This is a genomic window from Brevundimonas sp. M20, assembly GCF_006547065.1.
GTDB lineage: Bacteria > Pseudomonadota > Alphaproteobacteria > Caulobacterales > Caulobacteraceae > Brevundimonas.
Map to the genome: position 1 here is coordinate 3,010,510 of NZ_CP041243.1, position 109,871 is coordinate 3,120,380.

Sequence of the window (109,871 nt, forward strand, 5' to 3'; positions counted from 1 at the left end):
CACGAAGGTGTTGAACTCCATGTTCGACATCAGATAGCGGTAGGTCAGGTCCAGATGGGCCCGATCACCGATCGCCCAGGCCAGGCCGGCGATGGCTTGCGCCGCCAGCTTGGTCGAGGTGTCGTCCGCGCCGACGCCGGTGGTGCGGCGACCGCCCAGGGTGCCGATGAACTTGGTGTCGACGATGTTCACACCGGCGCCCAGGCCGATGAACGGACGCAGCGCCCACGACTCGTCGCCGAAGTCGTAGATCACATTGGCCATGAACGTCGTGGCGGAGATTTCGCCCGACGGGTTTTCGCAGGCGCCGGCGGCCGGAACCACGTTGCAGACGCCGGTCGGAACGTTGCCGTTCGGGTTGGTGACCGCGCCGAGCTCGCCGGAGTCACGGTAGCCGCCTTCGAGTTCCACGCGCCAGTTCTGGTCGAACCGGTAGCCCAGACGGGCGAAGGCCGCCCACGAATCGTCGACTTCGAAGTCCCATTGCGGACCCGTCGTCGTCGACGTCAGTTCCAGATCGTCAACGGTGTGGTAACCGGCGTCAATCGCACCGTACCAGCCGTTCGGCTCGGCCGCGGCGACACCGGCCGACAGGGCGAGGGCCCCGGCGGCGCTCGACGCCAGAATGAAAGTCTTAACGCGCATTGGTGGATGCCCTCCGCAGCCAAAATGAATTCGGACGGCGTTTGAGCCGCCGCTAAGCTTTCATAACAGCCCATTTCCCCGAGGTCGAGCCGGACTATGGCGGAACAATGTTCAGCGTGACCGCAAGGTTACAGCCGCCACGGGTAGAACGAAGCACGCCCGACGGTACGGGTCCGTCGGGCGTGAATCCGGATCGGCGACCGGAGTGGACAAGGCGGGAGCGATGCTCCCGCATTACCCGCTTCAGGCCCAGGGGTCGTGGGCGCTGAAACCGTCCGGAAGATGCTCTGCCTGCAGGAGCTGCGGCCCGTGCGGTCCCTGGATCACCAGCGGATCGTCGGACCACAGGGAGACCGTCGGCAGCTTGACGAAGTCGCTTCCGAACACGTCTTCGTCCGGCTGGCCCGGCAGGACCAGCGGCTCGTCGCCGCCGGAAACGAGGAAGTCATCATGCGAGACGGGCTGCACCTGCGGCCCCGCCTCGACGACCTTCTCGCCCGCCATTCCCGGCAGGACCTGGGGCCCGACCTCGAGGATCTTGTCAGCAGCGAGGGCCGGCAGGGTTTGCGGGCCCGCCTCGGCCTCCTTGTCGCCCGCCAGGGTCGGCAGGACGAACAGGTCATCCTCCAGAGCCGGCAGGACGAAGTGATCGCCATGGATGTCCTTGCCCGTGACGGTCGCCGCTTCCGGCGCGCCCGGGATGGGGGACGTCAGGGTCTGGGTCGAGCCGTCGCCGAAGCGCAGGGTCTCGATGCTGCTCAGCAGCAGCGAACCGTCGCGACCCGGAGTATTGTCCACGACGCGGTAGCCCGCCCCCTCGACGGTGATGGTGTACTGACCCGCCGTGCCGGCAAGCACGACGGTGTCGTTGCCCAGCCCGCCCTGGAGGGTGTCATTGCCGCCACCGCCGCGCAGGACGTCATCCCCCGCGCCGCCGACGATGAGGTTGTTCAGGCTGTTGCCCGTGCCGGTGAAATTGCCCGTGCCGCCGAAGATCAGGTTCTCGACATTGGCGCCCAGGGTGTAGGTCAGGATACGGGCGTCGACGGTGTCGTTGCCCGCCCCGGCGGCCTCGATGACCGTGTCGGCGACCTGCAGGATGTAATAGTCGTCGCCGTCGCCGCCGTAGAGCTCGTTGGCCGCGCCGGAACCGCCGATCAGGATGTCGTTGCCGCCCAGCCCCAACAGAACGTCGCGTTGGGCGCCGCCGCGGATGGTGTTGCCGCCGGCGTTGCCGACGCCGGTGAAGGTTCCCGTCCCGGTGTAGGTGAGGTTTTCGACATTGGCCGACAGGTTCACCTGGAACAGGGCGGTCAGGACCGTATCGACGCCCTCACCGGCCAGCTCCACGATCGAATCCGAGCGGTGCTCGACGATGTAGGTGTCGTTGCCCGTGCCGCCGTAGAGCTCGTTCGGCACATCACCGCCGCCGGAGATGGTGTCGTCGCCGGCGCCACCGATGATGACGTCACGGCCCGCGCCGCCCGACAGGACGTTGGCGCCCCCATTGCCGATCAGCAGATCGTTGAAGGCCGAACCGGTCAGGTTCTCGATCGACTGGAAGGTGTCCACGCCGCCGTCGCCGTCGTTGGAGGCGGTGTTGGTGTCCAGACGGGCCGTCACCGCGCCCGCCGCGAGGCTGTAGTCGGCGGTGTCATTGCCGGAGCCGCCGATCAGGGTGTCGGCGCCGCCGCGGCCGCGCAGGATGTCATCGCCGACGCCGCCGGTCAGGACGTTGTCCAGAGCATTGCCGCCAGCGGTGAAGTTGCCCGTCCCGGTGTAGGTCAGGTTCTCGATATTGGCGCCCAGGTTGTAGCCGGTCAGGGTCGCGGTGATGACGGTATCGATTCCCTGGCCCGCGTTCTCGATGACCGTATCGGCCACATCGAGCATGTAGGTGTCGTCACCCACGCCGCCATAAAGCTCGTTGGCCGCGCCTGCGCCGCCGTACAGGACGTCATCGCCCGCCCCGCCGATCAGGGTGTCGCGCAGGGCGCCGCCGCGGATCACGTTGTTCTGGGCGTTGCCGACGCCGGTGAAGGTTCCGGTTCCGGTATAGACCAGTTCCTCGATGTTGGCGGCCATGTTGATCTGGAACAGGGACGACCGGATGGTGTCGTAGCCCTCGCCCGCGCTTTCGACGATCGAGTCCGAGCGGTGTTCGACGATGTAGGTGTCGTTGCCCAAACCGCCGTACAGCTCGTTCGGCACATCGCCGCCGCCGGAAATGGTGTCGTCGCCGGCGCCGCCGATGATGACGTCACGGCCCAGACCGCCCGACAGGATGTTGTTCCCGGCGTCGCCGACCAACAGATCGTTGAAGGCCGAGCCGGTGATGTTCTCGATCGAGGTGAAGGTGTCGGCGCCGCCGTCACCGTCGTTCGAGGCCGACTGGGTGTCGATCCGCGCCGTGACGCCCGCCGTCGCGCCGGAATAGTCCGCGGTGTCGCTGCCCGCGCCGCCGTTCAGGACGTCCGCGCCCGCACCGCCGGCCAGAACATCGTCGCCGTCCGCGCCGTTCAGGGTGTCATTGCCGCCGAAACCGTACAGGCGGTCATTGGTGGCCGCACCGCTAAGGGTCTCGCCGGCATTGGCGCCGATGAGGGTGATCCCGCCCAGGGCGCTGACCGCCAGTTCGACGCCGGCGAAGCGCAGGCGCTCGATGTTGGTCAGGGTATCGACGCCATCCGAGCTGGTCACGGTGACCGTGCCGCCGCTGGACGTCACGCTGTAGGACACGCCGCCGACCGCGAAGGCCGCGGTGTCGGCGCCCGCGCCGCCGTTGATGGTGTCCGAACCGGCGCCGCCGGTGATCACATCGTCGCCGTCGCCGCCGTTGATGGCGTCATTGCCCGCAGCGCCGTCGATGACGTCAGCGCCGGCGCCGCCTTCGATCTGGTCGTTGAAGGCCGTGCCGTTGATGGTGTCGGCGTTCGCGGTGCCGGCGAAATACTGGCCGCCGCCCGCGCCCACGATCAGGGTGCCGTCAGCGAAGCGCAGGTACTCGACCTGGCTCAGGATGTCCGTGCCGTCCGGACCGACCACCTGCCAGGCGCCCGACGGGATCTGGTTGATGGTGGACTGGGCGATCGTGCCGCTGAAGACCGCCGTGTCCGTGCCCGCGCCGCCGTTGATCGTGTCATTGCCCGCGCCGCCGGTGATGACGTCGTCGCCGTCGCCGCCGTTGATGGCGTCGTTGCCCGCCGCGCCGTTGACCGTGTCGTCGCCGGCGCCGGCGTTGATCTCATCATTGAAGGCGGTGCCGGTGAGGCTGTCCGCATTCGCCGTACCGGTGAACAACTGCCCGCCGCCGGCGCCGACGATGAGGGTGCCGTCGGTGAACCGCAGATACTCGACGTTCGTAAGGGTGTCCGTGCCGTCCGGACCGGTGACCGTGGTGGTCGGCCCGTTGGTCGAGACGCCGGACTGGGCGATCGTGCCGCTGAAGACGGCGGTGTCGATGCCGTCGCCGCCGTTGATGGTGTCGTTGCCCAGACCACCGTTGATGACATCGTCGCCGGCCAGGCCGTTGATCACGTCATCGTTCGATGTGCCGTTCAGCGTGTCGGCGTTCGCAGTCCCTTCGATCGGTTCCGACGCCTGGACCGGATTGCCGGCGATATCGAACAGGCCGTTGGAGAACTGCAGGCGCTCCACATTGGTCAGGGTGTCCGTGCCCTCAGGGCCGGTGATGGTGGTGACGCCGTTCGAGGTGCTGATGGTGTAGGACGACCGAAGACCCGCATAGACGACCGTATCGAGGCCGTCGCCGCCGTTCATGACGTCATCACCCAGGCCGCCATTCAGGGTGTCATTGTCGGCGCCGCCGTTCAGGGTGTCACGTCCGACGCCGCCGGTGAGCACGTCATTGCCCGCGTCGCCGTTCAGGGTCCCGCCGGCCTCGATCAGCGGCTGCACCGGCTGCCCCGGCACGGAGACGTGCAGGGTGTATGTGCCGCCGGCCGCCGGCGCCGTGGTCCCGAAGCCGCCCACGCCGCCGCCCGAGGCGTACTCTCCGACCTGGATGTAGTAGGTGCCGGGCGTGGTCACGGTGTAGGTCAGCCGTGAATCGGTCGCCGCCCCGCCGTCGGAGGCGTCGTCGTCGTTCGAGGCCACCTCAGCCCCCTCGGCGTTGAAGAGGCGCAAGGTCGAATCGAAGTTGGCGTTGTCGATGTCGATGACGATCGCCGCGCCCCCTTCATTGACGGTGAAGGCGTAATATTCGAGGCCGCCATGGGTCGTCGCCACCACGGTGGAGTGCGGCACCGTGCCGGCGTTGGCCACACCGGCGCGAGCGCCCAGGTCAAACGTGCCGGTCAGCGAAACAGCCGTCTGCTGGGTCGCGTTGGCGGTGAAGCGATCCTTCACGACGTCCGGCGCGCCGCCGGAAATGCCGGGCGCGCCGGCGAACAGCTGATCGTCGCCGCCGCCGCCGTTCAGCGTATCGACCCCGCCGCCGCCACGGATGATGTTGGCGTTCGCATCCCCGGTGATGGTGTCGGAATAGGCGGTGCCGGTGACGTTCTCGACGCTCACCAGCGTGTCCGACCCGGCGCCCCCGCCGGCCAGCCCCTGGGCGAGGTCGACCGTGATGCTGGCCCCCGCACCCGAATAGTCAGCCGTATCGTTGCCGGCGCCGCCGTTCAGGGCGTCGTCGCCCAGACCGCCGATGAGGATGTCATTGCCTTCGCCGCCGTTCAGATTGTCATTGCCGCTGCCGCCGTCGAGATAATCATCGCCGACCAGACCGTTGATGGTGTCATTGCCGCCGAGGCCGCCGAGCGTATCGCCCAGCGCGGAGCCGTTGATCGTCTCATTGGTGAGATCGCCGCCGACCACCAGACCACCCGTCGGGGCGGCCGCGATCGTCTGGTCCGAGAACTGGAGGAACTCGACGTTGGTGATGGTCACCGGCGGCAGACCGTTCGCGGTCACGGTGCCGACCTGGCCGTTCCAGGTAATGGTGTAGTCAGCGCGCGCCCCGGTGAAGACCACGGTGTCTGATCCCAGACCGCCGTCGATCACATCCGCGCCGCCGCCGCCCCGGATGATATTGTCGGCCGAGTTGCCGCGAATGGTGTCCGCGCCCGAGCCGCCGATCACGTTCTCGATGGTCACACCGACCGCGATCGAGACGTTGCCGACCATGCCGCCGACATTGGAGAACGCGCCCTGACGCAGGTCGATAACCTGATTCTGGAAGTAGCCGGAGAAGTCGAAGGTATCGATACCCCCGGCATCCCAGACAGCGAAGATCAGCGGACTGCCCGCCGTGGTGACCGAGAACCACGGCTGACCGGCGTTCGAGTTGAAACCGTAAACGGTGTCACCGGTCCGGGTGGTCGTATTGACCCCGTACAGACGCTGGACCGCCGCGATGTCGTCGAGCAACGGCGCCGAGGCATAGTAGGTCTGACCCGTGCCGTTGAGGCGGAAGTCAGCGCCGGTTTCCCGCTCGCTGAAGTAGCTCATCACCGTGTACTGGCGAGAGTCCTCGAAATAGATGGCGTTCGCCGAGTAGGTGATCGAGACGCCGGCCGAGGCGTTGTAGGTGGCCGGGTGGCTGAGGCCGATGGCGTGGCCGATCTCGTGCAGCAGGGTCTGGGTGCCGTAGCCATAGAGGATCGGGCTGGCGTTGTAGCTGAGCGAGCTGTTGATCCAGACGTCGCCCTGAACGGCATTGGCGCCGGTCGGACCGGGCATGGCGCCCGGCAGATAGGCGAAGGCCGCCGCACCGTCCTGGCCGGAGGCGTAGTTGCCGAACAGAATGGTGGCGTTATTCGAGTACTGGCTACCGGCGTCGGTCACGCGGGTGAACGTGATGTTCGCCACATCCGACCAGGCCTGCAGCGACTGGATCGCCACGGAGATCTGCTGGGCCGAAAACTGGCTGAAGCCCGTGGTGTCGGTCGGCATGGTGGTGACCGAGGCGCGGAAGGCGAAGGTCACCGTCGCGGCCTGACCGAGGCCGGCGGCCCAGCTGGTGTTGGAGCGGGTGATCTGCTCGCCGGCGCCCCCGGGCGTGAGCGAAGGCTTGTCGTTGGGGCCTGAACCGCCGCGATCATCACTGTTCAGGATCGCGCCGAGGCCGCCTTCACCGTTGGAGACCACGCCATGGAAGCGCGCGCAGCAACCGCACACCTGGTAGCTGGCGATGGCGCCGAACGAGTCGTTCGACGACGTAGCGCTCGTATCGTCAGCGGAGCCCAGCCCGCCCCCGAAATTCAGGTCTTCGGCGAACCGTCCCGATTGATCGCCGCCAAAGCGGTTGCTGAAACTGTCGAACATCCTGGGACCCCAGACCGGAATAGGAAAGCGGTCAACCTAACGCCGCGCGCTGAAACGACAAGCGCCAGCGTGCGACGTTCTTTCAACTGACAGTGAGCAACGCCCCGACGCCAATCTCTGGTTGTGAGAACTCAGCCGCCGCCCGTTCGGCCGGTCGCCTTTCCCGTCCCTTCGCAGACAGGACAGACCTCGCCGTCGGCCAGCGCGCCCGTCCCCGCGCACTCCGGACACAGCGTCGCATCCGGGTGCTGGAGCGACGCCGGATCCACCGGATCGGTCGGCGTCAGGTCTCTATCGTCAATGTCGTGCGGGTTCATGGAAGAGCAAACGACGGCCCCGCCGTCCGGTTTCATGATGACAGGGCGCGGCCTTGGCATTAGGGAGCCGCTCGTGATGGACGAGATCGAACGGCAATCCGAGGAACGCGGCTGGGCCACGGCGAAGACGCTGGCCGAGGCCCTTCCGTATATTCAGGTCTATGACCGCGAGACCGTCGTCATCAAGTACGGCGGCCATGCCATGGGCGAGGTCGCCGTGGCCAAGCAGTTCGCCGCCGATGTCGTGCTGCTGAAGCTGATGGGCGTGAACCCGGTCGTGGTGCACGGCGGCGGGCCGCAGATCAGCGCCATGCTGGACAAGGCCGGGGTGAAGTCGAACTTCGTCGACGGCCTGCGCGTGACAGACGCCGACACCATGGCGGTGGCCGAAATGGTCCTGTCCGGGGCGGTCAACAAGGAGATCGCCCACTGGATCACCGTGGCGGGCAAGGAAGCGGACGTTCGGGGCGTGGGCCTGTCGGGCAAGGACGCGGGCCTGCTGACGGTCGAGAAGACCCGTCGCACCAAGCGCGATCCCGACAGCATGATCGAGCACGAGGTCGATCTGGGCTTCGTCGGCGACCCGACAAAGGTGGACGCCAAGCTGATCAAGGGGCTGATCGCCTCGGAGACCGACGACTGGGTGCCGGTCGTGGCTCCGATCGGCGTGGCCGCGGACGGGGCGACCTATAACGTCAACGCCGACACGGTCGCGGGCGCCCTGGCCGGTGAACTGAAGGCCAAGCGGATGCTGCTGCTGACCGACGTGCCGGGCGTGAAGGGCGCGGACGGCGAGATTATCCGGCAGATGTCGGTGGGCGAGGCCTCGCGGCTGATCGAGGACGGCGTCGCCACCGGCGGCATGATCCCCAAGCTGCAGACCGCCATGGCCGCGGTCCGGGCGGGCGTCGAGGCCGTGGTCATCCTGGACGGCCGCCGCCCCCATGCCATGCTGGTGGAGCTGTTCACCGAGTACGGGGCGGGCACCCTGGTGAAGGCGTCTTGATCGACCTGTCGCACGTCAACACCTGGGTGTTCGACATGGATGACACCCTGTACCCGCGGGAGCAGGGGCTGATGCGGCTGGTCCAGGCCCGGATCAACGCCTACGTCGTCGAGGCCGTCGGCCTGAACCCCGAGGAGGCGGGCGTGCTGCAACGCCAGTTCCTTGACGAGCACGGCACGACCCTGGCCGGGCTGATGGCCAACTACACCATCGACGCCGAACACTTCCTGCACGACGTCCACGACGTGCCCATGGACAGCCTTGAGCCCAATCCGGCGCTGGCCGCGCAGCTGCGCCGCCTGCCGGGCCGCAAGATCGTCTTCACCAACGGCGCGCGCGAGTACGCGGGCCGGGTGCTGGATCGGCTGGGCGTGGCCGACCGCTTCGACGGCCTGTTCGCCATCGAGGACGCCGACCTGACGCCCAAGCCGGCCCCCGCCACCTTCCGCAAGGTGATCGCACGCTTCGGCTTCGAGCCCCGGCTGGCGGCCTTCTTCGAGGATACGCCGAAGAACCTTGAGCCCGCCAAGGTGCTGGGCATGACCACCGTCCTGATCGGGGACGGCCATGGAAAGCCGCTCGGCGACCATATCGACCACATCGCCCCCGATCTGACAGACTTCCTGACCGACCTGACCTTCAAGGACGCCGCCGCATGACCGACCTGACCCATCTGGAAGCCGTCATCGAAGCTGCGTGGGACGACCGCGCCAACGTCTCGGCCTCGACCCACGGTGAAGTGCGCAACGCCGTCGAGCAGGCCCTGACCCTGCTGGACTCGGGACAGGCCCGCGTCGCCTCGCGCGGCGAGGACGGCGTCTGGACGACCCACCAGTGGCTGAAGAAGGCGGTGCTGCTGTCGTTCCGCCTGAACGACAACCAGATCATGCGCGCCGGCGACCGTGGCCCGACCAGCCATGCGCCGGGCGTCGGCCCCTTCTGGGACAAGGTGCCCAACAAGTTCGGCGACTGGACCGCCAGCGACTATCAGGACGCCGGCTTCCGCTCGGTGCCCGGCGCCATCGCCCGCCGGGGCGCCTACATCGCGAAGAACGTGATCCTGATGCCGTCATTCGTGAACATCGGCGCCTATGTCGATGAAGGCTCGATGGTCGACGCCTGGGCCACGGTCGGATCGTGCGCCCAGATCGGCAAGAACGTGCACCTGTCGGGCGGCGCGGGCATCGGCGGGGTGCTGGAGCCCCTGCAGGCCAATCCGACCATCATCGAGGACGGCTGCTTCATCGGCGCCCGCGCCGAGGTGGCCGAGGGCGTCATCGTCCGCGAGGGCGCGGTTCTGGCCATGGGCGTCTACCTGTCGGGTTCGACCAAGATCGTGGACCGCGAGACCGGCGAGATCTTCCGCGGCGAGGTCCCGGCGTACAGCGTCGTGGTGCCGGGCAGCCTGCCGGACCCGAAGGGCGGGCCGAGCCTGTACTGCGCCGTCATCGTCAAGCGCGTGGACGCCCAGACCCGCGCCAAGACCGGCGTGAACGAGCTGCTGCGCGACTGAACGCCACTCAATATTTTTTTGAGTGCACTTTAGTGCACATTTTCTGGCGCAGGTTTCGGGGCGGCTTCGGCTGTCAAAGACCAGAGCCGCACAGCCTAGCAGGCCGATGCGTCAAAAATGGACGCACCGGCCGGAGGCGTTTGCGTTTTATTGCGCCGACAGGCGGACCAGCTTGCCGTTCGCCTCGTCGGTGATGGCCCAGACGGCGCCGTCGGGGCCGACGGCCACGTCACGGACACGCTCGCCCAGATCGGTCAGCAAATATTCCTCGCCGACCACGCGGTTGTTCTGAAGCACGAGGCGCGAGATGCGCTTCTCCTTCAGCCCCGCCACCAGCAGGTTGCCGCGCCAGCCCGGGAACATGGCGCCGTCATAGTAGGCCATGCCGCCCGGCGCGATGACCGGGTCCCAGTAATAGACCGGCTGCTCCAGACCCTCACGGGCGGTGACGCCCTCATTGATGGCGCCGCCCGCATACTCGACGCCATAGGCGATGATCGGCCAGCCGTAGTTCACCCCCGCGCGGTCGAGGTTCAGCTCATCGCCGCCGCGCGTGCCGTGCTCGATGGTCCAGACGTCGCCGGTCGGGGTGATGGCGATGCCCTGGACGTTGCGGTGACCCAGCGACCAGATTTCGGGCAGGGCGCCCTGACGACCGACATAGGGGTTGTCGGACGGGACCGAGCCGTCGGCGTTGATGCGGATGGTCTTGCCCATGTGCGAGGCCAGATCCTGGGCCTGCGGACGCATGGGGCGGTCGGAGCGCTCGCCCAGGGTGATGAACAGCTTGCCGTCCGGGGCGAAAGCCAGCGACGAGCCGAAATGCTTGTCGCCGTCATAGACCGGCAGGGCGCGGAAGATGACCTGCACGTTCTCCAGACGTGTCCCGTCGTCCGACAGGCGGGCGCGGGCGACGGAGGTGGCGTTGCCGCCTTCGCGGGGCTCGGCGTAGCTCCAGTAGATCAGGCGATCCTGGGCGAAGGTCGGGCCGACGATGACGTCCAGCAGACCGCCCTGCCCGCGCGCCGAGACAGCCGGAAGACCCGCCACGGGTTCGCTGACCCGGCCGTCAGCGGTGACGATGCGCAGACGGCCCGGCTTTTCCGTCACCAGCCAGCGGCCGTCCGGCAGCAGGGCGAGGCCCCACGGGTTCTGCAGGCCCGAGGCCACGACCGTGTGCGTCAGGGCCGCCTCGGTGCGGACGGCGGGGGCGCGGGTCTGGTCACCAGTCGCCGGCTGCTGGGACGGGTTGTTAGCGGGACGGGTTTCCAGCGATGCGCCGGACCGGGCGGCGGGGGCGTCCTGCCCCGTGGCCCCGCAGGCGCCGGCCATGGCGAGGGCGGAAACAGTGACGGCGAGGGCGATCAGGCGCATGGTCAGACTCCGGCGAAAACGGTTCGCCGCGAAACGGCGCAGCTCTCGTTACAGTTCCCCGAAACGGCCGTCACGGGGATGCGGCGGATCGCCCCGACGCCTCTGTGTTTCGAAGCGACTTGATCCCGCCCCGTCTCGCCTCTATAGGCACGCCTCTTCCGGCGGTCAGACCAGTTCCCGCCGGGACTCGAGAAATCGGGGCTGGGTAGCTCAGCTGGTTAGAGCGGTGGATTCATAACCCACAGGTCGGCGGTTCGAGCCCGCCTCCAGCCACCACTTTTTCTTCGGCAATAGAGGCGGAAGGCCTCCATCCGCCAACCCGCTGAGGCAAGACACGCGTAACATATGGCGGACGAGCGGCAGGCGCTCGCAGCGTGTGTCGCACGCCAGCTTGACTATACAGCTTGACGCAGACGCGCGTCGCACCTCAAGTTGCAATCGAGCCTTTCCGGCTCGCTTACAGGAGGACTACATGCTGAAGACCGCCATGATCTCCGCCACCGCCTTGCTGCTCTCGAGCATCGCAGTTCCGGCCAATACGGCCACACCCAACCGAATCGACAACCTCACACGCACCGCTGTGACGAATGACTATGAGGCCTGCATGCTGAATGCGGGTTGTGTGTTCGTATCGCCGAGCGAAACCTCACCCGGGTTCTGGGAATGTCCCAACCCCCGACTCGCCATGAACTGCTACGAACCCGCCGACCCGGGCGTTCCCTGACCGATTGGCGGCGGCTCCTGACGGAGCCGCCGCCGACGTGTGCCTCGGGCCCCATTTCCCGGTCAGGCCGCGTCGTGTCGGCCTTCGGCGAATTCCTCGACCATTTTGGCGCAGAAGGCCGGAAGGTCGTCGGGATTGCGGGACGTGACGAGGCCGTTATCCACGACCACCTCCTGATCGACCCATTCGGCGCCGGCGTTTTCGAGATCGGCCTGAAGCGAGGGCCAGGACGTCATCTTGCGCCCGCTGACGGCCCCGGCGTTGATGAGCGTCCACGGGCCGTGACAGATGGCGGCGACCGGCTTGCCCGCATCGGTGAAGGCCTTGATGAAGCGGATCGCGCTGTCTTCCAGACGCAGCGCGTCGGGATTGATGACGCCGCCCGGCAGGACCAGACCAGCGTAGTCGCCCGCGCTGGCGTTTTCGAGGGTGCGATCCACCGAAACCGTGTCGCCCTTGTCATGATGCTCGAAGCCCTGGATTTCGCCGGCCTTGGGCGAAACGATCTCGACCGTGGCGCCGGCCGCCTTCAGGGCCTCCACCGGTTTGGTCAGTTCGACCTGTTCGAAGCCGTCGGTGGCGAGGACGGCGATGGTCTTTCCGGCGAGAGTGTTCGAAGCCATGAGGCGTCTCCTGTAATCGGGAACAGGTGCGCCAACCGCGCCCGCCGCAGCCGGTTCCGTATCCTGACCGGATTGGCGGCCATCGGGCTCGAGCGGACGTGAGATGCTACTCCCCCTTGACCCCCGCGGCGCCGCTCCCAAATCGCTCGCCCGAAGGACGAGGGGTCCTTCGAAACGCGAGAGGGAGATCATGCAGAAGGTCATCGTTGAACCCGTGGACGGGGGTTGGACGGTGAATGTCGAGGACATCGACAACCCCATGATGTTCGCCAGCGGGCGGGCGGCGGAGGACGCCGCGCGGGAACTGGCCCTGAAGCTGGCCAAGGGCGGGATTGATGTGGAGCTTGAGTTGCGGCTGCGCGGCGGCGAGCGGGCGGCCCGGTTCGTGGTTCTGGCGCCCGTGGAGCACGAGGATCGGCCGCTGATGCTGAATACCGGTCGGCAAGCGGCGATGGCGTGATGCCGCATCGGCAACCGGCGAGCATCCAGGCGTTGTTTCCGGACGTATTCCTGTGTCTCCGACATGATCAAAGGACCGCCGCGATGCTCCGCCCTCTCAGCCTGACGGTCGCCGCATTGGCGCTGACCGCCCTCGCGACCGAAGCCGCCGCGCAGTCCCAGCCCTTTGAACGGGCGGGGCCTCGCCAAGACTGGACCGTGGATGTCGGTGTCGGTGCGATCTACAGCCGGGACGCCGGGGGCGACACGGGCGGTCAGGGGAACGTCATCCCCTACATCGCCGCGAACTGGCGCGACCGGCTGTATTTCAGCCCGTTCGAGGGGCTGGGCTGGAACGTCGTCTATACGGAGACCTTCCGCGCCGGTGTTCAGCTGCGCCCTCGTTTCAGCCCGGAGGATATCGAGGGATTGACGCTGGACCGGCCGGACTTCGGCGCCGACGCCGCCGTCTACGCCTACCAGCGCCTGCCGGGGAATATTGTGGTGGGCGGGCGCATCAGCCGGGATGTGAGCGGGGTCAGCGACGGGACCGAGTATCAGGCCTCGATCGCGCATCAACGCCGGACGCCGGTGGGGGTCCTGAACGCCAGCGCCTATGTGCAGGGCGGCGATCAGAAGCTGGCGGACGCCTATTACGGCGTTTCGTCCGCCGAGGCCCTGACCAACGCCATTTCCGCCTACCGGCCTGACGGAGGCCTTCAGGCCGCCGGGACGACCCTGCTGCTGGTCTCGCCCGTGAGCCGGGACTGGGCCGTCGGGGGTCTGGTGAACTATGAGCGCCGACTGGGCGACATCGCCGACAGTCCGCTGTCGCGAAACGACGACTCCTGGCGGGTGGGGATGTTCGTGTCCCGACGGTTCGGCGGATAGGAAGCGGCGGGTTGCGGCCGCACCATGCCGCCCAAGCCCCTCCTGCTTGACGGGACAAGCTTCCGTCCCTCAGATGCCTCAAAGGGATCAGGGGGATTTCAATGACTTATCGCGCCCTCGCGCTGGCCGCCGCGCTGCTCGTCTCAGGATGCGGAGGCGCTGATACAACATCGCCGGACGCCGTTCTGGCGATGCTGGAGCAGGGCGATCGGGGGGGCTGCAAGGCCGCCCTGCCGCTTGTGGCGGAAGAGGTTCGGCGGATTGATCATGAGTTCGGCTGGGAGTGGGTCGCCGACGAGCTGAACCAGCGGACCGCCGTCACCGGTCGGGACGCAGAGTTCGTCTCATTCGATCCTCAGAACAGATCCATGCGCTGCGAAGCCTGGTTCGACATCGACTGGATCGACGGCACGGCGCAAGGCGCCAAGCCTGAGCCGGGCGCGGACGGCTATTATCTGGTCCAGAAGGACGGCGGCTTTGTGATCCGCCTGACCGCTCCGGAAAGCGGGGCGGAATGGAGCCGCCCGCAAGCCAGGGCCCGCTATGCGGCCATGAGAGATCATCTGATCGCCGAACGCCTGCAGGCGCCGGGGACATAGACGACCCGAAGGTTCATGCCCGCGCCACCCACCCCCTGAAGGTGAAGGCGGCGTAGAACAGCTGCACGTCCGTGAACCCCGCCGCCCTCAGATGGGCGACTTCCGTGTCAGGGGTCTGAAGCGGCAGGGCCTCGCCGATGGCGTGGGCGTTCGCATGAGCGCGGTCCGGGTCCAGGCCATTGTCGGTCGCGAAGGCGGCGAAGCGATTGAGCCAGACGGCGCGTGCGGGGCCGTCGGGCATGCTGTGGTGGGCGAGAATCAGGGCGGCGCCCGGTTTCAGGCGGCGGCGGATCTCCGACAGGGTGGCGATGCGCTCGGGCTCCGGCACGAAATGCAGGGTCAACAGGCAGGCTGCGCCGTCGAACGGGCCGTCCGGCGCGTCGGCGACATAGCCCTCGCGCAGGTCCGCGCGGTCGGCCATAGGGCCGAGAGTGCGGGCGGCGAGCTTCAACATCCCGGCCGACGGATCGACCCCGGTGAAGCGCCAGCCGGCGCGGGCCTCGGCGAAGGCGCGCAGTTCCATCCCGCCGCCCGCGCCGACAACCAGCACATGGCCGTCGGGCGGAACGGTCTCGTCCAGCAACAGGCGGGTCATGCGGTGCAGGTCATCGAGGCCGGGGACCAGACGACGCGGCCCCTCGGCGTAGCGGGCGACGGCCTCGGGATCGTCGAAGCCGCTCATGCCGCCGCGTCCTGAACCAGAGCGCGGTGAGCGGCGACGCCGGCCATGACGCCCGCGGCCGAAGCCATGGTGGCGTTGAACATCTGGGTCGCCGCATCGCCGGCGGCGAAGACGCCGGGCACGCTGGTCTGCTGCATCGGATCGACGCGGATGTAGGCGCCGGTCATGCCGTCCTCGAAGGCGCAGCCCAGCTGTTCGGCGAGAGGACTGGTCACATGGGTGCGCGGGGCGGTGAAGACGGCCTCCGCCGGGACCTCGCGACCGTCGGCCAGCCGCAGGGCGGAGATCGCCGTTCCCTCCCCCAGCAGCTCGACCACCGGGGTGCGCTCGATGATGACGCCGCGCGCGGCCAGGTGGGCGCCTTCTTCCTCGGTCGGCTCGAACTGCCCCTGGGTGAAGAAGGTGGTCGGGCCCCAGTCCGGCAGCATCAGGGCCTGATGCACGGCGGCCGGAACAGTCGCGATGGCCGCGAGGGGGCGGTCGCGGACCTCGTAGCCGTGGCAGTAGGGGCAATGCAGGACGCTGACGCCCCAGCGCGGGATCATCGACTCCAGCGGCAGGGTGTCGGTGACGCCGGTGGCGAGGACCAGCTTGCGGGCGAAGACCTCGGCGCCGTCGGACAGGGTCAGGGTGAAGCCGTCGGCTTCGGCGCGGGCGGTCAGGGCCTCGGCATGGGCGAAGTCGACCGTGGGATAACGAGCCAGCTGGGTCAGGCCCTGGCGCATGATGTCGGCGGGCGGGACGCCGTCCTGACCGAGGAAGCCGTGCGAGGCGGCGGCGAAGCGGTTGCGGGGTCGGCCCGCGTCAATGACCAGCAGGGGGCGCCGCGCCCGCGCCAGCTGCATCGCCGCCGACAGGCCGGCGAAACTGCCTCCGACCACGATGACGTCGTACCGATCCATGGGAGCCTCTCGTAACTCATGATGTTGCGAGAGATATAAAGCGACACGCCGATCACGCAACTTCTTTTGTTACGTGTCGCGAGGCGATAGGGTGACTCCATGCCCGCCGACACCCGCCTGTCCCGCATGCTGCACGTGCTGATCCACATGGATCACATCGGCGCCCCCGTGACCTCCGAGGCGATCAGCAAGATGATCTCGACCAACCCGGTGGTCGTGCGCCGGACCATGGCCGGGCTGAAGGCAGCCGGGTACGTGACCTCGGACAAGGGGCACGGCGGGGGCTGGGCGCTGGCGCGATCGCTGGATGAGGTGACGCTGCGCGACATCCACGACGCCCTGGGCAGCCCCAAGCTGTTCGCCATCGGACTGGCGGACGACAATCCGCGCTGCTTGGTCGAAAAGGCGGTGAACGCGGCGATGGACGAAGCGATGTTCGAGGCCGAGCGACGGCTGCTGGACCGGTTCGGCGAGGTGACCATCGGCAGTCTGGCCCGCGAAGTGGCGGTCGCGCGAACTGCTGAAGGCATGTGATCCGATCCTTGGTATCGGCAGGCGGCTGTTCCGGCGGTCCGTTCCCAACTCCAGAGCTCCGGGTCGGGCCGTCGTCGCGGGCGGGCATGTCCGGTGTCCGACTTAGGAACGCCGCCCCCGGCATGGCGTTCGGCATGCATGACACAGTTCAGACTTCACCCCGTAGAGCAGGCCTTCGCCCTGGCGAAAACCGGCCAATACCGGAGCCGCAGCGAGATCGCGCGGGCCATGGAAAAGAGCGGCTACACCATGGCCGACGTCAATCAGCTGGAGGGCACGTCGTTGACCCGGCAGCTGAACGGCCTGTGTCGCGCGGCGCAGGCGGACATGGCGAAGACGGCGGCGTGAGGCGTATCACGGCCTTGCTTGCGGTGACCTTCGGCCTGTCCGGCGGGCTGGTCGCCTGTGGGGAAAACAGTCCCTCGGCGCCCGCGGAGCATTCGCCGGCGGTGTCCGAGCCGGTGGACGGCGTGCCGCCACAGGCGGCGGATGAGACCGCGCCGATGACGCCGACGGCCGAACCGACGACGCCTTCTCGCGTCAGCTCCCCCGATACCGCAACGCCTCCACCAGCAGAGTGAAGGCCGGCGTCGGCTGGCGGCGGCTGGGATAGTAGAGGTGATAGCCCGGGAAGGGCGGTCGCCAGTCCTCAAGCACCGGGACCAGACGCCCCTCGGCAATGGCCGGGGCGACGACATCCGCCATCAGGAAGCCCAGCCCCATCCCCGCCTCGGCCGCCTTCTGGATCAGGGCCATGTCGTTGAAAATCATTTGGCCCTCGACGCGGACGTTGAGCTGGCGCCCGTCCTTCTCGAACTCCCAGACATAGAGGCCGCCGCGCGTCGGAAGGCGCAGGTTGATGCAGACGTGGTCGTTCAGATCATGGGGCGTGACCGGCTTCGGATGCGCCGCGAACCATGACGGGGAGCCGACCACCACCATGTTCACATCGGGGCCGATGGGGACGGCGATCATGTCGCGCTCGACCTGTTCACCCAGACGGACGCCCGCGTCGAAGCGGCGCTCGACGATGTCGGCGTAGCCCAGCTCGGTTGTGATCTCGACCTTCACGTCCGGATACATGGGCAGGAACCGCTCCAGCACCGGCCAGAGCAGGGTGTGGGCGGCGTGTTCGCCGGAGTTGATGCGGATGGTGCCGGAGGGCCGGTCCCGCAGCTCGCCCAGCGCCTCGATGCGGGTCTCTATATCGGCGAAGGCCGGACGCAAGGTCTCCAGCAGACGCTCGCCCGCCTCGGTGACCGAGACCTTACGCGTCGTGCGCAGCAGCAGGCGCAAGCCCAGCCGGGCCTCCAGCCGACGGATCGTATGGCTGAGCGCCGACGGCGACAGGCCCAGCCGGAAGGCGGCCTTTGTAAACCCCCGCTCTTCGGCCACAACCATGAAGACCGCCAGGTCACCGAGCTCGTCACGCTTCATTGCTGAATCCAATTCATAGGTTCATGCGGACCATTACATCTAATCGCGCGACCCGGCGCGGCGTATCTTTCGCTCATCAGGGCCGTCCACACGCGCCCTTCGACTTGCTGGAGCCCCCATGAAAACCTTCGGATACGCCGCCCCCGCCGGCGACAAACCCCTCGCGCCGTTCAGCTTCGAGCGCCGTGATCCGCTGGCGACGGACGTGGCCATCGACATCCTGTACTGCGGCGTCTGCCATTCGGACCTGCACACCGTCCGCGCCGAATGGGGCGGCACCCTTTATCCCTGCTGCCCGGGCCACGAGATCGTGGGGCGCGTAAGCGCCGTCGGCGGTCAGGTGACCCGCTTCAAGGAAGGCGATCTGGTCGGTGTCGGCTGCATGGTCGACAGCTGCCGCACCTGTCCGTCGTGCGTCGCGGGCGAGGAGCAATACTGCACCGGCACGGGCGCGGTCATGACCTACAACGGGCCGGACAAGGTTCTGGGCGGCCACACCTTCGGCGGCTACTCCAGGCACATCGTGGTGGATCAGGACTTCGTGCTGAGCATCGGCCATGATGAGAGCCAGCTGGCCGCCGTCGCGCCCCTGTTGTGCGCCGGAATCACGACCTACTCGCCCCTGCGCCACTGGAAGGTCGGCCCGGGCCAGAAGGTCGGGGTGGTCGGTCTGGGCGGTCTGGGCCACATGGGCGTGAAGCTGGCGGCGGCCATGGGCGCGGAAGTCTGGGTCTTCACGACCTCGCCGGGCAAGGCGGAAGACGCGGCGCGTCTGGGCGCCAAGGGCGTGGTCCTGTCGAAAGACAAGGCCGACATGCAGGCGCACATGGGCACCTTCGACTTCATCCTGAACACGGTGGCGGCGTCCATCAATCTGGACCCCTATGTCAGCGCCCTGAAGCGCGACGGGACGATGGTGCTGGTGGGCGTGCCCGCCGAGCCGCACCCGTCGCCCTCGGTCGGCAACCTGATCTTCGGCCGCCGCTCGATCGCCGGCTCGCTGATCGGCGGCATCGCCGAGACGCAGGAAATGCTGGACTTCTGCCGCGACAACAACATCGTCTCGGACGTCGAGATCATCCCGATGGATCAGATCGAGACCGCCTATGAGCGGATGATCAAGGGCGATGTGAAGTATCGCTTCTCCATCGACATGGCCTCGCTGACCGAAGCGGCCTGATCACGGGACCCGCGGCGGCGTCGACACTGACGTCGCCGCAACCCGGCGGGGCGAAGCGGCGTTAACCGCCCAGGTTCAACCCCGAAGGATAACGCAATGCGTGTTCGTATCGCTGCCCTGACCGCCATCGCCGCCCTGTCGCTGGGCGCCGCCGCCTGCACCCAGTCCGAACAGGAGCAGGCCGAAGCTGACGCCGCCGTCGCCGCCGACAAGGCCGGGGACATCGCCGCCCAAACGGGCGAGGTGCTCGAGGCCGGCGCGATGAAGGCCGCGCAGGCGACGGAAGAGGTCGCGGGCAAGGCCGCCGACAAGCTGGAAGACAATCAGGCCGAAGCCGCCGCCGAAGGTCGCCCCGGCGCGGTCAATCCGGCGACGGACGAGCGCGTCCCGGCCCCCGCAAACTAAGGAAAACTCAGGCCGGCTCCGCGAGCAGGGCGTCGATCAGCGCCTTCGCCTCGGGGCTGGCCCAGTCCGCCTCGCCCGAGAAATACGCGCGGATACGCCCCTGACGGTCCAGCAGCACCGTCTGGGGCATCTTGCCCTTGCCCGGCAGTTCGAACGGCAGCTGGAATTTGGGATCGCTGTACATCGGCAGCGGCTCATGGACGTCGATGAAGCTGCGCGCGTCAGCGATGGCGTCGGGCGTGGCGTCGACATTGATCGGCAGGACCACGACATCCCGCCCGGCGTAGTGTTGCGACAGTGTCGCGAGCGTCGGCATCTCGGTGCGGCAAGGCGCGCACCACATGGCCCACAGGTTCACCACGACCACCTTGCCGCGGAAATCCGACAGGCGCGTATCAGCGCCTTCGCGGGTCTTGAAGACATAGGCCGGGGCCTGTTCGAGGGCCGCCGGGGTCTCCAGACGGGTGATCGTGCCCGTCGCGAAACGGGCCAGTTCGCCTTTCGCGGGCGGTTCCGGCGTTGCGGCTTTGTTGATCACCCCCGGATTGGCGTATAGCAGCGCCGCGCCGCCGCCGATCACACCGACCAGCAGCACGCCCACGACCGCGCCGATTACCGCTTTCGAGATAGCCATGTCCGACCAGACGCCCTCCGATCCCGCGACCAAAGCCCCCGGGGGCGCCAAAGGTCAAGACATGTGGGGCGGTCGGTTCTCGGCCAAACCGGCCGAAATCATGCAGGCGATCAACGTCTCCATCGGCGTGGATCAACGACTTTGGGCCCAGGACCTGGCCGGATCGCGGGCGCATTGTCGCATGCTGGCCGCGCAGGGGATCATCCAGCAGGCCGACGCCGACGCCATTCTGGGCGGGCTGGACGCCATCGAGGACGAGATCCGCAACGGCAGCTTCCCGTTCCGCGACCAGTTCGAGGACATCCACATGAATGTGGAGGCCCGCCTGAACGAGCTGATCGGCGAACCCTCGGGCCGTCTGCACACGGCGCGCAGCCGCAACGATCAGGTGGCCACCGATTTCCGCCTGTGGGTGCGCGACGCCTGCGACCGGCAGGTGGTGCAGCTGAAGGGGCTGCAGAAGGCCCTGCTGGCGCGCGCCGAACAGCATGCGGGCGACCTGATGCCGGGCTTCACCCACCTGCAGACCGCGCAGCCGGTGACGCTGGGCCACCACCTGATGGCCTATGTCGAGATGTTCGGGCGTGACGCCTGGCGTTTCGCCGACGCCCGCACGCGGATGAACGAGAACCCGCTGGGCGCCGCGGCGCTGGCCGGTTCGCCCTTCCCCATCGACCGGCACATGACCGCCTCGACCCTGGGCTTCGACCGTCCGATGGCCAACTCGCTTGACGCCGTGTCGGACCGCGACTTCGCGCTGGAGAGTCTGGCCGCCGCCTCGATCTGCGCCGGGCACCTGTCGCGTCTGGCCGAAGAGATCGTGGTGTGGATGACGCCGATGTTCGGCTTCGTCACCCTGCCGGACGACCTGACCACCGGCTCGTCGATCATGCCGCAGAAGCGCAACCCCGACGCCGCCGAACTGGTGCGGGCCAAGACGGGCCGGATCATGGGCTCGCTGGTCGCCCTGTCTACGGTGATGAAAGGCCTGCCGCTGGCCTATTCAAAGGACATGCAGGAAGACAAGCCGCCGGTGTTCGAGGCGTTCGACGCCCTCGATCTGGCGCTGGGCGCCATGACCGCCATGGTCGCGGCCCTGATCCCGAACACCGAAAAGATGGCCGCCGCCGCCGGCGCGGGCTTCTCGACCGCGACCGATCTGGCCGACTGGCTGGTGCGTGAACTGAACCTGCCGTTCCGTCAGGCGCACCATGTGACGGGCGCGGCGGTGAAGCGGGCCGAGACGCTGGGCGTGGACCTGTCGCAACTGCCGCTGAAAGAATTGCAGAAGCTGCATCCCGGCGTGACCGAAGGGGTGTACAAGGTGCTGACGGCTGAGGCTTCCTGCGCCAGCCGCCAGAGCTTCGGCGGTACGGCTCCGGATCAGGTTCGGGCGCGTGTGGCCGAATGGAAGATGCGGCTCGCTTAGGGGATTTGAGATGAAAAAGCTTGTCATCGCGGGCGTCGCCGCCCTGATCGCGGTCTCGGCCGCCGCCTGTGGCCGCATGGCCGATCTGGACGCTCCGCCCGCCAAACGCACCGAGCGCGGCATGCGCGACGAGCGCGCGCCGGGCCTGCCCGAGCCCGCCACCGTCAATCGCCCGAACCGCGAGCAGCCCATCGACGGCGGCCCGAGCTCCAGTCCTTTCGGCGGATCGGGCAACAGCCCGCGCTGATCCTCTCCCCGGGATCCTGACTTGAACCATTTCGAACTGATCGACGGCGTTCTCCACGCTGAGGCCGTGCCCCTGCCCGTCATCGCCGAGGCCGTCGGCACACCGGTCTATGTCTATTCGACCGCGACCCTGACCCGGCACTACGGCCTGTTGCGCAGCGCGCTGGACGACCACAAGGGCGCGCTGGGCGACAGCCTGATCGCCTTCGCGGTCAAGGCCAACTCCAACCTGTCGGTGCTGGCGACGCTGGCGAATCTGGGCTGCGGCGCGGACACGGTGTCGGAAGGCGAAATCCGCCGGGCGCTGGCGGCGGGCGTGCCGGCCAACAGGATCATCTTCTCGGGCGTGGGCAAGACCGACGCCGAACTGGCCTTCGCCATCGACGCCGGGGTGCGCCAGATCAACGTCGAGAGCGGCGCCGAGCTGGATCGGCTGATCCAGGTCTCATCGTCGCTCAAGCAGCGAGCGACCGCGTCGCGAGCGGTAGCGACCCCTTCGATTGCCGTGCGGGTCAATCCGAACATCGGCGCGGGCGGGCACGCCAAGATCACCACCGGCGGGGCGACCGACAAGTTCGGCGTCCCGGTCGAGGAAGCCATCGAACTCTATGTCCGCGCCACGGCCTCGCCCCATGTGACGCCCGTGGGCCTGGCCTGCCACATCGGCAGCCAGATCGTCGATCTGGCCCCGATGGAAGCCGCCTTCCGAACGATCCGGGGCGTGGCCGAGACCCTGCGCGAGAAGGGCTGCGAGGTGACGCGGCTGGACCTCGGCGGCGGGCTGGGCGTGCCCTATCACGGCCAGACGGACCTGCCCTCCATCGCCGACTACGCCGCCATGTGCGCGCGGGTGCTGGACGGTCTGGGCGTCGAGGCGGCGTTCGAGCCGGGCCGCCTGCTGGCCGCCAATGCGGGCGTTCTGGTCAGCCGCGTCATTCAGGTGAACCAGCGCGCGGACGGACGACGGTTCCTCGTTCTCGACGCGGGCATGAACGACCTGATGCGGCCGGCCCTGTATGACGCCTTCCACGATCTGGTTCCGGTGCAACCGCGCGAGGGCGAACGGGCCGCCTATGACCCGGTCGGGCCGATCTGCGAGTCGACGGACATCTTCGCCCGTGACCGGATGCTGGCGCCGCTGGAGGCCGGTGATCTGGTCGCCTTCCTGAGCGCGGGCGCCTACGGGGCGGTGCTGTCGAGCGAGTACAACTCGCGACCGCTGGTGGCGGAAGTGCTGGTGGACGGCGACCGCTGGGCGGTGGTGCGGCCGAGGCCGAGCTACGACGAGATGTGGGCGCGGGAGCCGAAGGCGAGCTGGCTCTAATCTCCTCCCCGTCGCGATTCGCGATGGGGAGGTGGCTCGGCGGCGATCAGCCGACGAGACGGAGGGGGCGACGCCGGTGGCAAGGGATTGGCGGACGGCTTTCAGAAGCCTGAGCCGCCCCCTCCGTCACGCTTCGTATCCGAAGCGCGACACCTCCCCATTCGCAACGCGAACGGGGAGGAGAACTCAATCCAGCGCACAAACGTCCGGCAGGCCGCGCAGGGCGCCCGCGTGATCCAGCCCGTACCCGACCAAGAACCGGTTCGGGGCGTCCCAGCCGACGAAGTCGGGTTCGGGGGCGCGGGGGAGCGGCCAGGGCTTTTTGGCGAAGACCACGGTCAGGACTTCCGACGCGCCCTTTTCCTTGGCGATGCGGACGGCCTCGGCGAGCGACAGGCCCGTGTCGAAGACGTCGTCGATGATCAGGACGCGACGGCCCTCGATGGAGCGTTGGAAGTCGGCGTAGACGTCGATCTTGCCCCGGCTGGACTGTTCATCGCCGTAGGAGGCGAGCCAGAGGGCGTCGAAGCGGACGTTGCGGCCGATGCGCGACAGGGCGCGGGTCAGGTCGGCGGCGAACCACAGGCCGCCGGTCAGCAGGACCGCGGCGACGGTCTCGTCGTCGATGACAGGGGCGATCTGCGCGGCGAGGTCGGCGACGATGCGTTGCACCTCCGCCTCGGGGAGCAGCACGGTGGGCGTCGGGGAGGTGTCAGCCATGATCCCGCGATACCGCCCGAGGGGCGTGCGAGTCGAGAGCCCTTTCAGTCGGAGCCGGCACGGCGTCGATCGGCTGCATCTCCGGGGGCACAGGCACGCCGGGGTTCAGGGCGCGCCGCAGGGCGCCGGGACGCGGCCCCGACGCGGGGCGAAGGTTTGAGGCGTGATCCACCGTCGGCGTCGGCGCATGGGCCGGCTCGGCGGGCGCGGCGTGATCCGGCGCGGGCTCATGCGAGGGCATCGGGGCATCGGTAGGGGTCGGGGCGTGTCCGCCTGCATGAGCCGGTGCATGGGCGGCAGGCGCCGGGCGGGATGCGGGAGTGTCGAGCACGAAGGCCAGATCGACCCCCTGACCGCGCGCGCCGGGATCGGGAATGATGACGGCGAAGCCCTGCACCTTGCCGGGCAGGACCGGGGCGGCGTCGATGTTGACCACGGCATGGCCGATCTCGGCGCCGTGCGCATCCAGCAAGGCCACGCGGACCGGCGGAGCGACCCGCTCGTTGTCCCGCACATTGCGCAGGGCGCCCGAGACGATGACCTTGCCCGGATCATTCGGAAGGGGACGGGCGCTGACAGCCTCGAAATCCAGACCGGTCGGGTTCACCGTCAGACCGACGGCGGCATAGGCGGCGGCGGTGCGCGGCGCCATCTCGACCACCTCGACCCGGAACAGCCATGCGGCGCCCAGCAGGGCCGCGAAGCCGGAGGCCACGCCCGCCCAGAGCACGCCATGGGTGGCGGCGCGACGCAGACGACGCTGCTGCTCGGCTCGGGCGCGGAAGGCGCGCGGCAGTTCGGGAGCCGGGGTCTCGGCCAGGGTTTCGGGCGCGGGCTCCTCGCGACGGAGGGTGACGACCTCGTCGGCGGTGGACAGGTCCAGCGGTTCATCGAGGGTCGCGCGCCAGGTGTGCTTGCACGTCTTGCAACGCACGGTCCGGCCGTTCGCCCCGATCGCTTCGTCCGGGGTGAAATAGCTGGTGGCGCAGGACGGGCAGGTCAGTATCATAGGCGCCGACTGCGAGGCTCTTCGCCCCTCCCCCGTTCGCGGCACGCCGCGTACTGATCCAAGAATTGATGTCCGTCCAACCCCGTCGCGCCGCCGATGCCGCCTCGTCGCCCGCCACCGCCCGCCTTCGCGGCGTGGGGTTCGGCTATGAGGAGACGCCCGACGTGCTGCGGGACGTTAACCTGATTTTGCCCGCGGGCTCTTTCCACTTCCTTACCGGGCCGTCGGGCGCCGGAAAGTCGACGCTGCTGAAACTGCTGACGCTGGACGTCCGCCCCCGGGAAGGGACGCTGGAGCTGTTCGGCGAGGAGGCCGGAGCGGCCCCGCGCTCGGCGCTGCCGGACTTCCGCCGCCGGATGGGGGTGGTGTTCCAGGACTTCCGCCTGCTGGACCACCTCAGCGCCTGGGAGAACGTCGCCCTGCCGCTGCGTCTGGCGGGAGTGAAGACCGCCGACTACGCCGACGACGTGCATGAGATGCTGGACTGGGTCGGACTGGGGGAGAAGATCGACTCCCGTCCCGCGGCCCTGTCGGGCGGCGAGAAGCAGCGGCTGGCCATCGCGCGGGCCGTGGTGACCGGACCGGACCTGATCATCGCCGACGAGCCGACCGGCAATGTCGATGCGGCCATGGCCGGGCGGCTGCTAAAGCTGTTTCAGTCGATGAACCGGTTGGGGACGACGGTGCTGATCGCCAGCCATGATGCGGACCTGGCCGCACGCTCGGGCGCGACGGTGCTGACGCTGGCGAGCGGACGACTGACGGGAGGACAGGCATGATTGGTCGGTTCTTCGCGCCCCGAGCGCCCATTCTGCCGCGCGACACGGGGGGCGAGCCCTGGCTGGCGACGGTGATCGCCGTGCTGTGCTTCCTGGCCTGCGTGTCGGCGGTCGGGGCGCTGGCGGCGGACCGCGCGGCGCATGGCTGGGCCCGTGCGCTGGGCTCGGAAGCGACCGTGCAGGTGCGTCCCCGCGTTGGCGAAACCGGAGACGCCGCCGCCGCCCGTGCCGCCGAGACGCTGGCGAGCGTGACCGGCGTGGACGAGGCCGAGGCCATGGATCGCAAGGCCGCCGAGGATCTGCTGCGCCCTTGGGTCGGGGATGCGGTCCTGCCGGACCTGCCCCTGCCCCATCTGGTGACGGTGCGACTGAACAGGGAGGCGCCGGCCAGCGCGGTGACGCTGAGCCGGGCGCTCGCGCAGGCGGGCGTGGACGCCAGCGTGGACGACCACAGCCTGTGGCGCGGCGAGGCCGAGCGGTCGGCGGGGTTGATCACCCTTCTGGCGGCGCTGGCCTTCCTGCTGACAGCGGGCGCGGCGGGCGCGGCGGTGGCCTATGCGACCCGCGCCGGGATGGCGGCGCAGGCCTCCGTCATCCAGACCCTGAGCCTGAACGGCGCCTCGGACGGACGCATCGCCGGACTGTTCCAGCGGCGCTACGGCCTGCTGGCGGCGGGCGCCGGTGCGGCGGGCGCGTTGGCGGCCATGGGAGCGGCCGGCCTGATGCGGCTGGTCGGCGGCAGCGACGGCCTGTCGCCCGCCCTGCCGATCGCCTGGAGCGATGTTCTGATCCTCTCGCCATGTCCGCTGCTGGCGGCTACGGTAGCGGTTGTCGCCGCGCGCTTCACCGCGCTGGCGCGGCTGAGGGGCACAGGTAATCTAACGGCATGAAGTTTCTGACTTTCATAGCCATTCTGGTGCTGATCTGGTTGATCGGCCTGTTCGTGTTCGCCGACCGGGTGCGCGGCTACACGCCCGCGCCCGAGCCGGAACGCGCCGACGCCATCGTCGCCCTGACCGGTCCGTCCGCTGAACGTGTGAACGCCGCGATCCGCCTGCTGGAGCAGGACAAGGGCGACCGGGTGCTGATCTCGGGGGTGAACCGCGAGGTCCGTCGTCAGGAACTGCGCGCCCTGACGCCGGGTTCGAACCGTCTGTTCAACTGCTGCGTCGATCTGGGCTTCGAGGCCGAGGACACCGTCGGCAACGCGCAGGAGATCGCCGCCTGGGCGGAGGCCAAGGGCTACAGGAGCCTGATCGTGGTCACCTCGGATTACCACATGCCGCGCGCCCTGACCGAAATCCGCGCCGCCGCACCGGGCGTAGAACTGACAGCCTATGCCGTAGAGACCCCGTCGCTGGATAACTCCGGCTGGTGGCGGGCTGCGGTGACCGCCCGGCGCATGACGCTGGAATATCTGAAATACCTCGCCGCCCTCGGCCGCTTCGCCGTGGGCAAGCTGACCGGCGAGGGCCGCACGGCGACGGATGCCGCGCCGGAAGAAAAGGCCGCCTGACCTTGCTGATCCTGCGTTCGCTGCTGTTTACGGCCTGGCTTTACCTGTCGATGCCGATCTTCGCGATCGGCCTGTCGCCCGCGCTGCTGGCCCCGCATCGGTACGCCATGGCGGTCATCAGGATCTGGGCGCATTTCGTGCTGTTCGGCCTGCGCTGGATCGCCGGAATCAAGGTCGAGGTGCGCGGGCTGGAGCATCGCCCGACCGGCCCGGCCCTGCTGGCGCCCAAGCATCAGGGGATGCTGGACGTGGTCGCGCCCTTCACCTTCATGAACGACCCCTGCTTCGTTCTGAAGAAGGAGTTGATGGTCCTGCCCTTCTTCGGCTGGTTCGCCTGGAAGACCGCGATGATCCCGGTCGACCGCTCGGCCGGTTCGACCGCGCTGAAAAACATGGTCAAACAGTCGCGCGCCCGGCTGGCGGATAACCGCCAGATCGTCATCTTCCCGGAAGGCACCCGCAGCGCGCCGGGCGCTCCGGCCGACTACAAGCCGGGCGTGGCCGCCATCTATCGCGATCTCGACGTCGCCTGCTGGCCCGTCGCCACCAACTCCGGCTGTCACTGGCCCGCCCACGGCTTCATCTATCGCCCCGGCACGGTGGTGTTCGAATTCCTCGAGCCGATCCCCGCGGGCCTGAAGCGCGCCGAGTTCATGAAGCGGCTGGAAGACAGCGTGGAAACGGCGTCGACGGCGTTGCTCGGCAAGAGCGAATAGTGATGCGGAAGGGGCGAGCCTCAGCGGCCTGCCTCGGGTTCGCGACCCTGCTCGTCGCCGCGGCGCAAGCGCAGGCCTGCGAGATTATCGTCTCTGCCCAACCGCGGCGCGGAAGCGCTCCGCCGTCGGCGCCCGCGCCCTTGCCGCCGCAGCCGCTTCCGGCAGGATCAACGATGGTTCTGGGACAGGTTTCGGACGCCGTCCCCTACCGGATCGACGGTTCTCTCGATGATCAGGCCCGGGTGTGGGACGTTCGGATGACGCTTGCGGCGCTGGACATCGGAGCGCTGCCGCAGCCTGAGACCGTGTTCTGGCACACCGGCAGTTGCGGCGTATCGCTGCCTCAGCCGGTTGTGGGACGCACCTATCGGCTGGTCCTGACGCAAGGCAGGAACGGACGTTGGATCGTCCAGGATGTGGTGACGCCAGAGTTGCTAGATGCCTATCGCGCGGGTCTTCGGGCCCGCTAGGCCGCCCGACCGCAACGTTGCCGGAAAGCCGCAGCCCCGCGGTGATCTCGGGCATTGCGGGAGCTGCCGCGCTCGTGGTGCATTCGGATCATCTCCCCGATCGCTTCCAGAGCCCCTCATGTCCCTTCGGTTCGCCCTCCCGGCCCTCGCCGCCGGCCTGCTTTTCGCCGGCTCCGCCGCCGCCCAGTCGCAGCCCTACGAACAGGTCGAGGCGCCGAGCCGCTGGCGTGTGGAGGTCGGTGGCGGGGTCACCCACGGGTTCAGCGCGACCGGGAACACGGGCGACGATATCAACTACACGGCCTGGGGCTCGGCCTCCTACCGCGACATCGTCTACGCCAACGGGCTGGACGGTCTGGGCTGGAATGCGATCAAGACCGACGATTTCCACGCGGGCGTTCAACTGCGCCCCCGCTTCTCGGCCGGCGAGATCGAGGGCTCGACGCTGGATCGTCCGGGCTTCGGCGCGGATGCGGCCCTGTACGCTTTCAAGCGACTGCCCGGAAACATCGTCGTCGGCGGGCGTGTGCAGCACGACGCGACGGGCGACGACGCCGGGACGCAGTACTACGCCTCGGTCGGGCACCGGCGCGTGACGCCGGTCGGCCTGCTGTCGACCACCGCCTATGTCACCGGCGGGGATAGTGATCGGCTGCAACGTTACTACGGCGTGACGCCGGCCGAGGCTCCGGGCAGCGGTTACACCGCCTATGAGCCGTCGGGCGGTCTGTCGGGCGCGGGCGTGGCCGTCTTCCTGGCCGTGCCGATCGGCGACCGCTTCGGCGTCGGCGGCTTCGTCAACTATGAGCAGCGACTGGGCGATACGCGCGACAGCCCGCTGATCGAGGACGAGGGCGTCTGGCGCGCGGGTCTGATCGGCGTCATCCGCTTCCGCAGCAGCAACTAGCCCAGGCTATCCCAGGCGAAGGCGTGGACCTTGTCCCGTCCGAGCGCGGCGACCATCGGCGGCGCCGCGAAGAGCCCCGCCACCGCGACGTCCCGAACATCCAGCCCGCCGGTGAAGGCCCCGAAGGCGGGCATGATGAGACGCACGCCATCGGTCACGAAACAAGGGCGACGCACGCCCCGCCCATAGGCGGCGACGCGAGCGGCGGGGTGGAGGTGGCCGGAGATCTCGCCGACAGCCTCGCCCGGTTGCGGCTCGTGGATCAGGCTGAGGGCGCCGAGCATCAGGGTGGTCACCACCCGGCCCGGCAGAGCGTCGAGCGCGCTTTCCAGCGCCACCAGATCGTGGTTGCCCTCGAGCCAGACCCAGTCCCGGCCGGCGGCCAAACGCCCGAGGCGCTCGCGATCCTCCGTGGACAGACGGTTGACGGCTTTCGAGTCGTGGAAGCTGTCGCCCAGCAGGACCACGCGGGCGGGATCGAGAGCTTCGATCTCCGCCTCCAGCTTCGCCAGCGTGGACGGGCTGTCGTAGGGCGGCAGCATCTGGCCGCGAACGGCGAAGGCCGAGCCCTTCTCGAGGTGCAGGTCCGAAGCGATCAGTGTCCGATGATCGGGCAGCCACAGGGCGCCGGAGCAACGCAGCACGCAGGCTTCGCCCGCAACACGCACCTTCAGCCCGCCGCAGGGATGGCGGAAGGGAGACAGGGTCTGGCGCAGTGTGGTGTTCACGCCGCCCCCTCCAGTTCCGGCGGCGCCTCGGCCATGATCTCGGCGATCAGGGTCTCCTCGGCGAAGTCCAGGGAGGTCTCGGACAGGATCATCTCGGCCGCGCCGCCGCCGACCCGCTCGCGCCCGATCTGGACCAGCACCGGCACGCAGAAGGGCGAGGGTCGATCCAGCGGCTGATGCACGACCTGCCCCTGAATGCGCGTCAGAAGCTGACCGAGGCGGGCCACATCCAGCAGGCCGGAAGCAGCATCGGCGCGGGCCGTGCGCAACAGCAGGTGATCGGGCTGGTGACGGCGCAGAACGTCGTAGATCAGGTCGGTCGAGAAGGTGACCTGCCGCCCGGTCTTCTCGGCGCCCGGCTGGCGTTGCTCGATCAGACCGGAGATCAGGGCGCAGTTGCGGAAGGTGCGCTTCATCATGAAGCTCTCCTCCAGCCAGCTTTCAAGATCGTCGCCCAGCATGTCCGGCTCGAACAGGGCGTCGAGATCGACCCTGTCCATCGGCCGGATTGACCAGATGGCCAGCGAATAGTCGGTGACGACAAAGCCCAGCGGGCCGATCTCCAGCCGGTCCAGCCGTTTGGTCAGCAGCATGGCGAGCGTCGTGTGCGCCAGCCGTCCCTCGAACGGATAGCAGACCATGAAATGCCGGGTTCCGCGCGGGAAGGTCTCGACCAGCATCTCACCCGCGCGGGGGATGCGGGAAACGACCTCCTGCAACTCCAGCCACTCCTGCACGTCGGGTGGCAGAACGCGCCAGTGGTCGCGGTCCTGAACCATGGCCCGCACCCGTTCGGCCAGAGATGTGCCCAGCGGAAATTTGGAGCCGCCGTAGGACGGGATCTTGGGGTCCTTGCCTGTCGCGGCGCTGACCAGCGCATCCGTGCCGGAGATGCCCTGGAAGGCCCATACCTGACCGGCGAAGATGAAGGTGTCGCCGGGCTCCATCTGCTCGAAATACCACTCCTCGGCCTCGCCGATCTTGCGGCCGCCGATGAGGTGCTTCCCGCCCGCCCGGCGCGAGGCGACCTTCACATTGAGGTTGGCGGCCGAGACGATGGCGCCGACATTCATCCGGTGGCTCTGGGCCAGTTGGGCGTTGCGGACCTTCCACCTGCCGTCAGGTGTTCGCACGATGCGGGCGAAGCGGTCGTAGGTGCGCAGGGCGTAGCCGCCGGTGGCGACCAGATCGACCACTTCCTCGAACTGCTCGTAGGTCAGCGCCCGATAGGGACCACATGCGGAAACCTCCGCATACAGATCATCCAGATCAAACGGCTCTGAACAGGCGCAGCCCATGACATGCTGGGCGAGGGTATCAAGCGTGCCGACGTGCACCGGCTCCCAGTCAAAGGCGTTCTCGGCCACCGCCTCGCGGGCGGCCTGACACTCCAGCATTTCGAACCGGCTGGCGGGGACCATCAAGGCGCGGGAGGGTTCGTCCAGCCGGTGATTGGCGCGACCGATGCGCTGGACCAGACGACTGGCTCCCTTGGGCGCGGCCAGCTGGATGACCAGATCGACGTCGCCCCAGTCGATGCCGAGATCCAGCGTCGAGGTGCAGACCACCGCGCGCAAATCGCCCCGCGCCATCGCCGCCTCGACCTTGCGCCTTTGCTCGGCGGCGAGGGAACCGTGGTGCAGGGCGATAGGCAGGCTGTCGTCATTTATCGCCCACAGCTGCTGGAAGACGAACTCGGCCTGCCAGCGGGTGTTGACGAAGATCAGGGTCATCCCCGCCTGACGGATGGCCTCATAGACCTCGGGCACCGCGTGGACGCCGGTGTGACCCGCCCAGGGGACGCGGCCTTCGGAGACCAGAACGTCGATGACCGGCGGGGCGCCGGGGTCGCCGCGCACAATCACTACTCCCTTGCCCCTCGAGGGGGGAAAGGGCAGGGATTGGGGTGGTGGCGGACTGCCGCCGGAGGTGGCGCTTGAGGCCTCGTCCGCGCCTTCCGCTCCAGCTTCCGCAATGACGGCGACCGCACCCCCACCCAACCCTCCCCCCTTGAGGGGGAGGGCTTCAGGTGACAGCCAATCCGCGATCATCTGAGGATCATCCACGGTCGCCGACAGGGCCACCCGCCGCATCTCCGGCGCGAACTTCTGCAACCGGCCCAGACCGAGACTGAGCAGGTCGCCGCGCTTGCCGCTCCAGATGGCGTGGACCTCGTCGAGGATGACGCATTTCACATCGGCGAAATACGCCCTCGCCCCCTCCCACGCACAGAAGAGGGCCAGCTGTTCCGGCGTGGTCAGAAGGATGTCCGGCGGGAAGTCGCGCTGGCGCTGGCGCTTGGACTGTTTGGTGTCGCCGGTGCGGCTCTCGACATGGATGTTCAGCCCGATCTCGCGGATAGGCGTCATCAGGTTGCGCTCGACATCCGTGGTCAGGGCCTTCAGCGGCGAGAGGTAGAGGGTGTGCACCCCGCTGCCGGGGCCATGCGCCGGACGCGGACCGCGCTCGGCCAGATCAATCAGGGAGGGCAGGAAGCCGGCCAGCGTCTTGCCGCCGCCGGTCGGGGCGACCAGCAGCGCATGCGACCCCGCCTGTCCGGCCTCGACCATTTCCAGCTGATGCCGACGCGGCGCCCAGCCGCGCGAGGCGAACCAGTCGGCGAAAAGCGGCGGAAGCGTTACGGGAGCGGCGGCGGACGTCACGGAGAGGATATAGCATGTTCCCGTTCCGTTTCACGGGCGGAATTGCTATCTGGAGACGGTGACGATCGACTCCTTCACCTCCTCCACCGCCCTGACCGGCGCCGAGCCGTGGCTGGCCCTTCCCGTCGCGCTGGCCGTGCCGCCGGGTGCGGGGGCGGTTTGCGATGAGGACGGGACGCGCAAGATCGGGCGGGGCGCCGCCGAGGGTCTGTTCACCGGGGCGCCGGTGCTGGTCGCCCACGCCAGCCTGACCGCCCGACGGCTGGGCATCGCGCCGCCGCCCCGCTCAAGCGATCTGCTGGATGTGCTGGAACTGTTCGCCTTCGTGCGCCCCGCGAGGTTCTGCGCGCCCTCTCCCACAGGACTGGCTCTGGCAATGGGTCAGGCGGAGCCCAGGGGGCCGGAGGCGCAGGCCGAGGCCCTGCGCGCCGCCGCCGACGGCCTGCTGCGGGAACTGGCTGATCCGGCCTATCCCCAGCGCGAGGACGCCTTCACCCTGAACGAGACCCTGTCGCGGGCCGGCTGGGGGTGGTCCTGGCGGGTGGCGGGCGCCTTGCAACATCACCCCCTGCGCGCGCGCCAGCATCGCGGCAGCGGTCTGGATGTCTGGTCACGGCTGAGCGAATGGGAGGACGAGGCGCCGCGCGGCGAGGCGGGATCGGCCCCGGTCGACAGCGAGAGCGCGCGCATCCGGCTGGAGAAGCTGTTGCAGGCCTCCGGACTGGATGAGACCCGCCCGGCCCAGTCCGACTATGCCGCCGAGGCCGCCTACGCCTTCTCGCCCCGCAATGAGGAGGGCCGCCCGCGGGTGCTGCTGGCCGAGGCCGGGACCGGAACAGGCAAGACCCTGGGCTATCTGGCACCCGCCAGCGTCTGGGCCGAGCGCAACCAAGGGGCTGTCTGGGTCTCGACCTATACCCGCGCCCTGCAACGCCAGATCGACCGAGAGAGCGCCAGCCTCTGGCCTGATGCGGCCGAACGAAAGAAGAAGGCCGTCGTCCGCAAGGGGCGGGAGAACTACCTGTGCCTGCTGAACCTGCAGGAGATGGTGCAGGCGGCGCAGCTGGGAAGCGGCGATCCGATCGCCATGGCGCTGGCGGGCCGCTGGGCCCTGTATTCGCGCGACGGCGACATGACCGGCGGCGACTATCCCGGCTGGCTGCCCGGCCTGTTCGCGACGCCCACGGCGCAGCAGGCCAGCCCGGCCAATCTGGTCGACCGGCGCGGCGAGTGCGTGCACGCCGCCTGCCCCCACTACCGCCTGTGCTTTGTCGAAAAGACCATCCGGGCCAGCCGCCGGGCCGATCTGGTGGTGGCCAACCATGCGCTGGTCATGACCCAGGCCGCGTTCGACGGCGCGCGCTCGGCCCGCGGGTTGAAGCAGGATGGGGAGACGGCGGCGTTGAAGCGGATCGTCTTCGACGAAGGCCACCATCTGTTCGACGCCGCCGACAGCGCCTTCTCGGCCTGCCTGTCCGGACAGGAGGCCGCCGAACTGCGTCGGTGGATCCGGGGCCCGGAAGGACGCGGTCGGCGCGGGCGTGGGCTGGAACAGCGGCTGGGCGATCTGTGCGCTGACAACGAGGCGGCGACCAAGGCCCTGCAGGACGCCATCCATGCGGCGGCCCAACTGCCGGGCGAAGGGGCGTCCGGGCGGATCGCCCCGGCCTCGGGCGAGGTCAATCCGATCGGTCCGATCGAGCGCTTTCTGGTCGCCGCGCTGGAACAGCTCCGCGCCCGGACGAGGGAGGGCGGCGGCCCCGGCGGGGTCGAATTCGGACTGGAATGCTCCCTGCGTCCGGTGACCGATCCGGTGCTGGACGCGGCGCGGGAGGCCGCCCGCGCGCTGGCGGCGGTCGAAGCTCCCTTGCTGGCCCTGTCGCGGCATCTGGAAGACATTCTGGATGACGAGTCCGTCGAGCTGGACGGCGCGTCGCGGGCGCGGATCGAAGGGGCGCTGCGCGGGCTGGATCGGCGCGGCCGGATGACCCTGCCCGGTTGGCGCTCCATGCTGGCGGCGCTGGACAATGACACCGGCGAGCCGGACCCGGACTTCGTCGACTGGCTGAGCGCGGAGGCCGCCTTCGGGCGGATCGCCGACGTCGCCCTGCGTCGACACTGGATCGACCCGACCGTGCCGCTGGAGGCGGCGGTGATCATGCCCTCGCACGGGGTGTTGGTGACCAGCGCGACCTTGTCTGATCCGGGGGCGGACGATCCGTTCGATCTGGCGCGGATGCGAACCGGCTCCGCGCGACTGATCGAGCCCGCCCGGACGCTGAAAGTCGAAAGTCCGTTCAATTATGCGGAGAACAGCCGGGTCATCGTCGTCAACGACCTGATCAAGGACGACACGCGCCAGACGGCGGCGGCGATGCGCGAACTGTTCCTAGCTGCAGGAGGCGGCGGCGTGGGCCTGTTCACCGCCATCCGGCGACTGAAGGCGGTCTATGAGCGGCTGGGGCCGGACCTCGCCAAGGCGGGCCTGCCGCTCTACGCCCAGCACGTCGATCCGCTGGAAGTCGGCGCATTGGTGGATGTGTTCCGGGCCGAGCAGGACAGCTGCCTGCTGGGCACCGACGCTGTGCGGGACGGCGTGGACGTGCCGGGGCGCAGCCTCCGCATCCTCGCCTTCGACCGCGTGCCCTGGCCGCGACCTGACCTGCTGCACAAGGCCCGGCGCGAGAAGTTCGGCGGCTCCTCCGCGCAGGGCCGCGCCTATGACGACGCCCTGGCCCGCGCCCGGATGTCACAGGCCTTCGGGCGACTGATCCGCCGGGCGGACGACAAGGGCGTGTTCGTCATGCTGGACGCCGCCTGCCCGACCCGCCTGTTCGCCAGCCTGCCGCCGGGCACGGAGGTGCTGCGCATGGGGCTGGCCGAGGCGGTGGAACTGGTCGGCGGCTTCCTGAAGCCCTCGACCTGATCGGCGTCACGCCTCGAAGGTGATCTCGACGCTGTCGGCCGACCGCCGGGCCTCACCGTGGAAGACCGCCTCGATGTTGTTGCCGTCCGGGTCCAGCAGGAAGGCGGCGTAGTAGCCCGGATGATAGGGCCGCTCGCCCGGCGCGCCGTTGTCGGCGCCCCCGGCCGCGAGACCCGCCTTGTAGAAGGCCTCGACCATGGCCCGGTCCTTCGCCTGAAAGGCCAGATGGTGTCGCCCCGTCAGATGGCCGGTGGCCGCCGCGCTTTCGGCGGAGGAGACGAACAGCTCATCCGCCCAGAAATAGCTCTCGGCCTCCCCGCCCAGTGGAATGCCCAAAGCCCCCAGAACCGCGTCATAGAAACGGCGGGACGCCGGAAGGTCGGCGACCACCAGCTGGATGTGATCAACCAGACGGCCGCGATGCAGGGATTGGGTTTCCATGGCGCTCTTTTCCTTGATTACAGCCGAACGGACCGTCGTTCGCGCCGTTCCGTAAGGCAGGCGCTTGTCAGGGGATGGCAGCATCCGCATACAGCCCCTTCCTCCGCCTCAGACGTTCCAGACTTTCGGACCCCCGTTTTCCGCCGGACCCTGAATGAGCAACGCCCCCGAAAAGCCCTATCGCCATCCCCGCCGCGGGATCGTCGGTCCCTTCGTGCTGGTCGGCGTCCTGCTGGCCGCATGGACCGGCTGGTGGTTCTACCTCGCGCAGCAGATCGAGACGCGGCTGGCGGCGCAGGTCACGACCCTGAATAAGGACGGCTGGACCATCCGGCACGGCGAAGTCAGCACGACGGGATGGCCGTTCCGGGTGCGGGTGTCCCTGCCGCAGGCAGACGTGCTGGCGCCCTCCGGGCACGGCGTGGCCGCGCCGGAGCTTGTGGCGGAAGCCAATGCCTGGAATCCGGATCACTGGGTGATCATCGCCCCTGACGGCCTGACCCTGACCCGGGCGGAAAAGGGCAAGGTCAATGTCACCGGCGACGCCCTGCGGATGAGCGTCAGCCATCTGCGCAGCCGTTTCCCCGACCTGCGGCTGGAGTTCGTGCGCAGCACCTTCACGCCCCAGCCGGGCGCGGATCCCTTCCCCATCGCTTCGGCGGAGCACATCCAGATGGAGACCCGCCCGCACCTGACCGACGGACAGGCCACGACCGACGCCCTCGATGTGCTGTTCAATCTGGTCGATGCGCGGGGCCGTAAAGGCGGCCCGGTCGAAAGCGCCGCGCAGAACGGAAAGCTGTCGCTGGCGCTGGAGGGCACCATCCAGCAGGCCAGCCGCCTGAAGGGCCCGAACGCCGCCGGCATCTTCTCGAACTGGACTCAGGCAGGCGGTCGGTTCACCGGCGTGCGCGGCGAGCTGACGGCGGGCGAGAGCCGCGCCCTTTTGACCAGCGACGCCCTGTCGGCGGATGCCGCTGGACGACTGCGCGGACAGGTCGCCGTGACCGCCGAACAGCCGGGACCGGTTGTGGCGGGCATGGCCCGTGCGCCGTCGGGCGAGGTCAATCGCGCCGGAGCCGTCGGCGCCGCCGCCGCGACCGCCGCCAGCGGTGACCGCCCGGTCGAGCTGACGCTGGAATTCCGGGAAGGCCGGACCTGGCTGGGCCTGTTCCCGCTGGCCCCCGCGCCCAAGCTGTTCTGATGCTGACCGAGCCCCCCGAGGACTCCAGGCGGCTGGCGCTGGATCGTGCGCTGGCGCAGGCCGTGCGGGCGCGGCTGGCCGCCGGACAGCGTCCGACCGTGGACGCGGACGCCATCGCGCTGCGTGAGGTCCTGAAGGGGCTGAAGCCCGCGGAGATCGCCGCCGCCCGGTCGGTTCTGGGCCGCCTGGACGCGGCCAGCGGACCGCGCCTGATCGTCTGGGGGGCCGCCTCACAGGTGCTGGCGGCGGATCGCTATGGCCTGTCGGCAAGAATGGCGGCCAAGCCCGAGGCGGCGTTGAAAGCCGTGCGCGAAGGCGGGCGGGCCCTGATGGACCTCGCGCCCTCCAACGCCTGGTTCGGCCGCCTGCTGGCCGAGCCGGACCTGCGCGTGGTCGCAGCCTTGCCGGATCACGGCGCGGGCCTGCCACGATCCCTGATGGTGCAGCAGACCCAGCCCGGCCCGACCGGCGATGACCGCACCTTCTGGGCCACCGACAGCGCCGCGCCGAACAGCCGGATCATCGAGGCCCTGTCCGACGCGGGACTGGCCGCGACGCCCCTGATCGAATCGGGCGGGTTGAAGCTGTTCGTGCTGGCGGGCTATGTGCAGGCCGAAGACGGTCGGCTCGCGAACGCGCCCGGCAAACTGTCCGGCGTCATCGGCGCCGCCCCCCTGTTCTGAGAGCTTCCATGACCGCAGCCCCCAAGCCCAAGCCCGGCATCCTCGACATCGCGCCCTACGTCGGCGGCAAGTCGAGGATCGACGGCGTCGCCGAGCCGATGAAGCTGTCATCCAACGAGAACGCTCTGGGCGCGGGCCAGAAGGCGCGTGACGCCTATGCGGCAGCCATCGGCAACATCCACATCTATCCGGACGGTCGCGCGGGCAAGCTGCGCGACGCCGTCGCCGCGCACCACGGCCTGGACGGCGAGCGCCTGATCTTCGGAAACGGCTCGGACGAGGTCTTCGCCCTGCTGAACCAGACCTATCTGGAAGCCGGCGACAACATCGTGACCGGCCAGTACGGTTTTCTCGCCTATCGCATCTCGGCGCTGGCCAATCAGGCGTCGGTGAAGCTGGCCCCGGAGCCGGGCTTCAAGGCCGAAGTTGACGCTATCCTCGAGCAGGTCGATGCGCGGACGAAGATCGTCTACATCTCCAGCCCGTCGAACCCGACCGGCAGCTACAACACCGCCGAGGAGACCCGCCGTCTCCATGCCGCGCTGCCGCCGCACATCCTGCTGGTCATCGACGAGGCCTACGCCGAGTTCGTGACCGCCCCGGACTGGGAGACCAGCTTCCCGCTGGCCAAGGACGCCGACAACATCGTCGTCACCCGCACCTTCTCCAAGATTCACGGTCTGGGCGGCCTGCGCATCGGCTTCGGCTATGCGCCGCTGAAGGTCTGTGAGGCGGTGGACCGCATCCGCCTGCCGTTCAACGTCTCGGTCGCGGGTCTGGACGCCGCCGTCGCCGCCCTGTCGGACGAAGCGCACCAGAAGGCCTCGCTGGAGCTGGTCGAGAACTGGCGTCCGCGCCTGACGCAGGCGATCAAGGGCTTCGGCTTCGAGGTCTTCCCCAGCGCCGGCAACTTCATTCTGGTCCGTTTCGCCGACGCCGCCACGGCCACCGCCGCGAACGACTATCTGAACACCTGCGGCATCATCGTGCGCCCGGTCGGCGGCTATGGCCTGCCCGACTGCCTGCGCATCACCGTGGGCACCGAAGACCAGAACCGGGCTGTGCTGGACGCGCTGAGCGAATTCGCGGCGCGCTGATTGCCTCCCTCTCCCGATGGGAGAGGGCTTGAGCCTCCGGGAGCGAAGCGACCGGTAAGGCGAAAGGGTGAGGGTCGATCATCGGCACAGGCGATAAGCCGCGTTGCCGCTCTTCGCGGCCGGCTTGGGCCGGACTTACACAGCCGACCCTGATTCAACGGGGCTCCGCCCCGCCATCTTCTCCCATCGGGAGAAGGGAGGTCGCCCATCAGTTCCGCCGGAAGATCCGGCTGGCCGCCCAGCCGGTGAACATGGCCAGGATCACGCAGAGGACGCCGTAGGTCCACGGGCGACGGTGGGCGAATTCGAAGATGTCGCGCTCGATGCCGACCTTTTCGACGGTTAGCGTCAGATTGCTGACCGAGACCGGCTCACCCTCCTGGAACAGCCAGACCTCGGCGAAATACTGGCCCGTCGGGGCGACGGCGGGCAGTTCGACCTCAGCGCGGAACAGGCCGCGATCCACGAAGCGGACCCCCTGCGGGTCGCTGTTGTAGAGAGCCGCCGCCTCGCGCAGGCGGATCACGGCGCGGCGGTAGTCCAGATAGTCCTCGCCGATCCGGCTGACGACCACGTCGCGGACGCCGTAGCGGGTGACGGTGCGGCTTTCCTCCGGGGCGGCGATGCGCAGGTGGTCAACCCCGACGCCCAGTCGGCGCAGCTGGCCGAAGTCGGCGATGTCGCTGAGCGGCCGGGTCGAGGCGGTCATGTAGAAGCCCGGCGCGCCCTCGAACAGGACGGGACGGCTGTTCAACCAGACGCCGGTGTTGCGGGTCTTCTTGACCAGACGCACCGGACCGTCCGGACCGCGCACCACCACGACCACGTCGGCGGGCGTCTCGGTCGGGTTGAACACCGCGCCGTACAGGACGATGGAGGCGCCGCGGAAGCTGGAGTCGACCATGACCCGCGCATCGGTCATGGCGGCGGCGACGCGGACCTGTTGGGTCGTGGCCACCGAACGTTCGGGGGCCGGGGCCTCGACGGCCGGGGGCGGCGGCGGGAGTTGCATCATTGCGCGACCCCCGGAGCAAAGCTGAACAGGTCGGACGGCCGGACGAACAGCTCCAGCCCCATGTAGATACCGACCAGCAGGACGATCAGGGCCAGCAGGAGGCGCAGCTCCTCGGCGCGGAAGCGGCCCGAGAGCCGGGCGCCGTACTGGGCGCCGACGACCCCGCCCAGCAGCAGGATGGTCGACAGGACGATATCCACCGTCTGGTTCCGCCCCGATTGCAGGATGGTTGTGATGGCCGTGGTGATGATGATCTGGAACAGGCTGGTCCCGACGACCACACTGGCCTTCATCCGCAGGACATAGAGCATGGCGGGCACCAGGATGAACCCGCCACCGACCCCCATGATGGCCGACAGAATCCCCACGAACGATCCAAGCGCGAACGGCGGGATGGCGCTGATGTAGAGGCCCGAGCGCGGGAACTTCATCCGCAGGGGCAGGCCATAAAGCCACAGCGGGCGACGGCGCTCCTTGTGGGGGGTCACCTCGCCCCTGACCCGGCGCAGAATCTGGCCGAGGCTCTCGTGCAGCATCAGGGCGCCGATGGATCCGAGGAACAGGAGGTAGGACAGGGCCACGACCAGATCGGCCTGCCCGAGCAGGCGCAGGTAGCGGAACAGCTCAACCCCGACGAAGGCGCCCAGCACGCCGCCGAGCGCCATCAGCCCGCCGATCTTGTAATCGACCTGCTTCTGCGACGTGTAGTGGATGACACCCGAGGTCGAGGAAGCGACGACGTGGCTGGCCTGACTGGCGACGGCCACCGACGGCGGGATGCCGAGGAAGATCAGGATGGGGGCCATCAGGAAGCCCCCGCCGATGCCGAACAAACCGGACACGAAGCCGACCGTCGCGCCCAGCAAAACCAGGAGCGGCCAGTTCACCGAAACCTCGGCGATCGGCAAATAGATATCCAAAGGACGCGCCTTCGGCTGGAACTGAGGTCAAACGCCCGAAAGGCGACGGTGGAACTGTCCTGAACGCCTCGGGCCTCCGGTGCAACCCGAAGCGCTCGAAAGTCGGGTCGATTGCGTCAGTTGACGGGTTCGACGGTGAAGCGATCCGCGTCCGCGCGCGCCTTGCCCCGATCCTCGACCGAAAGGCTGGTCCGCAGTCGCTCGACCGCGTCCTGTGCGGCGCTGTCTCCGGCGCGCGAGGCGATCAGATACCATTTGAAGGCCGCGACCGGATCGGTCTGAACCCCGCCCTCGCCGGTTTCATACAGTTGAGCCAGGTTGAACTGGCTGTCGACCACGCCCGCCTCGGCGGCGCGGGTCAACCAGTTCAGGCCTTCATCCGCATTCCGGGGGCCGCCGGTGCCCTGGAACAGGTGCATGCCGTAAGCGAACATCGCGCGCGGATTGCCGGAATCCGCCGCGCGACGGGTCCACGCCCGCGCCTTGGGCAGGTCCGCCGGCAGGCCCTTCAGGCCTTCCTCGTACAGGCTGGCGATATAGAGCTGGGCCGGCGCGTAGCCGAGTTCAGCCGCCTGCTTCAGCGCATCGAGGCCCGTGGCGTCGTCGGCATCGAGCTTGATGATGGCCTGTTGATACAGGTCAGCGGCACGTGCGCGATCTTCCGGCGACGCCACCACCGGCGTCGCGGCCAGGGCGGCGACCGGAGCCGGCGCTTCAGCGCCCGGCAGGCCCGGGATCTGGATGCCCGAGTCCGTGAGTTCGTTGAAGGCGATCGCGCCCGTTGCGGTCAAAGCCACGGCGACAGCCGAGGCGCCGAGGGCCTTGCGCACAGCACTGCCCTGTTTGGAGGCCTGCTTATCCAGACGCTCCTGCAGGCGCGACTTGCCGCCGCGCTTCAGGCCGAAGCCGCTACGGGCCGGCGCCTCCTCGGGCTCAGCCATGGCGGCGCGAGCGGCGTCGATGGCCTGACGGGTCGAATTGGCCGCGCGCCCTTGAGCGGCGGCGGCGCGCAGGGCGCGCGGATCCACGAACTCGGTCTCGGCGGCATAGTCGTCCGGCCCGCCGTCAAAGCCTTCCGGCGCAGTGGCGGCCAGGGCGTCCGACACATCAGCCCCGCCGAAATTCTGGCCGAACGGCCCCGCCGATTGGGCAGCGGCGTGCGGCGGCGCGAAGACCGGCGTATGCGGCGCGTCGATCTCTTCGGCCAGAGAACCGGCGAAAGGCTCCGCGACGGCCTCACGGCTGCCGAAGGGCGTCAGGCCCTGTTCCTGCGCGGTGCGCGGCCCCCGCATGACGGCGTCGAACACCGTGTCAGCGGTCAGAACCTCAGGGTCTTCATCCGGCACAAAGGCGGCGGGAGCCACCGGTTCCGGCTCGGGCGGAGCCAGATCCGCCGACCAGGCCTGCTGCTCGGTATAGAGCGGGTCCGGATCATCGAAGGTCTGCCCCTGGAAGGGAGCATCCGGGAAGGCCGCATCCGGGAAGGCCGCCGCGCGCCAGTCGGGCTGGGCGTCAGCGACCGGAGCAGGCGCGGCCTCCACCACCGGCTCCGGCTTCACCTCCGCGCGGCGTTCAATATTCTCGCGCGCCTCGGCGATGAGGGCGGCGGTGCGCTCTTCCGACAGCCGCATGCGCTCGGCCAGTTCGCCGGAGGCGCGGTCGTAGCGTTGCTCGATCCGGGTCGAGCTGTCAGCCAGACGGCGGCCGATGTCATCCAGCGCCTGCTGCGAACGGCGCTCGGACTGGGCGATGCGCTCGCTGAGGCGATCCGAGATGCGGGTGATCTCGCCGCCCAGCTTCTCGAGCGCCAGGGCGTGGCGGTCGTCCGAAGCCGTGAGACGCTGTTCCAGCCCCTGTTGCAGTCCCTGGGCCAGACGGCCCATGTCGCCCTCGACCTTGCGGGTCAGGGCTTCACCCAGCTTCTCGACGCGGGCGTCAACGCCAGCCTCGATCCGACCGACGCGACCGTTCAGGTTCTCGGCGATGCGCAGGACCTCGCGCCCCATGGCCTCGACAGCCCCGGCGGAGCGGGTCTCCGAGGTCTTGAGCTGTTCGCCCAGAGACAGGACGGCCCGCTCGATGCGGTCCATGCGGTTCTCGGACTCGGCGGTGTCGAGCCGCCGCATCATCTCGCTGCGATTGGCCTCGACCTGACGGCTCAGCGTCTCGGCCAGCTTCTCGAAACGGGCGGCCTCGCGCACGCCCTCGGGCTCGACGCGCCCTTCGGCGGCGCGCAAACGCTCGTCCAGATGGGCGAACGAACGCTCCAGCCCCTTGAGTGCTTCAGTGGTGCGGGCCTGCGCCTGATCCAGACGGGCGCCGACCTGGGCGAGCAGGTCCGAACCGGCGCCGGGACCGGCCAGCTTCTCGACCGTCTCCATGCGCTGGCGCAGTTCGTTGACACCGGTGCGCTGACGCTCCTCGATGTCGTAGAGGCGACCGGCCAGCGCGCCGAGGCCGGCCTCGACCTTGTTGAAGGTCTCGGCCGTCTTCGGCCCGACCTCGGTTTCGAACTTGCGCAGCCGACGATGCCCCTCGCGGAGCTCGTCGGCGAGGTCGTCGATGCGGCGACCGTACTGACGCCCGTCCTGGTCGGCGGCCTCCAGACGGCGGACCAGACCGGCGACAGCCTGATCGACGCCCTGAATGGCGACGGTCGAGCGACGCTCGGCAGCTTCGAGGCGGGCGGCGATAGCGTCGATCGAAGCGCCCAGCCGGTGCGCGTCCTCGTCCGCCCCGTAGGCGTCGTCCAGACGACGGCTACGGCCGCGGCGCTCAAAGATGTCGGCGGCATGGGGCCGACGCGGCAAGGGCGTATACCCCTCGTCCTCGTCGCCATCTTCCATGATCATGGAGTTCAGCCACTCACCGAGCGTCATGCCGGAGCGACGCGCGAGGTCCTTGGCGATCTCGCGAGCCTTGGGGTCTATCCCCTTCACGCTCCACGGCGCAGCTGCGCTCACTGATTCGACTCCCGACCTTTGATTCGGACGCTAGTGCGCCAGATCAGGGGTGTAAACGCGTGGTTAACCCCAACATGTAGAACCGCCCACACCTTCCTGTGGAAAGGCCGAACACCGACCGTATCGATGCCGCAAGCATGGTTAACGTCCGGTGAAGATTAACTTCCCGTCAAGGATTTCACCCCCTTGCGTGCGCGTCGTCCGCGGTCCACGTGGCGCGGATGGACATGCGCCTGACTTTGATCCTCGCCGCCGTCGCCCTGGCGATCACCGTCTTCGCCGGTTGGCGCGGCGCGCGCCCATGGGACCCGAGCCAGAAGGTGCGCATGGCCCCCTGGCGTTTCATCATGGTCATGGGCGGCGCGGCGGTCGTGCTGCTGCTGGTCCACGTCGCCGCCCTGCTGGGTTTGCCGCAGCGACAACTCTGAACCGGAACCGGTCCGGAGCCCAACGCTTCCATGATCACCCCGATCACAGGAGAGACGTTCATGGGCGACAAGACCCTCACCGCCGCCGAAGCAGAAAAGCATTTCTGGGACAGCCTGAAGAAGTCAAACACCGGCCTGCTGGGCCTCGACCAGCCCGGCTATCACGCCCAGCCGATGACCGCCTTCCGCGAGGAAGAGACCGGGACGATCTGGTTCTTCACCCGCGACGATACCGATCTGGCGAAGGACGCGGCCCTGCCCGGCGGGCAGAGCGCCATGTTCCACTACGGCTCGAAGGACCAGAACGTCTGGGCCTGCATCCATGGCGATCTGTCGGTGCACGGCCGTGACCGCGAGATCATCGACCGTCACTGGAACCCCGTGCTGGCCGCCTGGTATCCCGAGGGCAAGGACGATCCGCACCTGACCCTGCTGCGCTTCGACGCCGACGACGGTCGCGTCTGGGTCAACGAGGGCGGCTTCTTCAAATTCGCCTATGAGGTCGCCAAGGCCAACATCACGAACACCACCCCGGATGCGGGCGGCGTGGCGGACGTGAACCTGCAGTAGGCAGCAGGATCACCGGCCGGCGGCGGAGAGAGCCATTCTCCCGCTGCCGACCGCCGACCTGCCTGTCGCCCTCACCCCGCGAAACACCACGCCAGCACGGCCTTCTGGGCGTGGATGCGGTTTTCCGCCTCGTCCCAGACGAGCGATCTTGGGCCGTCGATGACCGCGTCCGTGACCTCCTCCCCACGGTGGGCGGGCAGACAGTGCAGGAAGACAGCGTCGTCGTTGGCCAGCTCCATCAGGGCATTGTCGACGCCATAGCCGTCGAAGGCCTCGAGACGGGCCTCATAGTCCTGATCGCCCATCGACACCCAAGTGTCGGTGACGACGACGTCGGCGCCGGCGACGGCCTCACGCGGATCGCTGGTCAGGACGACGTGATTGCCGCCCCGGGCGAGGTCGTGCAGGTCGGGATGGTACTCGGCCGGGCAGGCGACCTGCAGGCGGAAGCCGAACTTCGGCGCCGCGTGCATGAAGCTGTGGCAGACGTTGTTGCCGTCGCCGACCCAGGCGATCGTCTTGCCCGCGACCGGCCCGAGATGTTCCTCAATGGTCAGCAGGTCGGCCAGGATCTGGCAGGGATGCGAACGATCAGTCAGGCCGTTGATGACCGGCACGGTCGAGACACGGGCGAAGCGTTCGACATCCTCATGGCTGTTGGCGCGGATCATCACCGCGTCGACCATACGCGACAGCACCTTGGCGGTGTCCTCAACCGGCTCGCCGCGGCCCAGCTGCATGTCGCCGGCGTTGGCGATGATGCCCGAACCGCCGAGCTGGCGGATGGCGGCGTCGAAGCTGAAGCGCGTGCGGGTCGAATTCTTCTCGAACACCATGGCCAGCACACGATCCTTCGCCGGAGCGTCAGCGTCGGCGCGGCCCTGCGGCCAGCCCTTGCGAGCCTGTTTGCGGGCATGGGCGTCATCAAGAATGGCGCGCAGCTCTTCCGCTTCGAGCCGGTAGATATCGAGGAAGTGACGGACCATCGGGCCCTCCAGATCTGTCGGGCCTCAGGCCAGTTTGGTCCGCGCGAACTCGCAGGTCTTTTCGAAACGCTCGACGGCCTCCCGGGCCTCTTCAAGCGTCAGCACCAGCGGCGGCAGGATGCGGACGCAGTTGTCGCCGCCGCCGGCGACCAGCAGGTGCTGCTCATCCCGCGCCCAGCCCATGAATTCGCGGTTGTTCGGGACCAGCTTCACGCCGATCAGCAGGCCCTTGCCGCGCACATCGACGATGATGTCCGGGAAGCGCTGCTGCAGGCCGTGCAGCTGCTGCTTCAGATAGCCGGCGATCTCATTGACGTGGGCCAGGGTCTCCGGCTTCGACAGTTCCGAGAAGGCGGCCTGACCGACCGCCATGGCCAACGGGTTGCCGCCGAAGGTCGAGCCGTGAACGCCGACGGTCATGCCCTTGGCCGCGTTCGCCGTGGCCAGGCAGGCGCCGATGGGGAAGCCGCCGCCCAGGGCCTTGGCCACCGCCATGATGTCCGGGGTCATGCCGGCCCATTCGTGGGCCCACAGCTTTCCGGTCCGCCCCATGCCGCACTGGACTTCATCGAAGATGATCAGCACGCCGGTCTCGTCGGCCAGCTCACGCATCCAGCGCAGGTCCTCGTCCGGCGTGGCGCGGCAGCCGCCCTCGCCCTGCACGGGCTCGAGGATGATGGCCGCCGTGGTCGGGTTCCGGAAGGCGGCCTCAAGCGCAGCCTTGTCGCCCCACAGCAGCTGGTGGAAGCCCTCCATCTTCGGGCCGAAGCCTTCAGTGTACGACGGATTGGCGGCGGCGTTGATCGCGCCATAGGTGCGGCCGTGGAACGAGCCGTCGAAGCCGTAGATGTCGATCCGCTCCGGCTGGTCATTGGCCACGTGGTGCTTGCGCGCCGTCTTCAGCGCGCACTCGACCGCCTCGGTGCCCGAGTTGGTGAAGAAGACGACGTCGGCGAAAGACTTTTCGCACAGGGCGTCAGCCAGGGCTTCCTGACCCGGAATGCGGAAGATGTTGGAGACGTGCCACAGCTTCTGGGCCTGCTCGGTCACTGCCTGCACCAGCTTGGGGTGGGCGTGGCCGAGGCCATTGGTCGAGATGCCCGCGACGCAGTCCAGATATTCCGTGCCGTCCGTCGACCACAGACGCGCGCCCAGACCACGCTCCACTTCCAGCGGCGCACGGTTGTAGACACCCATCAGATGTTCCTGGGACACGGGTCGGACCTCCAAAAGCGAGACGGCCCCGTCGCGGGGCGCGACGGAGCCGATAAAAAGTGTCCGGTCTTGTCGGATGCGCGCCGGTGTTAGTCAACACCGGCCACAGGGATCACTCGTCCCGCGCCAGCCGCAGGGCCAGATCCGCAACGAAGGTCGCGGTGCGAAGGATGTCGTCGCCGTCGACCCACTCCATCCGGTCATCGGCCGAGTGAATGCGCTGGAAGACAGGCGGCACGAAGCCTTCAGCCAGACCGTTCGACTGGCCGCCGTTGAAGGCCAGCCACATCTGGTGCGCACCGACCGCGTCCTGCGAACCGATGGAGATCACCGGCAAACCGAGGGCTGAAAAGACCCGGTCATCGCTGGGCGGATAGTTGGGGAAGGCGACGCAATCGAAGGCCCGCTCGGCGCACTGCGTCCGCATGGCGCGAAGGACGAAGGCCGAGGCCTCGCCGACGTTCTCGCCATACATCAGCGTCTCGCCATAGGCGTTCACGTCCATGTTGATGACGGCGTGAATCCGGCTCTTGTCCTGCATCTCCAGCCATTTGCGGGCGCCGATCAGACCCAGCTCCTCCTGATCTGTGAAGACGAACACGTAACGATATGATCCCGGCGCCTGTTCGACCTGCGCCTTGATCAGTCCGGCGGCCTCCATCAGGGCTGCGACCGAACCGGCGTTGTCGACCACGCCCTGCGACATGGAGCCGTCCCGCAGCGGCACGGCGTCGAAGTGGGCGGTCAGCACGATATCCTTGTCACCCTCGCCTACGGTGACGACCACATTTGCGCCCGGACGCGGGCCGGTGCGTTCGTTGCCGCCCTGGAAGGACGCCAGCTGCGGCGCGAAGCCCTGTTCACGCAGCTGGGCCACGACGATCTCGCGACGCTGGTCATTGGTTTTGGCGGCATAGGCCTGGATCGCGGTCTCGATCGCCTGACCTTCGGCGGTCAGGGCGTCGTCCTGGACCGGCGCGGTCAGCAGCGAAAGCGCGAGTAGCGACTGGATCAGCATGGAACCCCCTCCTGTTGGCTGACGCCCTTGCTAGCCGCTGGATCGTCGCGCGACCATAGGCGCAGGAGTGTAGCTCCGGGGAGACCTCAGCTCTTGAGGCGCCAGCCCGATTTGAACACGGCCCAGCAGGCGACCGACAGGATCAGGGTCAGGACGGCGCTCATGCCCAGACCGATCCAGAGATTGCCCTCCGCATGACCGATGAATCCCGAGCGGAAGCCGTCGATCAGATAGAAGATCGGGTTCCAGTGGCTGATCGTGGCGAAGGGCTCCGGCAGGTTGTCGACCAGATAGAAAGTGCCGGACAGGAAGGTCATCGGCATGATGAGGAAGTTCTGGACCGCCGCCAGCTGGTCGAACTTTTCGGCCCACAGACCGGCGAAGACGCCGACCATGCCCATCAGCAGGGATGCGGTCAGGGCGAACCAGACGATGACCAGCACATTGCTGACCCCCAGCTTCGCGAACGGCATCACGCAGACGGCGGTGACCAGACCCACGGCGATGCCGCGCGTCGCGGCGCCGAGCGAGAAGCCGATGGTCAACTCCAGCGGGCTGAGCGGCGGGGTCAGGAAATCGGTCGCCGTGCCCATGATCTTGGCCTGGATCAGGCTGGACGAGGCGTTGGCGAAAGCGTTGTTCAGGATCGCCATCATGATCAGCCCCGGCGCCACGAACTCCGCGAAGGGCGTACCGTCGATGGGCGGGCGCGAGTCCTTCAGGGCCACCACGAAGACCAGCATGTAGAGCAGGGTCGTCACCACCGGCGCGGCCACGGTCTGGGCGCCGACCTTCCAGAAGCGCCGCACCTCCTTGAGATACAGGGTCTTCACCCCCTCCCAGTTGACGCCGTCATAGCGGCGCGGCTGCGGGAGCCCGGACGGGCGCGTGGAGGCGAGATCGGTCATGTGCGGCCAGATGCGCCCACGAGACCCCATGCGCAAGGCGTCGCCGGGCGGGTGACAAGTGAAAATTGAGCAGGGAGGTGAGCGACAAAGCCGGGACGCGCTCACGCCGTCGCGCACTTTTCGCCAATCGCTCACCGAAACCTCGCCCCGGTCCCAGCTCCGGGACCATTTTAACCATACCAGATGTAGTTCCTGTGGACGGACCAATTCCCACATATTGCGCGTTTTAAGAGGTAGTTTACGATTAGGAGTAGGTCGGCCCCACAGAAGGGACATACCGACCCCATATGTTGAATCCCCGGAGGGCGACCATGACCGCAGGCTGGACCGAAGATCGCGTCGGCGCGCTGAAAAAGCTGTGGCTTGAAGGCCAATCGGCCAGCCAGATCGCCAAGCAACTGGGCGGCGGCGTGACCCGTAACGCCGTCATCGGCAAGGTGCACCGTCTGGGCCTGTCGGGCCGCGCCGCGCCATCGCAACCGGCCCGCGCCACCTTCCGCCCGTCGCGCCCGCGCCCCACGCCGCAGCCGACCCAGGCGCCGTCAGCTCCGCGCCGCATCGAGGCCGCCCAGCCTCGCCCGGTCGCGCCGGTGGCTCCGCCGCCCGCGCCGATCCCGGACCTGCCCGGCACCGCCACGGTCATGACCCTCGGCGCCCATATGTGCAAATGGCCCATCGGCGACCCGTCGTCGGCCGAGTTCAGCTTCTGCGGCCGCCGCGCCTCGGAAGGCGTCTACTGCATGGAACACGCTCGCGTCGCCTACCAGCCGCAGGTCCGCAAGGGCGGCAAGGACGGCGCCTCGGAACTGGCCCGCAGCCTGCGCCGCTACATCTAGGTCGTTCTGGCCTGCCGAAGGCGGCTCGCTCCACCCGGCGGGCCGCCTTTTCTTTATCCAGCCACACGGCTGTCACAGATGGCCCCTAGGGGGGCCGCCGTCCGCGTTGACGCCGCCCGCCGCGGCGATGACGCCGGGGGCGGGGGCTGCGGTTATCCGGGTTGACGCAGCCCCTCACCTCTTCTGCATGGCGCAGGCTCCGGCGTAAGGCCGTCGAGCACCCAGCACTGCAAGTGATTGGTGGTTAGTGACTAGTGGGTGACCTGGACCGCGATCCACGCCCGACTGGCTCACTGTCAGCGACCGCCATCCACCAATCACCAGCCACTAACCACTCGTCGCTCCGGCAGCCGCCCAAGGCCCCACCGACAAAGCTAGTTCAGCACCCGTCTCTCGCCCGGAACGTCGAGGCTGAAGGCGGGGATGGCGACCTCGAACATGCGGCCCAGATCATCGACCATGGAATAGCCGCCTACCATCGAGCCCGACGGCGCGTTCAACGGACAGCCGGAAGCGTAGGAATAGCTGTCGCCCGGCTGGATCGTCGGCTGTTCGCCCACTACGCCGGGGCCACGCACCTCCTCGACATGCCCCCGCGCGTCGGTGATCACCCAGCGGCGCGCGACCAGTTGAACCGGCGAGGCAGACAGGTTCACGATCTCGACCTGATAGGCCCAGACCCAGCGCCCGGCGTCCGGATCGGACTGGCCGGCCAGATAGCTGGGCCGGACACGAACCACGATCCCGTCGGTCTCGGCTTCATAGGCGGGGGTGTCGTGCATGGGCGAATGGTCCCGGAACTCACCCCCGCGTCAAGCGAGACCTTGCCCGCGAGGCGGAATGGAGCGAGAGAGACAGGCCGCGAATTCGTGTAAGCGATAGGCATGACCCTGAGCATCCCCCGTCCCGGCATTCTTCCGGCCCAGTCGATCGAAGCCCTGATCGCCGGTGGCGCGATCTCCACAGAAACCCCGTTCGACGCCGATCAGGTGCAGCCGGCCAGTCTGGACCTGCGCCTGTCCGCGACGGCCTGGCGCGTGCGCGCCTCCTTCCTGCCCGGCAAGCGCAAGGTCGAGGACCGCATCGCCGACGTGGCCATGCACACCATCGACCTGTCCGCCGGCTACGTACTGGAGAAGGGCTGCGTGTACATCGCCAAGCTGCAGGAGCGACTGAGCCTGCCCAAGGGCCTGATCGCCCGCGCCAATCCCAAGAGCTCGACCGGCCGGGTGGATGTCTTCGTCCGCCTGCTGACGGATCGGGGCGGCAGCTTCGACGATGTCGAGGAAGGCTATGAAGGGCCGCTGTATCTCGAGATCGCGCCCCAGACCTTTTCCATTCTGGTCCGTCCGGGCACCCGCCTGAACCAGCTGCGCCTGAAGGCCGGCGAACCGCCGAAGCTGGAGACCCGCTCGGTCGGCGTCGATCTGCAGGCCAGCGAGATCGTCGGCTTCCGCGGCCGCCGCCACGCCGGGGTGGTCGATCTGGACAATATCGACGGCCACGACCCGCGCGACTTCTGGGAGCCGCTGACCCTGCGTCGTGGCGAACTGCTGCTGGACCCGGGCGAGTTCTACATCCTGGCCTCGTCGGACGACGTCGAAATCCCGGTCGATCAGGCGGCCGAAATGACTCCGATCGACCCGTCCGTCGGCGAGTTCCGCGTGCACTACGCAGGCTTCTTCGATCCGGGCTTCGGCACGGACGAGGCGCACGGCGCGGGCTCCAAGGGCGTGCTGGAAGTGCGCACGCACGACACGCCGTTCCTGCTGGAGCACGGCCAGATCGTCGCAAGGCTGGTCTATGAGCCGCTGACTGAACGCCCCAGCCGCCTCTACGGCGAGGGCGGCAGCCACTATCAGAAGCAGGGCCTGAAGCTGTCGAAACACTTCAGGCCGTGGGGATAATGGGCGTGGGTATGGGGTGTCGGGTTTGGCGGTTCGCACTCCTGCCGCCACACCCCACACCCGGAACCCCACACCCTAGGATAGCTTGTCCGCTTTCCTGAGGCCCGGGAACATCGCGGCCCAGGCGCCGGTGGCGACCAGCGCGCCGACGCCGCCGAAACAGGCCGCGCCGACCGCGCCGAGAACGCGAACCATCAGGCCGGAGTAGGCCTCACCGAGCTCATTCGACGCGCCGATGAACAGCATGGAGACCGAGCTGACCCGGCCGCGCATGTGATCGGGCGTGGCCAGCTGGATCAGGGTCTGGCGGATGTTGACGCTGATCATGTCGGCGGCGCCGCCGAGGAACAGGGCCAACCCCGACAGCCAGACGATCTTCGACAGGCCGAACGTCAGGGTGCACAGGCCGAACACGGCCACCGCCGCGAACATCCAGCGCCCCCCGTGCTGCACGATGGGGAACCGGCTCAGATAAATGGCCACCGTCATGGCGCCGACGCCGAACGACGCCCGCAGCAGGCCGAAACCGATCGCGCCGACGTGCAGGATGTCGCGCGCAAAGATCGGCGTCAGCAGGGCCACGCCCGCCAGCAGGACCACGACCAGATCCAGCGAGATCGCGCCCAGAACGATCTTCGTCTTCCAGACGTAGGCCAGACCTTCCTTCACGGACTCCAGCGGCGACAGCTTGGTCTCAACCTGTGCGGGCCTGCCGCTGGTGCGGATCAGGATGAAGGCGGCGACCGCGAGCAGGAACAGGCCCAGCGACACGGCATAGGCCAGCGGCACGTTCACCGCCACGATGACCCCGCCGAGCGCCGGGCCGGCGATGGCTCCGGTCTGGAAGGCGATGGACTGGGCCGCGATGGCGGGCGGCAAGGCCTTGCGCCCGACCACCATCGGCAGGAAGGCCTGACTGGCCGGGGCCAGGAAGGCGCGGGCGGCGCCGAAGACGGCGGCGACGGCGAGCAGACCCCACAGCGGAGGCGCACCATGGATGGCCATGGCGAGGAAGGAGGCCGCACAGGCGGACTCGACCAGAATGGATATCCAGACGGTCTGCTTCCGGTCCCGACGGTCGGCCATGGCGCCCGCGGGCAGGGTGAAGGCCAGCAGCGGCAGGAACTGACACAGGCCGACGAGGCCCAGATACAGGCTGGCCTCGGCCACCGGATGATCTCGCCGGGCGATCTCATAGACCTGCCACAACAGGGCCGACGACTGGATCTGGATGCCCAGCACGGCGACCACGCGGCCGAACCAGAGCAGGCGGAAGTCGCGAATGCCCCACGGACTGGACGGACCTTCAGGCGGCGGAGGCGGGACGGGCGGCGTGGGCGTGCCGGCGTCAAGGCTTTCAACAGTCACGTGCGTCGATCGTATTTCGGGTAGGGGGAGCCGTCCCGGTGGAAGTAGCGGTCCGCCCCTTCAGGCAGGACCATGTCGATATCAGGGTAGTCGCAGGCGTCGGTTTTCGGGGAGCGCGTCCCGACCTCGAGCAGCACGGCCTCGCCGCCGGAACGGTTCTCGATCTTGTGGCCGTTCGGTACGCCCGCGGGGAAGCCGGCGCAATCGCCGGCGCGCAGGACGGTCTCTCCATCCTCCTCGACCAGCACCACCTCGCCGGACAGGACGGTGACGAACTCATCCTCGTTCGCGTGCCAGTGCCGCTGGCTGGACCAGGCGCCCGCGGGCAGGCGCAGCAGGTTGACGCCGAACTGGGTCAGCCCGGCCGCATCGCCCAGCTTCCAGCGGCGGCGCGGCTTGCACGGTCCGGCGTGCTCTTCCGGGTAGGCTGTCCCGTGTCCGGTCGGCGCGTTCTCGATGTCGATCTTAGGCATGGCTCCAGCCTTCTCCCAATCGCCCGGACCACGTAAAGCAAGGAACCATGAGCCATGCATCAACTCCGGTTATCGATCCTGTCGAACTGACCCGCGACCTGATCCGGATTCCGTCCGTCACTCCCGCTGATGAAGGCGCCATGGACGTGCTGGAACGGACCCTGACGGCGCTGGGCTTCAGCTGCCGTCGGCTGGCCTTCGGCGACCCGGACGGCGTGGGCGCCGATGCGCGGATCGAGAACCTGTACGCCCGGCGCGGGACGGCTTCGCCCAACCTGTGCTTCGCCGGTCATACGGACGTGGTGCCGACCGGCTCGACCGAGGCGTGGTCCTCCGCTCCCTTCGGCGCCGAGGTGAAGGACGGCGTGCTGTACGGACGCGGCGCCGTGGACATGAAGGGCGGGATCGCCGCCTGGGTCGCGGCGGTATCGAAGGTGCTGGCTGATGGCGATGTGCCCGGCTCGCTGTCCTTCCTGATCACCGGCGACGAGGAAGGCCCCGCGCTGCACGGCACCAAGAAGGTCGTCGAGGCCCTGATGGCCGAGGGCGAGGTGATCGACGCCTGCGTGGTGGGCGAGCCGTCTTCGCAGCAGCGGCTGGGCGACATGATCAAGATCGGCCGTCGCGGCTCACTGAACACCTGGTTCACGGTGCACGGAAAGCAGGGGCACGTCGCCTACCCCGACCGCGCGGCCAATCCGGTGCCGGTGCTGGCCAAGCTGGCGGCGACGTTGGCGGCGCACAGGCTGGACGACGGCTACGAAGCCTTCCAGCCCTCCAACCTTGAACTGACCACGCTGGATGTCGGCAACACCGCGACCAATCTGATCCCCGCCGAGGCGCGGGGACGGCTGAACATCCGCTTCAATCCCTCCCATACGGGTGAAAGCCTGATGGCCTGGCTGAACGCCGAGGCCGGCAAGGCCCAGACCGAGAGCGGACTGCGCATCGAGGTCGAGCACATGCACTCTGGCGACGCCTTCCTGACCCAGGCGGGCGTGTTCGTGCAGGCGGTGCAGGACGCGGTGGAGACCGAACTGGGCATTCGCCCGGAAGCCTCGACCACCGGCGGCACCTCGGACGCCCGCTTCATCCGCGCCATGTGCCCGGTGCTGGAACTGGGACTGGTCGGCCAGACCATGCATCAGATCGACGAACGGGTGCCGACCGCCGAGCTTGAGGCGCTGGCCAAGACCTATGAGCGGGTGATCCGGACCTTCTTCGTCCGTAGCGCCTAAAGGATCAGATCAAGGGCCAACAAGGCGCCGCCGAACATCGCGCCGAAGGCGACGAGGAAGAAGAAGACCTCCCTCACCGGCCCGCCCCGTCGTTCCAGACGCACGGGCGGCAGCTTGACAGGCAACTGACGCATCCGATCCCTCTCCCAACTGGAAGAGGCTGCGCCCGGTTCGTTGAACGCGCGTTGAGAAACGTGGTTAGGACGCCGGGCGCTCAAGGAAGCGCAGCGCGCTCAGCACATGGGTCTTCACACCCAGCGGCAGGACACGCTCGTTCACATGGAAGGCGGGGGAATGGTTCGGCGGACCGCTCGCCGGGTCGATGCCGTCCGGGGTGCCGCCCAGATGGTAGAAGACGCCCGGCACTTCTTGCGAGAGGTAGGAGAAGTCCTCGGCCACGGTGGTCGGCGGAGAGACCGAATTGACGTTCCCCTCGCCCGCCGCCTCGGTCAGGACCGGGGCGAGCCAGGCGGAGAGTTCCGCGTTATTGAAGACCAGGGCGGCGTTCTGGCGGACTGAAAACTCGGCCGTCGCACCATAGTTTTCGGCCACGTTGTTGATCGCCACTCCGGCGCGCCGGACCAGATCGTCGCGCTGGGCGACGTCGAAGGTGCGCAGGGTGCCCGACAGGGTCGCGGTGTCCGGGATGATATTGTAGCGCACCCCCGCATCAAGGGTCGCGATGGTGAAGACCGTCGGCGTGGTGGTCGGATCGATGGTGCGGGCGGTCAGGCTGTTGATCGTCTGAACGATGTCGGCGGAGGCCGCGATGACGTCCACGCCCTTCCACGGCCATGCGCCGTGGGTCTGGCGACCGTGCAGGACGATGTCCACCCGATCGGACGCCGCCATGAAGCCCTGCGGGCGATAGAAGATCGTGCCCGGACGCCCCGGCACCACATGCAGGCCGAAGATGGCGTCTGGACGCGGATCGCGCAGCGCCCCCTCCTCGATCATCAGGGCCGCGCCGCCCTTGGGCTCTCCCGGAGGCGCGCCCTCCTCGGCGGGCTGGAAAATGAAGACGACGGTTCCTGCGATGTCGTCCTTCATCCCCGCCAGCACCTCGGCGGCGCCCATCAGCATGGCGACGTGGGCGTCATGACCGCAGGCATGGGCCACCGGCACCGTCTGCCCCATGTAGGTTCCTGTCGCGGTCGAGGCGAAGGGCAGTCCCGTGGCCTCGAGGACGGGCAGGGCGTCCATGTCGGCGCGCAGGGCGACCGTGCGACCGGGCTTGCCCCCGCGCAGGATGCCGACCACGCCGGTCCGCCCGACGCCGGTTCGAACCTCCAGACCCAAGGCGCGCAGATGGTCGGCCACCACCCCGGCGGTGCGGGTCTCGGCGAAGCCAAGTTCCGGATTGGCGTGCAGATCCCGCCGCCATTCCACGACGCGCGAATTGACCTGCTCCACCGCAGCTTCGACCCGCGAAAGCGGAACCTGCGCGGCGGCTCCTTCGGCCATGAAGATCAGCCCGAGAGCGAGCGACGAAGCGGCGATCAGACGGCGGGTGGTCATGGCGGTCTCCGGCAAGACCGTCACCGTGACAGTCCCCCCGCCCCTTGCGCAAGACCGACGCTCTCTCGATCTGTCCCGGATGACTTTGAAGCAGGCGAAGACCAACTGGCGAGACGTGGTTCTGGTCTGCCGAAAATGCCAGAAGAAGCTCGATGGCGAGGGCTTTGGGCCCGAGGGCGACCGCTCGCTGAGGAAGGCCCTGCGCAAGACGTTGAAGGCGGGCAAGGGACGCAAGGCCGAGGTCGTCGTCATGGAGACCGACTGCTTCGATGTCTGTCCGAAGAACGCCGTGGTCGCGGTGCGGGCGGGGCGCCAGTCCTCGCCCATGCTGATCGTGCCGAAAGGCGCTGATCTTACGCAGGTGCGGACAGCGCTGGAGCTGGAGATCGACAGCCCCGGCGCTTCGTCGACGGCCATTCAGCGGGGGTGACCTGAACCGGCCGAGAGCTTAGGCTTGCGCTTGTGAAACTTCGCTCGCCCGCCTTCGCCCTGTTGTTCGCGGTCAGCCTGATCGCCGCGGCCGGCAATTTCGCCCTGCAAACCGTGCTTCCGAGCATCGGCCGCACCTTTCAGCTGCGGGACATTCTGGTGTCGGCGGCCTTCGCCCTGTCCGCCCTGATGTGGACCCTGACCTCCCCTTTCTGGGCGCGGTTGTCGGACCGGATGGGCCGCAAGAAGGTGATGATGATCGGTCTGGGCGGCTTCATCCTGTCGATGACCGGATTTGGACTGGCGACGACCGCGGGGCTGGAGGGCTGGCTCGGCTTCGGCGTCGCCTTCGCCCTGATGGCCATGGCGCGGACCATCTACGGCGTCTTCGGATCAGCGGCTCCCATCGCTTCACAGGCCTATATCGCGGACCGGACCAGCGCGGAGCAGCGGACGCAGGCCATGTCCGTGCTGGCGTCGGCGCAAGGGCTCGGCACCGTGATCGGGCCGATGCTGGCGCCGCTGTTCATCCTGCCGCTCGTCGGACTGGCGGGCCCGATGTACGCCTTCGCCGCCATCGGCGTGGCGGCCCTGCTGGTGGTCTGGCGCAAGCTGCCGAGCGGCGAGGTTCTGCGCGTTCCCTCGCCCAGCGGTCGTGACCGGAGCGGCAAGGGCCTGTGGCGCGACCCGCGTGTCCGCGATTATCTGCTGTATGGCCTGCTGGTCACCGGGGCGCAGGCGATCAACATCTCCGTGCTTGGCTTCCATGTCATTGATGAGATGGCGGCCACCGGCACGGCGCTGGAGAACGCCCATCCCTTCATATCGCTGGCGATGTTCGCGGGGGCCGCCGCCACCTTGCTGGCGCAGTGGGGCCTGATCCCGATGCTGAAGCTGCAACCCCGCGATCTCGTGCGTTGGGGCGCCGCCCTGGCTCTGATCGGCAATGTCCTCAGCATCACCGCTCCCGGCTACTACGGGGTGGTGATGGGGTACGCGGTGGTATCGATGGGTCTGGGTTTCGCCCGGCCCGGCTTCACCGCAGGATCATCCCTCTCGGTCGGAGCGGCCGAGCAGGGCGCGATCGCCGGGCTGATGATGGCGCTGGCAGGCCTCAGCTTCCTGCTGCCGCCGGTGATCGGCGTGGCCCTGTACGAACTGGCGGAGCCCGCGCCCTTCATCGCCAACGCCGCGCTGCTGGCCCTCGCCACTGTCCTGTGCTTCGTCAGCCCCAGCCTGCGCACGGGGCCGCCAGATCTCCCGGACAGGGACGAGACCCCCTCGCCGACAACGCCGCCCGCATCCCAGCCCGGACCGGAAGGCAACCGCTGAGACCACGCGCGCCCTTTTCTGGCCTCGCAAGCCGTGCCAGATCAGCGGCATGGACACCGCCAAGATTGAAACGCGCATCGGCATCAGGGCCTCGACGGACGCCATCTGGGAGGTCATCTCGAACCTGCCCGGCTGGGACGGCTGGAACCCGATCGAAACCGGTGTCTCCGGAACCATCGCCTTCGGCGGCGACCTCAAGCTGATCGAAGCCATCGAGGGCCTTCCGGAACGCCAGTGCGTCGCCCGCGTCGGCGAGTGGCAGCCCTATGCCCAGCTGGTCTGGGTGGAGAACCGGGGCCTGTGGTTCCGGTCCGTGCGCTATTTCGAGATCGAGGAGCTGGAGCCCGGCAGCTGCATCGCCGCCAACGGCTTCATCTTCCAGGGCCTGCGTGGCGAGATGTTCTTCGACAAGAACCGCAAGCACCTGCGTCATGCGGTCGACGGCGTGGCCGAGGCGTGGAAGGCGGCGGCGGAAGCCTGACCTTCATCGTTCCTCGCGGGTGACCTTGTTAAACCGCCCTTGGCCCCTCGCGGCGGACGTTCGTCAACCGCCCTTGGCCATCGTGTCCTGAATGCTGATGATCGCCGGCGTCAGGATGACGATGAACAGGACCGGCAGGAAGAACAGGATCATCGGGACGGTCAGCTTGGCCGGCAGGGCCGCAGCCTTCTTCTCGGCCGCCGACAGGCGCAGTTCGCGGTTTTCCTTGGCCATGGTCCTGAGCGCGGCGCCCAAGGGCGTGCCGTAGGTTTCGGCCTGGGTCATGGCGGTGGCGACCGACTTCACCCCCGGATGGTTTGTCCGCTTGGCCAGTCCTTCGTAAGCCAGACGGCGATCCGGCAGATAGCTGAGCTCGGCCGACAGCAGGGTCAGTTCCTCCGCCAGATCGATGGAGGAACCGCCGATCTCCTGACTGACCTTCTGGATGGCGGACTCGATCGACATCCCCGCCTCGACACAGATCAGCAGCAGGTCCAGCGCATCGGGAAAGGCCTGCATGATCGAGGTCTTACGCTTGGCGATGCGGTTGGCCAGAAAAATGTTGGGCGCATAGAAGCCGATCACCGCCGCGACCATGCAGATGGTCAGACGCATCATCAGCGCCAGGCCGAAATCGTTGAAGACGAACAGGTAGAAGACGGCCACCGCGAACAGGATGAACGGCATCGAGAAGCGGAAGAAATAGAAGGTCGTCAGCGGTTTGGGTCCGCGATAGCCCGCCTGGGCCATCTTGTCGGCGACCCTGGGGTCCTCCAGCAGCTTGGTCAGGTTCAGTTGCTCGACGACCCGCTTCTTGAAGCCTTCATCGGTGTGGCGCAGTCCGCCCTGCCCGCTCTGCGCGATGGCCTGACGCGACCGGCGCTTCAGCTCTTCCCGGCGGACCGATACGGCCTTCATCCGGTTGTCCAGACCGGCGCCCTGACCGAGCGAGCTGAGCAGGGTCACGAGGGTGGCGAACACCAGCACGCCGACGCCGAGGCTCAGCAGGTTCTGGACGTTGGTGAAGAAGGCGATGAACTGTCCCATGACCTGTCCTCAGAACTTGAACGAGATCATCTTCTTCATGACGAAGATGCCGAGGCTCATCATGAAGACCGCGACCAGCAGCATGAACTGGCCGCGCGGATCGGTGAACAGCTTGGCCATGTAGGCCGGGGTCGTCATGCTGACGAGGATCATGACCGCGGGCGGCAGCGAACCGATGATGCCCGCCGAGGCGGTGGCTTCAGACGACAGCGCCTTGATCTTCTCGCCCATCATCTTGCGGGCGCGCAGCACGGTGGTCAGGTTCGACAGGGCCTCGGCCAGATTGCCCCCCGTCTTCTGCTGTATGCCGATCACGATGGCGAAGAACTTCAGCTCCGGCGTCGGCATGCGCTCGTACATCTTGTCCAGCGCCTGCGGCAGCGTCAGGCCTACGCCCATGCCCTCGACGAGCTTCTGGAACTCAGGGCCCAGCGGCGCCGGGCTCTCGCGAGCGATGATCTTGAAGCAGTCGTGGACCGGCAGGCCCGATTTGATCCCCCGCACGATGACGTCGACCGCATCGGCGAAGAAACTGGAGAATTTCTTCATCCGGCGTTTGCCCAGGAAGCCAACGAACCAGCGCGGAAGACCCAGCCCGACGATCACCGCCGCGCCGAGACAAATCAGAATGTTCAGCCCGAACACCAGCGGCAGCAGGAAGGCGAAGACGCCCATAACCGCGCTGATGATCCAGAAGGCGCGAACCGTCGTGGACAGCCCCGCCTGCTTCAGCTTGGCGGACAGGCTGACTCGCGCCCTGCGCTCCGCCTTCTCCGATTCCTGCAACTGCAGCATGATCTGCTTGCGGCGGGCTTCGGGCGTGTTGGCGGCGGCGCGCTTGGCGGCGCTCGCGGCCTGTTTGGGACCGTTGAAGCTCTGGGCGCGCTTGATCGCGGCGTCGCTGGAATCACCGCCGCCGACGAATGCCCAGCCCAGTCCGCCGATGGTGATGAACGCCAGAACGGCGGCGAGAATGGGAAGCATCGCGCCTACTCCGCCGCGTCGAGGGCTTCGGCCAGCTCGCGCTCCAGCCCGTAGTAGCGGGCTCGATCCCAGAAGCGGGGCCGGGCGATGCCGGTCGAACGGTGACGGCCGACGATCTTGCCGTTCTCATCCTCGCCGGTGATCTCGTAGACGAACAGGTCCTGGGTGACGATCACATCGCCTTCCAGCCCGACCACCTCGGTGATGTGGGTGATCCGGCGCGAACCGTCACGCAGACGGGCGGCCTGCACGATCACATCGACCGAGCCGACGATCATCTCGCGGATGGTTTTGGACGGCAGGCCGTAGCCGCCCATGGTGATCATCGACTCCATCCGGCTGATGGCTTCACGCGGGCTGTTGGCGTGCAGGGTGCCCATCGAGCCGTCATGGCCGGTGTTCATCGCCTGCAGCAGGTCGAAGGCTTCCGGGCCGCGGACTTCGCCGACGATGATCCGCTCGGGACGCATCCGCAGACAGTTCTTCACCAGATCCCGCATGGTGATCTGGCCCTGACCTTCCAGGTTCGGCGGTCGGGTCTCCAGACGGACCACGTGCGGCTGTTGCAGCTGCAGTTCGGCGGCGTCCTCGCAGGTGATGACGCGCTCGGTCGGGTCGATGAAGGCTGTCAGGGTGTTCAGAAGGGTGGTCTTTCCCGAACCCGTACCGCCCGAAATGACCAGATTGCATCGCGATGCGCCGATGACGCCGAGCACGCGGGCGCCCTCGGGACTGATGGAGGCGTACTCCACCAGATTCTTCATCGTCAGCTTGTCTTTCTTGAACTTCCGGATGGTCAGCGTCGGGCCATCGATCGCCAGCGGCGGGGCGATGACGTTCACGCGCGAGCCGTCCGGCAGACGGGCGTCGCAGATCGGGGAGCTTTCATCCACGCGGCGGCCGACCTGCGACACGATCCGTTGGCAGATATTCATCAGCTGGCCGTTGTCGCGGAACCGCACATTGGTCAGCTGGACCTTGCCGCCGACTTCGATGAACACCCGGCCGGCGCCGTTGACCATGATGTCGGCGATGTCGTCGCGAGCCAGCAACGGCTCGAGTGGGCCGTAGCCGAGGACGTCGTTGACGATGTCCTGGACCAGATGCTCCTGCTCGGCGACCGACATGGAGACGTTCTTGATCGCCACCAGCTCGGCGACGATGTCGCGAATTTCCTCAGCCGCCGTCTTGGGATCCAGCTGCGCCAGCTGGGCCAGGTCGATGGTGTTCATCAGCGCGTTGAAGATCGTCGTCTTCGTGGCGTGATAGTAGTCCGACTGCTCGCGGACGATCTCGGCGACCTGCTGGGCCTTCTTCAACTGCTCGAAGCCGGGGGTGGCCTTGGGGCCGGGACCGACGGTCTTGGGCTGTGGCGCGGCGGGCCGGGGACGCGACGCGAGCGCATCCAGACGATCCACACCCACGGCCGAAGTCGGGGCTGAAGCGGCGGCGGGACGCGGGGCCTCGATTACATCAGCGTCTCCACCGAAGGCGAAGGCTTGCGTCTGAACCCCCTGCTGGGGCTGGAAGACCGGCTCGGCCGCAGGCGCGGCTTCAGGCGCCGCGGGTGCGGCGCGCGGGGCGACCGCGGGACTGCCGGGCTGACCTGTGCGCTTGCCGAACACGCCTTAAGACTTCTTCCTGAACAGACCCGAGAACATCGAGGACTTGCCGCCGGAGGCCTTCGGACCGGACAGCAGGGGAACCTCGCGACGCGAGACGATCTGGGCCAGGGTCTGGAAGGCCTCGGCCGCCTTGGACTTGCCGCCCGCATCCAGGATCATCTGGCCGTTGTTTGCGGCGGCCCCGAAGGTCTTGGCGTCGAACGGAATGATCAGACTGGGGTGGACGCCCAGCGCATTGCCGAACTCCTTGGCCGGGATTTCCGGACGACCGGGCACGCCGACCTGATTGAGCACCAGCCGGGGCGGCGCGTCGTTGGGGCGGCCCTGCCTGATCAGGTCGATCATGTTCTTGGCATTGCGCAGCGAGGCCAGGTCCGGGGTGGCCACGACCACCACTTCGTCGGCGCTGATCAGCGTACGGCGCATCCAGGACGACCAGACGTGCGGCAGGTCCAGCACCACGAAGGGCGCCGTGGCGCGAATCCGGGTAGTCACTTCCTCGAAGGCGTCCGAGCTGATCTCCCAGTCGGCGTCGAGCGTGGCGGGCGCGGCGAACAGGCTGAGCTTGTCGGTGCAGCGAACCATCATCCGGTCCAGCAGAACAGGGTCCAGACGATCCGGCTGGGACAAGGCGTCGGCCACGCCGTTCAGCGGGTCCTGATTGAAGTCCAGACCGGCGGTGCCGAACGGCAGGTCATAGTCCACGATGACCGTGTTGGCGCCGATCCGCTCGGACATCGCATAGGCGGTGTTGTGCGCGACGGAGCTGGAGCCCGCACCGCCCCGGGCGCCGACAAAGGCGATGGATCGGCCGACGAAGGGCTGGGCCGGATCGGCGAACAGGCCGCCGATGGCCGAGATCAGTTGCAGCGGCTGGAGCGGGGCGACGAGGTACTCGCTGACCCCACGGCGCATCAGCTCGCGGAACAGCAGGATGTCGTTGGTCGCGCCGACAACGATGACCTTGGTGCCTGCGTCGCAGACTTCAGCCAGTTGATCGACTTCCCACAGCAGGGTCTGCGGGTCCTTGAGGCATTCGACCACGATCAGCGGCGGGGTCGGCTCGTGCTGGTAGGCCTCGACCGCCGCAGCGACGCCGCCGACGCGAATCTGTGTCGTGGCGCGCGACAGGCGGCGATCCTGACCGGCGCGTTCCGCGGCGGCCAACGTATCCTGACGCTCGGCGAAGACGTGGATGGCGATGCGCGGGACCGATACCTCGGCGGTGTGGCCGGCGCTGATCGGCGGCGAGAAGGCCGCACTGGCCCCGGCGACCAGATCCCCCACCGGATTGAAGTCACCGCCGTGCGAGGCCGGTTCCGGCAGGGCCGGGCGCTCCGGGTGGGGCGCGGGGGGCTGGGTCTGGGCAGCGGGAGCCGTGAACTGAAGCGGCGGGCGGCGACCGGCCTCGGGGTCGGTCATCCCGGGCTCGGCGGGGAAGACTTCCGGCGCAGGAAAGGCCGAAGCAGCAGGAGCCCCCTGGGCGACATAGCCCATGTCGAGGTCGAACTCGTCGTCCTCGAAGTCGTCGAATGCGCGGGGGGCGAAGGCGTTGCTCATTGTGACCTAGTCCACAGCCCGGGAGATGCCGCCCTGGATCAGGGTCTCCTGCGGCGCGGAGGTGGCCTGTCCCTTGCGGTAGTTGTCGAAGACGACCGCGGCGCGTCCGGAGTCGGCAGGGCTGACAGCCCTGGCCGCGAGGATGTCGCGCGGGTCCGCGATCTGGGCGGCCATGTTGGCGGTAATGGCGCAGCCGAGCCCGGGGGAAGATTCGTTGGAGAAGCGCGATCCCATGTCGCGACGCTCGGCGGCGCAGTTCGGGATCGCCGCACGGACGGTTTCGAACCCGGCCAGAACCGGCGCCCGGGGATCTGGCGCATCGTAGCCGGTCACCTCGATGTTGCGGGCGGGCACGCCGACCGCTTCGAGCGCCGAGCGCACGGCCCAGGTCTGGCGGGAGGCGGCAGGGTCATCGCCGGACGGCCCCTGCACCTGAATACGGCCGACGCCGGCTCCGGCGTATCGGGCCGCCAGCTCGCGCAGGGCGGCGATCTGGGTTTGCGACAAGCCGTCCTCGTGCACCGCCAGGGCGATGCGATCCAGACCGGGCTCGGTCTGGAGCGAATATCGGCTCAGCGGGTTCAGGGGCGGCGGCTCGGACGCGCCGGACGAGGCGCAGCCGGCCAGCAGGGCCGCGGCGGACAGGGTGAGGAGCAGGGAACGCATCACGGGAGCCCTCATTCGATCACATAGCCGACGGGGCCGTTCCAGCCGGAACGACCGGCCATCGCGGCGCCCTCGCGCGGCGCATAGTGCTGGTCCAGTTGACCGAAAAGCAGGGTCTGGGCGTCGTTGGCCATCTGCAGGCCGTCAGCGGGCGTCTGCATCGTTCCGGCCGCCGTCGGCGAGACGATGTAGGCCTCGACGATGATGACCAGCTCGGTCTCGCCGGAGATGTAGTCGCGCGATCGGAACAGGGCGCCCAGCACCGGCAGTTCGCCCAGCGCCGGAAGCGAGTCGATGTTCTGGCGGGTATCTTCACGCAGCAGGCCGGCGATCATCAGCGAGCCGCCCGAAGGCAGTTCGACCGTATTCGAGGCTCTGCGAACATTCAGTCCCGGAATGACCAGGGCGCGATCAGCGCCGCCGCCGAGGGTGAAGGCGCCGACCTGGGTCAGTTCAGATACTTCGGTCGACAGCTGCAGGGAGATACGGCCCGGCGACAGAACGATCGGACGAACCGCGAGACGCACGCCGTAGGGCTTGAACTCGACCGTCACCTTGGAGGCGCCGCTGTCCGAGCTTTCCTGTCCGACCGGAACGGGGAACTCTCCACCCGCGAGGAATTCGGCGGCCTCGCCGTTGGCGGTGGTGATGTTCGGCTCGGCCAGAATGCGGACCAGACCGGCGCGTTCGAAGGCGCGCAGGGCCGCGTTGGTGCTCGATCCGTCACCCGCGCTGTCGGTATAGCGGATGATGCCGCCGCCCAGTTGGTTGCCGTTGACCGCAAAGGTGGCGCCCTGCGTCAGCGACAGACCGGTTCCCACGCTGGCCAGGACGGCCGTGGCATCAAAGCCCAGTTGTTTGATCGCGGTGCGCTGCACCTCGACGACGCGAGCGCGGACCATGACCTGATCGGAGCCGGCTATGGTCATCATGTTGATGACCTTGTCCGGCGACGCCACGAAGGCGCGGGCGACCTGGCTGGCGCGATCCGCCTCACCGGGGCTGAAGACCGTGCCGGTCAGGATGATGCTGTCATTCACCGCCTCGGCGTGAACGTTGGCGTTCGGCATGACCCGGTTGAGCGTATCCTGCAGGGCCGAAACACCGGCATCGACGCGGACACGCAGCGACAGGATGGTGCGGCCGGCGCTGTCCAGCACCACGGCGTCCGTCTCACCCGGCTGCAGGCCGATGATGGTGATGCGGCGCGGCGAGTGCAGCATGGCCTCGGCCACCTGCGGGTTGGGCACGATCACATCGCGGGCGTCCGCCGGCAGATCAACGGCCATGGACGATCCGCGCGGCAGGCTGATCAGCTGGGACTGTGACCCCATCGAGACGGCGGCCCGGCTCTGGGCGAAGGCCGGAGCCGGGGTGACCGGGCTGGTCGCGACGACGGTCAGACCCGCCAGGGTGACGGCGAGGAAACGCTTCATTGGACCACCACCACGTCAGGGGCGCCGCCACGATAGATGCGCACCGCCGAGCTCTGACGCGGCGAGGCGGCCACCCGGCCCGAAGGACCGCCGGTGTCGGCGTAGGAGCGCAGGACGAGGCTCAGTTCACCCTCGGACTTGGCCAGAGCCAGCGCCTCGGCGTCGAGCGGCCCGACCTCGAGGGTCGCCGTCGCGCCGATCACGGCCTGGGCGTCGTCGCCCGCACGGGTGGACTGGTCTATCGCCAGCACCTTGATGTTCTGCATGACCGTCGCCGAGGTGAATTTGGCGCGGTCACTGTCGGAGTTGCCGACATTGGACAGATTGGTTTCGCGGGTCAGGACCACATCGACCCGGTCGCCCGGCAGGATGAAACCGCCGGCGGCCGTCTCCACGGTCACGCGGATCGCCATGGCGCGCATGCCCGGCTCGAGATAGGCTGCCATGTAGCCGCTGTCGCCGGCGCGCACGATCTTGCGCATGACGATGGGCTCACCGGCCAGAATGGGTTCGCGAACCACCGATCCGATGTAGTCGGCCTTGGCGCCGCCCGTGGCGAGGTCGGTGGCGGCGCGGGTCACGGAAGCGACAGCGCCTTCAGGCTTGTCATCCGCCTTTTCCGCATCGGCGGGGGTCGGCGACGACGGGACCGGCACCGATCCGTCGGTGATGAAGACCGGATTGACCTCATCTACGGGCCAGTCCTTCCAGGTCATGTCGGCGTCCGTCAGACGCTGACCGGGCTGGAGATCCTTGGCGGCGACGAGAACCTTGGCCATCGGGCGGGTTTCGGCCGGAGCCGCCGTTGCGACTGCGGTCGGCTGGCCGGAGGACGACCCCATGGCGCGAACCACAAACGCCAGACCGATAGCAGCCACGGCGGCGATGCAGATCACGATGATACGGGCAGGCTTCATCGACGGTCTCCGGCGGGCGATCCCGGACACGTGAATCGGTCCTTCGGCCCCCTACCGTTAACGACCATGCCGGGCGCGGGTTAACGCGGACCTAAATCGTGGGTCGGCGGAGCGGCCGGCGCTCTCAGCGGCTGATGAAAAGCGCCACCAGAGGAGACGCGGGATAGGCCAGCAGGGCTCCGGCTGCGATGGCGACGCCGTAGGGAATATCACCCTTGGGCTCCATCAACTGGACGACCCAGCCCGGAGCGCCGGCCAGATAGGGGCGCGAGTGACCCCGCGCCAGCATGAGGAACAGACAGAACAGCCCGCCCATCAGACCAGTATAGACCAGGAACATGCCGGAGCCCTGAAGGCCCAGCCAGAGGCAGGCCGCGGCCATCAACTTGGCGTCCCCGCCGCCGATCCAGCGCAGGGCGAACATCCCGGCGCCGACCACCAGCGCGGCGAACCCCACGCCCAGATGGACAGCAAATCCGACCGGTCCCAGGCCCGAGATGAAGGCGACCGGCAGGAAGGACAGGACCAGCAGCCCCGAAATCCAGTTCGGAATCTTCATCGTGGTCAGGTCGTTCAGACCGCCGACGATGACAAGAACGGGCATGATGCCGAGAAGGGCCAAGATCACGGTGTCCATGGACTCAGTCTGCACGGACGCGGTTAAGACCCGGTTTCCCTCAAACAAAAAGGGCCGGAGCGTGATGCTCCGGCCCTTCCGATGCTCATGGTGCGGCCGGCTTAGGTGCTGGCCGGAGCGGAGCCCGCCATGCCGTCGGTCACGGCCTGGAACTTGTCGCGGATCGTGGTGCCCAGCGCGGTGACGGCCGAGATGATCACGACGGCGATGAGGGCGGCGATCAGGCCGTACTCGATAGCGGTGGCGCCCGACTCGTCGGACATGAATTTCGAAACGAACTTGGTCATCTGGTCGTCCTTTCCCCTTGGGAGCAGCTGATCGGCAAACGAGGAAGCCGGTCACCCGTCCGCCCCTACAGCTTCAACATGAGACGGCTCAGGTTAAACCCACGCGTACTTTTATGTTTACCGTCGCGTTTACTTTGATCGCCGGATTTTCGGCATTCCAGCAAAGCAAAAGGGCCGGGGCGCGATGGCCCCGGCCCTTCGCCGGTTTCAAGACCTTGCGGCAGCGTTTAGGTGCTGGCCGGGGCGGAGCCCGCCATGCCGTCGGTCACGGCCTGGAACTTGTCGCGGATCGTGGTGCCCAGCGCGGTGACGGCCGAGATGATCACGACGGCGATGAGGGCGGCGATCAGGCCGTACTCGATGGCGGTGGCGCCCGACTCGTCGGACATGAACTTCGAAATGAACTTGGTCATGAGCTTTGATCCTTGGGAACAGAGGTTTAGCGAGCTAACTGACGCGGGGGGAGCCGGCAGCCCGCTTGACCCCCAAAACGCAGGATGGTTATCGCCCGGATCGGTTAAAGTCTGGTCTGCGCTCTTGGTTACTCTGTGGTTTACTCTAAAAAACTGCAGCAACGCTGACCTGGTGAGCTGTTCCGGGTCATTTCAGACTTTCTTGAGGATTGAACGGCAGTGTTCGGCCACGCTCCCGCGCGCGCCCGTTCATTGGAAGTCGTCGCCATGTCCCGCCCGATCCGTTTCGCCGCCGTCCTCGCCGCAGCCGCCGTCATGGCCGCCCCCGCGGTCGTCTCGGCCCAGTCCGCCAGCCTGAATGTCGAGATCGATCAGGCGCGCCGGGTGCAGCTGCGTGGCGCGGCGGGCTCGGTCATCGTGGGCAATCCGGCCATCGCCGACGTCACCGTCGTGGACGCCAACACCCTCTACATCACCGGCAAGGGCTATGGCGTGACCGAGGTGATCGCGGTCGATGCCGTCGGCCGCACCGTCTTCCAGAGCCAGGTCGTCGTGACCTCGGGCGACGGCGGTGGTCGCGTCCGCGTCTGGCGCGGCGCGCAGGCGACGGAGATGGCCTGCGCCAGCTCGTGCTCGCCCTCCGTCCGCGCCGCCGGCAGCAACGCCGGACAACCGACTCCGTAACGCCCGGTGCGCCCGGTCCGGATCCGAAGGGGCGCCGCCGCCCGCCGCGCCCGGGAGGGCTCCAGCGCCGTGGAATTCGCCATGGTCGCCCTGCCCTTCTGCCTGATGATCTTCGCGATCATGGAGCTGGGCATGGTCTTTGTGACCGACTCCATCCTCGAGAACGCCACCATCGAGACCGGCCGCCTGGTGCGCACGGGCCAGGCGAAGGCCCAGGGCATGGACGGGGCGCGTTTCAAGGAGGGCGTCTGCTCGCGGATGAGCATTTTCTCCGCCGATTGCCCCAGCCGCCTGAGCATCGACGTGCGGGTGATCCCGCGCTTCAACACCACCCCCCCTGATCCCATGGCCGGCGGGACATTCAACGAAGGCGCGCTGACCTACGCCAACGGGCAGGCGGGCGACCTGATCCTGGTCCGGACATGGTATCGTCAACCCTTGCTCACGACCTTCATGTCTCAGGGCCTGTCGCGGCTGAAGGACGGCACGGTTCGGCTGTCGGCGACGACTGCGTTCAGGAATGAACCCGAATGATGCGGCTCTCGCTTATCCGCAGGCTGGCGAAGGACGAGCGCGGCATCTCGGCGGTCGAGTTCGCCCTGCTGGCGCCGGTGCTGATCGCCTTCTACATGGGCCTGTCCGAGTTCTGTCAGGGCTATATGGCCCAGAAGCGCATGGGTCATGTGGCCTCCATGGTCGCCGATCTGGTGGCGCAGAAAGACACGGTGACGACGGCCGATCTGACCGACGTCTTCTCCATCGGCGGCCTGATCATGAAGCCGTTTCCGACCACGACGCTCAAGCAACGGGTGACCAGCGTGACCCGGACCGGAACCCAGGCCAAGGTCGACTGGAGCCGGGGCGACGGCATGGAGGCCCGCCCGAAAGACGAGGTCGTGACCCTGCCCGCCGACCTGCTGGAAGACGGCCAGAGCATCATCATGGCCGAGGCGACCTATGACTATGAATCGCCGGCCGACTATCTGATGCCCGGCCTGACCCGGTTCTCGCACACCTACTATTTGCGCCCGCGGACCAGCGACAAGACGGTCTGCACCGGCTGCTAGGGGCCGATCAGCGCCTCACGCAGGGCGCGGATCTTGGCTTCGGTTTCGGCCAGTTCGGCGGCGGGATCGCTGTCCGCGACGATGCCGGCGCCGGCGAGGGTGCGGAAGCGCCACCCCTCCCTCTTGCGTTCGAAGGCCGCTGTGCGGATCAGCACCGAGGCGGTCAGACCGCCGTCGGCGATGTGGAACAGGCTGCCGCACCAGACACCGCGCGGCGGCTCGTGGGCGGCAATGACCTTCATGGCCTGATGCTTGGGCGCGCCGGTGATGGAGCCGGGCGGGAAGGTCGCCTCCAGCAGGTCGGCGGGTCCGACGCCCGGCGCGGCGCGGGCGAGAACGGTCGAGACCAGATGATGCACCGTCGGCAGGGGCTCGACCTCGAACAGCCGCTCCACCTTGACCGAGCCGGGCGCGGCGGCGCGGGCCAGATCGTTCCGCATCAGGTCGACGATCATCAGGTTCTCGGCCCGGTCCTTGGCGCTGGCCTGCAGTTCGGCGGCGAGGGCGGCGTCGCGGGCGGGGTCCGGATCACGAGGGCGGGTGCCCTTGATCGGGCGGGTCTCGATCCGGCTTCCGTCGAAGGTCAGGAAAAGTTCGGGCGAGTTGGACACGATGGCCCGATCGCCCAGCCGCCAGAAGGCGCCGTAGGCCGAGGCCCGCCCGGCGAGGCGCAGCATCACGTCGAAGGGGTCGGCGCCGGGGTGCAGGGCGCCGGTCCAGGCCCGGGCGATGTTGGCCTGGAACAGCTCCCCAGCGGCGATGCGGGCGACGACGTCGGCGACGGCGGCTTCGTAGGCGGCGGGCGGCGCCTCGGGTTCGAGGCTGTCGGCGGGCGGCGGCGGCGGGACCGGGTCGACAGCGGCCGCGAGCCAGTCGACGGCCCTGTCAGCGGCGGCCGCCGGATCGGCGCCCCGGCCGATGGCGAAGGCCTGGCGGGTCTGGTGGTCAAAGGCCAGCATGGCCGGATAGCGGCCCAGCATCAGGTCAGGCCAGATGGCCTCGCGGGGGCCTGTCGCTGGTCGAGCGCCGGCGTCATAGGCCAGCAGGCCGACAACGCCGTCGGCGAAATCCGGGTCACGCAGTCGGTCCAGACCCGCCTCGACCGGTTCGATGATGACCCGATCTGGCTCGGCGGCCACGAAGGACCAGCGACCGAGCGGCCCGCCGTCCGACAGCAGGGCCAGCGCCCCGTCCCGGCTCCGCAAACCCGTCGCGACGGCGAGGGGATCGCGCCACGGCAGGGGGCGGCGTTCGACCGCGCGGGAGGTCACGCCGACAGCCGCTCGCCGATCCGGTCGCGCAGGGCGGCGTCCACGCCCAGCGCCTGTTCGAGATAGGCGTCGATGGAGCCGTGGCGGGCCTCGATTTCGGCGATGGCGGTCTCGAGATAGACGGGTTCGACACCGAGGAAGGCGACGACGGCGTCGTGGGAGGCGGGACGGCCGGTGACCTTCTCAAGCTGGCGAGCGACCCTGGGCGCCATGCCCTCCAGATCGACGGCGGTGTTGGTCAGCAGGTAGTCGGCGATCAGATCGTCGCGGTGCACGCCGAGCAGGTGATGGGTCAGCGCGGCCAGCGTGCCGGTGCGGTCCTTGCCCGCGGTGCAGTGGATCAGCACCGCGCCTTCCCCTTCGCCGAGGGCGCGGAAGTAGCGGGCGAACAGGTCGAGGTGGGCGGGCTCGAACGGCAGGGTCCGGTAGATGCCGGTCATGAAGCTCCGGCCCGCGTCCACCGTCAGGTCGGCGGTGCGCAGGAAGCGGATATGCGGCGCCTCGCCGTCGGGGCCGAGATCGCTGTGCAGCGCCTGACCGGCCCAGCCGGACGGGCGCTTCGAGGGCTGGTCGCGACGCTCGCCGGGACGGCGCAGATCGACGATGGTCCCGATGTTCAGGGCGCCGAGCCTCTCCAGATCGGCGTCGGAGACCCGCGCCTGATGCGCCGAGCGGAACAGGCGACCGGTCGCGATCCGGCGACCGGCGGCGGTGTCATAGTCGCCGTAGTCCCGGAAGTTGTCGAGCGCGTCAAAGCGATGGATGCGATCCGTCATGGCATCGCTCTAGCCCGTTCAGGCCTTGCCGACGAGCCCCTGCATCGCGTCGAGATAGGCGATGAAGGCCTTGCGCCCATTCGGTGTCATGGAGGCCTCGGTCAGGGGCTTGCGGCCCTCGAACCGTTTGGTCACGGCGACGAAGCCCGCGTCCTCCAGCTTGCGCAGATGGACGGACAGATTGCCGTCCGTCGTCTGCAGTCGGGCCTTCAGGGTGTTGAAGTCGGCGGTGTCCACCCCCGACAGCACAGCCATGATGCCCAGCCGGACCCGGCCATGAATCACGTCATCGATGCGGCTGATGTCGAACTCTTCCGCCATGGATCAGGCCTGTTTCGCGCGGCGCATCAGCAGGAAGCCCGGCAGGGCCATCAGCAGGAAGAGGGCCGCCGCATAGCCGAGATACTGGGCCGGCTGGCCGGACAGGGCGCCCAGGGCGGGGGCGGCGATGAAGGAGGCGACACCCAGCCACCACAGCGGGCCGGACTTCAGCATGGCCGCCGTGACGGACCAGCCCATGCCGTAGAAGACCATGATGATCGAGGGGACCATCCAGAAGATCAAACCGTTCTGGTCGGCCCCGAGGCGCAGGGTGACGGTCATCATCGAGGCGAACAGCACGAAGATGCCAAAGCCGACCCCGGCCCAGACCGTGCCGATGGCGCGGTCGGCGGCGGTGCGGACTCCCTCCGCGCGGCGAAGTCGCAGGATCAGGGCGAAGTTGACGATCAGGAACAGACCCGTCGCGATCAGCCAATCCATGCCGGCGCCGACCAGCCGCGGCGCGATCAGCCCGGTCATGTGGGCCCAGTGCAGCAGGCTGGTCAGGCCGTAGATGAGGCCGGCGGCGAGCAGGATGGAGGCGCCGCGCATGGGGGCGGCCCCGTTCTCCTCGGCCAGCTGACGCAGCCAGGCGATGTCGGCCGAGGTGTTGTCGGTGTCGTGAGTCATCGGAGGTGATCCTTTCAGGCCGTGCGGCCGGACGCCAGCCAGGCGCCGGAGATGAGGACGAAGGCGAACAGGGCGCAGGCATAGACAAGGCCGCGGAGGGGACTGTCGATCAGGGCCGCCGCCAGACCGGCGGCGCAGAAGGCCCCGACGGCCGGACCGATCATCCAGCCGCGCCGGGTGCGGATCGCGGCGGTCGTCCAGGCGACACCGTACAGGCCGATCCCGACCGGGGTCATCCAGTACATCGTGGTGAAGTCCTGACGGACGATGGAGAGGACCAGAAGGATCAGGGCCGCGCCGATGGTCGCACCGATGCCGAGGCGCGACCAGACCGCCGCGCGCCGCCCGGCCTCTCCGCCCATGCGACGCAGGCGGGCGAGGGCGAACAGGAAGACCGTCACGGCGACCGGCCAGCTGAGCGACAGGACGGCGGGATGCAGGGGCAGCAGACCGCTCTGGACGCCGTACTGGAACAGGTTGGACAGGCCGAAGACGGTTCCGGCGAGCGCCAGCACCCGACCGGCGGCGACGGCGAGGGTCGGGGTTGAAACTGGCGCGGAGGCGGGCAGGACAGCGGCGGTCATGGAGCGGTTCCGGTTGCGATGACCACAGAGTGCGTGAAGAACTTTATTATGTAAAGTACTTATCCGACGCAATGAAAATGAGGGTGGGAAGGGCGCGGGACGCCGGGCCTCGCCCGGTGCTGTTGGATAGATTTACCGTTTCGACGAGAGCGACGTCCCGCGCGGCCGTTTTCCACACGCCCTCCGGCTGGCGGCCTTTGATTTAGGGCCTTGCCGGATCACCGCCGGGATCATTGCTGACCCCGACGCGGGGCGGACTTCGACCGTTCAGAGACGCCAGCGGTCCGCTTCCAACAGCGCGCGGCGAGCAAGCGGGCAGGATCCATCCCTGCCCGACGAGGACCCCCGCGCTCTCCTTCGCGCGGGCTTCATCGCTCGGCCACAGCCCGCCGTCGTCGAGCAGCGTGGATCCGACGCCCTCCCCATCGACGGGATGCGGGTATTGTGAGGGCCGGGCTTCCTATGGCGGGAGAATGACGCTGGGGATTTGAAATCCGACCCAAGATCAGTGGCTTGGCGCGCCGGATTGCGCGGGCTGAACGTGAACTCCTCCGTATCTTTGAAGGATGGAGTGCGGCGCCTCACCTCTCCATCGCCCGCTTCAAGGCGATGGGGAGGACAGATCGCGCAGCGATCAGGAGGGGGCGGCGCAGGCGTTTGACGGTTGGCCGCCGACACCGGTGTTCGAGACCTGTCCGGCCACCACCGGGCCGCCCTCTCCTGACCGTCGCTGCCGCGCCGGTCTGTCCTCTCCATTCGCTTGAGGGCGAATGGAGAGGTGAGCGCAGGCAGAACACCTTGCCCCCTCCCTCGGCCCGGGTCACAACCTTCGCCATGAGCACCAGCTACAATCGCATCGCCTATGAGGCGCTGGAAGTCTGCAACGGGGTGACCCTCGCGACCGTGAAAGACGCCGTGGCGCGGGCGGGGCTGGCGCCCGGCGCGCGGGCGGCGGATGTCGGGACCGGCAATGCGACCGTGGCGATCCGGCTGGCGCGAACCTTCGGTTTCGCAACGACGGCCATCGAATATGATCCGGGCATGGCCGAACTGGCCGCCGGGCGGATCGCGGCGTCGGGCGCGGCGGTCGAACTGGTCATCGGATCGGCGGCGGATGTGCTGGCGGACCTCCCGCCGCTGGACCTGATCACGGCCCTCGGGACCACCAACATTACCGGCGAAGGGCGGCCGTCGCCCGAGGCGGGGTTCGCCTTTCTGAAGACCCGCCTGACGCCCGGCGGATACCTGTTGTGGGGGGATCTGGTGTGGATCGCGGAGCCGCCCGCGCCGCTCAGGCAAATCGCCGAAGCCACCAATCAGTACACGGACAATACAGGCTGGAAGGCCGCCGCCGAGACCGCCGGGTTCGAGGTCGTCTGGTCCGAAATCTCGCCGCAGGCGGTGTTTGACGCCTATGCCGCGGCGGCGGACAGCGCCGCGCGACACTGGCTGGCGACGAACGCGGATGCGCCGGAAGCGGCGTCGGTTCAGGCGGTCGCCGACCGGGTGAAGATGGTGCTGGAGTTCGGCCGCCCCTTTATCGGGTTCGGACTGTACCTGCTGAAGGCGCCCGCCTGATCAGGCCGTCCGGATGATCCCGTTGGTCGCCTGAACCGGCCAGGGTGTCAGGCGTCCACCCGCGCAGGGACCGCCCGTGCAGACCCCCGTCAGGGGCTCGAACACAGCGCCGTGCCAGCCGCACAGGATCAGGGCGCCGTCCGGAGTCAGATACCGGTCCAGCTCCATCGCCATCGGATAACCGGCGTGCGGGCAGCGGTCGATGTAGCCCGCGACCTGACCGTCCTTGCGGACGACGAAGCCGTGGAAGAAGGCCTCGCCGATCTGGAGCACGAAGGCGCGCGAGCCGGGATCGGGGATGTCATCCTCGGCGCACAGGGCGACGTTGGGCGGGGTCTTCCAGACCCGCTTCCGCTCAGCCTGAATCCCGGACACGGTCAGTCGCGCTCGGCGCGCAGGGGGCGGGACAGCAGGTTGTCGATGACCTCATCCACCGTGGTCTCGCCGCTGAGCAGGGCGGCGACGGCGAGGGAGATGGGCATGTCGACGCCCATTTTCGCGGCCAGTTCGCGCACGGCGGGGGCGGATTCATAGCCTTCGGCGACCGAGCGCTTCCCGGCTAGCGCCTGTTCGACGGTCTGGCCCTGACCGAGGGCGAGGCCGAGGCTCATGTTGCGCGATTGCGGGCTGGAGCAGGTGAGGACCAGATCGCCCAGACCACAGAGACCGGCGACGGTCTCGGCCTGACCGCCCAAGGCAACGCCCAGACGGGTCATTTCGGCGAAACCGCGCGTGATGATGGCGGCGTGGGCGCTGCGGCCCAGACCCTTGCCCTCGCTCATGCCGCAGGCGATGGCCAGCACGTTCTTGATGGCCCCGCCGACCTCGGCGCCGATCAGATCGGTCGCCAGATACGGACGGAAGGCCGGGGCCGACAGGGAGGCCATCAGAGCTTCGCCCAGAGCCTCGTCCGCACAGGCCAGGGTGACGGCGCTGGGCAAACCACGCGCGACCTCGCCCGCGAAACTGGGCCCGGACAGGACGGCGATGGGCGCCTCGGGCAGGGTCTCGGACAGCACGTCCGTCATCAGCTTCAGCGAGCCGCGCTCGATGCCCTTGGAGCAGAGCACCACCGGCACGTCCGCCCGGTGATGGGGGGCGAAGGCCGTCAGGGTAGAGCGCATGTGCTGGGCGGGCGGCACGGCCAGAATGACGTCGCAGTCGGCCAGATCAGACAGTTCGGTCGTGACCGAGATCCGGTCGCCCAGGGTCACGCCGGGCAGGAAGGCCTCGTTGATCCGCCGCTCGCGGATGCTCTCGACCACATCGGGCTCGCGCGCCTGCAGCAGCACGTCCAGCCCGGCGCAATTGGCCACCTGCGCCAGGGCCGTGCCCCATGCGCCGCCGCCGATCACCCCTGCCCGCCTGAATTCCATACCCGCTCCCAGCCCCTTAAGCCTTCGCGCCCTTCCGGCCCGGCTTGTGGGCCGGGTCGGCGAGCGCCTTCTGTTCATCCAGCGGCCAGCGTGGGCGGGCCGCCGTATCGATATCCGACACCAGACCCTTCCGCAGACGCTCGGCGCCCGCAAGAGCGATCATCGCCGCATTGTCCGTGCAATAGGCCATGGGCGGGGCGAGGAAGTCGAACCCGTTTTTCGTCGCGACGGCCTCCAGCGTGGCCCGGACGGTCCTGTTCGCCGCCACGCCGCCGGCGACGACAAAGAGGCGGCTGGAATTGTGTTCCGCATATTCCTTCAGCGCCCGGTCCGAGCGTTCGCCCAGCTGGCGAGCGATGGCGGTCTGGACGGCGTCAGCGAGGTCGGCCTTGTCCTGCTCAGTCTCGCAGGTCGAGGCGAGGCGCGAGGCGGCGGTCTTCAGACCCGAGAAGGAGAAGTCGCAATCCTTGCGGCCCAGCAGGGCACGCGGCAGGTCGAAACGCGCCCCGTCGCCGGAGGCCGCCAGCCTCTCCAGCGCCGGGCCGCCCGGGTAGCCGAGGCCCAGCGCCTTGGCGATCTTGTCGAAGGCCTCGCCCGCCGCATCGTCGATGGTGGTGCCCAGCCGGGTCATGTCGCCGACGCCGCGCACCTCCAGCAACTGGCAATGGCCGCCCGAGACCAGCAGCAGCAGGAAGGGATAGGCGACCGGCCGACCCAGACGGGCCGAGACGGCGTGGCCCTCCAGATGGTTCACCGCCACCAGAGGCAGGTCGCGGGCCAGCGCAACGGCCTTGCCGTAGCTGAGCCCGACCATGACCCCGCCGACGAGGCCCGGCCCGGCGGTGGCGGCGACCCCGTCCAGCCCGTCATAATCGAGCCCGGCCTCGGCCATGGCGCGGCGGGTGACGCCGTCGATCATTTCCACGTGACTGCGGGCCGCGATCTCGGGCACGACGCCGCCGAAGGCCGCGTGATCGTCGATCTGGCTGTGCACCACCGACGACAGGACCGTCGCTTCGCCCTCCGGCGACAGGCGCACGACCGAGGCGGCGGTCTCGTCACAGCTGGTCTCCAGACCCAGGACGATCAGGTCCGCGACGCGCGCGTCGGTTGCCCGACCCGGCTCGCTGCTATAGTCCGCGCCAACTGTCATCCGGGTCGAGGTAGCGACCCTGTCGAACCCGCGCAACGTCTCATGCCCTTTCCGATCCGCATCGGCACCCGCCGCTCCAAGCTCGCCCTGACCCAGTCGGGGATGATGCAGCGCGCCATCGGCCGGGCCATGGGGGTCGCCGACGCCGATCTGGCCGAAGCCGTGCCACTGGTCGAGATCGTCACCACCGGGGACCGGGTGCAGGACCGCCGCCTGCTCGAGATCGGGGGCAAGGCCCTGTTCACCAAGGAGATCGAGGAAGCGCTGCTGGACGGCCGTGTCGATGTTGCGGTTCACTCGATGAAGGACGTCCCGGCCGAGCAGCCGCCCGGCCTGTGCATCGCCGCCATCCCCGAGCGCGAGGATCCGCGCGACGCCTTCATCAGCACCCATTTCGCCGCGTTCGATGCGCTTCCGGCGGGCGCCGTGCTGGGCACCGCCTCGCTGCGGCGGCAGGCGCAGGCGCTGGCCCTGCGGCCCGACCTGAAGATCGAGATGCTGCGCGGCAATGTCGACACCCGGCTGAAGCGGCTGGCCGACGGCGATTTCGACGCCATCCTGCTGGCGACCTCGGGCCTGAACCGGCTGGGCTTCGATGAGGTGATCCGCGAGCGGCTGTCGCTGGACGCCTTCCTGCCCGCGCCGGGTCAGGGTGCACTGGCCCTGCAGACCCGCGAGGGCGAGAGCGCCGCCTGGGTCGCGGCCCTGAATCATCCGCTGACCGCGCTCGCCGTCGCCGCCGAGCGGGGCGCCATGACCGCGCTGGAAGGCTCGTGCCGCACCGCCATCGGCGCCCATGCCGAAATCCGCGAGGGACACCTGCGGCTGACGGTCGAGATGCTGGCGCCGGACGGCTCGGCGCGCTGGCGCCGGGCGGGCGAGATGGTGGACGTCAGCGCCGCCGACGCCGAAGCGGTCGCCCGCGCGCTGGGCCTGCGGCTGGGCGCCGAGGTGCACGCCGCCGCCGGCGACCAGAGGATCGACCTCTGACGGGCCTGCGCCGAGTCTGGGTGACCCGGACCGAGCCGGGCGCGTCGCGCACGGCGGCGCGACTGGCCGCACGCGGTTTCGAGCCCCTGATCGCCCCGGTGCTGGCGGTTCGTCCGATCCTCCAGCCCGCGCCCGACCTGACCGGGATCACGGCCCTCGCCTTCACCAGCCCCAACGGCGTGGCCGTCTTCGCCGACCTGAGCGCCGACCGGTCCCTGCCCGTCTTCGCCGTGGGCGACGCGACGGCCGAACGCGCGAGGCAGGCGGGGTTCGCCACTGTCGCCTCGGCCTCCGGCGCCCTGTCGGACCTGGCCTGGCTGATCTCGGGCGAGGCGACCGGCCGTATTCTGGTCCCCGGCGCGCGTCAGCCGGCGGGCGATCTGGACGCCCTGCTGAACGGGGCGGTCGAGACGGTGATCCTGCCGATCTATGAGGCGACGGAGACCAAGGCGACGCCGCCCGCGGATTTCGACGCCGTTCTGGTCCACTCCCCTCGCGCGGCGCAGGCGGTGGCCGGGTCGCTGGGCCGGACCGGCGGCGCCGGGCGACTGGCGGTGGCCATTTCAGCGGCGGCGGCCGCCCCGCTGGCGGCGGCCGGATTCGCCGAAATCCGCACCGCGGGCGAGCCGACGGACGCCGCCGTGCTTCTGGCGCTTGGCAATCCCGCGCCTCACGTATAAAGAGCCCCTCTCGCGCGGCTCGGGACAGACCCGATCCGACGACAGGCCGCTTTAGCTCAGCTGGTAGAGCACCTCATTCGTAATGAGGGGGTCGCGTGTTCGAGTCACGCAAGCGGCACCACTTTCCTTCTCCACCGTCCTAGTTGAACACCGCGTGGTATTTCCGGCGCGGGCCGGGGGCGGTTTGCGTGGGGATCAGGTGGATGGAGACGGCCTCGGCGTCCTGGCCCGGACGCATCAGGTAGTGGCCCTCGACCAGCAGGGTGTCCCAGGGCGTGCTGAAGATCAGGACAAAGGGATCGCGCCCGCCGGGCATGCCGCCGCGCAGGTTCTCGACCTCATCCAGCTGGATGGTGATGGCCTTGGGCTGGGTGTCGACCAGCCACTGACGGCCCGCGAAGGGCGTGAAGTGATAGGCCTGCAACAGCATGGGCGGCGATTCAACGGACATGGCGTCTTCCCCTGCGCCACTTCGTCGGGCGCGCGATCACATCGTGCATGTTCGCGCGAGGTCTGCAATCTGAAGGCATGAAATATTCCAGACCCTTACCCGAAGTTGATCTGCGCGACGCGGGTCCGGCCGACGCGGACTTCATGGAGGCGCTGGCGCGGATCCATCTGGCGGAAAATCTGGGCGCGCCGCCGGGGGTTGAGGCCGGGCCGTTGCTGGAGATGCAGATGCGGTCACGTGCGATGATGCTGGAGCACAGTTTTCCGGACCTGCGGCGGCGGGTCGGACAGATCGGGGACGCGCCGGTCGCGGTCCTGCTGACGGCGATCCGGGACGGGGCTCTGCATGTGGTCGAGATCGCCACGGCGCCGCGGTGGCGCAGGCGCGGGGTCGGGGCCGCGCTTCTGGAGCGCGTCGCGGCGGAAGCGCGGGCCGGCGGGCAGGACGCGACCGCCCACATCTTCGTCACCAACACCGCATCCCTGGGCCTGTTCAGCGGCGCCGGCTTCACCTTGACCGCGCAGCCGGGCGCCGCGCAGGTCGTCGCCCGGTTGAGAACGGGTATCACCGTTACGCCGGACATAGCCTGACTCCAAAAGCTATGCCATGGTTGTGTGATCGATAAAATTCGCGCGTTGCGAAGACCGATCAGGAGGGAAAATCCATGGATGTCTTTGTCGGCACCATCATGACGTTCGGCTTCAATTTCGCGCCGCACAACTGGGCTCTGTGCAACGGCCAGCAGATCGCCGTTCAACAGAATACCGCACTGTTCTCGCTGCTGGGCACCTATTACGGCGGCAACGGCACGACCAACTTCCTGCTTCCCAACATGCAGAGCCGCCTGCCGGTGGGCATGGGGCAGGGTCCGGGCCTGTCGGCCTATACGATCGGCGAGGCCAGCGGGACCGAAACCACCAGCATCAGCATCCTGAACATGCCGGCGCACAACCACCCGATCTCGGTGAACAACACGGCCGCGACCGTGAACGTCCCCACCACCGGCGTGGCCATCGCTGACGCCAACGGCTCCGACCCGACCAACGGCGATGCGGTTACGGTGAATATCTACGCTCCGGCCGCGCCCAACACCGTGCTGCACCCACAGACCTGCGGCGTGTCGGGCGGCAACCAGCCGATCTCGATTCTGCAGCCGACCCTGGCGGTCAACTATTCGATCGCCCTGTACGGCATCTATCCGAGCCGGAACTGACGATCGGCGCCACACATTGCGACAGATCGGCCGTCGGCATGACGGCTGATCTGGACGCCCCGCCCTGAACGGCCTAGCAAGACCGCAGTATCGGAGCGGTCCATGTCGCCAGGCCTCAGCGCGCGCCAGGAAGAATGTCTAAGGCTTACAGCCTTCCTGACCGACAAGGAGATCGCCGCCCGGTTGGGTCTGTCGGAAGCCACTGTCAAGAAACATGTGCATGAGGCCTGCCGCCGTCTGGGCGTGAACCGGCGCAAGGCGGCCCTGGCGCTTCTGGAACGAAAAGTACCAGAGGATACGAAAGACCCCATTGGCGGCTCCCTTTCCGCTGCGTTTTCTGCCCCTGACGTCAGGGAGGCAGACGATGATTTCGCAGAAACGGCCCCTACCCCAGTGGACCTGGGAGGATCTGGAAGCGGCGCTGGACGGGTTCAGCACGCTGGGCGAGAGCGACCCGGTGCGGGCGCACCTGATGCGGGGGCTGGCGGCGGACGCCGAACGGGCGAGCCCGCGGGAACTGCTGCAGCAGGTGCTGAGCGCGGGCTGGGTCATGGCGCAGGTGGGCGCGCAGAGCCCCGCCTCGGATACCGCCCCCCGCCGCGCAATTGGGGCGTCCGCATCCTGATCATCGTTGTGATGCTGGTGCTGGCGGCGGTGATGATGCGGGCGATCGCCGACAGCATCGTGGCCTATCAACGTCAGGTCCGGGTGATCGACGAAACCGTCATGCAAGGCGCTCCCCCGACGTCGGCCCGCTAGGGTCGTTCGGGGGCTCCGCCGACTGGAGGAGCCATGGCGCCCTTTCAAATCTTCTACCTGTTGCTGAGCCTGCTGGTCTTCGCTGTCGCCTGGATGCGCGGCGGGCATACCGAACGGGCCGGCGTGGCCATCTTCGTGCTGGCCTTCGTCGCCAGTCTGATGGTGCAGCCCCTGACCGTGAACCAGTTTCGGCTGGGCGAGGCGTTGGTGGATCTGGCTCTGTGCGGCGCCCTGGTGTGGCTGGCCCTGCGTCGGGATCGCTGGTGGACCCTCGCGGCGGCGGCTTTCGCCGGACTGACGATGATCGCCCACGCCCTGATGTTCATGACGCCCCATCTGGAGCAGGCGCACGTCCGGATGGATGTCGCCTCCCGCTGGGGCATCGGGGTGTTACTGATCCTGTGTCTGGCCGCCGGCGTGCTGGAGCGGTGGATGGCCGGAGAACGTCCCGCCAGCAACGAAGCGCGCTGGCGTCGACCGGAACGCCCGGCGACTTGAACATATAAACATACCTTTATATGTTTGGCGGACCGTCGCTGAGGAGCCCGCCTTGTCCCGTACTTCCTTCCTGTTCACTTCGGAGAGCGTTTCCGAGGGCCATCCGGACAAGGTCGCCGACCGCATCTCCGACACCGTGGTGGACCTGTTCCTGTCCAGGGACCCGGAAGCGCGGGTGGCGTGCGAGACCCTGACGACGACCAATCTGGTGGTGCTGGCCGGTGAAATCCGCGGCCACGGCATCATGGGCAAGGACGGCCAGTGGGCCCCCGGCATCGAGGCCGAGATCGAGGCCGCCGTCCGCGCCGCCGTGCGCGACATTGGCTATGAGCAGGACCAGTTCCACTGGGACACCTTCGAGTTCCAGAACCATCTGCACGGCCAGTCGGCCGACATCGCGGTGGGGGTGGACGCCGAAGGCGCCAAGGACGAGGGCGCCGGCGATCAGGGCATCATGTTCGGCTATGCGTCGAACGAAACCCCGGAGCTGATGCCGGCGACCCTGGCCTACAGCCACCGCATCCTGAAGGAGCTGGCCGCGCTACGTCACGCGGGCGGTTCGATCCTGGAGCCGGACGCCAAGTCGCAGGTGACCCTGCACTATGAGGACGGCAAGCCGGTGCGGGCGACCTCCATCGTCGTCTCGACCCAGCACGTCAAGGGCAAGACCCAGGCCGAAGTCGCCGCCGTGGTGAAGCCGGTGGTTGAAAGCGTGCTGCCGCAGGGCTTCATCACCAATGAGACCGTCTGGCACATCAATCCGACCGGCATCTTCGAGATCGGCGGACCGGACGGCGACACCGGCCTGACCGGCCGCAAGATCATCGTCGACACCTACGGCGGCGCGGCGCCCCACGGCGGCGGCGCCTTCTCGGGCAAGGACCCGACCAAGGTGGACCGCTCGGCCGCCTACGCCTGCCGCTATCTGGCGAAGAACGTGGTGGCCGCCGGTCTGGCCGACCGCTGCACCATCCAGATCAGCTACGCCATCGGCGTGGCCGAGCCGCAGTCGATCCACGTCGACCTGCACGGCACCGGCAAGATTTCCGAGGCGTTGCTGGAGGACAACATTCTGGGCCTGATCGGCGGCGCGACCCCGCGCGCCATCCGGGAGCATCTGGGCCTTAACAAGCCGATCTACGCCCGCACCGCCGCCTATGGCCACTTCGGCCGCGAGCCGGACGCCGAGGGCGGCTTCTCCTGGGAGAAGACGGATCTGGTCGAGAAGCTGAAGGCGCTTGCCTGAGGCGAGAGGCAGTAGGCAATAGGCAGTAGGGCCGCGGCGGAAACGTCGCGGCCCTTCGCATTGGCCCCGCGCTTTGCCTACTGCCTATCTGCCTGTTCCCTGCTGCCTTCCCCCTCTTCAGCCGCTATACGCCCCGCCATGGCCTCCGATAACGACACCTCCAACACCCCCACCTGGGGCCCGCTGCGCTCGTTCGGGCGCATCAAGTCGCGCACGCTCAAGCCGCGTCAGGCGGCGCTGTTCGATACCCTGCTGCCGACGATCAGCGTTCCCGATCCGGCGAACGGACCGATTGATCCGCAGGCCCTGATGCCCGGCGCGAAGGAAGTCTGGCTGGAGATCGGCTTCGGCGGCGGCGAGCATCTGGCGGCGCAGGCGGCGCGGCATCCGGACGCGCTGATGATCGGCTGCGAGCCCTTCCTGAACGGCGTCGGCTCGGCCCTGCGTCACATCGAGGACGGCGATCTGAAGAATGTGCGCATCCACGCCGATGACGCGCGCGATGTGATGAAGGCCCTGCCGGACGCCTCGCTGGACCGGGTGATGATCCTGTTCCCCGACCCCTGGCACAAGGCTCGTCACAACAAGCGTCGGCTGATCCAGGACGAAAGCGCCGCCGAGATCGCACGCTTGCTGAAGTCGGGCGGTCGCCTGCGGTTCGTGACGGACTGGAAGGACTATGCCGAATGGGCGCTGGAGCGTCTGGAGCGCACGCCGGGCCTGGAATGGACGGCCGACCGCGCCGCCGACTGGAAGACCGCGCCGGAGGACCACGTCGTCACCCGCTACGAAGAGAAGAAGCTGGGCGACACGGAGCCGCTGTTCCTGGAGTTCGTGAAAGCGGGGTGAGGCAAGCAGGTGAAGAGTGAGCAGAGGCGTGAGCAGGACGTGAGCTCAGCGCGTATGCTCACTTCTGCGCTCACTCTTCACCCACCGCCGCAACGCGGCAGCCGCCGCCACGACGAGCGCCGACTTCACCGCCATACCGATCAGGAAGGGCGTGACGCCGTGTTCGAGCGCTGCGGACAGGCCGATGTCGGTCGCCAGCCAGCCTGCGCCGAGCGTCAGGATCAGGACGTGGGCGGCCAGCATCAGGCCGAAACGGGCGAGCAGGCCGCCCGCCCTGTCGTAGAGCAGACCGACCATGGCGGCAGCCAGCGGAAAGGCGAACAGATACCCCGCTGTCGATCCCACGAAATGCTCCAGACCTGAAGCACCGTCCGACAGGACCGGCAGGCCCGCCGCCCCGAGCGCCAGATAGAGCAGAACCGAAGCCGTCCCGCGCCCGGGTCCGAGGACCGCGCCCGCCAGCAGGATCGCGAAGGTCTGCATCGTCATCGACACCGGCGTCATGGGCACGGTGATCTGCGCGCAGAGCGCCATCAGGGCGGCGAAGGCGAGGATCAAAACGGCGGAGATCAGGGCGCGCATAGATTCCCGAACCACGCCGGCCTTCATCCGGCAAGTCAGCGCTGGCGTTCGCACCTGAAGCGGCGCAGTAACCGCCGAAATCATACCGGAGAAACGCCGTGACCCTTTCGCTTCAGGACATCGCCTCGCCCGTCTTCGTGCGCGGTCTGAACAGCCTGTCCCACCTGATCGACAAGGCCATCGAGGCCGGACTGGACGAGAACGAGCTGATGGAGGCGCGGCTGGCGCCGGACATGCTGCCCTTCCCGGCCCAGATCCGCATGGCCGCCTTCTCGGGGCGCAGCGCCGTGGCCCGCCTGACCGGTCAGGCCTGGCCGAAGACGGACGACAGCGAAACGACGCTGGCCGAGCTGAAGGCGACCATCGCCCTGTCGATCGCCTTTATCGAAGGCGTGGACGCCGCGGCGTTCGAGGGCGGCGAGACGCGCCGGGTCGAGTTGCGCTTCCCGGGCGTGGAGCTGGACTTCGAGGGCATGGGCTATCTGACCAGCTTCGCCATCCCGAACTTCTACTTCCACGTCACCACGGCCTACGCGATCCTGCGCAACCGGGGCGTGGCGCTGGGCAAGCGCGACTATCTGGGCCGGCTGGCCCTGCTTCAGGCGGCCTGATCGGCCTTCAGGCGGGCGGCGAAGGCCTGGATGAAGGCGTACTGGTCGTCGGTCTCCGGCACGGGGCGACCCCGGGCCCGACCGACGCGCAGGACGGCCTCGTCCGCGTTCATGCCGCCCGCGATCAGGGCGCAGATGGCCAGTGACGGGGCGCGGCCCAGTCCGGCGCGGCAGTGGATGACGATGGCCTGACCCGACCGGAGACGGCCGTCGATGGCGCGGGCGACGCGGGCGTAGTGCTCCACATCACCGGGCACGCCGTGGTCGACGATGGGGAAGTTGTAGAAGCCGACGCCGTGCCGTTCAGCGGCCGCGCCTTCCTCGGTCAGACCGAACCCGGCGGCCTCGGCCGGTTCCAGCATGCTGACGACATGGTCGACCATGCCGCGATGCAGGTGGGCCATCTGTTCATCGAGGGCGTCGCCGCCGTCAGGCTTGCGCGACACGCCGAGACGCCCGGGCGTGTCGAGACCGATCCAGTAAACTTTCATCGAGGGTGTTTCTGCCGTCGCCCCATGGGGAAGGCAATCCGGTATTATCAGGGCTGACAAACCCCTCATGCGGGTCTATATGCCGCTCCACATCGTTAGACCGGCTCCTAACGGCGCCGTTTGAAGCGGCGGCCCGGACGGCCAGCCGCTTTTGTTTTGCCCGGAGTACACGCCGCTTGAAGGCCAGGACCGCCGAAGACCGCCAGCTGCTTGAGCTGATCGAACCCATCGCTGAAAGCCTGGGTCTCGAGGTCGTGCGCGTGCGCCTGATGGGCGGCACCCAGCGGCGGCGTCTGCAGATCATGGCCGAGCGCGCCAGCGACCACGACATCGCGGTCGAGGAATGCGCCCGTCTGAGCCGCGCCGTGTCGGAGGTGTTCGACGCCGCCGATCCGATCGCGGGAGAGTATCTTCTGGAAGTCTCGTCGCCGGGCATCGACCGCCCGCTGACCCGCCTGAGCGACTTCGACCTGTTCGAAGGCTATGAGGCGCGTCTGGAGACGGACCGGATGGTCGAGGGCCGCAAGCGCTTCAAGGGCGTGCTGGCCGGGACCGAAGACGACAATATCGCCATCGATCTGGAAGGGGAGGACGACACCGCCCTGATCCCGTTCGAATGGCTGGTCGACGCCAAGCTGGTGCTGACCGACGAACTGATGAAGGCGGGCGCCGAAAAGCGCGCCGCCCGTAACGACGACACTCTGACCGAGACCGAGGACTGAACATGGCCGTTGGCGTTTCCGCGAACCGTCTTGAGCTGCTGCACATCGCCGATGCGGTGGCGCGCGAGAAGAACATCGACAAGGAGATCGTCATCGAGGCGATCGAGGAAGCGATCCAGAAGGGCGCCAAGGCCCGCTATGGCGCGCACCACGACATCCGCGCCAAGATCGATCCGAAGACCGGCGAACTGACCCTGACCCGTCACGTCACCATCGTGGCCGACGACTGGCAGCCGGAAGACGAGCTGGAAGAGTTCAACGACAGCGCCATGGTGCGCCTGACGGACGCCTCGAAGCGCGATCCGGAAGCCGAGGTCGGCAAGGAATACGTCGAAAACCTGCCGCCGTTCGAATTCGGTCGCGTGCAGACCCAGATGGCCCGCCAGGTCGTGACCGGGAAGGTCCGCGAGGCCGAACGCGCCAACCAGTACGAAGAGTTCAAGGACCGTGTCGGCGAGATCGTCAACGGCACCGTCAAGCGCGTCGAATACGGCAATACCATCGTCGATCTGGGCCGTGGCGAAGGCATCATGCGCCGCAACGACTCGATCCCGCGCGAAGCCTTCAACATCGGCGACCGCATCCGCACCTACATCTACGACGTCCGCCCCGAGGCGAAGGGCCCGCAGGTCATGCTGTCGCGCTCGCACCCCGGCTTCATGGCCAAGCTGTTCGCGCAGGAAGTGCCGGAAGTGTACGACGGCGTGATCGAAATCCGCGCCGCCGCCCGCGACGCCGGTTCGCGCGCCAAGATGGCCGTGCTGTCGAACGACTCGTCCATCGACCCCGTCGGCGCCTGCGTCGGCATGCGCGGCTCGCGCGTTCAGGCGGTCGTCGCCGAACTGCAGGGCGAGAAGATCGACATCATCCAGTGGAACAACGACGAGCCGACGTTCATCGTGAACGCCCTCGCCCCCGCCGAAGTGTCGAAGGTGGTGCTGGACGAGGAAGCCGACCGCGTTGAGGTCGTGGTCCCGGACGAACAGCTGTCGCTGGCCATTGGCCGCCGCGGCCAGAATGTCCGCCTGGCCTCGCAACTGACCGGCTGGCAGATCGACATCATCACGGAGTCGCAGGACTCCGAGCGCCGCCAGCGCGAGTTCACCGAGCGCACCGCCCTGTTCCAGGAAGCCCTGGACGTGGACGAGGTCATCGCCCAGCTGCTGGTCACCGAAGGCTTCGCCACGGTCGAGGATCTGGCCTTCGTCGAACCCTATGAAATCTCCGAGATCGAGGGCTTCGACGAGGATACCGCCGAGGAATTGCAGACCCGCGCCCGTGAATTCCTCGATCGCAAGGCCGCCGAGCTGGACGCCAAGCGCAAGGAGCTGGGTGTCGAGGACGGCCTGCTGGACGTGCCGGGCGTGACCCTGGCCATGACCGTCGCCCTGGGCGAAGGCGGGGTGAAGACCGTCGAGGATCTGGCCGATCTGGCCACCGACGAAATCCGCGGCGGCTATGAAGTCCGCAACGGCGAGCGTGTGAAGGTTCCGGGCGTTCTGGAAAGCTTCAACCTGGCGCAGGAAGACGCCGAGCTGCTGATCCTGCAGGCCCGCGTGGCCGCCGGCTGGATCGACGCCTCGGAACTGCCGCAGCCGGAGCCCGAGCCGGAATACGAGGAAGAATACGCCGAGGGCGAATACGACGCCGACTCCGTCTTCTCGAACACCCCGTCGGACGAAGCGTCCGAAGAGGCTCCGGCGGACGACGCCGATCAGCCCGAAAACGCGTGATGGGAGCCCCCGCCGTTCATGAGCTTGCGCGACGCAACGATCGATAGAGACCGCCGGGACCTGGTCACGCACCAGGTCATGGATGAATCTCGTCTGATCCGTTTCGTCGCCGCTCCTGACGGCGGGGTCGCCCCCGACCTGGCGCGCAAACTGCCCGGTCGCGGCCTGTGGGTCGCCGCAGACCGCGCCTCCATCGCCACGGCGGTGAAGAAAAATCTGTTCAGCCGCGCGGCGAAAGCCCCGCTGAAACCCACCGCCGATCTGCCCGATCTGGTGGAATCGCTGCTGATGAAACGCTGTCTGGAGCAGCTGGGTCTTGCCCGGCGCGAAGGCGCGCTTATCTCTGGCTTCGAAAAATCGGCCGCCGCGATCCGCTCCGGAAAGGCCGCATGGATCGTCGAGGCGGCGGACGGTTCCGCCGACGGACGGGGCAAGCTTCTGGCCCTCGCCAGACACCAGATACCGCCGCCCCGGGTGTGCGGGGTCTTCAGCGCTGACGATTTGGGTTTGGCCCTTGGGCTGGAAAATGCGATACACGCCGTCCTGCTGGAGGGCGGGCGGGCCGATCGCTGGACCTTTGAGGTCGAGAGACTGGCGGGATTTCGACCGTTGACGCCCCCGGAGTGGGGCGACGAGGCGGCTGAGGCCCCGGATGGAAATTCAGACGGGCGGGGTTCCGCTCCCTGAGGGGGGCGGCGTTCCGCACGGCTTTTTGTGTTTGACGACCAAGTTTGGATGGGCCCGGGACTTTCCCGAGCCAAAGTAAAGCGACCGGATGACTGACGAGAACGACAAGACCAACGACGGCAAAACGACCCCCTCTTCGACGGGGCCGCGCGCGCCGCTGAGCCTGAAGCCGCGGACGGCGGGATCGGTTTCGACCGGCACCGTGCGCCAGAGCTTCAGCCACGGCCGCACCAAGACCGTGGTTGTCGAAACCAAGCGCCGCGTCGGCGCGACCCCGGGCGGCCATCAGCGTCCGCAGGGCTTCGACGTCGCCCGCCCGGCCGCCGCACCGGCTGCCGCACCACAGGCGCCGCGCCCGACCGGGCCCGCGGACGGCAACCTGTCGCAATCCGAACAGGAAGCCCGTCGCCGCGCGATCGAGCTGGCCACCCAGCAGAACGCCGAGCGTGAACGCGCCGCCGCCGAGGAACGCGCCCGCAAGGACGCCGCCGCTCGTGAGCAGGCCGCCGCCGCCGAGGCCGCCGCCAGCGCCGCCCAGGCTGAAGCCGCCGCCGCCCGCGCCGCCGCCGAGGCCGCCCGCAACGAGGCGGCCAAGCTGGCCGCCGCCGCGCCTGCGCCCGCTCCGGTGAAGGCCAAGCCCGCCGCGCCGGTCGAAGCCGCCGCGCCCGCCCCGACGCCGGCTCCGGCTCCGGCTCCGACGCCTGCCCCCACGCCGCGTCCGGCCGCACCGGCCCGTCCGTCCGTCAACTTCGGCCAACGCGCGCCGCGCCTGCCCTCGGGCAACCCGGGTCGCGCCCCGGCTCCCGGCTTCGGCGGCCGTTCGGCCCGCGAACAGGCCATGGGTGGCGGTGAGCGCAGCTTCACCGATCGCCCGGCCGCGGCCGCCGGCGGCGCCGGTCGCCCCCAAGGTGATCGCCCGCAACAGGGTGATCGTCCGCAGGGCGCGCGCGCTCCGGGCGCCCGTCCGACCCAACCGGTCCGCTATTCCGCGCTGGACCCGCGCCCGGCCCCCGGCGCCCGCGCCGGCGCCCCGCGCACCGGTCCCGGCGGTCGTCCCGCCCCGAATGCTCCGCCTGCGACTCCGGAAGTCGCCCGTCCCGCGCGCGCCGGCTTCGGTCGCCCCGCCGGCAGCCGGGCCGAGGAAGATCGTGACAAGCGCTTCAACGAAGCCGGACCGGGCAAGGCCGTCAGCCGCACCCGCGGCGAGCCGAAGCGCCGCGAAGGCCGCCTGACCATCCAGGCCGTGGCCGGTGGTGACGAGGACGCCGCCGAGCGCATGCGCTCGCTGGCCTCGGTTCGCCGCGCCCGCGAACGCGAGAAGGAAAAGCGCAAGGGCGGCTCGACCGATGCGCCGAACCGTCCGCGTGAAGTCGTCATTCCGGACACCATCACGGTCGGCGAACTGGCCAACCGGATGGCCGTTCGCGGCGTCGACATCATCAAATTCCTGATGCGTCAGGGCCTGATGATGAAGATCAACGACGTCATCGATTCCGACACCGCCGAACTGGTCGCCGAAGAGTACGGCATGGCCGTCAAGCGCGTGTCCGAGTCGGACGTTGAAGAAGGCTTCATCGCCGAGGCTGATGACGAAGGCGCCACCGAAGGTCGCGCCCCGGTCGTGGCCATCATGGGTCACGTCGACCACGGCAAGACCTCGTTGCTGGATGCGCTGCGCACCACGGACGTGGCGGGCGGCGAAGCCGGCGGCATCACCCAGCACATCGGCGCCTATCAGGTGCGCCTGGAAAACGGCCAGCGCGTCACCTTCCTGGACACCCCGGGCCACGCCGCCTTCTCGGCGATGCGTGCGCGCGGCGCCAACGTCACGGACATCGTGGTGCTGGTCGTGGCGGCGGACGACGGCGTCATGCCGCAGACGGTGGAAGCCATCCAGCACGCCAAGGCGGCGGGCGCCCCGCTGATCGTGGCGGTCAACAAGATCGACAAGCCGGACGCCAACTCGCAGAAGGTCGTCAACGAACTGCTGCAGTACGAGGTCATCTCGGAAAGCCTGGGCGGCGATACCCAGATCATCGAGGTCTCGGCCAAGGAACGGCTGAACCTGAACGGTCTGATCGACGCCATTCTGGTTCAGGCCGAGGTCATGGACCTGCGCGCCAACCCCGACCGTTCGGCGGAGGGCGTGGTCATCGAAGCCAAGCTGGACAAGGGCCGCGGCCCGGTCGCGACCGTTCTGGTCAAGCGCGGCACGCTGAAGCGCGGCGACATCGTCGTGGCCGGTTCGTCGTGGGGCAAGGTGCGAGCCCTGCTGAACGAACGCAACGAGCAGCTGACCGAAGCCGGCCCATCGGTTCCGGTGGAGATTCTGGGTCTGGACGAAGCCCCCTCGCCGGGCGACGTGCTGGCCGTGGTCGAGAGCGAGGCCCGCGCCCGCGAGCTGACGGACTATCGCGAGCGCGTGCGCCGCGAGAAGGCAATCGGCGGCGGCAACCAGGTCTCGCTGGTCGACATGATGGCCAAGCTGGGCTCCAAGAAGATCAGCGAGCTGCCGGTCGTCATCAAGTCGGACGTGCAGGGTTCGGGCGAAGCCATCGCCGGATCGCTGGAGAAGATGGGCAACGACGAAGTGCGCGCGCGCATCGTCATGCAAGGCGCCGGCGGGATCACCGAGAGCGACGTGCAACTGGCCAAGTCGGCCGGCGCGCCGATCCTCGGCTTCAACGTTCGTGCGTCGAAGCAGGCCCGTGACCTCGCCGACCGAGAGGGCGTCGAAATCCGCTACTACTCGATCATCTACGATCTTCTGGACGACATGAAGGGCGTGCTGTCGGGCATGCTTGCGCCGCTGCAGCGTGAAACCTTCCTGGGCAACGCCCAGGTGCTGCAGGTCTTCGACATCTCCAAGACCGGCAAGATCGCCGGTTGCCGGGTGTCCGAAGGCGTGGTGCGCAAGGGCGCCAAGGTCCGCATCATCCGCGACGACGTGGTGGTGCTGGAACTGGGCACCCTCACGACGCTCAAGCGCTTCAAGGACGAGGTCAACGAGGTCCCGTCGGGTCAGGAGTGCGGCATGCACTTCCAGGGCTTCCAGGACATCAAGGCCGGCGATTACATCGAGTGCTTCACGGTCGAAGAGATCAAGCGAACGCTGGACTAGTCGTTCAGGGATAAGGGAAAGGCGGCGCCGCGGCGTCGCCTTTTCGCCATCCGGATCAAGGATCACTTCTGCATGCGCCGTTTGCTGATCACCCTTCTGACCCTTTCCGCCGTCGCCGGTCCGGCCGCGGCCGAGACCCGCTACATGGCGTTCGACGCCGCCGACCGGATCACCCAGGCCCTGACGCGCGGCGTGACCCTGGAAGGCGACCGGGGGCTGTTCGGGGCCATCACGGTGCGCAGGATCATCTCGACCTCCAATCGCGGCGAGGCCGAAATCCGTATCGGCGGCCCCGACGCCGCCCGCCGCGCCCTGCCGCGGGGGGCGACCGAGAACATCCTCTATACGGTGTCGACCGAGGGCGACGGACGCGGCCTGTCCCGCGCCCTGTGCCCCGGCTCGGAGCAGGCCTATCTGATCCTGGGCCGGGTGCGGCTGGGTCATCCCCTGACGGCGCAGGCCATCGGGCGCTGGGCGGACGGGACCTATCGGCACTGTGTGAGCCTGTCCTACGTCTGGAGGGGCGAGTGGGCCTTGCCGCCCGCGTCCGCCCCGGACGATTCCGGCGCCCCTGTGGGGCGATAGCCCTTTCCCGGCCAAGGCGGGCCCGGTTAGGGTCTCTCCATGACCGCCACCGCCGTCAGCAGATCCAAGAGCCGAAGCAACCGGGGCCTGAAAGGGCTGGCCGGGACGCTGGGTTTCGTCTGCCTGGTGCTGTTCCTGCTGGCCATTGAGCAGAAGCAGGCGATGGACGCCTGGGCCGCTGTACGCGATCAGGCCCTGCCTGCCGCCGGCCGTGTCATCGGCTGGGTGAAGGACGGCGCCTCGGACGGACTGGACGGCCTGAAGAGCGTCGCCTCGGGCGACAGTGAGGCCCCGCGCGCCGCCACCCCGAACGCCGTGGTTCTGGCCGGAAAATTCCGCCCCGCCGATGACGCCACGCGGGAGGCCGTCGGCGACGCAACCTTCACCGGAGGCATGATCCGACTGGAAAAGGGGCTGGCCCTGCGCACCCGCCCGCTGCGGATCGCCTCGGGAGATGAGGCCTTCAACGCCACCGGCCGAACCTTCGCCGCTGAACTGGACGCCCGGACGGACGCCCAGATCGAGCTGCGCACCGTCATTGCCCCGCAGGGCGGCCAGACCGTCGCCTCCACGCCCCTGTGCGGCGGCGCCGTACCGGGCGTGGTCGCCGTCCTGCATCGTCAGGATCGGGTCGAGGTGATGCTGTTCCGTGAACGGACAATCATCGGCCCGGACGCCGCCACCGACACCCTCTGCGGCGTCTGGCGTTTCCGCGCCCCCTAGAAAGACACACCCATGGGTCTCGGCCGGTTCATTCTCGCGGGCCTGATCGGGGCGCTGGTCGCCCTGTGGACCTGGGTCATGCCCGGCGATCCCGCCATCCGCTCCATCAGCGCGGGAGAGCCGGTGATCGAAGCCAGCCTGCTGGACAACGGCTTCCACACCGATCTGGCCCTGCCGCGCGCGGCGCTGGAGGCCCGGGACGGCCCGCTGGCGGTGGCGGTCAAGGCTCTGCCGCCCGGCGGCTGGATCCTGATCGGCTGGGGCGACGCCAAATTCTATGTCGACCAGAGCCCGATCAGCGACCGCCTGCTCGACGGCGCGCGCGCCTTCTTCCGCCCCGGCAATGCGTCGGTGGTCATGCTGGACCCGACGCAGGGTGATCCGCGTCAGATGTTCGCCGAGGACGGTCGCCGCGACTTCCAGCTGTCGCAGGCGGCCTTCGAGGCCATGGCCGCCCGTATCGAGGCCTCGCTGGACCTGTCGAGCGGCCCGCCCCGCATCGCCGCAGCCCGCCCCGGCGACGATGCCCGCTTCTTCGCCAGCCGCGAGCATTTCAACATCGGCCACCTGTGCAACCACTGGACGGCGGGCGTGCTGAACGCCGCCGGCATGACGATCCGGCCCTTCCGCTCGATCCTGTCCTCGGAGGTGGTGGCGACGGTGGATCGCGCCAAGCTGGACACCACGGCGACAAAGGACTAGACCGCGCCCCCTTCGCCTTTCAGCCGGGTCCGAGCCCCGGCGGGCGACAGGAGAAGGAGGCCGCCGCATGGGCCGCAAGCAACATACCCGCAACGCCACCGGACCGCAGGGACCGTCGCAACGCCAGCTGCGCGCCGGCGAGCTGATCCGTCACGCCCTGGTCGAGGTGCTGCGTGAGGAAGAGATTCACGACCCGGCGATGGAGGGCGTGTCGGTGACCATCACCGAGGTTCGCCTGTCGCCGGACCTGAAGCACGCCACCTGCTTCGTCGAGCCGCTGGGCGCCGGCGTGGCGGATGCTCCCACCGCCGGGCACGTGGACGAGATCATCAAGGCGCTGAACGCCCACGCCAAATTCCTGCGCGGCGTGCTGGGCAAGCATATCGACATGAAATTCACGCCGGATCTGCGCTTCCGCCACGACGACAGCTTCGACGCCGCCAGCCATATGGACCGGCTGTTCAACGATCCCCGCGTTCGCGCCGATCTGGACCGGGCGGACGATACGGACGAAGAGGCGTGACCCGGCCTCAAGTCGCGCGAAGCGCGGCGGGCCAGGCGTAATGGCCCGTCGGAAACGCGGCGAGATCGTCAACGGCTGGGTCTGTCTGGACAAGCCGTACGAGATGGGATCGACGGAGGCCGTCACCCGCATCCGCCGCCTGTTCGACGCCCAGAAGGCCGGGCATGCCGGGACGCTGGACCCGCTGGCCTCCGGCATCCTGCCCATCGCGCTGGGAGAGGCGACCAAGACCGTGCCCTTCATGATGGAGGCGCAGAAGGTCTATCGCTTCACCCTCCACTGGGGCGTCTCGACCGACAGCGTTGACCGCGAGGGCGAGATCATCGGCCGTTCGGACGTGCGTCCGACGGTACAGGCGGTGAAGGCCGCCCTGCCCGCCTTCGTCGGCGAGATCGATCAGGTCCCGCCGGCCTTCTCGGCCGTCAAGGTGGACGGCCAGCGCGCCTATGACCTGGCCCGCGAAGGCGTGAAGGTCGAGCTGAAGGCCCGCCGGGTGACCATCCACGAGGCGACGGTGACCGACGCGCCGGACGCCGACCACATCGAGATCACCATGCGGACCGGCAAGGGTGTCTATGTCCGTTCGCTGGCGCGCGATCTGGCCGCGGTGTTGGGCGCCGAGGGTCATGTGTCGGCCCTGCGAAGAGAGCAGGTGGGTCCGTTCAACCTGCAAAACGCGGTGACGCTGGATTCTCTGGAGGAAATGGTGCATAGGGGCGCCGCCTCGGAAGGCTTGCTTCCCGTCGCGACCGCCCTGGACGACATCCCGGAGCTGGCCGTTACGGATCAGGACGCCTTCTCGCTTCGGCAGGGACGGCCGATCGTTCTGCTTCCCCGACAGGTCGAGACACTCAAGGGTCAGCTGCAAGGCGACGCCCGGACGGTTTCGGTCTTTCTGGGACAGACCCTCGTCGCTCTCGGTCAGTTGCGGGCCGGTCGGATTGAACCCGACCGCGTTTTCAATCTCCCCTGACCTCGCTGTCGGGGGCTCCAGCAAGGAGAACCACGATGTCGATCACTGCCGAGCGTAAAGCTCAAGTCATCGCCGATAACGCCCGTGGCGCCGGCGACACCGGTTCGGCCGAAGTCCAGGTCGCGATCCTGTCGGAACGCATCGCCAACCTCACCGAGCACTTCAAGACCCACAAGAAGGACAACCACTCGCGTCGCGGCCTGCTGAAGCTGGTCTCGCAGCGTCGTCGTCTTCTGGATCACCTGAACAAGACCGACAATGCGCGTTACGTCGCCATCGTCGCCAAGCTGGGCCTGCGCCGCTAAGGCAGGGCTTCGGAGGGCCCGCCCCGCGCGGGCCCTTCTGCTATTCGCCCGCGCGCCGCGGGCGGGACCCTTTGGTCCCACAGTACCGGCGCAGACGCAGAGGGCCCTGAACACCGGTCCTCACATTCACCCGCCCGGGCTTCAATACGGAACCCCGGGTCCACAGGGACCGAAGGACTGAACCCCTGACGCTCCGCCCCGCCGGGAATACGCCCGCCGGGATACGAAAGACGAAATATGTTCGATATCAAACGCAAGACGATCGAGTGGGCCGGCCGCCCGCTGACGCTGGAAACCGGCCGCATCGCCCGTCAGGCCGACGGCGCCGTGCTGGCGACCTACGGCGAGACCGTGGTTCTGGCCACCGTCGTCTACGGCCGCGCGCCGAAGCCGGGCCTGGACTTCTTCCCGCTGACCGTCAACTACCAGGAAAAGACCTTCGCCGCCGGCAAGATCCCGGGCGGCTACTTCAAGCGTGAAGGCCGTCCGACCGAGAAGGAGACCCTGGTCTCCCGCCTGATCGACCGTCCGATCCGCCCGCTGTTCGTCAAGGGCTTCAAGAACGAGACCCAGGTCGTCATCACCGTGCTGCAGCACGATCTCGAGAACGACCCGGACGTGGTCGGCATGGTCGCCGCCTCGGCCGCCCTGACCATCTCGGGCGTTTCCTTCATGGGCCCGATCGGCGCCGCCCGCGTCGGCTACATCGACGGTGAGCTGGTCCTGAACCCGACCATCGACCAACTGCCGAGCTCGGACCTGGACCTGGTCGTCGCCGGCACCACCGACGCCCTGATGATGGTCGAGTCGGAAGCCAAGGAACTGTCGGAAGACACCTTCCTGGAAGCCCTGATGTTCGCCCACCGCGGCATGCAGCCGGTGATCGAAGCCATCATCGAACTGGCCGAGCACGCCGCCAAGGAGCCCTTCGACTTCCAGGCCGAAGACCACTCGGACGTCGTCACGGCGATCCAGGGTCTGGTCGGCGAGGACATCAAGGCCGCCTACACCCACACCGCCAAGCATGACCGCCACAACGCCGTCGGCGCCGCCAAGAAGAAGGCCGCCGAAGCGCTGGTGAAGACCGAGGAGAACCCGGACGGCGTCGAGCCGGCCAAGTTCGCCACCGCCTTCAAGGAATGCGAAGCCCACGTCCTGCGTCGCGACATCATCGACAACGGTCACCGCGTCGACGGCCGCGCCCTCGACAAGGTCCGCTCGATCGTCTCGGAAGTCGGCGTCTTCCCGCGCACCCACGGTTCGGCCCTGTTCACCCGCGGTGAAACCCAGGCCATCGTCGTCGCCACCCTCGGCACCGGCGAGGACGAGCAGTACATCGACGCGCTCACGGGGACGTACAAGGAGAAGTTCCTGCTTCACTACAACTTCCCTCCCTACTCGGTCGGTGAGACCGGTCGTATGGGCGGCGCGGGTCGTCGTGAAATCGGTCACGGCAAGCTGGCCTGGCGGGCGATCCGCCCGATGCTGCCGTCGTCGGACGAGTTCCCCTACACCATCCGTCTGGTCTCCGAGATCACCGAGTCGAACGGCTCGTCCTCGATGGCCACGGTCTGCGGTTCGTCGCTGGCCCTGATGGACGCGGGCGTTCCGCTGAAGAAGCCCGTCTCGGGCATCGCCATGGGCCTGATCCTGGAGCCGTCGGGCGAGTTCGCCATCCTGTCGGACATCCTGGGTGACGAAGATCACCTGGGCGACATGGACTTCAAGGTCGCCGGCACCCGTGACGGCATCACCTCGCTGCAGATGGACATCAAGGTCGCCGGCATCACCGAAGAGATCATGAAGAAGGCCATCGCCCAGGCTTCGGCCGGCCGCCTTCACATCCTCGACGAGATGGACAAGGCCATCGACGGCGCCCGCACCGAGCTGGGCGAGTTCGCGCCCAAGATCGAGACCATCAAGGTCCCGGTCGACAAGATCCGTGAAGTGATCGGCACCGGCGGCAAGGTGATCCGCGAGATCGTCGAGAAGACCGGCGCCAAGATCAACATCGAGGACGACGGCACGGTGAAGATCGCCGCCTCGGAACAGGACAAGATCGACGCCGCCAAGGCCTGGATCTCGTCGATCGTTTCGGAGCCGGAAGTCGGCACGATCTACACCGGCAAGGTCGTGAAGGTCGTCGACTTCGGCGCCTTCGTGAACTTCTTCGGCGCCAAGGACGGTCTGGTCCACGTGTCGCAGATGGCTCTGGAGCGCGTCGCCAACCCGGCCGACGTCGTTTCGGAAGGCCAGGAGGTCAAGGTCAAATTCCTGGGCCTGGACGACCGCGGCAAGACCAAGCTGTCGATGAAGGTCGTTGATCAGGCCACGGGTGAAGACCTGACGGACAAGATCAACGCCGAGCGCGCCGAGCGTGGCGAAGCCCCGCTGGCCGACGACACCGGCGGCCGTCCGAAGCGTGAAGGCGGCGGCGGTGACCGCGGCCGTCGTCGCCGGGACTAAACGCCCTGCGCGTCAGCGCTGACTGAATGAGGCCCCGGTGGAAACGCCGGGGCCTTTTTCATGGTCGTAGCGACGGTGACTGACGCTCAAATATTTTTTTGAGTGCACAAAAGTGGACTTTCGGGCGGACGAAAACGCCGTCCACGTCGACCGGATCGGTCGCTTTCGCCCGCGGCGGCGAAGCCCTGTGCGCCGCAACGGATGCGTGCACGGTGAGGGCGGCTGGAGATGTCAAAGACCGGCAGCCAGACAGTCTGGCATGCCGGTGCGTCAATTCTGGTCGTATGGGCTCAACGCCCCGGTCAGTTCGGGTACAGGGCCGCGCAGTCCGCGCGGACAGCGGCGGCGCAGGCCTCGAAGGCGATGCCCTCGGGTGTCTCGGGGCTGGGGCGATAGATGTTCTCGTTCCCGTCGCGCGGATAGCAGGCCTGCATGTTCTGGACGACGCACTGGCGGTACTGCGGACTGGTCTGGGGCGCGGCGGCCCCGCTGAGGGTCGGCGCGGCGACGAACAGGGCGACGGCGGATGCGGCAAGCAGGATCTTCATGGGAACCTCCGGGGTTGGGACCCCGACAATCCCCCATAGATTGGCTTCATGCAATCGCTGTGGTTGCGTTGGGCGTGATCGCCAAAACCTAGGCTCCATTCAGGTTTATTGACCCCATGGCCACGGTGTTCCATAGTCAGCGTCGCTACAGGGTCGTCGTGTACTCGAACGATCATCCGCCCTCGCACGTCCATGTTCTCGGCAAGGGGTGTGAGGCGAGGTATCGGCTGAACTGCCCGGACGGGCCGGTGAGCCTGTGGGACTACGAAGGCGACTGGGCCTTCAGGCACATCGTCGAACTGGGCGAGGAGATCGCCGCCCGGCTCGAGGCGTGCTGCGCCGCATGGAGCCGGATTCATGGCTGAGTTTCAGACACCGACCGCCGAAGCCTTCGCCGCCGCGCAGCGGAAGACCACAACCCCGCGCGCCGTGTCGGTGCGGTTCTCGGCCGGCAAGGGCCTGATCCGGATCACCCTGAGCACCGGGCTGGAACTGGCCTTCGCCCCGGACGCCATCGAAGGCCTACGCGACGCCACGCCGGAGGACCTGGCCGTCGTCACGGTGGAGGGCGTGGGGAATGCGATCCACTTCCCGAGGCTGGATGCGGACTTCTCGGTCCCGCGCCTGATCGAAACCTTCCTAGGACCGATTGACTGGTCTCGCCGGGAAACGCGGGCGGCGGCGTCGCGGGAGAATGGCCGGAAGGGTGGGAGACCGCGGAAGGTGGCGGCGGGGACCTGAAGGCGCGCGACGACGGTGCTCCCGACAGCTTCGCGCTCATGCGCGCCGCTGGGTCCCCGGGTCCGCGCCGCTACGCGGCTCGCCGGAGGATGACGAAAGGAAACAATCCCAATCAGAAAATTGGCGACCTAGCGAACAGAATGAGTAGGCCTAAGACCTGTCCGCCACCTCCACATCCCGGAATATCAGCAGAGGTGTCATCCCATAATGCGATGCTTGGCGACCGAGAAACTGTCTGGTTATCGGTGCCAACAAGGACAGTAAGCCGACACCGAAGCCGTGTTCCGCCATTACCGGCACAATATCACTTGGTGCTTCCGGCAAGTTGTCTTCGGGCAGAGCGTCGAGGATGCCCACCATTGACCATTGACCCGGAATATCAAGCGAGTGCTTCAAAACCAGATCACTAGAGCTGATAGCCATACAGTCCGACTTAAGCGTCGACCAAACAGAACGCCCCCCACTGGACACAACCGCCTGAATTGTATGCGGCAATATTCCTAGCATCTCGAAGGCGAAGTCAATCGTCGAAGACACTTCAGAATGCTGAGAGCGCCTATTCTGATGCTTTAGCTTGACCTGAGATGTCGCACCATTGCCACCTCGAACTAAGGACTTGAAGGTGTCGAGCTCATAGGCACCCCTAGCTAGGCCGATATCCACGATCTGGAGATTTCCTTTGGCCAGCACAAATCGTCCAAGGCGGGCCGAGCTGAGGCTAGTTTCGATTAGGCCATGTTCGACGATGTGGTCGAGAAACAAGCGGGCATTAGTCCAAAGCGGGTCGTAGGTGCGCTCAGCACCCGCCTGCGAGGAATCGCCAGTTTGGAGGCTTGAGCGCAGCTCCGCATTTACGATCGCTTTCGCTCCAAGACCGCCGGATGATGATCGGGTCTCAGTCTGCCCAGAACCAGATGTTTGCTTTAGCGACTGAAGAACACCATCAGCATTGAACTGCGACAGGAACGATCCAATGCGTTGAGGGTCGTGGTAGAGAAAGTCTCGGATCACAGAGCCATCCATCGTAGGTCTTCCCTCGCCAACAACACCGCCCATCAATGCACCCGCGCCTTCCCGATCTCCAGCCCTTCCGTCCCCGCTGACACGGCGATCACGCTCCCGTCCTCGATCTCGCCCGCCAGCAGCTTGCGCGCGATCGGATCCACGAGTTCCTTCTGGATCACCCGCTTCAGCGGCCGCGCCCCGTAGACCGGGTCATACCCCTTGTCGGCGAGCCAGGCGGCGGCGGTGTCGTCGAGGGCGAGGGTCAGGCGGCGGTCGGCCAGCAGCTTCTCGAACCGTTGCAGCTGGATGCGGACGATGCCGCCCATCTGTTCGCGGCCGAGGCGGCGGAACAGGATGATCTCGTCGATGCGGTTCAGGAACTCCGGGCGGAAGTGGGCGCGGACGGCGTCCATGACGAAGGGGCGCACGGCCTCGACATCCTCGCCTTCGGACTGGTTGGCCAGCGCCTCGGAGCCCAGGTTGGAGGTCATGATGATCAGGGTGTTACGGAAGTCGATGGTGCGGCCCTGACCATCGGTCAGGCGGCCGTCGTCCAGCACCTGCAGCAGCACGTTGAAGACGTCGGGGTGGGCCTTCTCGACCTCGTCGAACAGGACGACCTGATAGGGCCGACGGCGCACGGCCTCGGTCAGGGCGCCGCCCTCGTCATAGCCGACGTAGCCCGGAGGGGCGCCGATCAGGCGGCTGACGGAGTGCTTCTCCATGTATTCCGACATGTCGAGGCGGGTGATGGCGGCCTCGTCATCGAACAGGAAGTCGGCCAGCGCCTTGGTCAGCTCGGTCTTGCCGACGCCCGTGGGCCCCAGGAAGAGGAAGCTGCCCAGCGGGCGGTTCGGATCGTTCAGACCGGCGCGGGCGCGGCGCACGGCGTCGGAGACGGCGATCAGGGCGTCGTCCTGGCCGACCACGCGGCCGCGCAGGGCGTCCTCCATCTTGAGCAGCTTCTCGCGCTCGCCCTCCAGCATCTTGTCGACCGGCACGCCGGTCCAGCGCGAAACGACGGCGGCGATCTGTTCGGCGTCCACGACCTCGGGGGTCAGGGGACCGGACTTGTCGGCCTCGTTCGCCTCGGCCTCGGCCAGCTGCTTTTCGATCTGCGGAATCTGGCCGTAGGCGATCTCTGACGCGCGGCCGAGGTCGCCGGCGCGCTGGGCGGCGGCCAGTTCGGCGCGCAGGCGGTCGAGGGTTTCGCGCAGCTGCGCCCCCTGCCCCACCTTTTCCTTTTCGGCCTTCCAGCGACCGGTCAGGTCGTCGGACTGACCTTCCAGATCGGCGATCTCGTCCTCGAGCTTTTCGAGGCGGTGCTGGGAGGCGTTGTCGGTCTCCTTCTTCAGCGCCTCGCGCTCGATCTTCAGCTGGACCAGACGACGGTCGATCTCGTCCAGTTCCTCGGGCTTGGAATCGACGGCCATGCGGACGCGGCTGCCGGCCTCGTCGATCAGGTCGATGGCCTTGTCGGGCAGGAAGCGGTCGGTGATGTAGCGGTTCGACAGGGTGGCCGCGGCGACGATGGCGCTGTCGGAGATGCGGACCCCGTGGTGGACCTCATACTTCTCCTTCAGTCCACGGAGGATCGACACCGTGTCCTCGACGGTCGGCTCGGAGACGAAGACCGGCTGGAAGCGACGGGCCAAGGCCGCGTCCTTTTCGACGTGCTTGCGGTACTCATCCAGCGTCGTGGCGCCGACGCAGTGCAGTTCGCCGCGCGCGAGGGCGGGCTTGAGCAGGTTGGAGGCGTCCATGGCGCCGTCGCCCTTTCCGGCGCCGACCAGGGTGTGCATCTCGTCGATGAACAGGACGATGCCGCCCTCGGCCGCGGCGACCTCGTTGAGCACGGCTTTCAGCCGCTCCTCGAACTCGCCGCGATATTTCGCGCCGGCGATCAGGGAGCCCATGTCGAGCGCCATGACGGTCTTGTCGCGCAGGCTCTCGGGCACGTCGCCGTTGACGATGCGCAGGGCCAGACCCTCGACGATGGCGGTCTTGCCGACGCCGGGTTCACCGATGAGGACCGGGTTGTTCTTGGTGCGACGGGCGAGGACCTGGATGGTGCGGCGGATTTCCTCGTCGCGGCCGATGACCGGGTCGATCTTGCCGTCGGCGGCGGCCAGCGTCAGGTCGCGGGCGTAGCGTTTGAGGGCGTCATAGCCGTCCTCGGCCCCGGCGCTGTCGGCGGTCTTGCCCTTGCGGACCTCAATGATGGCCGCGTCCAGCGCATCGGCTTTCACCCCGGCGGCGGACAGGACTGTCTTGGCCACCCCGCCTTCGCGGGCGAGAGCGGAGAGCAGGCGTTCCGTGGTGACGAAGGCGTCGCCGGCCTTCTTCGCGGAGGCCTCGGCGGCGGCGAAGACGCGGGCGGTGTCGCCGTCCAGATAGAGCTGGCCCGAGCCGCCGGAGACCTGGGCGCGCTTGGACAGGGCCGTCTCGACGTCGGCCTCGGCGCGGCTCGCGTCTCCCCCGGCGGCAGTGATCAGATTGCGGGCGAGGCCGTCACGCTCTTCCAGAAGCACCTTGAGCAGATGCTCGGGCGCGAACTGCTGGTGGCGGCGGGCGAGCGCCAGCGACTGGGCGGACTGGACGGCCTGTTTGGCGCGGTCGGAATAGAGTTCGAGATTCAACGTGGACATCCCCTGTCAGGCGGATTGAATGCTCATCAGCGCCCTTTCTGGAAGCGACGCCTTGAGATGTCGCAAACGTGGGTGTGGCGGGACAGACACACAAGACCTGCTCGCAGCAAAAAGGCCGCCCGGTGTATGGCCCGGGTCTTTGGCAAGGAGCCCCGCCGATGCCCCACTCGGCCTGGCCGGTCGATCCCGGCGTGATCCTGCCCTTCCTGCTGGCCGTCAGCCTGATCGAGCTGACGCCGGGACCGAACATGGGCTGGCTGGCGCTGGTGTCGCTGGAGCGGGGTCGGCGCGCGGGCTTCGCCGCCGTGGCGGGCGTCACGCTGGGACTGGCGGTGTGGATGCTGGCCGCCGCCTTCGGCCTGACGGAGGCGTTGATAGTCTGGCCGCCGCTGTTCCAGCTGATCCGCTGGGCCGGGGTGCTGTTCCTGCTGTGGCTGGCCTGGGAGGCGTGGCGGCCGGAACCGGCGGCGGTCAACAGCGGGCCCGTCGAGGCGGCGCGATGGCGAACCCTGTTCCTGCGCGGCCTGACCGGCAATCTGCTGAACCCCAAGGCGGCCGTCTTCTATGTCGGCCTGCTGCCGACCTTCATGCGGCCGGACCACGGCTCACCCCTGAAGCAGGCGCTGACGCTGGGCGGCCTGCATCTGGCCGTAGCGATCGTGGTGCACATGGCGATCGTGCTGGGGGCCGCCCGCGCCGCGCCCCTGCTCCACGCGCGGGTGCAGGGGGCGGGTCTGAGGGCCCTGATGGCCGGCGGACTGGTTCTGGTCGCCGCCTGGATGGCCTGGGAGACCCGGGCCTGACGATCAGGTCCCGGGCTGCTGACCCGACGAGAAGTCGAACTGCGGGTCCTGCTGACGCGAGGGACCGCCGAAATTCCAGGTCAGGCCGATGAAGGCCACGCGACCGCCGAACACCCGCTCGGTGCGGTCGGTGAAGGTGTCCGTCTCGTAGTTGGTGATGTCCTTCGACTCATCCAGCAGATCGCGGACGGTCAGTTGCAGGGCCAGGGTCTCGGTCAGTTTGCGGCGGTAGCCGAGGTTGATCAGCTGGGTCGCGTCCCGCGTGCCCTGGGCCAGCAACTGCTCGCCGGTCCAGATGCCGGACACCTGCACGAAGTCGGCCTGGGTCGGCTGCCAGTTCAGGCTGAGACGGCCCGAGACCACCTCGCCCTCGCTGCTGACGCCGCCAACCAGGTTGGAGGCGTCGATCTCCTGACGGAAGACATTGACGCTGGCGTTGTAGCGCAGGGTCGGGTGCAGGCGACCGTTGGCGACCAGCTCCACGCCGGTGGCGGTGCGGGCGCCGAGGTTCTCGGTGCGGGTCAGCAGGACCCCGTTGCCGATGTCGCTGACCACCGGGGTGAAGGCGTTCTGCGTATCGCGATAATAGAGGGTCGCGCCGTAGAAGGACTGGTTCACCCGGCGCTGCCAGCTGAACTCGAACGAGTCGGTTTCCTGCGGCTCCAGATCCGGATTGCCCGAGCGGTAGTTGAGCGGGTCCTGATAGGTGGTGAACGGGTTCAGATCGTTCGGCGCGGGGCGCTGGACACGGCGGCTGTAGCTGCCGCGCAGGGTCTGGTCCGCGGTCAGCTGATACGAGACGTGCAGGGTCGGATAGGCGCGGAAGTAGTCGTTCGAGGCGGTGATGCCGGTCGTGACCTGATCCAGCTCCAGATCAGCCTGTTCCAGACGCAGGCCGAACTGGGCGCTGAGCTTGTCGCCGAAGGGCTGCTCCCAGGTGCCGTAGAGGGCGTGGACGGTCTGATCGACCTTGAAGAGGTTGGACACCAGCGGATCGGGCGTCAGGGCGCCGGGCGAGGCGCCGCGCGCGACGAGGTTGTCCAGTTCAAGCTGGGTGTACTCCAGCTCATAGCCCAGACGCAGGCGGGCTCCGCTGGTGAAGGGGCGGACGTAGGCGCTGGCGAAGTTAAAGGTGTCGTTGTTGTTCTGGTTGTCGACGCGCTCGTACTGGTTCGGCGCGGCGGGGATGAGGCCGTCGACGAGGGTGTCGTGGGCGTAGCTGCCGCGACCGCGGTTGTAGCGGACCTCGTTGGACCACTCGTGGCCCTGTTCGGGGAAGCGGCGCACCACGCGGCCCGTCGCGCCCGAGAACTGGCCCTCGAAGCCGCCGTCGGACAGGCGGCGATAGGCCGAACCGATGCCGCCGCCCGCGGCGTCAGCCTCGAACTGATCCAGCATCAGGCCCTCGCTGGTGACGTCCACATGGTAGAGGTCGCCGTAGACCTGCAGCTGGTCGGTCGGGCGATAGTCCGCCGAGAAGCGAACAAAGACGTTATCGACCTCGCCGTCGCCATCCTGGGTGTTGCGGGATTCGAGGAACTGGTTCGAGCCGGAATCGTAGCGGGTTCGGACCCGGTCGGTCGACTGGACGAAGGTGTCGTGGCGGATGGCCGCGTCGGCGGTCACCGTCAGCTTGTCGCGGTTGAAGACGCTGCTGACGCCCAGATTGTAGCGCTCGTCATTGCCGACGTTGACACGAACCGAGCCGGTTGTGGTCGGCTGGGCGCGCGGACGGTTGGGCTTGGTGATCAGATTGATCACGCCGCCGCCGCCGTCCGGGCGATAGGCGGCGGAGGGATTGGTCATGACCTCGATGCGGGCGTACTGATCCGCCGGAATCTGCAGGATGACCTGCCCCCGGTTCTCGCCCGAGAACAGGCCCGAGGGGCGGCCATCGACCAGAATGGTGACGCCCGCATCGCCGCGCAGGCTGACATTGCCGTCCGGGTCGACCTCGACCGAGGGGATGTTGCGCAGGGCGTCGGCCAGCGTGCCGGTCGCGGTCTGCAGGTCTTCGCCGACGTTGTAGCTGATCGAGTCGACCGAGGTGCGGATGTCATTGGCCCGCCCCTGAACGACGGTCTCGCCCAGTTCTGTCGGGGACTGTTCGGCGCCCTCGGCCGGCGCTTCCTGTGTCGCGGTGGACGGCGTGGCCGGGGCCTGAGCAGGCGTCTGGGCCGGCGTCTGGGTCGGGCCCGGCGCGGGCTGGGTCTGGGCGACAGCGGCGCCGGCCGGCAAGGCGAGCGCGAGCAGCGAGATGAGGGTGGTTCTGGTCATGGCCCCGAGGATCCTGAGTTCGGGAGTCCTGATCGCCCCCGTTTGAGCCCGGAACCTATCAGCGGCGCTGTACGGGCCTCAGTTACATCTTTTTCATTTCATTACAGTTTTTTCAGAGATCGCCACTTTTCGGACCTGATCGCCGCCCCCGCCGCGAGCAAGGGTCGCCGATCAGCGATCACCTTGCCTCCAGGACCGTCACGCTGTTTGATGCGGGAGGGGAGACAGGATGACGGGGCAAACATGGCGGGGAACGGGACGGGCGCCGGGCTGAAGACGAAGATCGCCGCGCGGCTGGAGGGGACGGTCGATCCCCGGCACTGGGATCTGGACATCGTCACGGACGGCCCGATTATCCTGCCGGTCAAATCTACCTACAGCCATACCTGGGCCCGGCGACGGGAGCGCGCCGACAGCGCCCTGGGCGCCGGAACGATCGACAGCCAGATCGACAAGGCGTTGAAGAAAAAGTCTCCCGCCGAAACCCTTGAGGCCGAGGTGAAGCGCGAGCCGGGCAAGTGGCTGGGTCGATTGAACGCCCGCGCCCTTCCCGGCTGGCATTTCGCCGAGACCTGCACGGAAACCTGCGACACCTGCTCGGGCGCCGGAAAGGTGCGCTGCGGAAACTGCTCGGGTTCCGGGTCGGTGAACTGTGGCGCCTGTGGCGGCGCGGCCAGGGTGCGCGAGCAGTGCGCCGGGTGCTGGGGACGCGGCAACCACCAGCGCAGCCGTCAGGCGACCCGCTGGAACGGCCAGTACAATGAGAACTACACCGAATATTACACCGAGACCTGCTGGCAGTGCACCGGCGGGGGCTACAACTATGTGAACTGCCGGGATTGCAATAACGGCAAGGTCCGCTGCGGGCGGTGCGGAGGCTCCGGAAAGGTCACGTGCGGAGACTGCGGCGGGCCGGGCAAGCGGCTGTATCGCTACGACCGCGAGATCGTGGTCAGCAATGCCTTGGTCATCACCGGAGCGCGCGCCAACCACGACGGGCTGAGACTGGCCGCATTGGGTCGCTGGGAAGCGGTTCTCGGATCAACCGGGGTGCGCGTTGAAGACCTGACATGCGGCGATGTCACCGGCGAAGGCATGATCGCCACCGCCAACATCTCCATACCGACCGCCACCGGCCGGTTGAGGATTCACAGCGAGAGCGGCGACGTCTGGGCGCTGGGCGCGGGCGCCGAGATACACGACGGCGAGCCGGTGCTGGCGAAGGGGCTAAAACTACCGGAGCCGAAGCCGGAGTCCCCCTGGACTTCCGTGGCGCAGCATCTCGCGGGGACCCGCCTGCTGCGGGAGGCCCTGGCCCGGTTCAACACCGCGACCGGCAAGTCCGAGGCCAGGCGCGACCTGACCGCCGGGACAGTGCTGGCCGATCAGGGCTGGCTGCTGGGCAATGACGGCGCCATGGCGATGGCGATGGCAGCCGCGTTCGGTGTCGGAAAGCTGCGCGGTCAGGCCCAGAAAAAGGTCTGGTGGGGCGCTTGGGCGCTGGCGCTCGCCGCCACGGCGGTCCTCACCTGGATCGCGATACGAACGATCATCGCAGAGCCCCATCCGGGGCCGGAGCTGGTCACCCTGCTGCTCTGCGGGGGCGGGCTGGGTCTGGCGCTCGGCGTGGGCGCCGCCCTGCTTGCGCGGCGCAACACAAAGGCGCTGGCTGAGGAGTTGGGGGTCGAGGCGGGCAATGTGAACATGAAGCCGGGCAAGCTGGTTCTGAGCGTCGGCGGCATGGCCGTCGCAATCCCGGTCGCTGTCGTCGCGGCCCTGTTCGCCGCCTACTTCGTCGGCTGGCCGGCGGACTACCGGCAAGCGATCGCCGGGCCGGTCGAGCCGGAGGCGCGGATTGTCACCACGACGACGGTGCGATTGAGGCGGGGCGCCAGCGAACGCGCGGACATCGTCGCCACCCTGCCGGCGGGAACCGTGATGCTGGAGGCCGCGCCCTTCGACGACACATGGGCGCGGGTGAACACGGAGTACGGCAGCGGCTTCGTGGCGATACGCTATCTGGAAAAGCAGACCGTTCCCTGACGGCTGGCCTCGGCGAGCCACAGCGACTAGCGTCACGCTCAGTTCAGTCCGGAGCCTGCCATGTCCATCCGCCTTACGCGCCGCGCGGCGCTGGTTTCGTCCGCAGCGGGGGCCGCGGCCCTGCCCGCGACCGGATGGGCGCAAACGGCGGCCAATGATGCGGCTTCGCTGGCCGGGCAGGTGGAAGAGTTCGTCAAACGCGCCATGGCGGCCTTCCCGGAACAGCCGGCCGTCTCGGTGGCCGTGATCAAGGACGGGCAGCCCATCCTGACCCGCGGATATGGCCTGCGCTCGGTCGGCGGCCCGCCGGTGGACGATCACACCCTGTTCGCCATCGCCTCGAACACCAAGGCCGTGACCTGCGCGGCGCTGGCGATCCTGATCGACGAGGGCAAGGTGAAATGGGACGAGCCGGTGCGGACCTATCTGCCCGGCTTCACCCTGTCGAAGCCCGAGTTGAACGCCATGGTGACGGTGCGCGATCTGGTCAGCCACCGGATCGGCTTCGGGCTGGGCGCGGGCGACCTGCTGTTCTGGCCGAACGGAAACCGGACCCGGGCCGAGATCATGGCGGCCATCCCGAACGTGCCGATCGAGGACAGCTTCCGCACCTCCTACCACTACTGCAACCTGATGTTCGTGGCGGCGGGCGAGGTCGTGGCGGCGGTCAGCGGCATGCCGTGGGAGGACTTTGTCCAGACCCGCATCCTGAACCCGCTGGGCATGACCGAGACCAAGCCGCTGATGACGTCGGCGGAGCCGGCGAAGTCGGCCCTGCCCAACGGACGGCTGGGGCCGCCACTGCGCTATCAAGGCCCCATGCAGACGATGGCGCAGTCCATTCAGGCGGTGTGGGACTGGTCGGCGGCGGGCGCCGCGGGCGGGTTCGCCACCAACCCGGTCGACTGGGCCAAATGGATCGCGGTGCAACTGAACAAGGGCGCCCTGCCGGACGGCGCGCGCCTGTGGTCCGAAGCGCGCGCCAACGAGATGTGGCGGCCCAACATCATCGTCTCCAGCTCGGGCGGGCCGACGCCGGATGCACCGGGCCGGGCCATCGCGGCGACCTATGCGACCGGCTGGCAGGTGATGGACTATCGCGGCGAGCGGATGATCACCCACGGCGGCGGCGCCCCCGGCTACCTGTCGGGCACCGTCCTGCTGCCCGGGCGCAACGCGGGCTTCAGCTATTTCACCAACGCCGAGGAAAGCCAGCTGACCCGCGCCCT

Annotated in this window: 113 protein-coding genes, 2 tRNA genes and 1 pseudogene (2 of these 116 only partly in view); 65 read left to right on the plus strand and 51 right to left on the minus strand. The window is 68.1% G+C overall.

What is annotated here, in order from left to right; genetic code table 11:
- From FKQ52_RS14780 to FKQ52_RS14840, 3 genes are all read right to left on the minus strand, one after another.
- A protein-coding gene (locus tag FKQ52_RS14780; RefSeq protein WP_141627889.1) for an OmpA family protein crosses the window boundary here: on the minus strand, window positions 1-645 show its 5' portion. 534 nt of this gene lie to the left of the window's left edge; only the first 645 of its 1,179 coding nucleotides appear in the window; the start codon lies at window positions 643-645; its stop codon lies off the left edge, out of view.
- A gap of 243 nt (window positions 646-888) precedes the next feature.
- On the minus strand, window positions 889-6,933 hold the full coding sequence (locus FKQ52_RS16840) for a M10 family metallopeptidase C-terminal domain-containing protein (RefSeq protein ID WP_304580230.1): 6,045 nt from the start codon (window positions 6,931-6,933) through the stop codon (window positions 889-891).
- Window positions 6,934-7,064: 131 nt separating this feature from the next.
- Window positions 7,065-7,250 (minus strand): hypothetical protein, encoded by a 186-nt coding sequence (locus FKQ52_RS14840; RefSeq protein WP_141627890.1) that lies wholly within the window; start codon window positions 7,248-7,250, stop codon window positions 7,065-7,067.
- A gap of 76 nt (window positions 7,251-7,326) precedes the next feature.
- On the opposite strand from FKQ52_RS14840, the gene argB reads away from it, so the two are divergent.
- The 3 genes from argB to dapD are packed head-to-tail and all read left to right on the plus strand — an operon-like array spanning window position 7,327 to window position 9,769.
- Window positions 7,327-8,256, plus strand: a complete 930-nt coding sequence (gene argB / locus FKQ52_RS14845) for an acetylglutamate kinase (protein WP_168196877.1) — start codon at window positions 7,327-7,329, stop codon at window positions 8,254-8,256.
- Window positions 8,253-8,915, plus strand: coding sequence for a pyrimidine 5'-nucleotidase (locus FKQ52_RS14850; protein WP_141627891.1), 663 nt, complete (start codon window positions 8,253-8,255; stop codon window positions 8,913-8,915). Before argB ends, FKQ52_RS14850 begins: the two co-directional genes overlap by 4 nt.
- Window positions 8,912-9,769, plus strand: coding sequence for a 2,3,4,5-tetrahydropyridine-2,6-dicarboxylate N-succinyltransferase (gene dapD / locus FKQ52_RS14855; protein WP_141627892.1), 858 nt, complete (start codon window positions 8,912-8,914; stop codon window positions 9,767-9,769). Before FKQ52_RS14850 ends, dapD begins: the two co-directional genes overlap by 4 nt.
- Before the next feature lie 147 nt (window positions 9,770-9,916).
- On the opposite strand, the gene FKQ52_RS14860 is transcribed toward dapD, so the two are convergent.
- A complete protein-coding gene (locus tag FKQ52_RS14860) occupies window positions 9,917-11,143 on the minus strand; it encodes a PQQ-dependent sugar dehydrogenase (protein ID WP_141627893.1) in 1,227 nt (408 codons plus the stop codon).
- 199 nt (window positions 11,144-11,342) lie between these two features.
- Between FKQ52_RS14860 and FKQ52_RS14865 the strand changes: the two genes are divergently transcribed.
- Window positions 11,343-11,419, plus strand: a tRNA-Met gene (locus FKQ52_RS14865).
- A gap of 196 nt (window positions 11,420-11,615) precedes the next feature.
- Window positions 11,616-11,867, plus strand: a complete 252-nt coding sequence (locus tag FKQ52_RS14870; RefSeq protein WP_141627894.1) for a hypothetical protein — start codon at window positions 11,616-11,618, stop codon at window positions 11,865-11,867.
- Window positions 11,868-11,929: 62 nt separating this feature from the next.
- On the opposite strand, the gene FKQ52_RS14875 is transcribed toward FKQ52_RS14870, so the two are convergent.
- Window positions 11,930-12,490, minus strand: a complete 561-nt coding sequence (locus FKQ52_RS14875) for a type 1 glutamine amidotransferase domain-containing protein (protein ID WP_141627895.1) — start codon at window positions 12,488-12,490, stop codon at window positions 11,930-11,932.
- A gap of 190 nt (window positions 12,491-12,680) precedes the next feature.
- Between FKQ52_RS14875 and FKQ52_RS14880 the strand changes: the two genes are divergently transcribed.
- The 3 genes from FKQ52_RS14880 to FKQ52_RS14890 all read left to right on the plus strand — a co-directional run bounded on the left by FKQ52_RS14880 (window position 12,681) and on the right by FKQ52_RS14890 (window position 14,418).
- Complete coding sequence (locus FKQ52_RS14880; RefSeq protein ID WP_205750790.1) at window positions 12,681-12,950, plus strand: hypothetical protein; 270 nt, start codon at window positions 12,681-12,683, stop codon at window positions 12,948-12,950.
- Window positions 12,951-13,033: 83 nt separating this feature from the next.
- Entirely contained in the window at window positions 13,034-13,819 is a 786-nt protein-coding gene (locus tag FKQ52_RS14885; RefSeq protein WP_141627896.1) for a MipA/OmpV family protein, read from the plus strand.
- A gap of 101 nt (window positions 13,820-13,920) precedes the next feature.
- On the plus strand, window positions 13,921-14,418 hold the full coding sequence (locus tag FKQ52_RS14890) for a hypothetical protein (protein ID WP_141627897.1): 498 nt from the start codon (window positions 13,921-13,923) through the stop codon (window positions 14,416-14,418).
- Between the two features lie 13 nt (window positions 14,419-14,431).
- Here FKQ52_RS14890 and FKQ52_RS14895 read toward each other — a convergent pair whose 3' ends face one another.
- Window positions 14,432-15,100 (minus strand): class I SAM-dependent methyltransferase, encoded by a 669-nt coding sequence (locus tag FKQ52_RS14895; RefSeq protein ID WP_141627898.1) that lies wholly within the window; start codon window positions 15,098-15,100, stop codon window positions 14,432-14,434.
- Window positions 15,097-16,002 (minus strand): NAD(P)/FAD-dependent oxidoreductase, encoded by a 906-nt coding sequence (locus tag FKQ52_RS14900; RefSeq protein ID WP_141627899.1) that lies wholly within the window; start codon window positions 16,000-16,002, stop codon window positions 15,097-15,099. Before FKQ52_RS14900 ends, FKQ52_RS14895 begins: the two co-directional genes overlap by 4 nt.
- A gap of 99 nt (window positions 16,003-16,101) precedes the next feature.
- On the opposite strand from FKQ52_RS14900, the gene FKQ52_RS14905 reads away from it, so the two are divergent.
- On the plus strand, window positions 16,102-16,536 hold the full coding sequence (locus FKQ52_RS14905; protein WP_141627900.1) for an Rrf2 family transcriptional regulator: 435 nt from the start codon (window positions 16,102-16,104) through the stop codon (window positions 16,534-16,536).
- Between the two features lie 138 nt (window positions 16,537-16,674).
- Window positions 16,675-16,884: a hypothetical protein gene (locus FKQ52_RS14910; RefSeq protein WP_141627901.1), complete on the plus strand. Its 210-nt coding sequence runs from the start codon at window positions 16,675-16,677 to the stop codon at window positions 16,882-16,884.
- A gap of 192 nt (window positions 16,885-17,076) precedes the next feature.
- On the opposite strand, the gene FKQ52_RS14920 is transcribed toward FKQ52_RS14910, so the two are convergent.
- A complete protein-coding gene (locus FKQ52_RS14920; protein ID WP_141627902.1) occupies window positions 17,077-17,973 on the minus strand; it encodes a LysR family transcriptional regulator in 897 nt (298 codons plus the stop codon).
- 118 nt (window positions 17,974-18,091) lie between these two features.
- Between FKQ52_RS14920 and FKQ52_RS14925 the strand changes: the two genes are divergently transcribed.
- Together FKQ52_RS14925 and FKQ52_RS14930 are read left to right on the plus strand one after the other, a co-directional pair.
- On the plus strand, window positions 18,092-19,153 hold the full coding sequence (locus FKQ52_RS14925) for an NAD(P)-dependent alcohol dehydrogenase (RefSeq protein WP_141627903.1): 1,062 nt from the start codon (window positions 18,092-18,094) through the stop codon (window positions 19,151-19,153).
- A gap of 96 nt (window positions 19,154-19,249) precedes the next feature.
- Entirely contained in the window at window positions 19,250-19,558 is a 309-nt protein-coding gene (locus FKQ52_RS14930; protein ID WP_141627904.1) for a hypothetical protein, read from the plus strand.
- Window positions 19,559-19,565: 7 nt separating this feature from the next.
- On the opposite strand, the gene FKQ52_RS14935 is transcribed toward FKQ52_RS14930, so the two are convergent.
- Complete coding sequence (locus tag FKQ52_RS14935) at window positions 19,566-20,192, minus strand: TlpA disulfide reductase family protein (protein WP_141627905.1); 627 nt, start codon at window positions 20,190-20,192, stop codon at window positions 19,566-19,568.
- Here FKQ52_RS14935 and argH point away from each other — a divergent pair.
- From argH to lysA, 3 genes are read left to right on the plus strand one after another with little or no spacing between them, the layout of a single operon-like run.
- A complete protein-coding gene (gene argH / locus FKQ52_RS14940; RefSeq protein WP_205750792.1) occupies window positions 20,191-21,621 on the plus strand; it encodes an argininosuccinate lyase in 1,431 nt (476 codons plus the stop codon). The genes FKQ52_RS14935 and argH overlap by 2 nt on opposite strands.
- A gap of 10 nt (window positions 21,622-21,631) precedes the next feature.
- A complete protein-coding gene (locus FKQ52_RS14945) occupies window positions 21,632-21,868 on the plus strand; it encodes a hypothetical protein (protein ID WP_141627906.1) in 237 nt (78 codons plus the stop codon).
- Between the two features lie 21 nt (window positions 21,869-21,889).
- Window positions 21,890-23,191, plus strand: a complete 1,302-nt coding sequence (gene lysA, locus FKQ52_RS14950) for a diaminopimelate decarboxylase (RefSeq protein WP_141627907.1) — start codon at window positions 21,890-21,892, stop codon at window positions 23,189-23,191.
- 186 nt (window positions 23,192-23,377) lie between these two features.
- On the opposite strand, the gene FKQ52_RS14955 is transcribed toward lysA, so the two are convergent.
- On the minus strand, window positions 23,378-23,911 hold the full coding sequence (locus FKQ52_RS14955; protein WP_141627908.1) for a phosphoribosyltransferase: 534 nt from the start codon (window positions 23,909-23,911) through the stop codon (window positions 23,378-23,380).
- Window positions 23,904-24,920 carry an MJ0042-type zinc finger domain-containing protein gene (locus tag FKQ52_RS14960; protein WP_141627909.1) on the minus strand — a complete coding sequence of 339 codons (1,017 nt, stop codon included), beginning with the start codon at window positions 24,918-24,920 and terminating at the stop codon, window positions 23,904-23,906. Before FKQ52_RS14960 ends, FKQ52_RS14955 begins: the two co-directional genes overlap by 8 nt.
- Before the next feature lie 68 nt (window positions 24,921-24,988).
- On the opposite strand from FKQ52_RS14960, the gene FKQ52_RS14965 reads away from it, so the two are divergent.
- The 6 genes from FKQ52_RS14965 (at window position 24,989) to FKQ52_RS14990 (ending at window position 29,308) form a co-directional block, all read left to right on the plus strand.
- Window positions 24,989-25,699, plus strand: a complete 711-nt coding sequence (locus tag FKQ52_RS14965) for a cell division ATP-binding protein FtsE (RefSeq protein WP_141627910.1) — start codon at window positions 24,989-24,991, stop codon at window positions 25,697-25,699.
- Window positions 25,696-26,589 carry an ABC transporter permease gene (locus tag FKQ52_RS14970; protein ID WP_141627911.1) on the plus strand — a complete coding sequence of 298 codons (894 nt, stop codon included), beginning with the start codon at window positions 25,696-25,698 and terminating at the stop codon, window positions 26,587-26,589. The genes FKQ52_RS14965 and FKQ52_RS14970 overlap by 4 nt, the downstream gene beginning before the upstream one ends.
- Window positions 26,586-27,215, plus strand: coding sequence for a YdcF family protein (locus FKQ52_RS14975; RefSeq protein ID WP_141627912.1), 630 nt, complete (start codon window positions 26,586-26,588; stop codon window positions 27,213-27,215). The genes FKQ52_RS14970 and FKQ52_RS14975 overlap by 4 nt, the downstream gene beginning before the upstream one ends.
- A gap of 2 nt (window positions 27,216-27,217) precedes the next feature.
- On the plus strand, window positions 27,218-27,931 hold the full coding sequence (locus FKQ52_RS14980; protein WP_141627913.1) for a 1-acyl-sn-glycerol-3-phosphate acyltransferase: 714 nt from the start codon (window positions 27,218-27,220) through the stop codon (window positions 27,929-27,931).
- 173 nt (window positions 27,932-28,104) lie between these two features.
- On the plus strand, window positions 28,105-28,401 hold the full coding sequence (locus tag FKQ52_RS14985) for a hypothetical protein (protein WP_141627914.1): 297 nt from the start codon (window positions 28,105-28,107) through the stop codon (window positions 28,399-28,401).
- 118 nt (window positions 28,402-28,519) lie between these two features.
- Window positions 28,520-29,308 (plus strand): MipA/OmpV family protein, encoded by a 789-nt coding sequence (locus FKQ52_RS14990; protein WP_141627915.1) that lies wholly within the window; start codon window positions 28,520-28,522, stop codon window positions 29,306-29,308.
- Here the strand turns inward: FKQ52_RS14990 and pdeM are convergent.
- A complete protein-coding gene (gene pdeM, locus FKQ52_RS14995; RefSeq protein WP_141627916.1) occupies window positions 29,305-30,036 on the minus strand; it encodes a ligase-associated DNA damage response endonuclease PdeM in 732 nt (243 codons plus the stop codon). The genes FKQ52_RS14990 and pdeM overlap by 4 nt on opposite strands.
- On the minus strand, window positions 30,033-32,699 hold the full coding sequence (locus tag FKQ52_RS15000) for a ligase-associated DNA damage response DEXH box helicase (RefSeq protein WP_141627917.1): 2,667 nt from the start codon (window positions 32,697-32,699) through the stop codon (window positions 30,033-30,035). The genes pdeM and FKQ52_RS15000 overlap by 4 nt, the downstream gene beginning before the upstream one ends.
- A gap of 58 nt (window positions 32,700-32,757) precedes the next feature.
- On the opposite strand from FKQ52_RS15000, the gene FKQ52_RS15005 reads away from it, so the two are divergent.
- Entirely contained in the window at window positions 32,758-35,625 is a 2,868-nt protein-coding gene (locus tag FKQ52_RS15005; RefSeq protein ID WP_141627918.1) for an ATP-dependent DNA helicase, read from the plus strand.
- Between the two features lie 6 nt (window positions 35,626-35,631).
- Here FKQ52_RS15005 and FKQ52_RS15010 read toward each other — a convergent pair whose 3' ends face one another.
- A complete protein-coding gene (locus FKQ52_RS15010) occupies window positions 35,632-36,066 on the minus strand; it encodes a VOC family protein (protein ID WP_141627919.1) in 435 nt (144 codons plus the stop codon).
- Window positions 36,067-36,220: 154 nt separating this feature from the next.
- On the opposite strand from FKQ52_RS15010, the gene FKQ52_RS15015 reads away from it, so the two are divergent.
- From FKQ52_RS15015 to hisC, 3 genes are read left to right on the plus strand one after another with little or no spacing between them, the layout of a single operon-like run.
- Complete coding sequence (locus FKQ52_RS15015; RefSeq protein WP_141627920.1) at window positions 36,221-37,270, plus strand: DUF2125 domain-containing protein; 1,050 nt, start codon at window positions 36,221-36,223, stop codon at window positions 37,268-37,270.
- Window positions 37,270-37,953 (plus strand): hypothetical protein, encoded by a 684-nt coding sequence (locus tag FKQ52_RS15020; protein ID WP_141627921.1) that lies wholly within the window; start codon window positions 37,270-37,272, stop codon window positions 37,951-37,953. The genes FKQ52_RS15015 and FKQ52_RS15020 overlap by 1 nt, the downstream gene beginning before the upstream one ends.
- A gap of 8 nt (window positions 37,954-37,961) precedes the next feature.
- The gene (hisC, locus tag FKQ52_RS15025; RefSeq protein WP_141627922.1) at window positions 37,962-39,050 is read left to right on the plus strand and encodes a histidinol-phosphate transaminase; all 1,089 of its coding nucleotides are present in this window, start codon (window positions 37,962-37,964) and stop codon (window positions 39,048-39,050) included.
- A 208-nt stretch (window positions 39,051-39,258) separates the two neighbouring features.
- Here the strand turns inward: hisC and FKQ52_RS15030 are convergent, their stop codons facing one another.
- The 3 genes from FKQ52_RS15030 to FKQ52_RS15040 all read right to left on the minus strand — a co-directional run bounded on the left by FKQ52_RS15030 (window position 39,259) and on the right by FKQ52_RS15040 (window position 43,948).
- The gene (locus FKQ52_RS15030) at window positions 39,259-40,065 is read right to left on the minus strand and encodes a TIGR02186 family protein (RefSeq protein ID WP_141627923.1); all 807 of its coding nucleotides are present in this window, start codon (window positions 40,063-40,065) and stop codon (window positions 39,259-39,261) included.
- The gene (locus FKQ52_RS15035) at window positions 40,062-40,985 is read right to left on the minus strand and encodes a sulfite exporter TauE/SafE family protein (RefSeq protein ID WP_141627924.1); all 924 of its coding nucleotides are present in this window, start codon (window positions 40,983-40,985) and stop codon (window positions 40,062-40,064) included. The genes FKQ52_RS15030 and FKQ52_RS15035 overlap by 4 nt, the downstream gene beginning before the upstream one ends.
- A 116-nt stretch (window positions 40,986-41,101) precedes the next feature.
- Complete coding sequence (locus tag FKQ52_RS15040) at window positions 41,102-43,948, minus strand: hypothetical protein (RefSeq protein WP_240811669.1); 2,847 nt, start codon at window positions 43,946-43,948, stop codon at window positions 41,102-41,104.
- Between the two features lie 227 nt (window positions 43,949-44,175).
- Between FKQ52_RS15040 and FKQ52_RS15045 the strand changes: the two genes are divergently transcribed.
- Window positions 44,176-44,376, plus strand: coding sequence for a hypothetical protein (locus tag FKQ52_RS15045; RefSeq protein WP_240811670.1), 201 nt, complete (start codon window positions 44,176-44,178; stop codon window positions 44,374-44,376).
- 60 nt (window positions 44,377-44,436) lie between these two features.
- Entirely contained in the window at window positions 44,437-44,946 is a 510-nt protein-coding gene (locus tag FKQ52_RS15050) for a pyridoxamine 5'-phosphate oxidase family protein (protein ID WP_141627925.1), read from the plus strand.
- Window positions 44,947-45,017: 71 nt separating this feature from the next.
- On the opposite strand, the gene argF is transcribed toward FKQ52_RS15050, so the two are convergent.
- The 4 genes from argF to FKQ52_RS15070 all read right to left on the minus strand — a co-directional run bounded on the left by argF (window position 45,018) and on the right by FKQ52_RS15070 (window position 49,073).
- Complete coding sequence (argF, locus tag FKQ52_RS15055) at window positions 45,018-45,932, minus strand: ornithine carbamoyltransferase (protein WP_141627926.1); 915 nt, start codon at window positions 45,930-45,932, stop codon at window positions 45,018-45,020.
- Window positions 45,933-45,956: 24 nt separating this feature from the next.
- Window positions 45,957-47,129: an aspartate aminotransferase family protein gene (locus tag FKQ52_RS15060; protein ID WP_141628403.1), complete on the minus strand. Its 1,173-nt coding sequence runs from the start codon at window positions 47,127-47,129 to the stop codon at window positions 45,957-45,959.
- A gap of 130 nt (window positions 47,130-47,259) precedes the next feature.
- The gene (locus FKQ52_RS15065) at window positions 47,260-48,165 is read right to left on the minus strand and encodes a M28 family metallopeptidase (protein ID WP_141627927.1); all 906 of its coding nucleotides are present in this window, start codon (window positions 48,163-48,165) and stop codon (window positions 47,260-47,262) included.
- Window positions 48,166-48,251: 86 nt separating this feature from the next.
- On the minus strand, window positions 48,252-49,073 hold the full coding sequence (locus FKQ52_RS15070; RefSeq protein ID WP_141627928.1) for an ABC transporter permease: 822 nt from the start codon (window positions 49,071-49,073) through the stop codon (window positions 48,252-48,254).
- A 311-nt stretch (window positions 49,074-49,384) separates the two neighbouring features.
- Here FKQ52_RS15070 and FKQ52_RS15075 point away from each other — a divergent pair, with 311 nt between their 5' ends.
- Complete coding sequence (locus FKQ52_RS15075) at window positions 49,385-49,909, plus strand: GcrA family cell cycle regulator (RefSeq protein WP_141627929.1); 525 nt, start codon at window positions 49,385-49,387, stop codon at window positions 49,907-49,909.
- 374 nt (window positions 49,910-50,283) lie between these two features.
- On the opposite strand, the gene apaG is transcribed toward FKQ52_RS15075, so the two are convergent.
- Window positions 50,284-50,691, minus strand: coding sequence for a Co2+/Mg2+ efflux protein ApaG (gene apaG / locus FKQ52_RS15080; RefSeq protein ID WP_141627930.1), 408 nt, complete (start codon window positions 50,689-50,691; stop codon window positions 50,284-50,286).
- Window positions 50,692-50,793: 102 nt separating this feature from the next.
- Here apaG and FKQ52_RS15085 point away from each other — a divergent pair, with 102 nt between their 5' ends.
- Window positions 50,794-51,816, plus strand: coding sequence for a 2'-deoxycytidine 5'-triphosphate deaminase (locus tag FKQ52_RS15085; protein ID WP_141627931.1), 1,023 nt, complete (start codon window positions 50,794-50,796; stop codon window positions 51,814-51,816).
- Window positions 51,817-51,891: 75 nt separating this feature from the next.
- Here FKQ52_RS15085 and FKQ52_RS15090 read toward each other — a convergent pair whose 3' ends face one another.
- Together FKQ52_RS15090 and FKQ52_RS15095 are read right to left on the minus strand one after the other, a co-directional pair.
- Entirely contained in the window at window positions 51,892-53,184 is a 1,293-nt protein-coding gene (locus FKQ52_RS15090) for an MFS transporter (RefSeq protein ID WP_205750794.1), read from the minus strand.
- Window positions 53,181-53,657, minus strand: coding sequence for a cupin domain-containing protein (locus tag FKQ52_RS15095; RefSeq protein WP_141627932.1), 477 nt, complete (start codon window positions 53,655-53,657; stop codon window positions 53,181-53,183). Before FKQ52_RS15095 ends, FKQ52_RS15090 begins: the two co-directional genes overlap by 4 nt.
- A gap of 47 nt (window positions 53,658-53,704) precedes the next feature.
- Between FKQ52_RS15095 and dapE the strand changes: the two genes are divergently transcribed.
- A complete protein-coding gene (gene dapE, locus FKQ52_RS15100; protein WP_141627933.1) occupies window positions 53,705-54,895 on the plus strand; it encodes a succinyl-diaminopimelate desuccinylase in 1,191 nt (396 codons plus the stop codon).
- Here the strand turns inward: dapE and FKQ52_RS16510 are convergent.
- Both FKQ52_RS16510 and FKQ52_RS15105 read right to left on the minus strand, forming a co-directional pair.
- Complete coding sequence (locus FKQ52_RS16510) at window positions 54,892-55,029, minus strand: hypothetical protein (RefSeq protein ID WP_168196878.1); 138 nt, start codon at window positions 55,027-55,029, stop codon at window positions 54,892-54,894. The genes dapE and FKQ52_RS16510 overlap by 4 nt on opposite strands.
- A gap of 64 nt (window positions 55,030-55,093) precedes the next feature.
- Entirely contained in the window at window positions 55,094-56,413 is a 1,320-nt protein-coding gene (locus FKQ52_RS15105; protein WP_240811672.1) for an amidohydrolase, read from the minus strand.
- 79 nt (window positions 56,414-56,492) lie between these two features.
- Between FKQ52_RS15105 and FKQ52_RS15110 the strand changes: the two genes are divergently transcribed.
- The 3 genes from FKQ52_RS15110 to FKQ52_RS15120 are packed head-to-tail and all read left to right on the plus strand — an operon-like array spanning window position 56,493 to window position 58,655.
- Complete coding sequence (locus tag FKQ52_RS15110; RefSeq protein ID WP_141627934.1) at window positions 56,493-56,843, plus strand: hypothetical protein; 351 nt, start codon at window positions 56,493-56,495, stop codon at window positions 56,841-56,843.
- Between the two features lie 32 nt (window positions 56,844-56,875).
- Window positions 56,876-58,174 carry an MFS transporter gene (locus FKQ52_RS15115; RefSeq protein ID WP_141627935.1) on the plus strand — a complete coding sequence of 433 codons (1,299 nt, stop codon included), beginning with the start codon at window positions 56,876-56,878 and terminating at the stop codon, window positions 58,172-58,174.
- Between the two features lie 49 nt (window positions 58,175-58,223).
- Window positions 58,224-58,655: an SRPBCC domain-containing protein gene (locus FKQ52_RS15120; RefSeq protein ID WP_141627936.1), complete on the plus strand. Its 432-nt coding sequence runs from the start codon at window positions 58,224-58,226 to the stop codon at window positions 58,653-58,655.
- 63 nt (window positions 58,656-58,718) lie between these two features.
- On the opposite strand, the gene FKQ52_RS15125 is transcribed toward FKQ52_RS15120, so the two are convergent.
- The 10 genes from FKQ52_RS15125 to FKQ52_RS15170 form a co-directional block, all read right to left on the minus strand.
- Entirely contained in the window at window positions 58,719-59,702 is a 984-nt protein-coding gene (locus FKQ52_RS15125) for a type II secretion system F family protein (protein WP_141627937.1), read from the minus strand.
- 9 nt (window positions 59,703-59,711) lie between these two features.
- Entirely contained in the window at window positions 59,712-60,686 is a 975-nt protein-coding gene (locus tag FKQ52_RS15130) for a type II secretion system F family protein (protein WP_141627938.1), read from the minus strand.
- 5 nt (window positions 60,687-60,691) lie between these two features.
- Entirely contained in the window at window positions 60,692-62,311 is a 1,620-nt protein-coding gene (locus FKQ52_RS15135) for a CpaF family protein (protein WP_141627939.1), read from the minus strand.
- Between the two features lie 3 nt (window positions 62,312-62,314).
- The gene (locus tag FKQ52_RS15140) at window positions 62,315-63,871 is read right to left on the minus strand and encodes a CpaE family protein (RefSeq protein WP_141627940.1); all 1,557 of its coding nucleotides are present in this window, start codon (window positions 63,869-63,871) and stop codon (window positions 62,315-62,317) included.
- A 6-nt stretch (window positions 63,872-63,877) separates the two neighbouring features.
- On the minus strand, window positions 63,878-64,537 hold the full coding sequence (locus FKQ52_RS15145) for a CpaD family pilus assembly lipoprotein (RefSeq protein WP_240811673.1): 660 nt from the start codon (window positions 64,535-64,537) through the stop codon (window positions 63,878-63,880).
- Between the two features lie 11 nt (window positions 64,538-64,548).
- Window positions 64,549-65,973, minus strand: coding sequence for a type II and III secretion system protein family protein (locus tag FKQ52_RS15150; RefSeq protein WP_141627942.1), 1,425 nt, complete (start codon window positions 65,971-65,973; stop codon window positions 64,549-64,551).
- The gene (cpaB, locus tag FKQ52_RS15155) at window positions 65,970-66,890 is read right to left on the minus strand and encodes a Flp pilus assembly protein CpaB (RefSeq protein ID WP_141627943.1); all 921 of its coding nucleotides are present in this window, start codon (window positions 66,888-66,890) and stop codon (window positions 65,970-65,972) included. Before cpaB ends, FKQ52_RS15150 begins: the two co-directional genes overlap by 4 nt.
- Before the next feature lie 124 nt (window positions 66,891-67,014).
- A complete protein-coding gene (locus FKQ52_RS15160) occupies window positions 67,015-67,527 on the minus strand; it encodes a prepilin peptidase (RefSeq protein ID WP_141628406.1) in 513 nt (170 codons plus the stop codon).
- 101 nt (window positions 67,528-67,628) lie between these two features.
- Entirely contained in the window at window positions 67,629-67,814 is a 186-nt protein-coding gene (locus FKQ52_RS15165) for a Flp family type IVb pilin (protein WP_141627944.1), read from the minus strand.
- Between the two features lie 227 nt (window positions 67,815-68,041).
- Window positions 68,042-68,227 carry a Flp family type IVb pilin gene (locus FKQ52_RS15170; RefSeq protein WP_141627945.1) on the minus strand — a complete coding sequence of 62 codons (186 nt, stop codon included), beginning with the start codon at window positions 68,225-68,227 and terminating at the stop codon, window positions 68,042-68,044.
- A gap of 267 nt (window positions 68,228-68,494) precedes the next feature.
- Here FKQ52_RS15170 and FKQ52_RS15175 point away from each other — a divergent pair, with 267 nt between their 5' ends.
- From FKQ52_RS15175 to FKQ52_RS15185, 3 genes are all read left to right on the plus strand, one after another.
- Entirely contained in the window at window positions 68,495-68,911 is a 417-nt protein-coding gene (locus tag FKQ52_RS15175; RefSeq protein ID WP_141627946.1) for a pilus assembly protein N-terminal domain-containing protein, read from the plus strand.
- A 69-nt stretch (window positions 68,912-68,980) separates the two neighbouring features.
- A complete protein-coding gene (locus FKQ52_RS15180; protein ID WP_240811674.1) occupies window positions 68,981-69,445 on the plus strand; it encodes a TadE/TadG family type IV pilus assembly protein in 465 nt (154 codons plus the stop codon).
- Complete coding sequence (locus tag FKQ52_RS15185; RefSeq protein WP_240811675.1) at window positions 69,445-69,978, plus strand: TadE/TadG family type IV pilus assembly protein; 534 nt, start codon at window positions 69,445-69,447, stop codon at window positions 69,976-69,978. The genes FKQ52_RS15180 and FKQ52_RS15185 overlap by 1 nt, the downstream gene beginning before the upstream one ends.
- Here FKQ52_RS15185 and FKQ52_RS15190 read toward each other — a convergent pair.
- From FKQ52_RS15190 to FKQ52_RS15210, 5 genes are read right to left on the minus strand one after another with little or no spacing between them, the layout of a single operon-like run.
- Window positions 69,975-71,249, minus strand: coding sequence for an anthranilate synthase component I family protein (locus FKQ52_RS15190; protein WP_141627948.1), 1,275 nt, complete (start codon window positions 71,247-71,249; stop codon window positions 69,975-69,977). The two genes, FKQ52_RS15185 and FKQ52_RS15190, sit on opposite strands and share 4 nt — an antisense overlap.
- Window positions 71,246-72,025: a tyrosine-protein phosphatase gene (locus FKQ52_RS15195; protein WP_141627949.1), complete on the minus strand. Its 780-nt coding sequence runs from the start codon at window positions 72,023-72,025 to the stop codon at window positions 71,246-71,248. The genes FKQ52_RS15190 and FKQ52_RS15195 overlap by 4 nt, the downstream gene beginning before the upstream one ends.
- An 18-nt stretch (window positions 72,026-72,043) precedes the next feature.
- The gene (locus FKQ52_RS15200; protein ID WP_141627950.1) at window positions 72,044-72,346 is read right to left on the minus strand and encodes a transcriptional regulator; all 303 of its coding nucleotides are present in this window, start codon (window positions 72,344-72,346) and stop codon (window positions 72,044-72,046) included.
- Window positions 72,347-72,349: 3 nt separating this feature from the next.
- Window positions 72,350-72,976: a hypothetical protein gene (locus FKQ52_RS15205; RefSeq protein ID WP_141627951.1), complete on the minus strand. Its 627-nt coding sequence runs from the start codon at window positions 72,974-72,976 to the stop codon at window positions 72,350-72,352.
- Between the two features lie 14 nt (window positions 72,977-72,990).
- Entirely contained in the window at window positions 72,991-73,560 is a 570-nt protein-coding gene (locus FKQ52_RS15210) for a hypothetical protein (RefSeq protein ID WP_141627952.1), read from the minus strand.
- Between the two features lie 834 nt (window positions 73,561-74,394).
- On the opposite strand from FKQ52_RS15210, the gene FKQ52_RS15215 reads away from it, so the two are divergent.
- On the plus strand, window positions 74,395-75,138 hold the full coding sequence (locus tag FKQ52_RS15215; protein WP_168196879.1) for a class I SAM-dependent methyltransferase: 744 nt from the start codon (window positions 74,395-74,397) through the stop codon (window positions 75,136-75,138).
- Here FKQ52_RS15215 and FKQ52_RS15220 read toward each other — a convergent pair whose 3' ends face one another.
- From FKQ52_RS15220 to tsaD, 3 genes are read right to left on the minus strand one after another with little or no spacing between them, the layout of a single operon-like run.
- Window positions 75,139-75,519, minus strand: a complete 381-nt coding sequence (locus FKQ52_RS15220; protein ID WP_141627954.1) for a Rieske (2Fe-2S) protein — start codon at window positions 75,517-75,519, stop codon at window positions 75,139-75,141. It abuts the gene before it with no gap.
- Window positions 75,516-76,514, minus strand: coding sequence for an NAD(P)H-dependent glycerol-3-phosphate dehydrogenase (locus tag FKQ52_RS15225; protein WP_141627955.1), 999 nt, complete (start codon window positions 76,512-76,514; stop codon window positions 75,516-75,518). The genes FKQ52_RS15220 and FKQ52_RS15225 overlap by 4 nt, the downstream gene beginning before the upstream one ends.
- Window positions 76,515-76,530: 16 nt before the next feature.
- On the minus strand, window positions 76,531-77,667 hold the full coding sequence (gene tsaD / locus FKQ52_RS15230) for a tRNA (adenosine(37)-N6)-threonylcarbamoyltransferase complex transferase subunit TsaD (RefSeq protein WP_141627956.1): 1,137 nt from the start codon (window positions 77,665-77,667) through the stop codon (window positions 76,531-76,533).
- A 42-nt stretch (window positions 77,668-77,709) separates the two neighbouring features.
- Between tsaD and hemC the strand changes: the two genes are divergently transcribed.
- The 3 genes from hemC (at window position 77,710) to FKQ52_RS15245 (ending at window position 79,458) form a co-directional block, all read left to right on the plus strand.
- On the plus strand, window positions 77,710-78,657 hold the full coding sequence (hemC, locus tag FKQ52_RS15235) for a hydroxymethylbilane synthase (RefSeq protein WP_141627957.1): 948 nt from the start codon (window positions 77,710-77,712) through the stop codon (window positions 78,655-78,657).
- Between the two features lie 20 nt (window positions 78,658-78,677).
- The gene (locus FKQ52_RS15240) at window positions 78,678-79,337 is read left to right on the plus strand and encodes a uroporphyrinogen-III synthase (protein WP_240811676.1); all 660 of its coding nucleotides are present in this window, start codon (window positions 78,678-78,680) and stop codon (window positions 79,335-79,337) included.
- Between the two features lie 45 nt (window positions 79,338-79,382).
- Window positions 79,383-79,458, plus strand: a tRNA-Thr gene (locus FKQ52_RS15245).
- 18 nt (window positions 79,459-79,476) lie between these two features.
- Here FKQ52_RS15245 and FKQ52_RS15250 read toward each other — a convergent pair.
- On the minus strand, window positions 79,477-79,788 hold the full coding sequence (locus FKQ52_RS15250) for a hypothetical protein (protein WP_141627958.1): 312 nt from the start codon (window positions 79,786-79,788) through the stop codon (window positions 79,477-79,479).
- Window positions 79,789-79,865: 77 nt separating this feature from the next.
- Here FKQ52_RS15250 and FKQ52_RS15255 point away from each other — a divergent pair, with 77 nt between their 5' ends.
- The 8 genes and pseudogenes from FKQ52_RS15255 to trmB all read left to right on the plus strand — a co-directional run bounded on the left by FKQ52_RS15255 (window position 79,866) and on the right by trmB (window position 84,353).
- Window positions 79,866-80,378 (plus strand): GNAT family N-acetyltransferase, encoded by a 513-nt coding sequence (locus FKQ52_RS15255; RefSeq protein ID WP_168196880.1) that lies wholly within the window; start codon window positions 79,866-79,868, stop codon window positions 80,376-80,378.
- Between the two features lie 74 nt (window positions 80,379-80,452).
- On the plus strand, window positions 80,453-81,001 hold the full coding sequence (locus FKQ52_RS15260) for a phage tail protein (RefSeq protein WP_141627960.1): 549 nt from the start codon (window positions 80,453-80,455) through the stop codon (window positions 80,999-81,001).
- Between the two features lie 102 nt (window positions 81,002-81,103).
- Window positions 81,104-81,208, plus strand: a pseudogene (locus FKQ52_RS16915) (LuxR C-terminal-related transcriptional regulator); the annotation flags it as partial.
- 157 nt (window positions 81,209-81,365) lie between these two features.
- Entirely contained in the window at window positions 81,366-81,626 is a 261-nt protein-coding gene (locus tag FKQ52_RS16705; RefSeq protein WP_240811677.1) for a hypothetical protein, read from the plus strand.
- Window positions 81,627-81,634: 8 nt separating this feature from the next.
- Window positions 81,635-81,760, plus strand: a complete 126-nt coding sequence (locus FKQ52_RS16805; RefSeq protein WP_255431415.1) for a hypothetical protein — start codon at window positions 81,635-81,637, stop codon at window positions 81,758-81,760.
- Between the two features lie 33 nt (window positions 81,761-81,793).
- Entirely contained in the window at window positions 81,794-82,258 is a 465-nt protein-coding gene (locus tag FKQ52_RS15270; protein WP_141627962.1) for a hypothetical protein, read from the plus strand.
- Window positions 82,259-82,310: 52 nt separating this feature from the next.
- Entirely contained in the window at window positions 82,311-83,504 is a 1,194-nt protein-coding gene (metK, locus tag FKQ52_RS15275; RefSeq protein ID WP_141627963.1) for a methionine adenosyltransferase, read from the plus strand.
- 138 nt (window positions 83,505-83,642) lie between these two features.
- Window positions 83,643-84,353 (plus strand): tRNA (guanosine(46)-N7)-methyltransferase TrmB, encoded by a 711-nt coding sequence (gene trmB, locus FKQ52_RS15280; RefSeq protein WP_141627964.1) that lies wholly within the window; start codon window positions 83,643-83,645, stop codon window positions 84,351-84,353.
- A gap of 45 nt (window positions 84,354-84,398) precedes the next feature.
- Here trmB and FKQ52_RS15285 read toward each other — a convergent pair whose 3' ends face one another.
- Complete coding sequence (locus FKQ52_RS15285) at window positions 84,399-84,950, minus strand: biotin transporter BioY (RefSeq protein WP_205750797.1); 552 nt, start codon at window positions 84,948-84,950, stop codon at window positions 84,399-84,401.
- 83 nt (window positions 84,951-85,033) lie between these two features.
- Between FKQ52_RS15285 and FKQ52_RS15290 the strand changes: the two genes are divergently transcribed.
- A complete protein-coding gene (locus FKQ52_RS15290) occupies window positions 85,034-85,546 on the plus strand; it encodes a DUF1993 family protein (RefSeq protein ID WP_141627966.1) in 513 nt (170 codons plus the stop codon).
- On the opposite strand, the gene FKQ52_RS15295 is transcribed toward FKQ52_RS15290, so the two are convergent.
- Window positions 85,534-86,037 carry a protein-tyrosine phosphatase family protein gene (locus tag FKQ52_RS15295; protein WP_168196881.1) on the minus strand — a complete coding sequence of 168 codons (504 nt, stop codon included), beginning with the start codon at window positions 86,035-86,037 and terminating at the stop codon, window positions 85,534-85,536. The two genes, FKQ52_RS15290 and FKQ52_RS15295, sit on opposite strands and share 13 nt — an antisense overlap.
- 176 nt (window positions 86,038-86,213) lie before the next feature.
- Here FKQ52_RS15295 and rimP point away from each other — a divergent pair, with 176 nt between their 5' ends.
- The 11 genes from rimP to pnp all read left to right on the plus strand — a co-directional run bounded on the left by rimP (window position 86,214) and on the right by pnp (window position 98,577).
- Window positions 86,214-86,759 carry a ribosome maturation factor RimP gene (rimP, locus tag FKQ52_RS15300; RefSeq protein WP_141627968.1) on the plus strand — a complete coding sequence of 182 codons (546 nt, stop codon included), beginning with the start codon at window positions 86,214-86,216 and terminating at the stop codon, window positions 86,757-86,759.
- Between the two features lie 2 nt (window positions 86,760-86,761).
- Window positions 86,762-88,492: a transcription termination factor NusA gene (gene nusA, locus FKQ52_RS15305; protein ID WP_141627969.1), complete on the plus strand. Its 1,731-nt coding sequence runs from the start codon at window positions 86,762-86,764 to the stop codon at window positions 88,490-88,492.
- 18 nt (window positions 88,493-88,510) lie between these two features.
- A complete protein-coding gene (locus FKQ52_RS15310) occupies window positions 88,511-89,179 on the plus strand; it encodes an RNA-binding protein (RefSeq protein ID WP_141627970.1) in 669 nt (222 codons plus the stop codon).
- Window positions 89,180-89,267: 88 nt separating this feature from the next.
- Window positions 89,268-92,300, plus strand: coding sequence for a translation initiation factor IF-2 (gene infB / locus FKQ52_RS15315; RefSeq protein WP_141627971.1), 3,033 nt, complete (start codon window positions 89,268-89,270; stop codon window positions 92,298-92,300).
- A gap of 72 nt (window positions 92,301-92,372) precedes the next feature.
- Window positions 92,373-92,885 carry a hypothetical protein gene (locus FKQ52_RS15320; protein WP_141627972.1) on the plus strand — a complete coding sequence of 171 codons (513 nt, stop codon included), beginning with the start codon at window positions 92,373-92,375 and terminating at the stop codon, window positions 92,883-92,885.
- Between the two features lie 39 nt (window positions 92,886-92,924).
- Window positions 92,925-93,608 (plus strand): hypothetical protein, encoded by a 684-nt coding sequence (locus FKQ52_RS15325; RefSeq protein ID WP_141627973.1) that lies wholly within the window; start codon window positions 92,925-92,927, stop codon window positions 93,606-93,608.
- A 12-nt stretch (window positions 93,609-93,620) separates the two neighbouring features.
- Entirely contained in the window at window positions 93,621-94,310 is a 690-nt protein-coding gene (locus FKQ52_RS15330) for a DUF2459 domain-containing protein (protein ID WP_141627974.1), read from the plus strand.
- A 67-nt stretch (window positions 94,311-94,377) separates the two neighbouring features.
- The gene (gene rbfA / locus FKQ52_RS15335; protein WP_141627975.1) at window positions 94,378-94,833 is read left to right on the plus strand and encodes a 30S ribosome-binding factor RbfA; all 456 of its coding nucleotides are present in this window, start codon (window positions 94,378-94,380) and stop codon (window positions 94,831-94,833) included.
- 40 nt (window positions 94,834-94,873) lie between these two features.
- Window positions 94,874-95,806: a tRNA pseudouridine(55) synthase TruB gene (gene truB, locus FKQ52_RS15340; RefSeq protein ID WP_141627976.1), complete on the plus strand. Its 933-nt coding sequence runs from the start codon at window positions 94,874-94,876 to the stop codon at window positions 95,804-95,806.
- A 35-nt stretch (window positions 95,807-95,841) separates the two neighbouring features.
- On the plus strand, window positions 95,842-96,111 hold the full coding sequence (rpsO, locus tag FKQ52_RS15345) for a 30S ribosomal protein S15 (protein ID WP_141627977.1): 270 nt from the start codon (window positions 95,842-95,844) through the stop codon (window positions 96,109-96,111).
- A 237-nt stretch (window positions 96,112-96,348) separates the two neighbouring features.
- Window positions 96,349-98,577 carry a polyribonucleotide nucleotidyltransferase gene (pnp, locus tag FKQ52_RS15350; RefSeq protein WP_141627978.1) on the plus strand — a complete coding sequence of 743 codons (2,229 nt, stop codon included), beginning with the start codon at window positions 96,349-96,351 and terminating at the stop codon, window positions 98,575-98,577.
- 302 nt (window positions 98,578-98,879) lie between these two features.
- Here the strand turns inward: pnp and FKQ52_RS15355 are convergent, their stop codons facing one another.
- Window positions 98,880-99,125 carry a hypothetical protein gene (locus FKQ52_RS15355; RefSeq protein WP_141627979.1) on the minus strand — a complete coding sequence of 82 codons (246 nt, stop codon included), beginning with the start codon at window positions 99,123-99,125 and terminating at the stop codon, window positions 98,880-98,882.
- Between the two features lie 158 nt (window positions 99,126-99,283).
- On the opposite strand from FKQ52_RS15355, the gene FKQ52_RS15360 reads away from it, so the two are divergent.
- Entirely contained in the window at window positions 99,284-99,490 is a 207-nt protein-coding gene (locus FKQ52_RS15360; RefSeq protein ID WP_205750799.1) for a DUF4160 domain-containing protein, read from the plus strand.
- Window positions 99,483-99,866 carry a DUF2442 domain-containing protein gene (locus tag FKQ52_RS15365; RefSeq protein WP_141627981.1) on the plus strand — a complete coding sequence of 128 codons (384 nt, stop codon included), beginning with the start codon at window positions 99,483-99,485 and terminating at the stop codon, window positions 99,864-99,866. Before FKQ52_RS15360 ends, FKQ52_RS15365 begins: the two co-directional genes overlap by 8 nt.
- A 150-nt stretch (window positions 99,867-100,016) precedes the next feature.
- Here the strand turns inward: FKQ52_RS15365 and FKQ52_RS15370 are convergent, their stop codons facing one another.
- Both FKQ52_RS15370 and clpB read right to left on the minus strand, forming a co-directional pair.
- Window positions 100,017-100,889 carry a hypothetical protein gene (locus FKQ52_RS15370; protein ID WP_141627982.1) on the minus strand — a complete coding sequence of 291 codons (873 nt, stop codon included), beginning with the start codon at window positions 100,887-100,889 and terminating at the stop codon, window positions 100,017-100,019.
- A 32-nt stretch (window positions 100,890-100,921) separates the two neighbouring features.
- Window positions 100,922-103,510 carry an ATP-dependent chaperone ClpB gene (clpB, locus tag FKQ52_RS15375; protein WP_141628409.1) on the minus strand — a complete coding sequence of 863 codons (2,589 nt, stop codon included), beginning with the start codon at window positions 103,508-103,510 and terminating at the stop codon, window positions 100,922-100,924.
- Window positions 103,511-103,677: 167 nt separating this feature from the next.
- Between clpB and FKQ52_RS15380 the strand changes: the two genes are divergently transcribed.
- Window positions 103,678-104,322, plus strand: a complete 645-nt coding sequence (locus tag FKQ52_RS15380; protein WP_141627983.1) for a LysE family translocator — start codon at window positions 103,678-103,680, stop codon at window positions 104,320-104,322.
- 3 nt (window positions 104,323-104,325) lie between these two features.
- Here FKQ52_RS15380 and FKQ52_RS15385 read toward each other — a convergent pair whose 3' ends face one another.
- Window positions 104,326-106,599 carry an outer membrane beta-barrel family protein gene (locus tag FKQ52_RS15385; protein WP_141627984.1) on the minus strand — a complete coding sequence of 758 codons (2,274 nt, stop codon included), beginning with the start codon at window positions 106,597-106,599 and terminating at the stop codon, window positions 104,326-104,328.
- A 243-nt stretch (window positions 106,600-106,842) separates the two neighbouring features.
- Between FKQ52_RS15385 and FKQ52_RS15390 the strand changes: the two genes are divergently transcribed.
- Together FKQ52_RS15390 and FKQ52_RS15395 are read left to right on the plus strand one after the other, a co-directional pair.
- Window positions 106,843-108,642: a hypothetical protein gene (locus FKQ52_RS15390; protein WP_141627985.1), complete on the plus strand. Its 1,800-nt coding sequence runs from the start codon at window positions 106,843-106,845 to the stop codon at window positions 108,640-108,642.
- 60 nt (window positions 108,643-108,702) lie between these two features.
- Window positions 108,703-109,871, plus strand: the 5' portion of a protein-coding gene (locus tag FKQ52_RS15395; RefSeq protein ID WP_141627986.1) for a serine hydrolase. It continues 469 nt past the right edge of the window; 1,169 of the gene's 1,638 nt are visible here — the first part of the coding sequence; its start codon is at window positions 108,703-108,705; its stop codon lies off the right edge, out of view.

Bases quoted from the DNA above. Each gene is read 5' to 3' on its own strand.
- FKQ52_RS16840 (WP_304580230.1), bottom strand. From the start codon at position 6,933: ATGTTCGACAGTTTCAGCAACCGCTTTGGCGGCGATCAATCGGGACGG.
- FKQ52_RS14840 (WP_141627890.1), bottom strand. From the start codon at position 7,250: ATGAACCCGCACGACATTGACGATAGAGACCTGACGCCGACCGATCCG.
- argB (WP_168196877.1), top strand. From the start codon at position 7,327: ATGGACGAGATCGAACGGCAATCCGAGGAACGCGGCTGGGCCACGGCG.
- dapD (WP_141627892.1), top strand. From the start codon at position 8,912: ATGACCGACCTGACCCATCTGGAAGCCGTCATCGAAGCTGCGTGGGAC.
- FKQ52_RS14860 (WP_141627893.1), bottom strand. From the start codon at position 11,143: ATGCGCCTGATCGCCCTCGCCGTCACTGTTTCCGCCCTCGCCATGGCC.
- FKQ52_RS14870 (WP_141627894.1), top strand. From the start codon at position 11,616: ATGCTGAAGACCGCCATGATCTCCGCCACCGCCTTGCTGCTCTCGAGC.
- FKQ52_RS14875 (WP_141627895.1), bottom strand. From the start codon at position 12,490: ATGGCTTCGAACACTCTCGCCGGAAAGACCATCGCCGTCCTCGCCACC.
- FKQ52_RS14880 (WP_205750790.1), top strand. From the start codon at position 12,681: ATGCAGAAGGTCATCGTTGAACCCGTGGACGGGGGTTGGACGGTGAAT.
- FKQ52_RS14885 (WP_141627896.1), top strand. From the start codon at position 13,034: ATGCTCCGCCCTCTCAGCCTGACGGTCGCCGCATTGGCGCTGACCGCC.
- FKQ52_RS14890 (WP_141627897.1), top strand. From the start codon at position 13,921: ATGACTTATCGCGCCCTCGCGCTGGCCGCCGCGCTGCTCGTCTCAGGA.
- FKQ52_RS14895 (WP_141627898.1), bottom strand. From the start codon at position 15,100: ATGAGCGGCTTCGACGATCCCGAGGCCGTCGCCCGCTACGCCGAGGGG.
- FKQ52_RS14900 (WP_141627899.1), bottom strand. From the start codon at position 16,002: ATGGATCGGTACGACGTCATCGTGGTCGGAGGCAGTTTCGCCGGCCTG.
- FKQ52_RS14905 (WP_141627900.1), top strand. From the start codon at position 16,102: ATGCCCGCCGACACCCGCCTGTCCCGCATGCTGCACGTGCTGATCCAC.
- FKQ52_RS14910 (WP_141627901.1), top strand. From the start codon at position 16,675: ATGACACAGTTCAGACTTCACCCCGTAGAGCAGGCCTTCGCCCTGGCG.
- FKQ52_RS14920 (WP_141627902.1), bottom strand. From the start codon at position 17,973: ATGAAGCGTGACGAGCTCGGTGACCTGGCGGTCTTCATGGTTGTGGCC.
- FKQ52_RS14925 (WP_141627903.1), top strand. From the start codon at position 18,092: ATGAAAACCTTCGGATACGCCGCCCCCGCCGGCGACAAACCCCTCGCG.
- FKQ52_RS14930 (WP_141627904.1), top strand. From the start codon at position 19,250: ATGCGTGTTCGTATCGCTGCCCTGACCGCCATCGCCGCCCTGTCGCTG.
- argH (WP_205750792.1), top strand. From the start codon at position 20,191: ATGTCCGACCAGACGCCCTCCGATCCCGCGACCAAAGCCCCCGGGGGC.
- FKQ52_RS14935 (WP_141627905.1), bottom strand. From the start codon at position 20,192: ATGGCTATCTCGAAAGCGGTAATCGGCGCGGTCGTGGGCGTGCTGCTG.
- FKQ52_RS14945 (WP_141627906.1), top strand. From the start codon at position 21,632: ATGAAAAAGCTTGTCATCGCGGGCGTCGCCGCCCTGATCGCGGTCTCG.
- FKQ52_RS14955 (WP_141627908.1), bottom strand. From the start codon at position 23,911: ATGGCTGACACCTCCCCGACGCCCACCGTGCTGCTCCCCGAGGCGGAG.
- FKQ52_RS14960 (WP_141627909.1), bottom strand. From the start codon at position 24,920: ATGATACTGACCTGCCCGTCCTGCGCCACCAGCTATTTCACCCCGGAC.
- FKQ52_RS14965 (WP_141627910.1), top strand. From the start codon at position 24,989: ATGTCCGTCCAACCCCGTCGCGCCGCCGATGCCGCCTCGTCGCCCGCC.
- FKQ52_RS14970 (WP_141627911.1), top strand. From the start codon at position 25,696: ATGATTGGTCGGTTCTTCGCGCCCCGAGCGCCCATTCTGCCGCGCGAC.
- FKQ52_RS14975 (WP_141627912.1), top strand. From the start codon at position 26,586: ATGAAGTTTCTGACTTTCATAGCCATTCTGGTGCTGATCTGGTTGATC.
- FKQ52_RS14985 (WP_141627914.1), top strand. From the start codon at position 28,105: ATGGTTCTGGGACAGGTTTCGGACGCCGTCCCCTACCGGATCGACGGT.
- FKQ52_RS14990 (WP_141627915.1), top strand. From the start codon at position 28,520: ATGTCCCTTCGGTTCGCCCTCCCGGCCCTCGCCGCCGGCCTGCTTTTC.
- FKQ52_RS15010 (WP_141627919.1), bottom strand. From the start codon at position 36,066: ATGGAAACCCAATCCCTGCATCGCGGCCGTCTGGTTGATCACATCCAG.
- FKQ52_RS15015 (WP_141627920.1), top strand. From the start codon at position 36,221: ATGAGCAACGCCCCCGAAAAGCCCTATCGCCATCCCCGCCGCGGGATC.
- FKQ52_RS15020 (WP_141627921.1), top strand. From the start codon at position 37,270: ATGCTGACCGAGCCCCCCGAGGACTCCAGGCGGCTGGCGCTGGATCGT.
- hisC (WP_141627922.1), top strand. From the start codon at position 37,962: ATGACCGCAGCCCCCAAGCCCAAGCCCGGCATCCTCGACATCGCGCCC.
- FKQ52_RS15030 (WP_141627923.1), bottom strand. From the start codon at position 40,065: ATGATGCAACTCCCGCCGCCGCCCCCGGCCGTCGAGGCCCCGGCCCCC.
- FKQ52_RS15045 (WP_240811670.1), top strand. From the start codon at position 44,176: ATGCGCCTGACTTTGATCCTCGCCGCCGTCGCCCTGGCGATCACCGTC.
- FKQ52_RS15050 (WP_141627925.1), top strand. From the start codon at position 44,437: ATGGGCGACAAGACCCTCACCGCCGCCGAAGCAGAAAAGCATTTCTGG.
- argF (WP_141627926.1), bottom strand. From the start codon at position 45,932: ATGGTCCGTCACTTCCTCGATATCTACCGGCTCGAAGCGGAAGAGCTG.
- FKQ52_RS15060 (WP_141628403.1), bottom strand. From the start codon at position 47,129: ATGGGTGTCTACAACCGTGCGCCGCTGGAAGTGGAGCGTGGTCTGGGC.
- FKQ52_RS15065 (WP_141627927.1), bottom strand. From the start codon at position 48,165: ATGCTGATCCAGTCGCTACTCGCGCTTTCGCTGCTGACCGCGCCGGTC.
- FKQ52_RS15070 (WP_141627928.1), bottom strand. From the start codon at position 49,073: ATGACCGATCTCGCCTCCACGCGCCCGTCCGGGCTCCCGCAGCCGCGC.
- FKQ52_RS15075 (WP_141627929.1), top strand. From the start codon at position 49,385: ATGACCGCAGGCTGGACCGAAGATCGCGTCGGCGCGCTGAAAAAGCTG.
- apaG (WP_141627930.1), bottom strand. From the start codon at position 50,691: ATGCACGACACCCCCGCCTATGAAGCCGAGACCGACGGGATCGTGGTT.
- FKQ52_RS15085 (WP_141627931.1), top strand. From the start codon at position 50,794: ATGACCCTGAGCATCCCCCGTCCCGGCATTCTTCCGGCCCAGTCGATC.
- FKQ52_RS15095 (WP_141627932.1), bottom strand. From the start codon at position 53,657: ATGCCTAAGATCGACATCGAGAACGCGCCGACCGGACACGGGACAGCC.
- dapE (WP_141627933.1), top strand. From the start codon at position 53,705: ATGAGCCATGCATCAACTCCGGTTATCGATCCTGTCGAACTGACCCGC.
- FKQ52_RS16510 (WP_168196878.1), bottom strand. From the start codon at position 55,029: ATGCGTCAGTTGCCTGTCAAGCTGCCGCCCGTGCGTCTGGAACGACGG.
- FKQ52_RS15105 (WP_240811672.1), bottom strand. From the start codon at position 56,413: ATGACCACCCGCCGTCTGATCGCCGCTTCGTCGCTCGCTCTCGGGCTG.
- FKQ52_RS15110 (WP_141627934.1), top strand. From the start codon at position 56,493: ATGACTTTGAAGCAGGCGAAGACCAACTGGCGAGACGTGGTTCTGGTC.
- FKQ52_RS15120 (WP_141627936.1), top strand. From the start codon at position 58,224: ATGGACACCGCCAAGATTGAAACGCGCATCGGCATCAGGGCCTCGACG.
- FKQ52_RS15125 (WP_141627937.1), bottom strand. From the start codon at position 59,702: ATGGGACAGTTCATCGCCTTCTTCACCAACGTCCAGAACCTGCTGAGC.
- FKQ52_RS15130 (WP_141627938.1), bottom strand. From the start codon at position 60,686: ATGCTTCCCATTCTCGCCGCCGTTCTGGCGTTCATCACCATCGGCGGA.
- FKQ52_RS15140 (WP_141627940.1), bottom strand. From the start codon at position 63,871: ATGAGCAACGCCTTCGCCCCCCGCGCATTCGACGACTTCGAGGACGAC.
- FKQ52_RS15145 (WP_240811673.1), bottom strand. From the start codon at position 64,537: ATGCGTTCCCTGCTCCTCACCCTGTCCGCCGCGGCCCTGCTGGCCGGC.
- FKQ52_RS15150 (WP_141627942.1), bottom strand. From the start codon at position 65,973: ATGAAGCGTTTCCTCGCCGTCACCCTGGCGGGTCTGACCGTCGTCGCG.
- cpaB (WP_141627943.1), bottom strand. From the start codon at position 66,890: ATGAAGCCTGCCCGTATCATCGTGATCTGCATCGCCGCCGTGGCTGCT.
- FKQ52_RS15160 (WP_141628406.1), bottom strand. From the start codon at position 67,527: ATGGACACCGTGATCTTGGCCCTTCTCGGCATCATGCCCGTTCTTGTC.
- FKQ52_RS15165 (WP_141627944.1), bottom strand. From the start codon at position 67,814: ATGACCAAGTTCGTTTCGAAATTCATGTCCGACGAGTCGGGCGCCACC.
- FKQ52_RS15170 (WP_141627945.1), bottom strand. From the start codon at position 68,227: ATGACCAAGTTCATTTCGAAGTTCATGTCCGACGAGTCGGGCGCCACC.
- FKQ52_RS15175 (WP_141627946.1), top strand. From the start codon at position 68,495: ATGTCCCGCCCGATCCGTTTCGCCGCCGTCCTCGCCGCAGCCGCCGTC.
- FKQ52_RS15185 (WP_240811675.1), top strand. From the start codon at position 69,445: ATGCGGCTCTCGCTTATCCGCAGGCTGGCGAAGGACGAGCGCGGCATC.
- FKQ52_RS15195 (WP_141627949.1), bottom strand. From the start codon at position 72,025: ATGACGGATCGCATCCATCGCTTTGACGCGCTCGACAACTTCCGGGAC.
- FKQ52_RS15200 (WP_141627950.1), bottom strand. From the start codon at position 72,346: ATGGCGGAAGAGTTCGACATCAGCCGCATCGATGACGTGATTCATGGC.
- FKQ52_RS15205 (WP_141627951.1), bottom strand. From the start codon at position 72,976: ATGACTCACGACACCGACAACACCTCGGCCGACATCGCCTGGCTGCGT.
- FKQ52_RS15210 (WP_141627952.1), bottom strand. From the start codon at position 73,560: ATGACCGCCGCTGTCCTGCCCGCCTCCGCGCCAGTTTCAACCCCGACC.
- FKQ52_RS15215 (WP_168196879.1), top strand. From the start codon at position 74,395: ATGAGCACCAGCTACAATCGCATCGCCTATGAGGCGCTGGAAGTCTGC.
- FKQ52_RS15225 (WP_141627955.1), bottom strand. From the start codon at position 76,514: ATGGAATTCAGGCGGGCAGGGGTGATCGGCGGCGGCGCATGGGGCACG.
- tsaD (WP_141627956.1), bottom strand. From the start codon at position 77,667: ATGACAGTTGGCGCGGACTATAGCAGCGAGCCGGGTCGGGCAACCGAC.
- hemC (WP_141627957.1), top strand. From the start codon at position 77,710: ATGCCCTTTCCGATCCGCATCGGCACCCGCCGCTCCAAGCTCGCCCTG.
- FKQ52_RS15250 (WP_141627958.1), bottom strand. From the start codon at position 79,788: ATGTCCGTTGAATCGCCGCCCATGCTGTTGCAGGCCTATCACTTCACG.
- FKQ52_RS15255 (WP_168196880.1), top strand. From the start codon at position 79,866: ATGAAATATTCCAGACCCTTACCCGAAGTTGATCTGCGCGACGCGGGT.
- FKQ52_RS15260 (WP_141627960.1), top strand. From the start codon at position 80,453: ATGGATGTCTTTGTCGGCACCATCATGACGTTCGGCTTCAATTTCGCG.
- FKQ52_RS16705 (WP_240811677.1), top strand. From the start codon at position 81,366: ATGATTTCGCAGAAACGGCCCCTACCCCAGTGGACCTGGGAGGATCTG.
- FKQ52_RS15270 (WP_141627962.1), top strand. From the start codon at position 81,794: ATGGCGCCCTTTCAAATCTTCTACCTGTTGCTGAGCCTGCTGGTCTTC.
- trmB (WP_141627964.1), top strand. From the start codon at position 83,643: ATGGCCTCCGATAACGACACCTCCAACACCCCCACCTGGGGCCCGCTG.
- FKQ52_RS15295 (WP_168196881.1), bottom strand. From the start codon at position 86,037: ATGAAAGTTTACTGGATCGGTCTCGACACGCCCGGGCGTCTCGGCGTG.
- nusA (WP_141627969.1), top strand. From the start codon at position 86,762: ATGGCCGTTGGCGTTTCCGCGAACCGTCTTGAGCTGCTGCACATCGCC.
- FKQ52_RS15310 (WP_141627970.1), top strand. From the start codon at position 88,511: ATGAGCTTGCGCGACGCAACGATCGATAGAGACCGCCGGGACCTGGTC.
- infB (WP_141627971.1), top strand. From the start codon at position 89,268: ATGACTGACGAGAACGACAAGACCAACGACGGCAAAACGACCCCCTCT.
- FKQ52_RS15320 (WP_141627972.1), top strand. From the start codon at position 92,373: ATGCGCCGTTTGCTGATCACCCTTCTGACCCTTTCCGCCGTCGCCGGT.
- FKQ52_RS15325 (WP_141627973.1), top strand. From the start codon at position 92,925: ATGACCGCCACCGCCGTCAGCAGATCCAAGAGCCGAAGCAACCGGGGC.
- FKQ52_RS15330 (WP_141627974.1), top strand. From the start codon at position 93,621: ATGGGTCTCGGCCGGTTCATTCTCGCGGGCCTGATCGGGGCGCTGGTC.
- rbfA (WP_141627975.1), top strand. From the start codon at position 94,378: ATGGGCCGCAAGCAACATACCCGCAACGCCACCGGACCGCAGGGACCG.
- truB (WP_141627976.1), top strand. From the start codon at position 94,874: ATGGCCCGTCGGAAACGCGGCGAGATCGTCAACGGCTGGGTCTGTCTG.
- rpsO (WP_141627977.1), top strand. From the start codon at position 95,842: ATGTCGATCACTGCCGAGCGTAAAGCTCAAGTCATCGCCGATAACGCC.
- pnp (WP_141627978.1), top strand. From the start codon at position 96,349: ATGTTCGATATCAAACGCAAGACGATCGAGTGGGCCGGCCGCCCGCTG.
- FKQ52_RS15355 (WP_141627979.1), bottom strand. From the start codon at position 99,125: ATGAAGATCCTGCTTGCCGCATCCGCCGTCGCCCTGTTCGTCGCCGCG.
- FKQ52_RS15365 (WP_141627981.1), top strand. From the start codon at position 99,483: ATGGCTGAGTTTCAGACACCGACCGCCGAAGCCTTCGCCGCCGCGCAG.
- FKQ52_RS15370 (WP_141627982.1), bottom strand. From the start codon at position 100,889: ATGGATGGCTCTGTGATCCGAGACTTTCTCTACCACGACCCTCAACGC.
- FKQ52_RS15380 (WP_141627983.1), top strand. From the start codon at position 103,678: ATGCCCCACTCGGCCTGGCCGGTCGATCCCGGCGTGATCCTGCCCTTC.
- FKQ52_RS15385 (WP_141627984.1), bottom strand. From the start codon at position 106,599: ATGACCAGAACCACCCTCATCTCGCTGCTCGCGCTCGCCTTGCCGGCC.
- FKQ52_RS15390 (WP_141627985.1), top strand. From the start codon at position 106,843: ATGGCGGGGAACGGGACGGGCGCCGGGCTGAAGACGAAGATCGCCGCG.